89 protein-coding genes, 3 tRNA genes, 1 other RNA gene and 3 pseudogenes (1 of these 96 only partly in view) are annotated in these 115,343 nt (G+C 57.7%); 31 read left to right on the top strand and 65 right to left on the bottom strand.

Annotated elements, in window-relative coordinates:
- Positions 1-901: the 3' portion of a peptide ABC transporter ATP-binding protein gene (locus tag AC1RR7_RS19250; protein WP_096818892.1), read on the top strand. Its footprint begins 80 nt before the window's first position; only the last 901 of its 981 coding nucleotides appear in the window; the start codon falls outside the window, past its left edge; it ends in the stop codon at positions 899-901.
- 105 nt (positions 902-1,006) lie between these two features.
- On the opposite strand, the gene AC1RR7_RS19245 is transcribed toward AC1RR7_RS19250, so the two are convergent.
- The 3 genes from AC1RR7_RS19245 to AC1RR7_RS19235 form a co-directional block, all read right to left on the bottom strand.
- Positions 1,007-1,264: a hypothetical protein gene (locus tag AC1RR7_RS19245; RefSeq protein ID WP_096818890.1), complete on the bottom strand. Its 258-nt coding sequence runs from the start codon at positions 1,262-1,264 to the stop codon at positions 1,007-1,009.
- A 156-nt stretch (positions 1,265-1,420) separates the two neighbouring features.
- Positions 1,421-2,656, bottom strand: coding sequence for an MFS transporter (locus tag AC1RR7_RS19240; protein ID WP_493158193.1), 1,236 nt, complete (start codon positions 2,654-2,656; stop codon positions 1,421-1,423).
- A 134-nt stretch (positions 2,657-2,790) separates the two neighbouring features.
- Positions 2,791-4,374, bottom strand: a complete 1,584-nt coding sequence (locus tag AC1RR7_RS19235; protein ID WP_096818886.1) for a peptide chain release factor 3 — start codon at positions 4,372-4,374, stop codon at positions 2,791-2,793.
- A gap of 357 nt (positions 4,375-4,731) precedes the next feature.
- Between AC1RR7_RS19235 and AC1RR7_RS19230 the strand changes: the two genes are divergently transcribed.
- The 4 genes from AC1RR7_RS19230 to AC1RR7_RS19215 are packed head-to-tail and all read left to right on the top strand — an operon-like array spanning position 4,732 to position 8,157.
- Positions 4,732-5,421, top strand: coding sequence for an ABC transporter permease (locus AC1RR7_RS19230; protein WP_493158271.1), 690 nt, complete (start codon positions 4,732-4,734; stop codon positions 5,419-5,421).
- 21 nt (positions 5,422-5,442) lie between these two features.
- Positions 5,443-6,336 (top strand): glycine betaine ABC transporter substrate-binding protein, encoded by an 894-nt coding sequence (locus tag AC1RR7_RS19225; protein WP_493158192.1) that lies wholly within the window; start codon positions 5,443-5,445, stop codon positions 6,334-6,336.
- A gap of 13 nt (positions 6,337-6,349) precedes the next feature.
- Positions 6,350-7,003 carry an ABC transporter permease gene (locus AC1RR7_RS19220; protein ID WP_085729571.1) on the top strand — a complete coding sequence of 218 codons (654 nt, stop codon included), beginning with the start codon at positions 6,350-6,352 and terminating at the stop codon, positions 7,001-7,003.
- A complete protein-coding gene (locus tag AC1RR7_RS19215) occupies positions 7,000-8,157 on the top strand; it encodes an ABC transporter ATP-binding protein (RefSeq protein WP_273540810.1) in 1,158 nt (385 codons plus the stop codon). Before AC1RR7_RS19220 ends, AC1RR7_RS19215 begins: the two co-directional genes overlap by 4 nt.
- A gap of 54 nt (positions 8,158-8,211) precedes the next feature.
- Here the strand turns inward: AC1RR7_RS19215 and AC1RR7_RS19210 are convergent, their stop codons facing one another.
- The gene (locus tag AC1RR7_RS19210; RefSeq protein ID WP_273540812.1) at positions 8,212-9,189 is read right to left on the bottom strand and encodes a hypothetical protein; all 978 of its coding nucleotides are present in this window, start codon (positions 9,187-9,189) and stop codon (positions 8,212-8,214) included.
- A gap of 195 nt (positions 9,190-9,384) precedes the next feature.
- Between AC1RR7_RS19210 and AC1RR7_RS19205 the strand changes: the two are divergent.
- From AC1RR7_RS19205 to AC1RR7_RS19195, 3 genes and pseudogenes are all read left to right on the top strand, one after another.
- A pseudogene (locus AC1RR7_RS19205) lies at positions 9,385-9,489 on the top strand (hypothetical protein); the annotation flags it as partial.
- A 48-nt stretch (positions 9,490-9,537) separates the two neighbouring features.
- Positions 9,538-9,747 carry a hypothetical protein gene (locus tag AC1RR7_RS19200; protein ID WP_493158190.1) on the top strand — a complete coding sequence of 70 codons (210 nt, stop codon included), beginning with the start codon at positions 9,538-9,540 and terminating at the stop codon, positions 9,745-9,747.
- A gap of 332 nt (positions 9,748-10,079) precedes the next feature.
- Positions 10,080-11,243, top strand: coding sequence for a type III PLP-dependent enzyme (locus AC1RR7_RS19195; protein ID WP_102619415.1), 1,164 nt, complete (start codon positions 10,080-10,082; stop codon positions 11,241-11,243).
- A 43-nt stretch (positions 11,244-11,286) separates the two neighbouring features.
- Here the strand turns inward: AC1RR7_RS19195 and AC1RR7_RS19190 are convergent, their stop codons facing one another.
- From AC1RR7_RS19190 to AC1RR7_RS19175, 4 genes are all read right to left on the bottom strand, one after another.
- The gene (locus tag AC1RR7_RS19190; RefSeq protein WP_493158188.1) at positions 11,287-12,198 is read right to left on the bottom strand and encodes a hypothetical protein; all 912 of its coding nucleotides are present in this window, start codon (positions 12,196-12,198) and stop codon (positions 11,287-11,289) included.
- 12 nt (positions 12,199-12,210) lie between these two features.
- Positions 12,211-14,430, bottom strand: a complete 2,220-nt coding sequence (locus AC1RR7_RS19185) for an alpha-xenorhabdolysin family binary toxin subunit A (protein ID WP_493158186.1) — start codon at positions 14,428-14,430, stop codon at positions 12,211-12,213.
- Positions 14,431-14,667: 237 nt separating this feature from the next.
- The gene (locus AC1RR7_RS19180; RefSeq protein WP_493158184.1) at positions 14,668-15,426 is read right to left on the bottom strand and encodes a tetratricopeptide repeat protein; all 759 of its coding nucleotides are present in this window, start codon (positions 15,424-15,426) and stop codon (positions 14,668-14,670) included.
- Positions 15,427-16,107 carry a Fe2+-dependent dioxygenase gene (locus AC1RR7_RS19175; RefSeq protein ID WP_085698411.1) on the bottom strand — a complete coding sequence of 227 codons (681 nt, stop codon included), beginning with the start codon at positions 16,105-16,107 and terminating at the stop codon, positions 15,427-15,429.
- Between the two features lie 207 nt (positions 16,108-16,314).
- On the opposite strand from AC1RR7_RS19175, the gene AC1RR7_RS19170 reads away from it, so the two are divergent.
- Both AC1RR7_RS19170 and AC1RR7_RS19165 read left to right on the top strand, forming a co-directional pair.
- Positions 16,315-18,639 (top strand): TonB-dependent receptor, encoded by a 2,325-nt coding sequence (locus tag AC1RR7_RS19170; protein ID WP_102619411.1) that lies wholly within the window; start codon positions 16,315-16,317, stop codon positions 18,637-18,639.
- Between the two features lie 132 nt (positions 18,640-18,771).
- The gene (locus AC1RR7_RS19165) at positions 18,772-21,300 is read left to right on the top strand and encodes a PepSY domain-containing protein (protein WP_493158182.1); all 2,529 of its coding nucleotides are present in this window, start codon (positions 18,772-18,774) and stop codon (positions 21,298-21,300) included.
- A gap of 50 nt (positions 21,301-21,350) precedes the next feature.
- Here the strand turns inward: AC1RR7_RS19165 and AC1RR7_RS19160 are convergent, their stop codons facing one another.
- From AC1RR7_RS19160 to ptsP, 4 genes are read right to left on the bottom strand one after another with little or no spacing between them, the layout of a single operon-like run.
- Positions 21,351-22,892 (bottom strand): alkaline phosphatase D family protein, encoded by a 1,542-nt coding sequence (locus AC1RR7_RS19160; protein ID WP_102619409.1) that lies wholly within the window; start codon positions 22,890-22,892, stop codon positions 21,351-21,353.
- A gap of 59 nt (positions 22,893-22,951) precedes the next feature.
- Positions 22,952-24,685 carry a PTS fructose-like transporter subunit IIB gene (locus AC1RR7_RS19155; RefSeq protein ID WP_102619408.1) on the bottom strand — a complete coding sequence of 578 codons (1,734 nt, stop codon included), beginning with the start codon at positions 24,683-24,685 and terminating at the stop codon, positions 22,952-22,954.
- 11 nt (positions 24,686-24,696) lie between these two features.
- A complete protein-coding gene (pfkB, locus tag AC1RR7_RS19150) occupies positions 24,697-25,638 on the bottom strand; it encodes a 1-phosphofructokinase (RefSeq protein WP_493158180.1) in 942 nt (313 codons plus the stop codon).
- On the bottom strand, positions 25,638-28,499 hold the full coding sequence (ptsP, locus tag AC1RR7_RS19145) for a phosphoenolpyruvate--protein phosphotransferase (RefSeq protein WP_493158178.1): 2,862 nt from the start codon (positions 28,497-28,499) through the stop codon (positions 25,638-25,640). The genes pfkB and ptsP overlap by 1 nt, the downstream gene beginning before the upstream one ends.
- Before the next feature lie 306 nt (positions 28,500-28,805).
- On the opposite strand from ptsP, the gene cra reads away from it, so the two are divergent.
- Together cra and AC1RR7_RS19135 are read left to right on the top strand one after the other, a co-directional pair.
- Positions 28,806-29,801 (top strand): catabolite repressor/activator, encoded by a 996-nt coding sequence (gene cra / locus AC1RR7_RS19140; RefSeq protein ID WP_102619405.1) that lies wholly within the window; start codon positions 28,806-28,808, stop codon positions 29,799-29,801.
- Between the two features lie 3 nt (positions 29,802-29,804).
- Positions 29,805-30,581, top strand: a complete 777-nt coding sequence (locus AC1RR7_RS19135; RefSeq protein WP_102619404.1) for a TatD family hydrolase — start codon at positions 29,805-29,807, stop codon at positions 30,579-30,581.
- On the opposite strand, the gene AC1RR7_RS19130 is transcribed toward AC1RR7_RS19135, so the two are convergent.
- From AC1RR7_RS19130 to AC1RR7_RS19110, 5 genes are all read right to left on the bottom strand, one after another.
- Positions 30,582-30,971: a hypothetical protein gene (locus tag AC1RR7_RS19130; protein WP_096818857.1), complete on the bottom strand. Its 390-nt coding sequence runs from the start codon at positions 30,969-30,971 to the stop codon at positions 30,582-30,584.
- A 154-nt stretch (positions 30,972-31,125) separates the two neighbouring features.
- Entirely contained in the window at positions 31,126-33,156 is a 2,031-nt protein-coding gene (locus AC1RR7_RS19125) for a methyl-accepting chemotaxis protein (protein WP_493158176.1), read from the bottom strand.
- A gap of 179 nt (positions 33,157-33,335) precedes the next feature.
- The gene (gene ampE / locus AC1RR7_RS19120) at positions 33,336-34,169 is read right to left on the bottom strand and encodes a regulatory signaling modulator protein AmpE (protein WP_273539760.1); all 834 of its coding nucleotides are present in this window, start codon (positions 34,167-34,169) and stop codon (positions 33,336-33,338) included.
- Positions 34,166-34,726, bottom strand: coding sequence for a 1,6-anhydro-N-acetylmuramyl-L-alanine amidase AmpD (gene ampD, locus AC1RR7_RS19115; RefSeq protein ID WP_096818851.1), 561 nt, complete (start codon positions 34,724-34,726; stop codon positions 34,166-34,168). The genes ampE and ampD overlap by 4 nt, the downstream gene beginning before the upstream one ends.
- A gap of 64 nt (positions 34,727-34,790) precedes the next feature.
- Positions 34,791-36,980 (bottom strand): DUF1631 domain-containing protein, encoded by a 2,190-nt coding sequence (locus tag AC1RR7_RS19110; protein WP_273539757.1) that lies wholly within the window; start codon positions 36,978-36,980, stop codon positions 34,791-34,793.
- Between the two features lie 255 nt (positions 36,981-37,235).
- Between AC1RR7_RS19110 and nadC the strand changes: the two genes are divergently transcribed.
- On the top strand, positions 37,236-38,084 hold the full coding sequence (gene nadC, locus AC1RR7_RS19105) for a carboxylating nicotinate-nucleotide diphosphorylase (protein ID WP_085711842.1): 849 nt from the start codon (positions 37,236-37,238) through the stop codon (positions 38,082-38,084).
- Between the two features lie 51 nt (positions 38,085-38,135).
- Here nadC and AC1RR7_RS19100 read toward each other — a convergent pair whose 3' ends face one another.
- Entirely contained in the window at positions 38,136-38,441 is a 306-nt protein-coding gene (locus tag AC1RR7_RS19100; protein WP_102619614.1) for a DUF6388 family protein, read from the bottom strand.
- Positions 38,442-38,717: 276 nt separating this feature from the next.
- Between AC1RR7_RS19100 and AC1RR7_RS19095 the strand changes: the two genes are divergently transcribed.
- Positions 38,718-39,221, top strand: a complete 504-nt coding sequence (locus tag AC1RR7_RS19095; RefSeq protein ID WP_493065255.1) for a hypothetical protein — start codon at positions 38,718-38,720, stop codon at positions 39,219-39,221.
- 129 nt (positions 39,222-39,350) lie between these two features.
- On the opposite strand, the gene AC1RR7_RS19090 is transcribed toward AC1RR7_RS19095, so the two are convergent.
- The 17 genes from AC1RR7_RS19090 to rlmE form a co-directional block, all read right to left on the bottom strand.
- Positions 39,351-40,652 (bottom strand): acyltransferase family protein, encoded by a 1,302-nt coding sequence (locus tag AC1RR7_RS19090; RefSeq protein ID WP_493158174.1) that lies wholly within the window; start codon positions 40,650-40,652, stop codon positions 39,351-39,353.
- Positions 40,653-40,830: 178 nt separating this feature from the next.
- Positions 40,831-40,906, bottom strand: a tRNA-Thr gene (locus AC1RR7_RS19085).
- A 129-nt stretch (positions 40,907-41,035) separates the two neighbouring features.
- Positions 41,036-43,141 carry a polyribonucleotide nucleotidyltransferase gene (pnp, locus tag AC1RR7_RS19080; protein ID WP_096818846.1) on the bottom strand — a complete coding sequence of 702 codons (2,106 nt, stop codon included), beginning with the start codon at positions 43,139-43,141 and terminating at the stop codon, positions 41,036-41,038.
- A gap of 194 nt (positions 43,142-43,335) precedes the next feature.
- Entirely contained in the window at positions 43,336-43,605 is a 270-nt protein-coding gene (gene rpsO / locus AC1RR7_RS19075; RefSeq protein ID WP_011332409.1) for a 30S ribosomal protein S15, read from the bottom strand.
- Between the two features lie 141 nt (positions 43,606-43,746).
- Positions 43,747-44,664 (bottom strand): tRNA pseudouridine(55) synthase TruB, encoded by a 918-nt coding sequence (truB, locus tag AC1RR7_RS19070; RefSeq protein ID WP_096818844.1) that lies wholly within the window; start codon positions 44,662-44,664, stop codon positions 43,747-43,749.
- A 4-nt stretch (positions 44,665-44,668) separates the two neighbouring features.
- The gene (gene rbfA, locus AC1RR7_RS19065; RefSeq protein ID WP_096818842.1) at positions 44,669-45,070 is read right to left on the bottom strand and encodes a 30S ribosome-binding factor RbfA; all 402 of its coding nucleotides are present in this window, start codon (positions 45,068-45,070) and stop codon (positions 44,669-44,671) included.
- A gap of 159 nt (positions 45,071-45,229) precedes the next feature.
- Positions 45,230-47,749: a translation initiation factor IF-2 gene (infB, locus tag AC1RR7_RS19060; protein WP_102619400.1), complete on the bottom strand. Its 2,520-nt coding sequence runs from the start codon at positions 47,747-47,749 to the stop codon at positions 45,230-45,232.
- 27 nt (positions 47,750-47,776) lie between these two features.
- Complete coding sequence (gene nusA / locus AC1RR7_RS19055) at positions 47,777-49,258, bottom strand: transcription termination factor NusA (protein WP_003221546.1); 1,482 nt, start codon at positions 49,256-49,258, stop codon at positions 47,777-47,779.
- A 47-nt stretch (positions 49,259-49,305) separates the two neighbouring features.
- Positions 49,306-49,764 (bottom strand): ribosome maturation factor RimP, encoded by a 459-nt coding sequence (gene rimP / locus AC1RR7_RS19050; RefSeq protein WP_039769696.1) that lies wholly within the window; start codon positions 49,762-49,764, stop codon positions 49,306-49,308.
- A gap of 138 nt (positions 49,765-49,902) precedes the next feature.
- Positions 49,903-49,979: transfer RNA gene (locus AC1RR7_RS19045), tRNA-Met, on the bottom strand.
- A 97-nt stretch (positions 49,980-50,076) separates the two neighbouring features.
- Positions 50,077-50,162: transfer RNA gene (locus AC1RR7_RS19040), tRNA-Leu, on the bottom strand.
- A gap of 22 nt (positions 50,163-50,184) precedes the next feature.
- Positions 50,185-50,568, bottom strand: a complete 384-nt coding sequence (gene secG, locus AC1RR7_RS19035; RefSeq protein ID WP_011332406.1) for a preprotein translocase subunit SecG — start codon at positions 50,566-50,568, stop codon at positions 50,185-50,187.
- A 4-nt stretch (positions 50,569-50,572) separates the two neighbouring features.
- The gene (tpiA, locus tag AC1RR7_RS19030; RefSeq protein ID WP_096818836.1) at positions 50,573-51,328 is read right to left on the bottom strand and encodes a triose-phosphate isomerase; all 756 of its coding nucleotides are present in this window, start codon (positions 51,326-51,328) and stop codon (positions 50,573-50,575) included.
- A gap of 65 nt (positions 51,329-51,393) precedes the next feature.
- Positions 51,394-52,731 carry a phosphoglucosamine mutase gene (gene glmM, locus AC1RR7_RS19025; RefSeq protein WP_493065253.1) on the bottom strand — a complete coding sequence of 446 codons (1,338 nt, stop codon included), beginning with the start codon at positions 52,729-52,731 and terminating at the stop codon, positions 51,394-51,396.
- A gap of 16 nt (positions 52,732-52,747) precedes the next feature.
- Positions 52,748-53,599, bottom strand: coding sequence for a dihydropteroate synthase (gene folP, locus AC1RR7_RS19020; protein WP_102619398.1), 852 nt, complete (start codon positions 53,597-53,599; stop codon positions 52,748-52,750).
- Positions 53,600-53,607: 8 nt separating this feature from the next.
- Positions 53,608-55,518 (bottom strand): ATP-dependent zinc metalloprotease FtsH, encoded by a 1,911-nt coding sequence (gene ftsH / locus AC1RR7_RS19015; protein WP_085711849.1) that lies wholly within the window; start codon positions 55,516-55,518, stop codon positions 53,608-53,610.
- Positions 55,519-55,720: 202 nt separating this feature from the next.
- The gene (gene rlmE, locus AC1RR7_RS19010) at positions 55,721-56,350 is read right to left on the bottom strand and encodes a 23S rRNA (uridine(2552)-2'-O)-methyltransferase RlmE (RefSeq protein WP_096818828.1); all 630 of its coding nucleotides are present in this window, start codon (positions 56,348-56,350) and stop codon (positions 55,721-55,723) included.
- A gap of 101 nt (positions 56,351-56,451) precedes the next feature.
- On the opposite strand from rlmE, the gene AC1RR7_RS19005 reads away from it, so the two are divergent.
- Entirely contained in the window at positions 56,452-56,760 is a 309-nt protein-coding gene (locus tag AC1RR7_RS19005; RefSeq protein ID WP_011332401.1) for a YhbY family RNA-binding protein, read from the top strand.
- 9 nt (positions 56,761-56,769) lie between these two features.
- On the opposite strand, the gene AC1RR7_RS19000 is transcribed toward AC1RR7_RS19005, so the two are convergent.
- The 8 genes from AC1RR7_RS19000 to grpE form a co-directional block, all read right to left on the bottom strand.
- Positions 56,770-57,174 (bottom strand): MFS transporter, encoded by a 405-nt coding sequence (locus tag AC1RR7_RS19000; protein ID WP_192559750.1) that lies wholly within the window; start codon positions 57,172-57,174, stop codon positions 56,770-56,772.
- Between the two features lie 28 nt (positions 57,175-57,202).
- Positions 57,203-57,679, bottom strand: coding sequence for a transcription elongation factor GreA (greA, locus tag AC1RR7_RS18995; protein WP_096819323.1), 477 nt, complete (start codon positions 57,677-57,679; stop codon positions 57,203-57,205).
- A 2-nt stretch (positions 57,680-57,681) separates the two neighbouring features.
- Positions 57,682-60,903: a carbamoyl-phosphate synthase large subunit gene (carB, locus tag AC1RR7_RS18990; RefSeq protein ID WP_096818824.1), complete on the bottom strand. Its 3,222-nt coding sequence runs from the start codon at positions 60,901-60,903 to the stop codon at positions 57,682-57,684.
- A 126-nt stretch (positions 60,904-61,029) separates the two neighbouring features.
- The gene (carA, locus tag AC1RR7_RS18985; RefSeq protein ID WP_096818820.1) at positions 61,030-62,166 is read right to left on the bottom strand and encodes a glutamine-hydrolyzing carbamoyl-phosphate synthase small subunit; all 1,137 of its coding nucleotides are present in this window, start codon (positions 62,164-62,166) and stop codon (positions 61,030-61,032) included.
- Positions 62,167-62,423: 257 nt separating this feature from the next.
- Positions 62,424-63,230 (bottom strand): 4-hydroxy-tetrahydrodipicolinate reductase, encoded by an 807-nt coding sequence (dapB, locus tag AC1RR7_RS18980; protein WP_493158172.1) that lies wholly within the window; start codon positions 63,228-63,230, stop codon positions 62,424-62,426.
- A gap of 9 nt (positions 63,231-63,239) precedes the next feature.
- Positions 63,240-64,364, bottom strand: a complete 1,125-nt coding sequence (gene dnaJ, locus AC1RR7_RS18975; RefSeq protein ID WP_249485688.1) for a molecular chaperone DnaJ — start codon at positions 64,362-64,364, stop codon at positions 63,240-63,242.
- A 296-nt stretch (positions 64,365-64,660) separates the two neighbouring features.
- Positions 64,661-66,577, bottom strand: a complete 1,917-nt coding sequence (gene dnaK / locus AC1RR7_RS18970) for a molecular chaperone DnaK (protein ID WP_096818817.1) — start codon at positions 66,575-66,577, stop codon at positions 64,661-64,663.
- 102 nt (positions 66,578-66,679) lie between these two features.
- Positions 66,680-67,249: a nucleotide exchange factor GrpE gene (gene grpE / locus AC1RR7_RS18965; RefSeq protein WP_096818814.1), complete on the bottom strand. Its 570-nt coding sequence runs from the start codon at positions 67,247-67,249 to the stop codon at positions 66,680-66,682.
- A 240-nt stretch (positions 67,250-67,489) separates the two neighbouring features.
- Here grpE and recN point away from each other — a divergent pair, with 240 nt between their 5' ends.
- Entirely contained in the window at positions 67,490-69,163 is a 1,674-nt protein-coding gene (gene recN / locus AC1RR7_RS18960) for a DNA repair protein RecN (protein ID WP_493072649.1), read from the top strand.
- A 75-nt stretch (positions 69,164-69,238) separates the two neighbouring features.
- Here the strand turns inward: recN and fur are convergent, their stop codons facing one another.
- A complete protein-coding gene (gene fur, locus AC1RR7_RS18955) occupies positions 69,239-69,643 on the bottom strand; it encodes a ferric iron uptake transcriptional regulator (RefSeq protein ID WP_064119476.1) in 405 nt (134 codons plus the stop codon).
- Between the two features lie 97 nt (positions 69,644-69,740).
- Here fur and AC1RR7_RS18950 point away from each other — a divergent pair, with 97 nt between their 5' ends.
- Positions 69,741-70,268 carry an outer membrane protein assembly factor BamE gene (locus AC1RR7_RS18950; protein ID WP_096818809.1) on the top strand — a complete coding sequence of 176 codons (528 nt, stop codon included), beginning with the start codon at positions 69,741-69,743 and terminating at the stop codon, positions 70,266-70,268.
- Positions 70,269-70,328: 60 nt separating this feature from the next.
- On the opposite strand, the gene AC1RR7_RS18945 is transcribed toward AC1RR7_RS18950, so the two are convergent.
- The 3 genes from AC1RR7_RS18945 to AC1RR7_RS18935 are packed head-to-tail and all read right to left on the bottom strand — an operon-like array spanning position 70,329 to position 72,481.
- Positions 70,329-70,643, bottom strand: a complete 315-nt coding sequence (locus tag AC1RR7_RS18945) for an RnfH family protein (RefSeq protein WP_096818807.1) — start codon at positions 70,641-70,643, stop codon at positions 70,329-70,331.
- Positions 70,636-71,070: a type II toxin-antitoxin system RatA family toxin gene (locus tag AC1RR7_RS18940; protein WP_003221509.1), complete on the bottom strand. Its 435-nt coding sequence runs from the start codon at positions 71,068-71,070 to the stop codon at positions 70,636-70,638. The genes AC1RR7_RS18945 and AC1RR7_RS18940 overlap by 8 nt, the downstream gene beginning before the upstream one ends.
- Positions 71,071-71,077: 7 nt before the next feature.
- Positions 71,078-72,481 (bottom strand): sodium-dependent transporter, encoded by a 1,404-nt coding sequence (locus AC1RR7_RS18935; RefSeq protein WP_192559748.1) that lies wholly within the window; start codon positions 72,479-72,481, stop codon positions 71,078-71,080.
- 119 nt (positions 72,482-72,600) lie between these two features.
- Here AC1RR7_RS18935 and smpB point away from each other — a divergent pair, with 119 nt between their 5' ends.
- Positions 72,601-73,083 carry an SsrA-binding protein SmpB gene (gene smpB, locus AC1RR7_RS18930; protein WP_007915208.1) on the top strand — a complete coding sequence of 161 codons (483 nt, stop codon included), beginning with the start codon at positions 72,601-72,603 and terminating at the stop codon, positions 73,081-73,083.
- Between the two features lie 56 nt (positions 73,084-73,139).
- Here smpB and AC1RR7_RS18925 read toward each other — a convergent pair whose 3' ends face one another.
- Positions 73,140-73,907: an FCD domain-containing protein gene (locus AC1RR7_RS18925; protein ID WP_096818803.1), complete on the bottom strand. Its 768-nt coding sequence runs from the start codon at positions 73,905-73,907 to the stop codon at positions 73,140-73,142.
- A 261-nt stretch (positions 73,908-74,168) separates the two neighbouring features.
- Between AC1RR7_RS18925 and AC1RR7_RS18920 the strand changes: the two genes are divergently transcribed.
- The 7 genes from AC1RR7_RS18920 (at position 74,169) to ssrA (ending at position 82,671) form a co-directional block, all read left to right on the top strand.
- A complete protein-coding gene (locus tag AC1RR7_RS18920) occupies positions 74,169-75,863 on the top strand; it encodes a lactate permease LctP family transporter (protein WP_493158170.1) in 1,695 nt (564 codons plus the stop codon).
- A 150-nt stretch (positions 75,864-76,013) separates the two neighbouring features.
- On the top strand, positions 76,014-76,838 hold the full coding sequence (locus tag AC1RR7_RS18915) for a (Fe-S)-binding protein (RefSeq protein ID WP_493158168.1): 825 nt from the start codon (positions 76,014-76,016) through the stop codon (positions 76,836-76,838).
- Complete coding sequence (locus AC1RR7_RS18910) at positions 76,835-78,289, top strand: LutB/LldF family L-lactate oxidation iron-sulfur protein (protein ID WP_493158167.1); 1,455 nt, start codon at positions 76,835-76,837, stop codon at positions 78,287-78,289. The genes AC1RR7_RS18915 and AC1RR7_RS18910 overlap by 4 nt, the downstream gene beginning before the upstream one ends.
- Positions 78,289-78,960, top strand: a complete 672-nt coding sequence (locus AC1RR7_RS18905; protein WP_493158166.1) for a LutC/YkgG family protein — start codon at positions 78,289-78,291, stop codon at positions 78,958-78,960. The genes AC1RR7_RS18910 and AC1RR7_RS18905 overlap by 1 nt, the downstream gene beginning before the upstream one ends.
- The gene (locus AC1RR7_RS18900; RefSeq protein WP_493158165.1) at positions 78,957-81,779 is read left to right on the top strand and encodes an FAD-binding and (Fe-S)-binding domain-containing protein; all 2,823 of its coding nucleotides are present in this window, start codon (positions 78,957-78,959) and stop codon (positions 81,777-81,779) included. Before AC1RR7_RS18905 ends, AC1RR7_RS18900 begins: the two co-directional genes overlap by 4 nt.
- Positions 81,780-81,906: 127 nt before the next feature.
- The gene (locus AC1RR7_RS18895; protein WP_096818788.1) at positions 81,907-82,185 is read left to right on the top strand and encodes a PA2433 domain-containing protein; all 279 of its coding nucleotides are present in this window, start codon (positions 81,907-81,909) and stop codon (positions 82,183-82,185) included.
- Between the two features lie 96 nt (positions 82,186-82,281).
- Positions 82,282-82,671, top strand: a transfer-messenger RNA (tmRNA) gene (ssrA, locus tag AC1RR7_RS18890).
- A gap of 323 nt (positions 82,672-82,994) precedes the next feature.
- Here ssrA and AC1RR7_RS18885 read toward each other — a convergent pair.
- From AC1RR7_RS18885 to zorA1, 10 genes are all read right to left on the bottom strand, one after another.
- Positions 82,995-83,711 carry a M48 family metallopeptidase gene (locus tag AC1RR7_RS18885; RefSeq protein ID WP_493158164.1) on the bottom strand — a complete coding sequence of 239 codons (717 nt, stop codon included), beginning with the start codon at positions 83,709-83,711 and terminating at the stop codon, positions 82,995-82,997.
- On the bottom strand, positions 83,711-86,863 hold the full coding sequence (locus tag AC1RR7_RS18880) for a type I restriction endonuclease subunit R (RefSeq protein WP_493158163.1): 3,153 nt from the start codon (positions 86,861-86,863) through the stop codon (positions 83,711-83,713). Before AC1RR7_RS18880 ends, AC1RR7_RS18885 begins: the two co-directional genes overlap by 1 nt.
- Before the next feature lie 19 nt (positions 86,864-86,882).
- Positions 86,883-88,856 (bottom strand): DUF262 domain-containing protein, encoded by a 1,974-nt coding sequence (locus AC1RR7_RS18875; protein ID WP_493158162.1) that lies wholly within the window; start codon positions 88,854-88,856, stop codon positions 86,883-86,885.
- Entirely contained in the window at positions 88,849-90,258 is a 1,410-nt protein-coding gene (locus AC1RR7_RS18870) for a DUF262 domain-containing protein (protein ID WP_493158161.1), read from the bottom strand. Before AC1RR7_RS18870 ends, AC1RR7_RS18875 begins: the two co-directional genes overlap by 8 nt.
- Positions 90,255-91,505, bottom strand: a complete 1,251-nt coding sequence (locus tag AC1RR7_RS18865) for a restriction endonuclease subunit S (RefSeq protein ID WP_493158160.1) — start codon at positions 91,503-91,505, stop codon at positions 90,255-90,257. The genes AC1RR7_RS18870 and AC1RR7_RS18865 overlap by 4 nt, the downstream gene beginning before the upstream one ends.
- On the bottom strand, positions 91,496-93,973 hold the full coding sequence (locus AC1RR7_RS18860) for a type I restriction-modification system subunit M (protein ID WP_493158159.1): 2,478 nt from the start codon (positions 93,971-93,973) through the stop codon (positions 91,496-91,498). The genes AC1RR7_RS18865 and AC1RR7_RS18860 overlap by 10 nt, the downstream gene beginning before the upstream one ends.
- Before the next feature lie 454 nt (positions 93,974-94,427).
- The gene (gene zorD / locus AC1RR7_RS18855; protein WP_493158158.1) at positions 94,428-97,676 is read right to left on the bottom strand and encodes a type I Zorya anti-phage system protein ZorD; all 3,249 of its coding nucleotides are present in this window, start codon (positions 97,674-97,676) and stop codon (positions 94,428-94,430) included.
- Positions 97,676-99,304, bottom strand: coding sequence for a type I Zorya anti-phage system protein ZorC (gene zorC, locus AC1RR7_RS18850; RefSeq protein WP_493158157.1), 1,629 nt, complete (start codon positions 99,302-99,304; stop codon positions 97,676-97,678). The genes zorD and zorC overlap by 1 nt, the downstream gene beginning before the upstream one ends.
- Complete coding sequence (gene zorB1, locus AC1RR7_RS18845) at positions 99,301-100,044, bottom strand: type I Zorya anti-phage system protein ZorB1 (RefSeq protein WP_493158156.1); 744 nt, start codon at positions 100,042-100,044, stop codon at positions 99,301-99,303. The genes zorC and zorB1 overlap by 4 nt, the downstream gene beginning before the upstream one ends.
- A 13-nt stretch (positions 100,045-100,057) precedes the next feature.
- Positions 100,058-102,250, bottom strand: a complete 2,193-nt coding sequence (zorA1, locus tag AC1RR7_RS18840; protein WP_493158155.1) for a type I Zorya anti-phage system protein ZorA1 — start codon at positions 102,248-102,250, stop codon at positions 100,058-100,060.
- A gap of 545 nt (positions 102,251-102,795) precedes the next feature.
- On the opposite strand from zorA1, the gene AC1RR7_RS18835 reads away from it, so the two are divergent.
- Positions 102,796-103,161 carry a DUF6124 family protein gene (locus tag AC1RR7_RS18835; RefSeq protein WP_493158154.1) on the top strand — a complete coding sequence of 122 codons (366 nt, stop codon included), beginning with the start codon at positions 102,796-102,798 and terminating at the stop codon, positions 103,159-103,161.
- A 113-nt stretch (positions 103,162-103,274) separates the two neighbouring features.
- On the opposite strand, the gene AC1RR7_RS18830 is transcribed toward AC1RR7_RS18835, so the two are convergent.
- Complete coding sequence (locus AC1RR7_RS18830) at positions 103,275-103,853, bottom strand: GNAT family N-acetyltransferase (RefSeq protein WP_493158270.1); 579 nt, start codon at positions 103,851-103,853, stop codon at positions 103,275-103,277.
- A 156-nt stretch (positions 103,854-104,009) separates the two neighbouring features.
- Here AC1RR7_RS18830 and rimJ point away from each other — a divergent pair, with 156 nt between their 5' ends.
- Positions 104,010-104,597: a ribosomal protein S5-alanine N-acetyltransferase gene (rimJ, locus tag AC1RR7_RS18825; RefSeq protein ID WP_493158153.1), complete on the top strand. Its 588-nt coding sequence runs from the start codon at positions 104,010-104,012 to the stop codon at positions 104,595-104,597.
- A 30-nt stretch (positions 104,598-104,627) separates the two neighbouring features.
- Positions 104,628-106,103 (top strand): ArnT family glycosyltransferase, encoded by a 1,476-nt coding sequence (locus AC1RR7_RS18820; protein WP_493158152.1) that lies wholly within the window; start codon positions 104,628-104,630, stop codon positions 106,101-106,103.
- A 64-nt stretch (positions 106,104-106,167) separates the two neighbouring features.
- Here the strand turns inward: AC1RR7_RS18820 and AC1RR7_RS18815 are convergent, their stop codons facing one another.
- Positions 106,168-106,989, bottom strand: a complete 822-nt coding sequence (locus tag AC1RR7_RS18815; RefSeq protein WP_493158151.1) for a phosphatase PAP2 family protein — start codon at positions 106,987-106,989, stop codon at positions 106,168-106,170.
- Positions 106,986-107,657 (bottom strand): lipopolysaccharide core heptose(II)-phosphate phosphatase PmrG, encoded by a 672-nt coding sequence (pmrG, locus tag AC1RR7_RS18810; protein WP_493158150.1) that lies wholly within the window; start codon positions 107,655-107,657, stop codon positions 106,986-106,988. Before pmrG ends, AC1RR7_RS18815 begins: the two co-directional genes overlap by 4 nt.
- Positions 107,658-107,910: 253 nt before the next feature.
- On the opposite strand from pmrG, the pseudogene AC1RR7_RS18805 reads away from it, so the two are divergent.
- Positions 107,911-108,972 (top strand): annotated as a pseudogene (locus AC1RR7_RS18805) (methyl-accepting chemotaxis protein); the annotation flags it as partial.
- Positions 108,967-109,830: a methyl-accepting chemotaxis protein gene (locus AC1RR7_RS18800; protein ID WP_371858302.1), complete on the top strand. Its 864-nt coding sequence runs from the start codon at positions 108,967-108,969 to the stop codon at positions 109,828-109,830. The pseudogene AC1RR7_RS18805 and the gene AC1RR7_RS18800, both read left to right, overlap by 6 nt.
- A 68-nt stretch (positions 109,831-109,898) precedes the next feature.
- Here the strand turns inward: AC1RR7_RS18800 and AC1RR7_RS18795 are convergent, their stop codons facing one another.
- Positions 109,899-110,243, bottom strand: coding sequence for a tyrosine-type recombinase/integrase (locus AC1RR7_RS18795; protein WP_493158269.1), 345 nt, complete (start codon positions 110,241-110,243; stop codon positions 109,899-109,901).
- A gap of 123 nt (positions 110,244-110,366) precedes the next feature.
- Here AC1RR7_RS18795 and AC1RR7_RS18790 point away from each other — a divergent pair.
- Positions 110,367-110,734 (top strand): annotated as a pseudogene (locus AC1RR7_RS18790) (SOS response-associated peptidase family protein); the annotation flags it as partial.
- Between the two features lie 39 nt (positions 110,735-110,773).
- Here AC1RR7_RS18790 and AC1RR7_RS18785 read toward each other — a convergent pair.
- The 3 genes from AC1RR7_RS18785 to AC1RR7_RS18775 form a co-directional block, all read right to left on the bottom strand.
- A complete protein-coding gene (locus AC1RR7_RS18785; RefSeq protein WP_493158149.1) occupies positions 110,774-111,748 on the bottom strand; it encodes a hypothetical protein in 975 nt (324 codons plus the stop codon).
- Between the two features lie 8 nt (positions 111,749-111,756).
- Positions 111,757-112,602 (bottom strand): reverse transcriptase domain-containing protein, encoded by an 846-nt coding sequence (locus tag AC1RR7_RS18780; RefSeq protein WP_493158148.1) that lies wholly within the window; start codon positions 112,600-112,602, stop codon positions 111,757-111,759.
- A gap of 632 nt (positions 112,603-113,234) precedes the next feature.
- Positions 113,235-114,659 carry a hypothetical protein gene (locus tag AC1RR7_RS18775; protein WP_493158147.1) on the bottom strand — a complete coding sequence of 475 codons (1,425 nt, stop codon included), beginning with the start codon at positions 114,657-114,659 and terminating at the stop codon, positions 113,235-113,237.
- Positions 114,660-115,343 lie beyond the last annotated feature (684 nt).

Genomic DNA, 115,343 nt, shown 5'->3' with positions numbered 1-115,343 from the left:
ACGCGCCCTCAACGGTGTGTCGTTCGAACTGGAAGCCGGCAAGACCCTCGCCGTTGTGGGCGAATCGGGCTGCGGCAAATCCACCCTGGCCCGTGCCCTGACCCTGATCGAGGAGCCGTCGTCCGGTTCCCTGAAAATCGCCGGCCAGGAAGTGGCCGGCGCCGACAAGGCCCAGCGCAAGCAACTGCGCAAAGACGTGCAGATGGTGTTCCAGAGCCCGTACGCCTCGTTGAACCCACGGCAGAAGATCGGTGATCAACTGGCCGAGCCGCTGCTGATCAACACCAACCTGTCGGCCGCCGAACGTCGCGAGAAAGTCCAGGCGATGATGAAGCAGGTCGGCTTGCGTCCCGAGCACTATCAGCGCTATCCGCACATGTTCTCCGGCGGTCAGCGTCAGCGTATCGCGCTGGCCCGAGCGATGATGCTGCAACCGAAAGTGCTGGTGGCGGACGAACCGACTTCGGCGCTGGACGTATCGATCCAGGCGCAGGTGCTGAACCTGTTCATGGACATGCAGCAGGAGTTCAACACCGGTTACGTGTTCATCTCGCACAACCTGGCGGTGGTGCAGCACGTGGCCGATGACGTGATGGTGATGTACCTCGGCCGCCCGGTGGAAATCGGTCCGAAGGATGACATCTACGCCCGTCCTCTGCATCCGTACACCCAGGCGCTGCTATCGGCGACTCCGACCATCCATCCGGATCCGGACAAGCCGAAAATCAAAATCGTCGGCGAGTTGCCAAACCCGCTGAACCCGCCACCGGGTTGCGCGTTCCACAAGCGCTGCCCGTACGCGACCGAACGTTGCAGCGCAGAAGAGCCGGCCCTGCGCCAGCTCGACACCCGTCAGGTAGCGTGCCACTACGCCGAGCAGTTCCTCGACGGCGCGGCATAAAAAACCCGCCCTGTTGCCGGGGCGGGTCGTTCAAGCGTTGACCAAACCTCTTCTTCTTCGATTGCGCATCAGTCGGGGAAGAAGGGGTTTTCTTTTGTCTGCAATCTACGTCTGGCTGTCGCCATCATCCGGATCATCGGTATCCGGCTCGTCGGTGGTCGAGTCGTCATCGTCCTTGCTGCCGCCCTGATCCTGATCACCCGGTTCGGACTCGGACTTGGCGAGCATGATCACCGCTGCGTGGCCATGGGTAGCGTTAAAACCTTGCGGTGGGCCGCCAGTACTCGCCCATGCCGCCGTGGTGCCGAGCGTCAGCATCACCAAAACCTTAAGCAACAACACTATGCGTTGAAAAATGCTCATGAGCGTTTCCATCCTTTCGTGATTGAAGCCAGAGTGCCGATCCGGCGCTGAATAAAATCTAGTTCCGATCAGCCGGGTTCACCAGATAGGACGCTAACCAATGCCCATAATTGCTGCGGGTGGACAGACCGCTTTCGAATAACCTCCATAACCGGATCAGCTAAGCGAGGCGGTCTTGCGGGTTTGCAAGGGCTGCTTGCCCGTCACCCGCAAACGGGTCGCCAGATACACCAACGGGACGGACATCAGCGCCAGCGCCGCACTGGCCACCCAGACGCTGTGACCACCGAACTGCCCGTAAAGCTGACCGCTCAGCACCGGTGACAGCAGCGCGCTCGCACTCCAGGCCATGAAAAACAGACCAAAGTACTGACCGCTTTTTCCGCGTTGCGCATGCTGCATGACCAGCACATTCAGCGGCGGCATGAACAGCGCTTCACCGAGGGTCCAGACCACCGTCGACAGGCAGGCATAAAACAAACCGGAACCCAGCGGCAACATGCCGAGCCCGACCGCCAGCAGTATGCAGCCGGCAATCAATGGCCGACACGAGCCCCAGCGTTCGCCCCAATGCGAGATTGGAATCTGCAGCGCCACGACAAGGACTGCGTTGATCGCGAACTGCCAGCCGATGGCCTCGGTGCTCAAGCGATAGTAATCGCGCAGGTAGTTGCCGAGCGTGCTGTAGACCGTGTCGAACGCCATGCCGAGCAGGACGGTCGCCGCCAGCAGCCAGAGGAATGGCTTGTCGCGATACGGCAGGCCGGAGCCGGTCTGCGTCTCAGGTGTTTCTTGCGGGACAAGAATCGGTCGTCGCCAGGTCGTGCGGACAAACCAGAGCAACGCCACCAGCGTCAGCGCCGCACTGATGAAGAACACCCAGCGAAAATCCGTCTGCGCCAGCACACCGCCCGCGATACCGGCGGCGGCCATCCCGAGGTTTCGCGCGATACGGCTCAAGGCCTGCGCCCGTGGGCGCTGCGCAACCTCGCAATACTCCATGATCAAGCGTTGATGCAGCGTACGGATCGCGCCGTCGATCGTACCGCTGAGCAACAGCAGCCCGGCCAGCAACGGCACCTGCGTGACCAGCCCGAGCCCGAGCAGCACCCACGCTGAAACGAAGAACAGCGCCGCCGTCAGCCGAGCGGTGCGGACATGGTCACTGAGCAAGCCGCCCAACATCGAACCGATCAACAGCCCGCCGCCGTACGCCGCCAACAGCCAGCCAACGGTCTCGATGGCGAAGCCCAGTTCCTGACGCAGATACAGCGCCATGAACAGCTTGACCATGCTGCTCAGCCGATTGATGAACAACAGCGCCGCCAGCACCCAGGCCATGGTGCTGAAGTAACCGTCGAGTCGCAGCAGATGAATCAACCGACCGGTCATTACCTTGATCCCTCCTTGATCATTCTTCGCCGCAGGTTCGCACCCGGATCAAATGGACCCGCCCATACTCAATCAACAGGCAAAAAAAAGCCCACTGTTTTATCAGTGGGCTTTCGGGCGTCACCGGTCAGCGCTTAGTGGTGCTCACGCGTCGCACGGAATTTCACGTCCGGCCAGCGCTCTTCCATCAGGGCCAGGTTGACGCGGGTCGGAGCGAGGTAGGTCAGGTGACCACCGCCGTCCAGTGCCAGGTTTTCCACAGCCTTGTTGGAGAATTCCTCAAGTTTCTTCTTGTCGCCGCATTCGATCCAGCGCGCGGAGTACACGGTGATCGGCTCGTAGGAGCACTCGACCTTGTATTCCTCTTTCAGGCGGCTGGCGACCACATCGAACTGCAGCACACCGACGGCGCCGAGGATGATGTCGTTGCTGCGCTCCGGGAAGAACACCTGGGTCGCGCCTTCTTCGGCCAGCTGTTGCAGGCCCTGGCGCAGTTGCTTGGATTTCAGCGGATCGCGCAGGCGTACTCGGCGGAACAGTTCCGGGGCGAAGTGCGGGATACCGGTGAAGCCCAGGCTTTCGCCTTCGCTGAAGGTGTCGCCGATCTGGATCGTGCCGTGGTTGTGCAGACCGATGATGTCGCCGGCGTACGCCTCTTCCAGTTGCTCACGCTCGGAGGAGAAGAACGTCAGGGCGTCGCCGATGCGCACGTCCTTGCCGGTGCGCACGTGGCGCATCTTCATGCCTTTCTCGTACTTGCCGGAGCAGATACGCATGAAGGCGATACGGTCGCGGTGTTTCGGGTCCATGTTCGCCTGGATCTTGAAGATGAAGCCCGAGAACTTCTCTTCCACCGGCTCCACGGTGCGCTCGTTGGCCACACGGGCCAGCGGACGCGGTGCCCAGTCGACCACGGCGTCGAGAACATGGTCGACACCAAAGTTACCCAGCGCCGTACCGAAGAACACCGGGGTCAGCTGACCGTCGAGGAACTCCTGCTGATTGAATTCGTGGCAGGCGCCCTGCACCAGTTCCAGCTGTTCGAGGAAACGATCGTACTCGTCGCCCAGGTGTGCGCGGGCTTCGTCGGAGTCGAGCTTCTCGATGATCTTGGTTTCGGTGCGTTCGTGACCGTGACCGGCGGTGTAGACGATGATGTAGTCGTCGGCGAGGTGATACACACCCTTGAAGTCGCGGTAGCAACCGATCGGCCAGGTGATCGGCGCAGCCTTGATCTTCAGGACGGCTTCGATTTCGTCGAGCAGTTCGATCGGGTCGCGAATGTCACGGTCGAGTTTGTTGATGAAGCTGACGATCGGCGTGTCACGCAGACGGCAGACGTCCATCAGCGCAATGGTACGTGGCTCTACACCTTTACCGCCGTCGAGGACCATCAAGGCCGAGTCCACCGCCGTCAGGGTGCGGTAAGTATCTTCGGAGAAGTCTTCGTGGCCCGGGGTGTCGAGCAGGTTGATCATGTGTTCGCGATACGGGAACTGCATGACCGACGTGGTAATCGAGATACCCCGCTGCTTTTCCATCTCCATCCAGTCGGATGTCGCGTGGCGGTCGGATTTACGGGATTTCACCGTACCGGCCACGGCAATCGCCTTGCCCATCAGCAAGAGCTTTTCGGTGATGGTGGTTTTACCGGCATCGGGGTGGGAAATAATGGCGAAAGTGCGGCGTTTCGCGACTTCGGCGGCCTGGTTGGTCATGGGAAATCGCCTGGCGGTGATTCAAAAAAGGGCCGCGATTATAGCCCAAGTCAACGCAATAACCGAACCGTTGAGCACATTAAGGGTGGCCAAATGCTGCCGTGGATGGGAACCTTTTAAAGCACGGAGACGTCCATCCCCTGTTACGACTTTTCGTCAGGGGCTGAAAAATCAGCAAGTTAGCCTGACGAGGCTGCGCTCATGGCTCGCTTTCAGACCGCTGTTGCCGGTGCTGGGGGAGCTGCTTCTCGCGAACGTTATTTTCCCGGCAGCCAGGCATGGCATGCCACTCGGGACGGCGTTCGCCGACTATAAAAAAGGAGTCCGCCTGTGGCTATCCGCTATGGCAAAGGGCTGATGGGAGGTGCGGTGGTGATCGCGCTCCTGGCCCTGCTGGTCCACTGGATCGGCATCAACACGATCGAACACTACCGCGACGATTTGTTGTTTTACCTGCAAGCTCATCTGATTCTCGTCCTCGCTTCAATGCTGGCCGCCCTTGTCGTGGGCATCCCCGCCGGTATCTTCCTGAGCCGCCCGACCATGGTCGGCCGCGCCGAACGCTTCATGCAGATCTTCAACATCGGTAACACCGTGCCACCACTGGCCGTACTCGCGATTGCCCTGGGGGTTCTCGGCATCGGCAGCGGCCCGGCGATCTTCGCCCTGTTCCTCGCCTCTCTTTTGCCGATTGTGCGCAACACCTACGAAGGCCTGAAAAACGTCCAGGGCTCGCTGAAAGAAGCCGCCGTCGGCATCGGCATGACCCCGCAGCAGGTGCTGTGGCAGGTCGAATTGCCCAACGCCGTGCCGATCATCGTCGGCGGTGTGCGCGTGGCGCTGGCGATCAACGTCGGTACTGCGCCGCTGGCCTTCCTGATCGGCGCCAACAGCCTCGGCAGCCTGATTTTCCCCGGCATCGCCCTGAACAATCAGCCGCAACTGCTGCTCGGCGCCGCGTGCACCGCGCTGCTGGCCCTGCTGCTCGATGGCGTGGTCACCCTCGCCAGCCGTCTCTGGCTGGAACGCGGTTTGCGCCCGTCTTAAGGCTTCGGCAAAGGAATATTCATGAAACGACTTAGTTTGATTCTGAGCTGTGCCCTGCTGTTCGCAGGATTTGCCCAGGCGGCGGAAAAGCCGCTCATTCGCCTCGGTGCCCGCGTGTTCACCGAACAAACCCTGCTCGCGGAAATCACCGCCCAATACCTGCGCAGCAAAGGCTACGACGCGCAGATCACCGGTGGTCTGGGCAGCAACCTGGCCCGCAGCGCCCACGAAAGCGGGCAACTGGACATGCTCTGGGAATACACCGGCGTGTCGCTGGTGGCCTACAACCATGTCACCGAAAAGCTCGATAGCGAACAGTCTTACGCCCGGGTCAAAGAACTCGACGCGAAAAAGGGTCTGGTCTGGCTCACGCCGTCGAAATTCAGCAACACCTACGCCCTCGCCCTGCCAAAAAAGGTCGCTGAGCAATATCCGCAGATCAGCAACATCAGCCAGTTGAACGACGTGCTGCGCAGCGAAGCCAAGCGCAATCATCTGGTGGCGCTGGACACCGAGTTCGCCAACCGCTCGGACGGTCTGGACGGCATGGTCAAGCTGTACGACATGAACCTGACCCGCCAGAACATCCGGCAGATGGACGCAGGACTGGTCTACACCGCACTTCGCAACGGCCAGGTGTTCGCCGGTCTGGTCTACACCACCGACGGTCGCCTCAACGCATTCGGCCTGAAGCTGCTGGAAGACGACAAGCATTACTTTCCGGACTACACCGCTGCGCCAGTCGTGCGTCAGGCCTACCTCGACGCCCACCCGCAACTGGCGGAGCAACTCAAGCCGCTGGCCGAATTGTTCGACGACGAAACCATGCGCCAGCTCAATGCGCGGGTCGATGTCGATCACGAGAGCCCGTCGAAAGTCGCCGCCGATTTCCTGCGCCAGCACCCATTGAACTAAAGGAGGAAAAGTCATGGAATTCCTGAACGCCTTTTCCCACCTCGACTGGCAGCAGGTGATGCACCTGACCTGGCAGCACATCACGCTGGTCGGCATCGCCGTCAGCCTGGCGATTCTCATCGGCGTGCCGCTGGGCATTCTGATGACGCGTTTCCCGAGCCTCGCCGGTCCCTTGCAGGCCAGCGCCACGGTGCTGCTGACCGTGCCGTCGATTGCGTTGTTCGGCCTGCTGCTGCCGTTCTACTCAAAATTCGGCCAGGGCCTCGGCCCGATGCCTGCGATCACCGCCGTGTTCCTTTATTCACTGCTGCCGATCATGCGCAACACCTACCTCGCCCTGACCGGTGTCGAGCCGGGCATCCGCGAAGCCGCACGCGGCATCGGCATGACCTTCGGCCAGCGCCTGCGCATGGTCGAGTTGCCGATTGCAGTGCCGGTGATCCTCGCCGGTGTGCGCACCGCCGTGGTGATGAACATCGGCGTGATGACCATCGCCGCGACCATCGGCGCCGGCGGCCTCGGCGTGTTGATCCTCGCCTCCATCAGCCGCAGCGACATGTCGATGCTGATCGTCGGCGCGCTGCTGGTCAGTCTCCTGGCGATCTTCGCCGACCTGTTTTTGCAGTGGCTGCAACGCTCTTTGACTCCAAAAGGATTACTCAAATGATCGAACTTCAAAACCTCAGCAAGACCTTCCAAAGCAACGGCAAAGATGTGAAAGCCGTGGACTCGGTGAGCCTGACCGTCAATGAAGGCGAAATCTGCGTATTCCTCGGGCCATCGGGCTGTGGCAAAAGCACCACGCTGAAAATGATCAACCGCCTGATCAAGCCGACCTCCGGCAAGATCCTGATCAACGGCGAAGACACCACCGACCTCGACGAAGTGACCCTGCGTCGCAACATCGGCTACGTGATCCAGCAGATCGGTCTGTTCCCGAACATGACCATCGAAGAGAACATTGTGGTGGTGCCGAAACTGCTCGGCTGGGACAAACAGAAATGCCACGACCGCGCCCGCGAACTGATGAGCATGATCAAGCTTGAGCCCAAGCAGTATCTACATCGTTATCCACGCGAATTGTCCGGCGGCCAGCAGCAACGGATCGGCGTGATCCGTGCACTGGCAGCGGATGCACCGCTGTTGCTGATGGACGAACCGTTCGGTGCGGTCGACCCGATCAACCGCGAGATGATCCAGAACGAGTTCTTCGAAATGCAGCGCGCGCTGAACAAGACCGTGATCATGGTCAGCCACGACATCGATGAAGCGATCAAGCTCGGCGACAAGATCGCGATCTTCCGCGCCGGCAAGCTGTTGCAGATCGACCATCCGGACACTCTGCTCGCCCATCCGGCAGACGACTTTGTCAGCAACTTCGTCGGCCAGGACAGCACGTTGAAACGTCTGTTGCTGGTAAAAGCCGAAGACGCGGCAGACAACGCGCCGTCCGTCAGCCCGGAAACTCCGGTGACCGATGCGCTGGAGTTGATGGACGAGCATGACCGCCGCTATGTCGTCGTGACTGACGGTGAGAACAAGGCGCTGGGTTATGTGCGCCGTCGTGACCTGCATCGTCAGACCGGCACCTGTGCGCAGTTCCTCCGGGAGTTCAACGCTACCGCTGCGTACGACGAGCATCTGCGGATTCTGTTGTCGCGGATGTACGAGTTCAATCGGTCATGGTTGCCGGTGATGGATGCCGAGCGGGTGTTTCTTGGGGAGGTGACTCAGGAGTCGATTGCCGAGTATTTGAGCTCCGGCAAGTCCCGTGGGGGCAAGACCAGCATTGTGTCGCCGGCGGAAGTTGCGGTGGCATGAAGAACGGGCTGTAAAAAAGGGCGGTGCTTGTGGGTAAGCACCGCCCTTTTTTGTTCAGGAGGAAATGGCCTGATCGGCGGGGATGAATTCAAACTTCGCGTCGTTCGTTTGAACCTGTGGAAGCGTCATACGTATCATCGGTACCCAGATTCCGGTTTGCGTCTTGAAATCCCGTTGGTCGTATTGCGCAGCGACCTTGCCGGTATCGTTGAGGTAGAAAACGGCCATGATCGGCAATACCGCGCCTTTGCCCTGCCCCCAGTTTTCCAGTCTGAACTCGTTTTGTGTATTGAAAGCAAACGTTCCCCCTTGCCCTTGAGCCTTGATTGCCTCATTGAATGCTTCGGTGGCCTTTTCATTCAGAACATCGCGAACATCAAATCCGCACAGGTATCCGTACTTGTTCGGCTGGCTGTTGTAGTGGACGATATATTGCGCAGCCGTATTAATGTTCTGCGCCTGACATGGAGAACTGCTGGGGACGCCAGGGGTTTCTCCGCAACCACTATTGGTTCGCGAGGTTGTTGCGCCATCTACTGGAAAAAAACACAAAATTTCCGGTTCGATCTTTCCCGTGGGGTTGTAGAAATAAGGACTGAAAATAAAACCATTATTGTAGCCAAACACCAACTTGCTGAACTTGGCGTCCTTGCGCAACCAGGAAAATGAAACGCCGGTGCTGGAAGGATTCGGGTTCCAGAAATGAAAGGCGGTGGAGTGCTGTGTCGCACGCACCGGCACCCCGCTACACAAGAATGCGGGGGCGCTGGGATTGGCCCGACACATAGAAATAGTGTTGTTGTAGTACTCCGTCAAATAAGCCGCTGTTTCAGGCCCGGTAAAGGACTGTGTTGTTCCTGCACTTGCGGACTGCACAGCTTGGGCATTTTTGTCGGTCGTAACATTCGGAGCAAGATCATGAGTCACACATCCCGAAAGCAACAAAACAACTATCCACACTAATAGCCTGTTCATTTTTCCTGCCTCCACAAAGCTATAAGCCACATCAAAGATTGAACTTCTATCGTGCAAAAACGTGCACCTTCAAGCTCATCTTTCGGAATGGCATCCAAATAAATCCAGCACGACGACTGTGCAATCACCCTAATAACAATTCAGAAATTAAGCACCTGTCAGAACTGACAGTAGGTAAAAGGCCCGCCATATTTTTTCGAAATCAAAACAGGCTGGGCTATAGCCAGATTGCGATTGAGTGCCAAGCGAATGATGCTCGGCGAGGTCACCCAGGAATCGATTGCGGCGTAACTGAGTTCAGGTCGTTCACGCGGAATGAAGACCAATATTGTGTCGCCAGCCGAGGCGGCGGCCTGATCAAAAGCAAAAGTGCTGTTCACAAGCCTTTTTTTCGACCGCCGGAACATGAAAGCCGTGATTTTTTTGCCGACGATGAGCCGGCAAGAAATATCAACACATCAGAAGGCTGAGCCCGGCCGAAGATGTCAGCCCAAACCAGCAACTTCCCTCTCAACTTCCCTTCTCGCTGCCAACGTCGCCGATGTTGAAGTGATCGTACTTACCGGAGAGTTGGCACACATCAGCTTCGAACGTGCAGGTATTTTTAACACCTGAAAATTATTGCGGAACATCTGACCGTCATCTCGGTCGGCTACAAAGAGTGATATCCGCGACGCACGTCAGAAGCGTGCAAAAACGCGACATTTTTAGTTGATCTCAGGCCCCTCACGCCCTAAAGTTCGCGCCGAACGTCCATGCTGGAAACGATCCATCCGGCTCAAGTACTGACGACGAGACAGCAAGGCCAAGGGAAAGAAAGCTACATTTCCCATGGCCTTTTTGCTTTCGGCGACATGCCTTGGGAAGTAGGCGAACCAAAGTGGGGATACGGAGGGCGTTCATTTGCACCCATTGTTTTTACGAGTTTGCCCATAGGAGCTCCCAGCATGTCGATCCAGGTCGAAGACTATTTCGCGCGCGCCACTTTTGACAAAATGAAGGCGTTCGCCGACAAACAGGAAACCCCGTTCGTGGTGATCGACACCGCGATGATCGCCCAGGCCTACGATGACCTGCGCGCCGGTTTCGAATTCGCCAAGGTCTACTACGCGGTCAAGGCCAACCCGGCCGTCGAGATCATCGACCTGCTCAAAGAGAAAGGTTCGAGCTTCGACATCGCCTCGATCTATGAGCTGGACAAAGTGCTGGGCCGTGGCGTCAGCCCGGACCGCATCAGCTACGGCAACACCATCAAGAAATCCAAGGACATCCGCTACTTCTACGAGAAGGGCGTGCGTCTGTTCTCCACCGACTCCGAAGCCGACCTGCGCAACATCGCCAAGGCTGCGCCGGGCTCGAAAATCTACGTGCGCATCCTGACCGAAGGCTCGACCACGGCTGACTGGCCACTGTCGCGCAAGTTCGGCTGCCAGACCGACATGGCCATGGACCTGCTGATCCTCGCCCGCGACCTGGGTCTGGTGCCGTACGGCATTTCGTTCCATGTCGGTTCGCAACAGCGCGACATCAGCGTCTGGGACGCGGCGATCGCCAAGGTAAAAGTGATCTTCGAGCGCCTGAAAGAAGAAGACGGCATCCACCTCAAGCTGATCAACATGGGCGGCGGCTTCCCGGCCAACTACATCACCCGCACCAACAGCCTGGAAACCTACGCCGAAGAGATCATCCGCTTCCTGAAGGAAGACTTCGGTGATGACCTGCCGGAAATCATTCTGGAGCCGGGTCGTTCGCTGATCGCCAACGCCGGTATCCTGGTCAGCGAAGTGGTACTGGTTGCACGTAAGTCCCGTACCGCCGTCGAGCGCTGGGTTTATACCGATGTGGGCAAGTTCTCCGGCCTGATCGAAACCATGGACGAAGCGATCAAGTTCCCGATCTGGACCGAGAAAAAAGGCGAGATGGAAGAAGTGGTCATCGCCGGCCCGACCTGCGACAGCGCCGACATCATGTACGAAAACTACAAGTACGGCCTGCCGCTGAACCTGGCGATCGGTGATCGCCTGTACTGGCTGTCGACCGGTGCGTACACCACCAGTTACAGCGCCGTAGAGTTCAATGGCTTCCCGCCGCTGAAATCGTTCTACGTGTAAGCGACGCTTCAACTGAAAAGGCCCATGCATGCATGGGCCTTTTTTATTTGCGCAGCCAAGTCTCAAGGTGATTGATCATCTCCATGAACTCTTCAGCGCCCTCCTTCGAGGCGGCGAGCTGGAAATTCAACTCCCCGAGTTTCGATACACGTTCAGCTCTCAACAACTCATTGAACACAGTATCGATGCGTAAGCCGGTCTCTTCGAGAAACACGCTGAGTTGCGAACTCACGGAAGCCAGTCCGTTAAACAACGCGGCGATATCGGTTTTGTACTCTGCGGCTTTTACGAGCGGATCAGCTGACGACCAAGCGAAGTCCCAGGCTGGTGCTGTACGCGCTTCGCGAAACAACTCCTCGACCACTGTCGGTTGGGTATGACACTGGCACGAGCGATGATCCATCGCCCTGATGAACACCGACTTAAGCCCGAACGACTCGTCATGCACCTCAGCGATGGTGTATTTCAGTTGGCGTATCGCCGCCCTCAGCGAGGAAAACCGAAGTGCCAGTTCGTGAATCAGATCCGGCACATCAGTGGGCGGAAACAACTTCCAGGTTGGCGACCTGGATAAACTGTACAACTTGAAATCCACCTGACTGAGGGGCTCGTTCCTTGAGGTGTTTTTGATGATTTCCTGAGTCTCAGCGGTGAACAGGGTGAGATCCGCAACATATGTGCTGCACAGGCGTCGAGCGTCTTCAGTACGCTCCCAGAACTCCTGCAAGTAGCGCGCATTGAACCTGGCGTTGTTCAAACGCGAATCGTTGGCCAGTACCGCCATTTGATGACCGATGGCTCTGCGGCGCTCGAACACCAAAGGAATGTTATTGAAGGTTGGGTTCAGAGAGCCCAGGAAATTCGTGTATCGATCCAGTACGCGTCGTTGTGCTGCGGAAAACTCATAGGCAAGTGTATTCATGACTGATCGGGAAGCGGTGGGCAGAACGCCCACCGCCTCGACTCCTTACTGCTGAACCGTTTTCAGATACTGCCGGACGTCGGCAATACGGGCGATGGCAGAAGCCGTTCGCTGCTCGACAGGCTGCGACTTGTCCTGTTTGAAGTCTCGGGCGAAGGACTCGAATACGGCCACCAGATTCGAGAATTCATTCACGTAACTCCAGCGCTCCTCGTCCAGTTGGTCGAGGACTTGCACCAGGTGAATCTTTCCATCGATCTGCGCAATATCGTTGATGTGTTTCTTCAACTGCGCCTTCAGATCAGCCGCTTTTTCCTTGAGTTGGTTGTAAGCCGCCAGCATGTTCAGATAAGAGATCGCCTCACCAATACCCGAGATCATTTTTTTCAAGGTATCAATGGCGAACAACGCGACTTGAACCTGCGGTGGCGCCAGCCCCAGTGCTTTCAGGTTATCCAGCGTCAGCTGGGCTTCCTTACCGATTTTCTCCACCCCGGCTTTCGCGAGCAGGTCGAGCGCTTCAGACACCGATTTCATCTGCTTTTCGAAATCGGCGACTTTTTCTTCCGACTTGACCTTCAGGGCTTCCGTGAAGGCCCGGTCCTGCTGCAGCGTTGCAATCCATTGCGCCGACGCCGATCGGTCATAGGCGGTACTCAAGCCGTTGTGCGTCATCTTCAAATCGTCCGCGTGCTCGGAGACGTTCATCGATACATTCTTGAGTTCGCTTTCCATTTCCTCGCGGATTTCATCCGCGTCTTCCGGATATTCGAGAAGTTCGGCCTGAGACATTTTCAGCTTGTTCTGCGCACGCTCCAGATTGATCCCTGTTGTCTGGGCCTGATTACGAAGTTCGAATGTGGCTTTCTGGATAGCCACTGTCAGCCCATTCATTGTGCGGACGGTACCCGGCAGATAGTTGAACTGCTCACCGAGCATTTGCGCAGTGACATTGCTTGTTTGAACGGCAGCCGCGTGGGCACGCAAAGCTGTAACATCAAAATCCGAAGTGGCGGGATGATTACTTGGCGAAAACATCATTGCTTTGCTCCTGAACACCGTAAAACTGCTTCCATACTCTTTATCTGCCGCAGCAAACACGCCCAACAGCTGATCGGAACTCACCTTGATCTGCTCCCACGGATCAATAATGCCGAGAATCTGGTTCTTGAACTTCCTCAAGGAAGTTGCTTCCTGCAGCAGATCAACTTCTTTGACAGATGCAGTGATATAGGTACTCAGTGCATTCCAGACCAGCATCAGGTTTTGCGTGGCGACTTCAGCTTCAATCGCTACATAGCTCAGGTTCTGCAAATCATCGCGCACTTTGTTCAGGGAACTCAGCGTCTGGTTTTTGCTGGCCATTACCTGGTTGGAAGCCTGTTGCTCTGCCTTCAACCTGTTTCGCTCCTTGCGGATTTTTTCGGCCTTGACGCCCTGATAGATGCCGAGAATCAAACCACCGATATTCAGTGCGGCTGCCGACCTGATCGCTTCCTGAACCAACTGATCATATTGCTTGTTCAGTTCATCGATTTCTTTCGAGCGCTGGTCGATTTCGCCCTGCAGGGCCTGGATGTCTGCCTGATAGGTATTGCGAGACACAAACTCCAGTCGCAGCTTGATCTCTGGCAGCACGATCTCGCGCATATCAGCGCCAAAACTGTCGAGTTCAGCTCTGACGTGCTCGGCCTTCGCGTGGCACTGCATGACCTTGGCCAGCATGTCGTTGAGGTAGGCCTTGATTTCAGGAACATCACCGGACGGCAAGCCCAGGTCGGGAAGACCCGGAATCGTGCGTTTCAGCTCCAGATACTCTTCCGGCGTATTGATATCGTATTCCTCCAGATACCTGGAGGCTTTCAGGTCTTCGTAGATCTCTACGATGCCTTTACCCGTACGAATAATGCTGCCGGCAAATATTTTCAGGTCGGTCCCGGTGAGCATGATTTTTTCACGCAACGGCGACCAGCGTTTCGCATGATCGTAGGTATAGGTAAATGTCCGCAGAAAGTCCGTTGCCTTGAGCCCAACGCCTCCTGCATCCCCGGCGCCATAGTTCAGATAGGCAATGACATCCGCCAGTCGAACGGGAAGCGACAGCCCCAGCACTTCATACTTGCGCAGGCTGATGATCTGTTCTTTGGTTAATTGAATACCGGTTTCCCGATTGTATTCTTCACCCTCGCCGAGCGAAGCACTTACAAACACCCGAGGCGCCTTTGCGGCGGCCTCAACAATCTTGCTGTCCATCTTGAATTCCATAAGAGACTCCTTGTCTTCTTCGGATATTTAATAAAAGTCGTTTTAGATATACGACATCATCGAGCGACTCATTCCAACTTGAGCGCCGACATCGCAAAACAACCTTAGGACAGCAAGACAACAATCAACAAGCATTCAAATATTAGCAATCAAGACAAACAAACCATCCGCCCAGACTCTTATCCGAGAACAGCCATATCAACTTGATAAAAAACAAACTCACCGCAGAATAAATACTTACAAAGCAACTAACTCCGCCAGCCGCAACTTATAAGCGTCGGCCATTGCACGAATTTGCGGATGTCGTGCATTCAACAAAGACACGCTGGCGACTCGCAGGAAATTCACATTGCCCGCGTCCAGAGCCTTGCGCAGCCAGCCGAGTGCGTCATCGATGTGCCCTTCATCGGCAAGTATCGCGGCGTGACTGAACTGCCCGCGAAAATCGCCACCCTCGGCCGCACGCCGATACCAGTCGCGCGCCGTTGGCAGGTCTTGCGGACAGTGGCGTCCCTCTTCCAGATACCGGCCCAGCAGGTTCATCGACTTGGCATGCCCCGACTCGGCAGCACGGCGGTACAGGGCGAGGGCCAGCGCCTGGTCTTCGGGTATTCCACGTCCGGTGGCGTGCAGGTTTGCCAGGTTGTACATCGCCCAATCCAGCCCCGCGTCGGCGGCTGTTTGGTAATGGCGCGCAGCGCGCTCGGCGTCGGCCACACAACCCCACCCGTGTTCATGACAGCGGCCGAGCATGTTGCGCGCCATTAGATGACCTTGCCCGGCGGCGATTTCAAACCAGCGCAATGCCAGCGGTTGATCCTGAGCAATCCCATGACCATCGAGCAGAATCTGCCCGAGCAGCGCCTGCGCTTCGAGCACGCCCTCGCCCGCCGCCATCAGAATGGCCTGAGCCGCGCGAGCCGGGCTTTCTTCGAGCATGGCGGTGAGCCGTTCGCCGTCGAGGATTTCTTCGCGGCGCAAACGAAAGTCCGTCACTTACACCTCGACCCAGCGGCGCAACAGGTTGTGATAGGTGCCGGTGAGGCGGATCAGCGAAGGGTGATCGGGCATGTCTTGCGTGAGTTGCTGGATCGCACCGTCCATCTCGAACAGCAAGGCACGCTGGCTGTCTTCGCGCACCAGGCTTTGGGTCCAGAAGAACGAGGCATACCGAGCGCCACGAGTCACCGCGTTGACTTTATGCAGGCTGGTGCCGGGGTAAAGCACCATGTCGCCAGCGGGCAGTTTCACGCGCTGGGTGCCGAAGGTGTCCTGGATTTCCAGCTCGCCGCCGTCGTAGTCCTCGGGTTCGCTGAAAAACAGCGTGGCCGACAGATCGGTGCGTACCCGCTCGATGCTGCCCTTGGGCTGGCGCACGGCGTTGTCGATGTGGAAATCGAAACTGCCACCCGCCGTGTAGCAGTTGAGTAACGGCGGAAATACCTTGTGCGGCAGCGCGGCGGACATGAACAGCGGATTTTTCCACAGGCGCTCAAGCATCGCGGCGCCGATTTCCTTGGCCAGCGGATGGCCTTCGGGCAGTTGCAGATTGTGCTTGGCCTTGGCCGATTGATAGCCGGCGGTGATCTTGCCATCGGCCCAGTCGGCCTGCTCCAGAGCCTCGCGGATGCGCCGCACTTCGTCTTTCTCGAACAGAGCGGGGATGTGCAGCAGCATGTCGAAGTCACCTGATGGCAAAGAGGCGGCAATGGTATTGATTCTTATTGGCTGTGTAAAACCCGCTAGACGAATGAACTGGCAAAAACCGTAAGGTTAAATTGTAAAGAATGTAAATTCAGTGCGGATAGCAATATTTCGCAATTGATACGAATACCTGTTTACCCTATATTCCGCCGCCTCAAATCCTTGGGGAGGGGAATAAAAATGGCACGTCAACAAGCACAATTACCGGTCAGTTCACCACGTCTGCTCGCTTCCGCCATCGGTGTGGCAATCACCGCCGGCTCCGCTGGCCACATGGTGTTCGCCGCTGAAAAGACCGACAGCAAAGCCTCCGGCAATGCCATCGCCCTGGACGCCACCGCCATCACCGGCGAAGCCCAGGACTCGACGTCCTACCAGGTCGAGAAAGCCTCCTCACCCAAGTACACCGCGCCGCTGGTCGATACGCCGCGCTCGGTCACCGTTATTCCGCAACAAGTCCTGAAGGACACCGGCGCCCTGAACATGCAGGACGCGCTGCGCACCGTACCGGGCATCACTTTCGGTGCCGGTGAAGGTGGCAACCCGCAGGGCGACCGTCCGTTCATCCGTGGCTTCGACGCCCAGGGCGACACCTACCTCGACGGCGTGCGCGACACCGGTTCGCAGAGCCGCGAGATCTTCGCCGTGGAAAACATCGAAGTCAGCAAGGGCCCGAACTCCGCCATCGGCGGTCGCGGCGCGGCGGGCGGCAGCATCAACCTGGTGAGCAAGAAAGCGCACCTGGGCAACTCGTTCGACGGTGGTTTCACCTGGGGTTCCGACCAGACCCAGCGCTACACCCTGGACGGCAACTACCAGTTCAGCGACACCGCTGCCGGCCGTCTGAACCTGATGAGCCACGAGAGCAACGTTGCCGGTCGCGACAGCGTCGACTACGACCGCTGGGGCATCGCGCCATCCCTGGCCTTCGGCCTGGGCACCGACACCCGCGTCAACCTCGACTACTACCATCTCGAAAGCAACGACACGCCGGACTCGGGCATCCCGTACACCATTCCGGCTGCCGGCTCGGCGGCACGTACCAAGTCCAATCCGGACAAGCCGTACTCGGGCGGCGATCACAGCAACTTCTACGGTCTGGACGGTCGCGACTTCCGCAAGGGTCGTACCGACACTGCGACGTTCGCCATCGAGCATGACCTGAATGACTCGCTGACCATCAAGAACACTCTGCGTCACGGCACCAGCATGCAGGATTACATCCTGACCCAGCCGGACGACAGCAAGGGCAACGTCAACAACGGCAGCGTCTGGCGTCGTGCGAACACTCGCGTGAGCAACACCGAGACCACCACCAACCAGACTGACCTGTTCGGTAACTTCTACGTTGCAGGGTTCAAGAACAGCTTCTCCACCGGTGTCGAATACACCCGTGAGGAAAGCCGCAAGTCCTCTTACAACGTCAACACCGATACCACGCCGCGCACCACCAACGTGCCGTCCAGCACCAACTGCACCCCGTCGATGATCGGCGCGTCGAGCGGCTACAACTGCACCTCGCTGTCGAACCCGAACCCGAACGATCCGTGGAACGGCGCCATTTCGCGCAACTACGCCGGCACTGACACCCAGTCCGATACTTACGCGCTGTATGTGTTCGACACCCTGGAACTGTCCCAGCAATGGCTGGTGAACATGGGCCTGCGTTACGACCACTTCGAAACCGGCTACCACACCTACAACAACGCTGGCACCACCACCGCCAAAGGTGCAGACACCAGCGAGTTCGTCACCGGTCAGTTCGGCATCGTCTACAAACCGGCAGAGAACGGCAGCATCTACGCGTCCTACGCCACTTCCGCCACGCCACCGGGCAACACCCTGGGCGAAGGCATGGACGGCAACCCGCTGGGCGGCACCACCGATCGCAACGGTAACCTGCTCAAGAGCGACATGGAGCCGGAAACCACCAAGAACTACGAAATCGGCACCAAGTGGGATCTGTTGAACGATCGCCTGTCGCTGACCGCCGACATCTTCCGCACCGAGAAAGAAAACGCGCGTGTCCAGGTTGATACCACGTCGTACGAAAACGCCGGCAAGACTCGTGTACAAGGTATCGAGCTGTCGGCCAGCGGCAAGATCACCGACAAGTGGCAAGTGTTCGCCGGTTACGCCTACATGGACAGCGAGCAAGTGGATGGCGGCCCGCTGAACCGTGCCACCGACGGCAACGAACTGCCTAACACGCCGAAAAACAGCGCCAGCCTGTGGACCACTTACCAGGTCACGCCGAAGCTGACCATCGGTGGCGGTGCGTTCTACGTGGATGACGTGTTCGGCAGCGTGGCCAACACCACCATGGTCGATTCCTACGTTCGCTACGACGCGATGGCTGCGTACAAGCTGACCAAGAACGTCGACCTGCAACTGAACGTGCAGAACCTGACCAACGAAACCTACTACGACAAAGCCTTCTCGACTCACTTCGCCAACCAGGCGGCGGGCCGTACGGCATTGCTGAGCACCAACTTCCACTTCTGATAGAAGCCGGAAGCCTCGGGCCCCGTTCATTCACTTGAACGGGGCTTTTGTGCGTATTAAAGAACGTTTCTCGATAAGCCACGGCATAATGCACGCCGTGAACACAATTTCCGAACGGACAAGGCAAGCGACGTGTTGAAGAAAACCCTGTTCCAGTTGCACTGGTTTTTTGGCATCACTGCCGGGCTGGTGCTGGCCCTGATGGGCATCACCGGCGCTGCCTATTCGTTTCAGGACGAGATCCTGAAAGCCCTCAACCCATCCGTGTTGCAGGTGGAGAAGCAGGTGGCCGGCGTCCTGCCGCCCGCCGATCTGGTGGCGCACATCGAAGCGGCCTCGGGCAAGAAAGTCTCGATGCTCTCGGTCGAAACGGAAAGCGGCAGCGCCGGACGCGTCTGGTTCACCCCGCCGAAAGGTGAGCGCCGTGGCGAGATGCGCTACTTCGATCCCTACACCGCCGAGTTCAAGGGCGAGGCCACCGGCCAGGATTTCTTCGGCCTGATGCTGCAGCTGCACCGGTTCCTCGCCATGGGCGATACCGGCCGCAACATCACCGGCGCCTGCACCCTGATGCTGCTGTTCTTCTGCCTGTCCGGCCTGTACCTGCGCTGGCCGCGCCAGTGGAACAGCTGGCGCGTCTGGCTGACCCTCGACTGGAAGAAAAAGGGCCGCAGCTTCAACTGGGACCTGCACTCGGTGTTCGGCACCTGGTGCATGTTGGTTTACCTGTTGCTGGCGCTAACCGGTCTGTCCTGGTCCTACGAGTGGTACAACAAAGGACTGACGAAATTGCTGTCGGATGCGCCGCAGAACGAACGTGTGCGCGGCGGACGCGGCCCGGCACCTGAAGGCCCGGCGCCGACCGCCGATTACGCCGCAATGTGGGTCAGCATCTACAGCTCCGCCGGCCCGGGCCTCGCCTCCTACAACATCCGCATGCCACCAGTGGCCGGTCAACCGGCGACCGTGTTCTATCTGCTCGACAGCTCGCCCCACGAGCGCGCGCTGAACCAGATCACCCTCGACCCGGCCACCGGCGTCGTCAAACGCGTCGACCGCTACGCCGACAAAAGCTTCAAGGCGCAATTGCTGACCAGCATTTACGCGCTGCACGTCGGCAGCTATTTCGGTCTGGTCGGGCGGATCATCGTGACAGTCGCAGCGGTGCTGATGCCGCTGTTCTTTATCACCGGATGGCTGTTGTACCTCGATCGCCGCCGCAAGAAAAAGCAGATCAAGGATGCCCGCCAAGGCCTCGAGCAACCGACCGGTGACACCCCGGCATGGTTGATCGGTTTCGCCAGCCAGAGCGGTTTTGCCGAGCAACTGGCGTGGCAGACCGCCGGCCAGTTGCAGGCAGCAGGATTGCCGGTGAAGGTGCAGCCGCTGGCCAATGTCAGCGAGCAGGATCTGCAGGAATCCAACAACGCGCTGTTCGTGGTCAGCACCTTCGGCGACGGCGAAGCACCGGACAGCGCTCGCGGCTTCGAGCGCAAAGTGCTGAACAACGCCTCGACCCTCGACAGCCTCAACTACGCCGTACTCGGTCTTGGCGACCGTCAGTATCAGCACTTCTGCGGTTTCGCCCGACGCCTGCATCAATGGCTCGGCGAGCATGGCGGCAAGACCCTGTTCGCCCCGGTGGAAGTCGACAGTGGCGATCCTTACGCACTGCGGCACTGGCAGACTCAACTTGGCCTGATCACCGGGCAAGCACCGGTCGACACCTGGCAGGCACCGAGCTACAGCAACTGGACGCTGGAACGCCGCGAACTGATGAACCCTGACAGCAGCGGTTCACCGGTTTTCCTGCTGGGTCTCTCGGCGCCTGACACCAGCAGCTGGCTCGCTGGCGATCTGGTGGAAGTGTTGCCACGCAACTGCCCGTGGGCCATCGAACATTTCCTCGACGGCCTCGGCATTCGTGGCGAAACCAGCGTGAAGGTCAACGGCCTGGAAGAATCGCTGGAAGTCGCCCTCGCCACCCGCCAGTTGCCCGAACACCGCGCCCATCTTGTGGGCCTGCATGCCCAGGCGCTGGTCGATGCGATGGTGCCGCTGGCGATGCGCGAATACTCGATCGCCTCGATTGCCGCCGACGGCGTGCTGGAATTGATCGTGCGTCAGGAACAGCATTCTGACGGCACCCTCGGCATCGGTTCCGGATGGCTGACCGAACATGCGCAGGTAGGCGGCAGTATCAGTCTGCGGGTACGCCGCAACAGCGGCTTCCATCTGCCGAACCAGCCGGTGCCGATGATCTTGCTGGGCAACGGCACCGGCCTTGCCGGCCTGCGCAGCTTGCTCAAGGCGCGGATTGCCGACGGGCAGCAGCGCCACTGGCTGCTGTTCGGCGAGCGCAATCGGGAACACGATTTCCTCTGTCGTGCAGAACTCGAAGAGTGGCTGATCAACGGCGATCTGGCCCGACTGGACCTGGCGTTCTCGCGGGATCAGGCGCAGAAAATCTATGTGCAGGATCGCTTGCGCGAATCGGCCGGTGAATTGAAGAAGTGGCTGGCGGACGGTGCCGTGATCTACATCTGCGGCAGCTTGCAAGGCATGGCGTCAGGGGTGGATCAGGTGCTCAATGAAGTGCTTGGCGCCGCCGAAGTCGAACGCCTGATCGAACAGGGTCGTTATCGCCGCGACGTTTACTGATTCACCTGCATTCCTGTGGGAGCAAGCCTGCTCCCACAGGTCCACTGCATTCAGACTGGCTGCAGCTTCTGCTCAAACACCGCCACCCCATCCAGATCCCGCAACACCACACTCAACTCCCCGCTCTGCCCCTCGATGTTCACCTCGCCAAAAAACTGAAACCCGGCAAACGGTGAAGCGTTTTGCGTCGGCGGTGCTTTCTGAAACACCACTTCCGGGCCGAAGGTCTTGTCCAGCGGATTGGGCCCGAAACTCCCGGCGTTCAGAGGCCCTGCGACAAACTCCCAGAACGGTTCGAAATCCTGGAACGCGGCCCGATCCGGGTGATAGTGATGCGCCGCGCAGTAATGCACGTCCGCCGTCAGGAACACGAAATTGCGCACCTGCTGCGCCCGCAGAAAGCCCAGCAGTTCGGCGATTTCCAGTTCACGTCCCTGAGCCGAGCCGGGGTCGCCGTTGGCCACGGCTTCCCAACGCGGCACACCGGGGCTGACTTCGCCGTCCGGCACGCCAAGGCCGATCGGCATGTCGGCGGCGATGACTTTCCACTGGGCTTTCGATGCCTTCAATCCGCGCTTGAGCCAGTTCAATTGCTCGCGCCCGAGGAACGGTTTTTCCGCCCCGAGGTTGTCGTCGTTGGCGCCGCGATAACTGCGCATGTCGAGCACGAACACATCGAGCATCGGCCCGTAGCTCAGCTTGCGATAGATCCGCCCGCCACCGTCCGCTGCCTGACGGCGCATCGGCGAATATTCGAGCCAGGCCTGACGCGCACGGCCGACCAGGGTGTGGATATCTTTTTCCTGATAGCGCTCGTCGAGCTGTTTGCCCGGCGACCAGTTGTTGACCACTTCATGGTCATCCCATTGCCAGATCTGCGGCACTTCGGCGTTGAAGCGGCGGATGTTTTCGTCCATCAGGTTGTAGCGGTAATTGCCGCGATAGTCGTCGAGGGTCTGGGCGACCTTGCTCTTGGCTTCCGTGGTGAGGTTGCGCCAGATCCGGCCACCCTCAGTGGTCAGTTGCGCCGGCACCGGGCCGTCGGCGTAGATCGTGTCGCCGCTGTGGATAAAGAAGTCCGGCAGGCGCATGCGCATGGATTCGTAGATGCGCATGCCGCCAATATCGGGGTTGATGCCGAAGCCCTGGCCGACGGTGTCGCCGCTCCACACGAAGCGGATATTGCGCCGTGCGGTCGGTGCACTGCGCAGGTGGCCGAGCCACGGTTCGCTGGCAACCCCCGTCTGGGCGTCCTTGAAATACACGCGGTAGAAAATCGCCTGATCGGCGGGCAATCCGGTGAGTTCGACGCGGGCGGTGAAATCGCTGCGCGCGTCGGCCAACGCGGAGATGACACGTCGCGGATGGCGGAACTGACTGCGGGTGTCCCACTCCACCACCATCCGCGCCGGACGATCGCTGCGGCTCCAGATCATCGCCCGATCGCCCTGCAAGTCGCCGGACTGCACGCCGTCGGTGAGTTGCGGTCGATCCTTCACCGAGGCGATCACGGCCGGCGCCAGCCCTGGCATCAGCAAACCGGCGCCGACCACTTGCATCACGCGCCGGCGACCGAGGTTGAAATCGCTCATGCTGTTCTCCCTGAAAAAAGGAAAACTTAACCATCACCAGATGAAGCGGGTATGACACCTCAGGCGTTGGCGGGCGCCAGCGCCAGTTCGACGGCTTCCGGCCGCTTGACCAGCGCATACACCACCGCCGTCAGCAGGCTGCCCGCGACGATTGCCAGCAGATACAACAGCGCATGGTTGATCGCGTTCGGGATCGCCAGCACAAACAGGCCACCGTGCGGCGCCATCAGCTTGCAGCCGAAGTACATCGACAGCGCACCGGTCAGCGCACCGCCGGCAATGCTCGCCGGGATCACCCGCAACGGGTCTTTCGCGGCAAACGGAATCGCCCCTTCGGAAATGAAGCACAAGCCCAGCACCAGCGCCGCCTTACCCGCCTCGCGTTCAGTCTGGGCGAACTTGCGCCGAGCGATGAAGGTGGCGATACCCAGACCGATCGGCGGCACCATGCCGGCGGCCATGGTCGCGGCCATCGGAGCATAACTCTGCGAGGCCAGCAGCCCCACCGAGAACGCATAGGCGGCCTTGTTGATCGGCCCGCCGAGGTCGACACACATCATGCCGCCCAGCAGCACACCGAGCAGGATCGCGTTGGTGGTGCCCATGCTGTCGAGGAAATGCGTCAGCGCCGCGAGCATCCCGGCCACCGGTTTGCCGACCACGTAAATCATCACCAGCCCGGTGATCAGACTGGCGAACAGCGGGATGATCAGAATCGGTTTCAGCGCTTCCAGACTCTGCGGCAACGCCACATAACGACTGATCAGCTTCGCCGCATAACCAGCGATGAAACCGGCGACGATCCCGCCGATGAATCCGGCGCCCAGGGTGCTCGCCAGCAAACCGCCGATCATCCCCGGCGCCAGACCCGGACGGTCAGCAATCGAGTAGGCGATGTAACCGGCCAGCAACGGCACCATCAATTTGAACGCGGTCTCGCCACCGATCTGCATCAGCGCCGCCGCCAGCGTGCCTTCTTCCTTGAACGCGGTGATGCCGAACACGAACGACAAGGCGATCATCAAGCCGCCCGCCACCACCATCGGCAGCATGAACGACACACCGGTCAGCAGGTGTTTGTAAACGCCGGTTTTCTCTTGTTTGGCCGGGGCCTTGCCGTCGCTCGCGGCGCTTTCCTGCTTGCCTTCGGCCAGGGCTTTTTTCAGCGTGGCCTCGGATTGCTTCAGCGCGATTCCGGTGCCGCAGCGGTAGATTTTCTTGCCGGCGAAACGCTCGGTGGCGACTTCGATATCCGCTGCCAGCAGCACCACCTCGGCCTCGGCAATTGCCGTCGCGCTCAGTGGATTTCGCGCGCCGACCGAGCCCTGGGTTTCCACTTGAAACTCATAGCCCAGGCGCTTGGCCGCTTGCTGCAAGGCTTCGGCCGCCATGAAGGTATGGGCGACGCCGGTCGGGCACGCGGTGACAGCGACGATGCGAGGTGCGCGTTGCTCAGCGGCCGTCGGTGCAACTTCGCTGGCAACATGAATTTCGGCTTCTTCGGCACCGCGACGCAGCACCGCTTCGACATCCTGCAGCGCTTGCGCCGGGGCAATCCTGTAGACCCGTTTGCCGACGAATCGAGTCATGTCGACCGATCCGGTGGTCACCAGCAACACCCACTCCGCCGCCTCGATCGTCGCCGCCGACAATTCGCGTTCCGGATGCGCCGCATCCACCACTTCGACGCTGGTGCTCCAGCCCTGACGCTGGGCCGCAGCATCCAGCAACCGGGCGCACAGCACACTGGTGACCATGCCGTTCGGGCAGGCCGTGACAATGGCTAACTTCATGACAAACCCTCTTATTGTTCTGTCAGGGGACGCACGCGCACGCCCTGTTCGAGCTGCGTCAGTTGCGCAGCATCGTGAATACCGAATCCGATCTGGGTCACCGCCTGCGCCGCAATCGCCGTGGCCGTGCGCAGGGTTTGCTCCGGCGTATCGGCGCTAAGCAGACCGTGCAGCATGCCAGCCAGCAACGAATCGCCGGCACCGACCGTACTGGCGACGCTGACCTTCGGTGGCGTGGCGTGCAACGCCGAGCCGACACTGAACCAGTTCACACCCTCGGCACCATGGGAAATCACCACATGCTCGATGCCTTGAGCGTGCAGCCGATTGGCTGCTTCGGCCTGAGACGCGTGCGACACCACTTCACAGCCGAGCGCATCCGCCAGCTCTTCGGTGTTCGGTTTGATCAGCCAAGGACCGGCCTTGAGTGCCGTGCGCAGCGCTTCGCCGCTGGTGTCCAACGCGACTTTCAGGCCCAGCCCCTTCAGGCGCTCGATCAACTCACACAACCACTTCGCACTGACCCCGCGCGGCAGACTGCCGGCGACCACCACCGCGTCATGCCCCGGTGCAATCTGCACCAGACGCTCCAGCAACGCCTGTTGCGCCACCACGCCGACCACCGGGCCCGGGCCGTTGATGTCGGTGATGCGTCCGTCCTGTTCCGCGACCTTGATGTTGCTGCGGGTCTCGCCCGGCACGCGGATGAAGGCGTCGACAAAACCACGCTTGGCGAACAGGGTTTCGAACGCCTGCAGATTGTCTTCACCGAGAAAGCCGCTGACCGTCAGTTGATGACCGAGGTCGGCCAGCACTTGCGCGACGTTGACGCCCTTGCCGGCGGCGTGAGTGTGCATTTCGTCGCTGCGATTGACCTGACCGGATTCCAGACGCGGCAACTGCACCGTGAGGTCCAGCGCCGGGTTGAGGGTCAGGGTAAGAATCTTGGCCATTACAGGGCCTCCACTAATGCGCGCACTTCATTGGCGCTGCCCACGGCCAGGGCTTGTTGAGCAAGGTTTTGCGTTTGCGTCAGGCTGAGTTCGCGGATGCGCGCCTTGACCTCGGCGATGCTGCGCCCGGAGACGCTCAGCTCATCCACACCAAGGCCGACCAGCACCGGCACCGCCAGCGGGTCCGCCGCCAGTTCGCCGCACACGCCGACCCATTTGCCGTGGGCATGAGCCGCGCGCACGGTGATGTCGATCAGTTGCAGCACCGCCGGGTGCAGGCCGTCAGCCTGGGCGGACAGGGTCGGATGACCGCGGTCGATGGCCAGAGTGTATTGCGTCAGGTCATTGGTACCGACGCTGAAGAAATCGACTTCTTTGGCCAGCACTGGCGCCAGCAACGCGGCGGACGGCACTTCGATCATGATCCCCAGTTGCAGGTCGGCGACCGGGATTTCCAGGCGCAGACGCTCGGTCATGTCGCGGGCCTGACGCCACTCGTCGACGCTGCCGACCATCGGGAACATGATCCGCAATGGACGGTTGTCCGCCGAGCGCAGCAAGGCGCGCAACTGCGCTTCCATGATCTGCGGACGCTGCAAGGTCAGGCGAATCCCGCGTACGCCGAGGAACGGGTTTTCTTCCTTGGCAATCGGCCAATACGGCAGCGGTTTATCGCCGCCGACGTCGAGGGTGCGCACCACCAGCGGTCGACCGGCGAGGCCGTCGAGGACGCGGCGGTATTCGGCTTCCTGAGTCGCCTCGTCCGGCGCCTGCGGGTGGGCCATGAAAATCAGCTCGGTGCGCAACAGACCGATGCCTTCGGCGCCCTGCTCCACCGCGCTGGTCACACCGGCGCTTTCGCCGATGTTGGCGAACACTTCCACGGCGTGGCCGTCGGTGGTGTGCGCCGGTTGATGGCGTTGTTCGGCGGCCGCTTTCAGACGTTGTTCGCGGGTGTCGCGTTCTTCGCTGGCGCGTTGCAGGGTCGCGGCATCGGCATCGACATGCAGGCGACCGCGCTGGCCATCGAGCAGCAACGGCGTGCCCGGTTTCAGCAGTAACACTGCTGCGCCAGCACCGACCAGCGCCGGAATCCCCAGCGCGCGCGCCACGATGGCGCTGTGAGCGGTAGCGCCACCACGGGCAGTGAGAATCCCCGCGACCCGCGCCGGATCCAGCCGCGCGACGTCGGACGGGCCGACCTCATCCATCACCAGAATGTACGGCTGCTCAGGCTCGGTGGGCGTCTGCACGCCGCACAGTTGCGCCAGCACTCGACGACCGATGTCGCGCAGGTCGGCAGCACGTTCGGCGAGCAAGGCGTCCTGCAACGCTTCCTGTTGATTTGCGGCGGCCTCGATCACCGCCATCCACGCTGCCTCGGCGCTTTCGCCTTGCTTGAGGCGGGTGTCGACTTCGTCGGTGAGCTCCGGGTCGTCGAGCATTTCCTGGTGGGTGATGAAAATTTCGCGGATTGCCTTGGCCTTGCTGCGCTCGATCAGGCCCTGGATGTCCTGACGCACGTCGGCCAGGGCATTTTTCAGACGCTCGCGCTCGATGGCGGCAGACTCACCGCGCAACGGGTAATCAATGGTTTGCTGGACCTGAATGTGCGCCGGGCCGATGGCAATGCCGGGGGCGGCGGGAATGGCTTGCAGCAGGCTGCCGGAGGTCGGGGCGCTCAAGACTTCGGCGATGTCGGCGATCACTTCACGTTGTTGGCTCACGGCCGGCAACGGTTCGACCTCTTCGCCGAGGCCTTCTTCGATGGCCGCCAGCAAGGCCGGCAAGGCGTCGGCGGCGATGCTCGGCTCGGCGATGATTTCCAGCACCTGGCCGCGACGGGCGCCGAGGCTCAGCAGTTTGCTCAGGCTCTTCACCGACACGGCGCTGTCCTGGCCGTCGACGATGCGGATGCGAATCTCACCGTCAAAACGCTTCGCCAGTTGGGCGAGGATCTTCGCCGGCCGCGCATGCAAACCATGGGCGTTGGCCAGTGCGATACGCGCACTCGGCCAGTCCGCAGGCAACTCGCCGCCGAGCACTTCGAGGACTTTGCGGCTGCTGGTGGCGCGGCCCAGTTCATGGCCGCGACCTTCGATCAGCAACGCGCACAAACGCTCCAGCAACGCCTGATGCGCTTCGCCGAGGCTGGCCAGGCAAAACAGACCGCTGAGTGGCTGACCGAGGTAACGCATCGGCTTGTCCGGAGTGACGAAGGCCAGGCCCGGACGCTTCACGGTCTGCTCGCTGTGCAGCCACCACAGGCCATCACCCAGCGGCAGCGCTTCGACTTGCTGCAGCACGCCGGCAAAACCGTTGCTCACGCAATCGGCCTGACGCAGCAGACGTGCACCACGCCAGACCAGTTCTTCGAAATCGTCGGCGGAGACCCCGAGGCCGATCATCTGCGCATCCAGCGCCAGTTCCTGTGGCGCGCCTTGCAACAGTTTCAGCAGCGCTTCGGGCGAACTGGCGCGGCGCAGGGCCTGGCCCAGATCGGTTTCGCCGAGGGCGCGGGTGAGCAATTGCAGCAGGCGCAGGTGTTCGTCGGATTTGGCCGCGATGCCGATGGCCAGATAGACGATCTGGCCGTCGCCCCAATCCACGCCGTCGGGAAACTGCATCAGCCGCACGCCGGTGGCAAACACCTGATCGCGGGTTTCGGGCGTGCCATGCGGGATCGCAATGCCTTGGCCGAGAAAGGTCGAGCCCTGGGCTTCCCGCGCCTGCAAACCAGCAAGGTAACCGTCGGCGACCAGACCATCGGCCACCAGATGATCGGCCAGCAATTGCAGGGCAGCGGGTTTATCCACAGCCGATTGGCCCATGGATATCTGCTCTATAGTGAGCTCGAGCATGCGTTCTCCTTTTTGGCGTCACGGGGCGCCAGGTATTGTTTTGAATGGTTCCAGCTTAGGCGCTTGTGCGCTTCCCTTTCAGGAGGCAGTTTTGGCGGTTTCACGGCAGCACCGGCCAAAGGCGTCTAAAACGTAGAAAATACGCTTGCTGAAACGTTTAATCTAGATTGATCGGCACGTTACTCGATAATGTCTCATCCTTGAAGTCCAACTTGTCGGATGCGCTGCGACAATGGTCGCCTGCCTGAATCGGGTAGGATTGGCGAAAATGTGGCGGCAAGCTCGAAAAAACAAGGAAATCCCGGGTTGAAACTCAGTGATATCGCGCGGTTGGCCGGAGTGTCCGTGACCACCGCCAGCTACGTCATCAACGGCAAGGCCGAACAGCAACGCATCAGCACCGCAACCGTCGAGCGGGTGCGAGCGGTGGTCGACCAGCACGGCTTTACCCCCAATCCCCAGGCGGCCGGGCTGCGCAGTCGGCACACCCGGACCCTGGGTTTCATCCTGCCGGACCTGGAAAACCCCAGTTACGCGCGGATCGCCAAGCTGCTGGAACAAGGCGCCCGAGCGCGGGGCTATCAGTTGCTGATCGCCAGTTCCGACGATGCGCCGGACAGCGAACGGCAACTGCTGCAACTGTTCCGCGCCCGGCGCTGCGATGCGTTGATCGTTGCCAGTTGCCTGCCGGCCGGTGATGACAGTTATCGCCAGTTGCAGGCCAAGGGTTTGCCGGTCATCGCCATCGACCGAGTGATGGACCCCGAGCACTTCTGCTCGGTGGTCAGCGACGACCGCGAGGCCAGCCTGCACCTGACCGAAAGCCTGCTCGACCCGCAGCCAAAACAGATCGTGCTGCTGGGCGCCCGCCCGGAACTGAGCATCAGCCAGGAACGCGCTGCCGGCTTCAAACAGGCTCTCACGGGCTTCAAAGGCGAAGTGCTGATCGAGCACGCCGAGTCCTTCAGCCGCGAATGCGGCAAGCAATTGATGGAAGAACTCCTGCAACGCCTCGGGCATTTGCCCGATGCGCTGGTGACCACGTCCTACGTGCTGTTGCAGGGTGTGTTCGATGCGCTGCATGACTTCCCGCTGAAAAACCGCCCGCTGCGCCTTGGCACATTTGGCGACACCCAGTTGCTGGACTTCCTGCCGCTGCCGGTCAACGCCATGGCCCAGCAGCACCAGCTGATCGCCGACAAGGCGCTGGCACTGGCGCTGGCGGCGGTCGAGCAAGCGGATTACCAGCCTGGCGTGCAAGCCATCGCCCGTACCTTCAAGCAGCGTATTCATCGGGACTGAACCGTGGAGCTGATCGACAGCCACACCCACCTGGACTTTCCCGACTTCGACGCCGACCGTGCGGCGTTGCTGGCTGAAAGCCGTGCCCTCGGGGTACGGCGGATGGTGGTGCTGGGGGTGTATGAGGGCAACTGGCAGCGGGTGTGGGATCTGGTGCAAAGCGATCCCGACCTGTACGCGGCTTTCGGCTTGCACCCGGTCTATCTCGATCAGCATCGGCCAGAAGATTTGCTTGCACTGGGCGATTGGCTGACACGGCTGCGCGGTCATCGGCAACTGTGCGCTGTCGGCGAAATCGGACTGGATTACTTCATCGAAACCCTCGACCGCGAACGCCAGCAAGCGCTATTCGACGCGCAACTGCAACTGGCAGCGGATTTCGAATTACCGGCGTTGATTCATGTGCGGCGCAGTCATGCGGCGGTGATCGCCACGCTCAAGCGCTTCAAGCTCAAGCGCGGGGGCATCATCCATGCCTTCGCCGGCAGTCGTGAAGAGGCGCGGGAATACATCAAGCTCGGCTTCAAACTCGGCCTCGGTGGCGCACCCACCTGGCCCCAGGCCTTGCGCATGCATCGGGTGCTGGCCGACTTGCCACTGGGTTCGGTGGTGCTTGAAACCGACTCACCGGACATGGCGCCCGCCATGTACCCCGGCGTGCGCAATACACCGGCGCATTTGCCGGCCATCTGCACGGCACTTGCCGGGTTGATGAACGTCACTGCAGAACAACTCGCCGAGGCCAGCACTGCCAACGGCTGCGAAGTGTTCGGCTGGTAGTCAGTCGTCGAGGGACCTGACGGCGTCGAGCGTCAGGGTCATGTGTTGGCGGTGGTGAACCAGGCGCATCAGTGCGAAGTACACGAAAATCACGATCAAAGAGGCATTCAACTGTTCCGTCACGTTGAGCAGCCCGATCCATTCCATCACCAGCGCCACCAGCAACGCGGTGCACACCGTCAACGATGCACTGAAGCGCAACCAGCCCAGCGAATCGAGGGACCTGAAGCGTCTGATCTGTTTCGGGCAGCGCAGCTCCAGGCTTTTCTGGCAGTGGGCACAGGTGAACGGTTCATTGATCGCGATGGCATTCAGTTGCCAGGGTTTGAGCAGCAGCGTGGTCTGACAATGGGCACAGCGGCCCTGGACTCCCAGGGTTGCAACAGACATGCGTGGCCTCCTCCAAACGGTCAGTTGATGTGATCTTGATCCATTGAAGACGAAAAATCAGAGCACGGAGGAAATCAGGAAATTGCTTACAAACGTAAGCAAAGAAGTACTACAAATTATTCCGACAAACCTGCCTCCTGAGAGGCAGACTCGTTCAGACCCGGAAGGCGCTGATCAACTGCTTCAACTCAACCACCTGCGCCGACAGGGCACGACTCGCGTTTTCGGTCTGATAGGCACCTTCGGCCGTGCGCTCACCGGCGCGGTTGATCTCGACGATGTTCTGGTCGATGTCATGGGCGACAGCAGTCTGCTGCTCCACGGCAGCCGCGATCTGCTGGTTCTGATCGACGATCATGCCTACCGCACCGAGGATGTTTTCCAGCGCTTGCTGGACCTTTTCCGACTGCCCAACCGTGCCGTTGGCCATCGAATGACTGACACCCATGGCCTTCACTGCTGCGCCGACCCCGCCGTGAAGCCTGGCGATCATCTGCTCGATTTCTTCGGTCGATTGTTGAGTGCGTTTGGCCAGGGTCCGAACCTCGTCCGCCACCACGGCAAAGCCCCGCCCCTGTTCCCCGGCCCGCGCCGCCTCGATCGCCGCGTTGAGGGCCAGCAGATTGGTCTGCTCGGCGATGCTCTTGATCACCTCCAGCACCCGGCTGATCGACTGGCTGTCGCTGGCCAACTGGTTGATCACCAGCACCGACTGATCAATCTCGCTGGCCAGTGCCGCGATGCTGCCCTGTTGCGACTCCACCAGGCCACGTCCGCTGATGGTTTCGTCGTTGACGCTGTGGGCGCTGCTCACCGCAGCCGCCGCACTGCGGGCGACTTCCTGCGAGGTGGCCGACATCTGGTTCATGGCCGTAGCCACTTGTTCGATCTGGGTGCGCTGTCCGGCCACGGCCTGATTGCTTTGCGCCGAGACGTTTTCCACTTGCCCGGCCTGACGCTCGACTTCGCCGACGGTATGCCCGACCCGCTCGATCAGGTCGTGGATCTTGCGCACCGTGCCATTGAACACTTCCCCCAGTTCGCCCAGTTCATCGCAGCTATGGGCTACGAAGTTGACCGTCATGTCCCCGGCGGCGACTTTGTCCATCATCGCGCCAAGGCGTTTGAGCGTGGTGCGGGTCGAGGCGTAGAAGCCGCCATAGAGATAGAAAATCAACACGAACACCACCGACAGCGCCACGGCCTGCAACACCATGTGCGTGCGGTTCTGCGCCAGACGCTGCTGCAATTGGGTATCGAGGAATTTCAGGGTGGCTTCGTTGAGCTGGTAAGTCCGGTCCATCAGGCCCGTGACCTGATCATAAAACGCCTGCCACGGCGCATCGAGGGTCTCGGCGACCACCACTTGCTCTTCGAATATTTCGCTGGCCTGCTTCAGCGAGGCCTTGCTGGCGTCGGCCACGGCACTCAGCGAATCCCGTGCGGCCTTGCTTGAGCCCAGCGCATCCTGCAATTTCAGCCCGTACTCGCCCTGAAGTTTTTCGATCTGTGCCAGCAGCTCATCGAACCGGGTGCTGGAGGAACTGTTGAGAAACCCTTGCCCCAACGAGAAAGAGCCCACGGCCCGGCCTTCGCCGAGGGTCTGGGTGATGGCCGGCGTGATGGCTGTGACCAGCTCGCTGAGTTGGCGAATGTCACTCTGGGTGTCGCGGCTCAGACCGGCCTGGCTGGCGATGATCTGGCTGAAAATCTGTGCGCTGCCGAGCAGCTTGCCGATCAGCGCACTTTTGCTTTGCAGGGAGTTTTCCGCTTGCTGGGCCTTGAACGCGGTAATCATCTCATCGCGCTTGGCATCGAAGACCTTGATCTGCTCCGGGTCCTCGGTCATGGCCGTCAGCCCTTGCAGGCGCGCCAGTACGTTTTGCTCAAGGCCAGTGATTTGCGCTTCGACATTACCGGCCTTGCCCGACTGGCCGAGGGTGACGTTGATCTGCACCAGGTTGTTGAGGGTTTCCAGATCCCGACGCAGGGTCAGGCTGCTGCCCAGCAGGTCGAGGCTTTGCAACTCCACCCGGGTGCCCTGGAATTCGCGATAGGAATCGCGCACCAGATAGAAGTTGGTCACCAGCATCGGTACCAGGAACAGCACGCTGATCAGGCTGAACTTCATGCCGAAGCTCAAGCGGTTCATCAGCGAGACGGCGGGATAGAGCAAGCTCTTCACTGGAAGTCTCCCTTGGTTTTTTCTTGTTTTTATTGGCAGGCGCGGGGCGACAGCAGATAGCCACTATCGGGCGCTATCTCTGTATAGCTCAAATCGAAGGGAGGTTTTGTAACTTAAGGTTAACGAGGGGGATTGCCCCCCTCGCTACACGCATGGACTACAACAGGACGACAGAAGTGCTAGTGCAGCACGGTCCACAGCGCAAATCCGGCATACCACAACACGGCGGCACGCAGCAGCAATTCCCACAGGCAATCGAGGGTGTTGATGCCTTCCGGGCCGACGGCGGCGGGCGGGATTTCCCCGGCAGCCAGACCGACCTTGTTGATCAATTGCGCGGCGCTGATGTTCCAGTTCAACAGTTCATGCAGCATGACCCGGCTGACCGCAACAAAGTTGCCGACCAGGGCGAAACTCGCCGCCAGCAGGCGCACCGGCACCCAGTCGAACGCGTGCCGCAGTTGCCCTGCCCGCTCGGCCAGTGCCGGGTTCTGCGCGTTTTCTTCAGCCAGCGCCAGCAGGCGATAGCTCAGCGCGGCAACCGGACCGAGCAGGAAGTACCAGAAAATCACTGCAAAGAAGCTCTGGTAGGCCTGCCACAACAGATGGCGCTGCACTTGCTCCAGCAATTGCTCTCCACTTTCGGCACAGATATCCAGATCGCGTTTGGCCACATGGGCGGCGGCCTGCAAGTCTTCCCGGCGCCAGGCATCGCGGAACGGGCCCAGACCGCCGAGCAGATCGCCGCGACCCAGGCTGTAAATCACCACCAGCAGATGCACTGGCAGGGCCAGCAAGCCGTAGGCGACCGGATCCAGCACCACCAGCAGTAACCCCAGCAACGCCACCGGCAGGAGAACCAGAATGACCAGCACCAGCCACGGCCGTTTTGCCAGATTGCCGCTTTCAAGCTTGTGCAGTTCGCGGATCCATCCGCCATCGCGTTGAACCCGATGGCGCAGGGCCGAGAACTTCTCGATCCAGACCGCCAGCAGTAACACCAGAAAACTCATTGTCCTTCCTCTTGTGCCAGGGCGGCGCGGTAGCGTGCCCAGTCGAATGCGGGTCCAGGGTCGGTCTTGCGTCCGGGTGCGATATCGCTGTGCCCGCAGATACGTTCGACAGTGATCGCCGGAAACGCTTTTTGCAAATGGCGGGTCAGCACGATCAACGCCTGATACTGCGCATCGGTGAACGGCAGATCATCGGTACCTTCGAGTTCGATGCCCACAGAAAAATCGTTACAGGTTTCCCGCCCTTCGAACACCGAAACGCCGGCATGCCAGGCACGCTCAAGACAGGAGACAAACTGGGTGACCTTGCCGTCACGTTCGATCAGGAAATGCGCGGAGACGCGCAGGTCGGCGATCCCTGCAAAATAGGGATGCTCCGTGACATCCAGACGATTCTGGAAAAATTCCTGCACCTTGCCGGTGGCGAACTGCGCCGGCGGCAGGCTGATGTTGTGGATGACCAACAGGGACACTTCGCCCGCCGGGCGTTCATTGAAGTTGGGCGACGGGCAGACCTGCACCCCGTGACACCACCCGCTTGCGGGATCCAACTGCATACCGATTCCTTCAACGCCGACTGTGTTGGCGCCCAGTATGCCGTGATCGGCCCCTGGCGCGCGATCACTTGCCGCGATTGAGCCGCCGCAAGTTACCGAGCACCGACTCCAGCGCGCGGTCGAACAACAAGGTGTCATCCAGCGCCCGCACCGTCCCGCGACGGAACTCCATGGCCAGGGCGATGCGATTTCGCTCCTGCACTTTCATCCCGGTGCGGTCGACAAACACATACTTGCCGGTCGCCTCGATGATCGCCGCCAGTTTGCAGCGCAAGGTGTGTTCTTCATCTTCTTCGAACGCCACCCAACTGCCCAGACGCAATTGATCGACCTGGCGCAGGCTCGCCTCATCGGCCGGCAAACGCCCCGCGCCCAAGGTCAGATTGCCTTCGTCGGCGGTCTGCAGAACGATGGCCTGTGACACCTGGATCATCGGCGGCGATTCAACCTGATCCGGCTCGACGGAGGGCTGCAGCAAACGAACATGCAATGCTTCCAGCGCACTGAAAAACTCGCTGGTGGCGAACGGGTCGAAGGCGGAACTGCTCAGCCCGTCACGCAGCGACTTGAGCAAGCCCGGCACCAGCGACAGCAAGCGCAAGCCTGACTCGGCATCCTCGTGACGCTGCACACTCCAGATCAACTGCTCCATGGTCTGCACGTCGGCTTGCCATTCGGCGGACTGATCGCCGTGCTTGAGGCACGTCAGCAGCAACACCTTGCCCCAGGCCGTCTGAACGAAAGTCACCACCGACGGCGGCAGGACTTTGCCCAGCATCGCCTGGTTCAAGGCCTGTTCGACACGCAGGCGGGCCAGTTCGGTTTTCGCGCGGCCCTCTTCGGCATCGCGCAGACGCTGTTCAAGCAATTCACTGCGGCGGCGCTCGTCGCTGGTGAAGGTGAGAAAATCCGCCAGCAGCTCGGAGAAAATCGCCGGGTCATCGACGAAGTCCGTCAGCAGACGCTGCACCACTTGTTCGATGCGCAGATAGAGGCTGTCACGTGCATCGCCGTCGCACTCGCCCCAGCCCATGGCCGCTTCGGCGATTTCGTTGAGCAGGCGTCGCGCCGGGTGGCTGCTGCGGCTGAAAAAGCTCTTGTCGATCACCGCGACTTTCAACATCGGAATCTGCAACCGGGCGATCAACGCCTTGAGCGAATCCGGCAGGTTGCGGTCATCCAGAATGCAGTCGAAAACCATGGCGACCAGGTTGATCACATCCTCGTCGGCGCCACCGACGATCCGTGATTTACCGCTTTTCACGCTGACCCGGGTCAGCAATTGCTCTAGCTGATTGCGCAGATCGAAGTCTTCCTGCCCCGCCAGCGCCGGCACGTACTGCTGTAAATGCGAGAGCAGGCGCAACAGGTCGCGGGTGGAAATCGGCTGAGTCGCCGCGCTTGGCTCAAGGGTCGGCGCGACGCTGCCGCGCACGTGCATCAACAGTTCCTGGAGTGCGGCGAAAACCTCCTGCACACCCGCGTCCGCCGGGGATTGATCGAGATCGTCGAACTCGCTGTGTGCACTGGCCGAAGCATGATCCCTGGCGCGACGGGCCGGTGCCGGTTTCAGCTCCGGCAACACGCCTGTAGCGACCAACAGTTGATTGGCCTCCGCGAAGAGCTGGTCGGTATCGGCCAACACGTAGCGCTCGAACAGTTTGAGCAGGATCAGTTTGACCTTGATCTCCACGCCCAGATTGCGCCCGGCCTGCAGGAAGTACTCACACAGCATCGCCGGGCCCAGCGGGTTGTGTTGATCATCGAGGGATTTGCCCAGCAGCGCGCTGAGCCGCGCGGTCAATTGATCGAGGGCGAAACCGTCGCGATTCAGCACACGGCCGACCATGGTCTCGATCGCTACGCTGCGCTCCATGTCGTCGGTACGCGCCGTGGTGTCTTCGTACTGCAATGCATGAGACACGACATTCTGGGCGGGATCATATTGAGTGAGGCCGACAAAGGCCTCGAAGAATTGCTCGAGAAAGCCGCGCTCGATGTTCTTGCGCTTGAGGCGCAGGTCGCGCATGGCTTCGAAAAAGATGTTCTGTTCGACGTCGTTGCGCGCCCGGTCGGCCATTTCGAACAGCGTGTCGTCGGCATTATCGAACAGCTCCTGCAAACCGTTGCGCAGGCGCTGTGCAGCCTTGTCGCGAACCTGAAGCAGAATCACAGGCAGGCGGGCGAGCGGCGAGTGAGTCGCCTGATCGGTAGCAGCCTTGTGCAAAGGCACTACATTCCCGTCGTTGTGCATCCAAGCCTCCTGAAACGGTGATTTGCCGACGTCAAAGCTATGGCGTCAAATGCAAGGCGGATTATCTTGCAAAAGTTGTCTCCGGCGCCAGAGGCGTCAGGGTTTCCCCTAGACGCCGACGCCTTCAAGTGACCACCAGGGAATCGGGTTTGCTCAAAGAAATTCGACCGGATGCAAGCCAACGGGGAAGTTCTCGCCTTGGGTTGGTCGATGCCATGCCCCTATAATCGGGCCACTTAGTTTGTGGAGCCCGTTATGCCGAATCTACGTCTCGCCGATTTGACCGCCGAAATCGAAGCCAACGTGCGCCGTGCGTTGCTCGAAGACATCGGCAGCGGCGACATCACCGCGCAACTGATCCCGGCCGAACGCCTGGCCAAAGCCACCATCATCACCCGTGACGCTGCCGTGATCTGCGGCACAGCCTGGGTCGACACGGTGTTCCGTCAGCTCGATCCTCGGGTGGCGGTGCACTGGCAGGTACGCGATGGCGAACGGGTTTCGCCGAACCAGCCGTTGTTTCACCTGGAAGGCCCGGCCCGTTCGCTGCTGACCGGCGAACGCAGCGCCCTGAATTTTTTGCAGTTGCTGTCCGGCGTGGCCACCCGCGCGCAATACCTTGCGGACTTCGTCGCAGAAACCGACGTAAAACTGCTCGACACCCGCAAGACCCTGCCGGGCCTGCGTCTGGCGCAGAAGTACGCGGTCACCTGCGGCGGTTGCCATAACCATCGCATCGGCCTGTACGACGCGTTCCTGATCAAGGAAAACCACATCGCCGCCAGCGGCGGAATCCCGCAGGCCATTGCCGCCGCGCACAAGATCGCGCCGGGCAAACCAGTGGAAATCGAAGTGGAAAGCCTGGATGAACTGAAGGAAGCGCTGGCGGCCGGCGCCGACATCATCATGCTCGACGAACTGAGCCTCGATGACATGCGCGAAGCCGTGCGCCTGAACGGCGGCAAGGCGAAACTGGAGGCCAGTGGCGGCATCAACGAAAGCACGTTGCTGCCGATTGCACAGACCGGGGTGGATTACATCTCGATCGGTGCGATGACCAAGGATGTGAAGGCCGTGGACCTGTCGATGCGCCTGAGTCTCTGAATCGAGCGCGCAATAAAAAACGCCAGCCCTTTCGAGGCTGGCGTTTTTGTTTCAGACCACCAGATTGTTCATCTCGCAGTATTCTTCCCACTCGACGCCCAACACTTCAGCCGCCTCCCTGTGCAGCTCCAGACGCTTGGCCTCGAACTCTTCAGGGGTGCTGGTGTATTTGAGCGTCAGTTCCCACGGCTGCAATCCCTGGGCTTCGGCTTCGTCTTCGAACGCCCATTGGATCTGGTCTTTCTGCTCATCGGGACTCAGATCCTTGATCTCGTCCATCAGCTCCGACGCATCAAGTTTGTACTTTTCCAGCGCCTGTTCGTGCCTTTGCTCTTGGGTCAATTCTTTCACAGTCATGTCGTTCTCGCTGATCATGGGAATGGAAGATGGATCTGGATCATCAAGGATCTCTCTGACGCGGATTGTCCGGCCTTCGGAACCATTCGGGATCATCTGAAAACTGCTGGGCGATGCTCATGCAGACAACGAATATAGGACGTTTGGCGAGCGAATTACACGGGTCTTTACATCTCTCCCACAAAAAGTTGACCGGGGGAACATAAACCGGAATTCCAAGTCATAGCGATGTGCCATGTCGGCACTTACCTTCGCTGTTCACAAGGAAACCCAGTGATGCGCAGCTTTTCGAAGATTGCTTCTGTTGTGTCCGCCACCGCTCTGACCGCCCTGCTGGGCACCCTGGCCCTGCCGGCCAGCGCAATGGCAGTTGAACTGAGTAGCAGCAGCCCTTCCTATGGCGACCAGATCTCCGCCATTCACAACGATTTCGGCAAAGACGTAGTGATCAAGAGCGGCATCGGTGTCGAGGAACTGAAAAAGATGCGCGACACCGTCAACGAGCAGTCGCGTCAGATCGAAGAGTTCAAGCGCAGCAGCGGTTCCAGCTCAAGCTCCAGCGGCAGAGAAATCGACGATCTGAAGAACAAGGTCAAGGAACAGGACCGTCAGCTCGATACGCTGAGCCGTCAGGTCGAAGACCTCAAGCGCAACAGCGGCTCCAGCTCCAGTTCGAGCAACAGCGAAATCTCCAGCCTCAAACAGAAGCTCAATGATCAGGATCGCGCGATGGATCAGCTCAAACGCACCGTCGAGGAGTTGAGCCGCAAGGTGAAATAAGAGAAGTGGTGCCCGTATCAATTGAACCGTCCTGATAAGAAGCCAGAAGGTGTAAACCTTATTCAGGACGAGACACAAGATACAAAAAAGCCCGCGCGATGCGGGCTTTTCATTGAACGGGTTTCGGCGTCAGGCGGCAACCGCCTCCGGCTTCAACTCGACCGTGGCTGGCGCTTTCTTCGTCTTGTACATCCGAATGAAAGGATATTCCACCAGCAGTGAAACCAGATATGACAAGAACACACAGACGGAGATCAGCACCACGGATCGACCGTGGTGGGTGAAGGCCTCAAGCATCCACTTCAGAATTCCAACGTGACTATACCGATTCGTCATCTCAAGGAAGAAGATATGAACCAGGTATAGCGGGTAGGAAAGTCGAGCAAGCAGAACGATCGGCTTCGCTTGCAGCGGCATCCAATAAATCCCCAGTACCAGACAGGCACCAATTGCGCCGAGCAGCGTAGGCATCCAGATGGTGTCTCGCGTCATCAGAAAAGGTTTTGCCAGGAACTCGGGCTTTCCAAAGATATACATCATGAAGAGGAAGATCAGGGTCAGCGCCGCAGTAATCCACCAGGCGGACTGAGCTTTCACATCGCGGGCGAATCGAAGGTAGGCAGCAGCCAGAACGCCGATGACCAGCTCATCGTAACGAGAGTGGAACTGAATAAAACTTGCAAAGTGCCAACTTGAATCATCCGGCATGAAGCCGGAGGTCATCGCGACTCTGGTAGCGATACCCGATATAAACGCAACCACCAGTGCGGCAATCATTAACCACAGTCTTTTACCGGAAAGATACGAGACAAGGACAATTGCCAATGGCGCTACCAGATAGAACATTTCTTCGATTACGAGACTCCATGAACCGCCTGGAATGTAAGCGTCATTAACAGTAAAGAAACCTGGAAAGAAATAGGGACCGGTAGTTTGCAGAAACAACATACCAGAGAGAATACTTTTAACCCCTACGAAATCAAACACACCACCGGCCTTAAACAGAAAGCACAGCAGCATGATGAAATAATAAATTGGCAGGATGCGCAGAGCGCGTTTTTTGTAGAATTCGACGAAGTCAAAACTTCCTGACTTGACCTTGTCGAGAATGATACCTCCGATCAAAAAACCACTGATCACGAAAAAGATATCCACCCCTACCCACCCCATCGGAAGCATCTGGAAGTGGTAGACGGCCACCAGCATGACTGCCAGCGCCCTAAGAAAATCAATCCCTGGATAACTGCCTGCACCGGTCAAATACTCCCAGTGCTCCTTTATATACACCGTCACCCGCAAATCCTCTGAACACAGCAAATTTTTCAGAAATTGTACATTCAGGATGGCCGGCAAGCGATAAAAACAATGCCAGCCCATAAGTTCTTCAAGAGTGAAGGCTTCTAATTTCCGGTAGGCGTGATGCTGCCGCATCCCTGAATAAGCATGCCATTCGAGAACTCATCCGTCAGATCGCCTTTGGCAAAAACAAACATGGCATCGAAAGAGATGCTGCTTGTCAGATTCCACTGAGGGGCGCCACGATCGAGAACATTACTGTACTGGTTCCCGGTTGAGTGGACGATCTTTTGAATGCTGGCGAAGGTGAATCTGGTGCCCGAGACAGGAATCGAACCTGCGACCTTCGCGTTACGAGTGCGCTGCTCTACCGACTGAGCTACACGGGCGGTGGGCTAAACCTAGCACTGGTCTTGAAGGTCGGCAACTTCGCCGAATGACTCGATATTTCACGGACAAAAAAATGCCCCGCCGTTTTCACGGCGGGGCATTTTTATTGAGCTAAAGCGAAGGGGTGATTAAACGCCCGAAGCCTTGGCCGCTGCCACGTCTTTGATGGACAGTTTGATACGGCCGCGGTTGTCCACGTCCAGTACCAGTACTTCCACTTCCTGGCCTTCTTTCAGGATGTCGGTCACTTTCTCTACGCGAGCGTCGCTCAGCATCGAGATGTGAACCAGACCATCCTTGCCTGGCAGGATGTTGACGAATGCGCCGAAGTCGACGATGCGCTCAACCTTGCCGACGTAGATCTTGCCGATCTCGGCTTCTGCGGTGATACCCAGAACGCGCTGACGTGCAGCTTCAGCCGCTTCCTTGGTTTCGCCGAAGATCTTGATCGAACCGTCGTCTTCGATGTCGATCGAAGCCTTGGTTTCTTCGCAGATCGCACGGATGGTCGCGCCACCTTTACCGATAACGTCACGGATCTTGTCGGTGTCGATCTTCATCGCGATCATGGTCGGAGCGTTGGCCGACAGCTCGGTACGCGACTGGCCGATGATCTGGTTCATCTGGCCGAGGATGTTCAGGCGCGCTTCCAGGGCTTGGCCCAGAGCGATTTCCATGATCTCTTCGGTGATGCCCTTGATCTTGATGTCCATCTGCAGCGCGGTGACGCCTTTGGCGGTACCGGCTACTTTGAAGTCCATGTCGCCCAGGTGGTCTTCGTCACCCAGGATGTCAGTCAGAACAGCGAATTTCTCGCCTTCTTTAACCAGACCCATGGCGATACCGGCAACCGGTGCCTTCATCGGAACACCAGCGTCCATCAGGGCCAGGGAAGCGCCGCAAACGGAAGCCATCGAGCTCGAACCGTTGGATTCGGTGATTTCCGAAACCACACGGATGGTGTACGGGAACACGTCAGCAGCAGGCAGCATCGCCGAAACCGAACGACGGGCCAGACGGCCGTGACCGATTTCACGACGACCGGCACCACCCATACGACCACACTCGCCCACCGAGAACGGAGGGAAGTTGTAGTGCAGCATGAACGGGTCTTTTTTCTCGCCTTCCAGGGTGTCCAGCAGCTGTGCGTCACGGGCGGTGCCCAGAGTCGCGACTACCAGAGCCTGGGTTTCGCCACGGGTGAACAGCGCCGAACCGTGGGTCTTCGGCAGAACGCCGACTTCGATGTTCAGCGGACGCACGGTGCGGGTGTCGCGACCGTCGATACGTGGCTTGCCGTTTACGATGTTCTCGCGAACGGTGCGGTATTCGATTTCGCCGAAAGCGGCTTTAACGTCGGAAGCCGAAGGCTGGCCTTCTTCGCCGGACAGCTTGGCAACAACCTGATCCTTCAACTCACCCAGGCGAGCGTAACGGTCGGCCTTGATGGTGATGGTGTAAGCCTGGGAGATCGCTTCGCCGAACTCGGCACGGATAGCGCCCAGCAGTTCGGTGGCTTCTGGAGCAGGTGCCCAGGTCCAGGTTGGCTTGGCCGCTTCGGCAGCCAGTTCTTTGACAGCGTTGATCACAACCTGGAACTCGTCGTGAGCAAACAGTACCGCGCCCAGCATCTGGTCTTCGGTCAGCTCTTTGGCTTCCGATTCAACCATCAGCACGGCGTCCGAAGTACCGGCAACGACCATGTCCAGGCTCGAAGCAGCTTGCTGCTCGTAAGTCGGGTTCAGCAGGTAGCCGGTGCTTTCGTGGAAAGCAACGCGAGCGGCGCCGATCGGGCCGTCGAACGGAATGCCCGAGATCGCCAGGGCAGCCGAGGTACCGATCATCGCAGCGATGTCCGGATCGGTCTTCTTGCTGGTGGAAACGACGGTGCAGACAACCTGCACTTCGTTCATGAAACCTTCTGGGAACAGCGGACGGATCGGACGGTCGATCAGTCGGGAAGTCAGGGTTTCTTTCTCGGAAGGACGGCCTTCGCGCTTGAAGAAACCGCCAGGGATCTTACCGGCAGCGTAAGTCTTTTCCTGGTAGTGAACGGACAGAGGGAAGAAACCCTTGCCCGGATCGGCTTGCTTGGCACCGACTACGGTCACCAATACGCTGACGTCATCGTCAACGGTGACCAATACTGCGCCGGAGGCCTGACGGGCGATACGGCCAGTCTCGAGGGTAACGGTCGACTGACCGAACTGGAATTTTTTGATTACCGGGTTCACGGTGTCCTACCTTCTTTGTGGCTCTTGGGGGAACTGGTTTCTTGCGAAATTCTTGGGCAATGCCGGGAATCGGCCCGACGTCTGTCCGGGGTAAAACGTGTATCCAGATAAAACTTGAGGCTGGGAGCCTGCCATGCGCCAGCGGGAATCCCACTGACGCACGACAGACAACCAACCTCTAGCGCAATCGCTGATTAGCGACGCAGACCCAGGCGAGCGATCAGAGCGCTGTAACGGCTCACGTCCTTGCCTTTCAGGTAGTCCAGCAGCTTGCGACGCTGGTTTACCATGCGGATCAGACCACGACGGGAGTGGTGGTCTTTACCGTTGGCCTTGAAGTGACCTTGCAGTTTGTTGATGTTGGCGGTCAGCAGTGCAACTTGCACTTCTGGCGAACCAGTGTCACCAACAGCTTGCTGGTAGTCAGCTACGATTTGAGCTTTTTCTTGAACGTCGAGAGCCATGAGGCAATCCTTTTATCAGGAAACTGTTTCAAAAACAGTTTCAACAGGCCAGGGACAAATCCCTGTATCTATAAATGAGTAGTGACCGTGCCTGTTAACAGCCACACTCGCCAGCCTGCTGTTACACAGGCTGGTTTCCGGTCATTCTGACCGAATCAGTCGACGCGGCGCGATACGCCCGTCTTCGCTCACTTCACCGATACCGATGAAGCGACCGTTGTGATCCTGTACCCGCACCATGCCGAACTTCGGAGCATCCGGAGCACGTACCGGCTGGCCGTTGAGCCAGTAGAACGCACTGTGTTCCGAGAAGTGCAGCAGTGGCCAATCCTGCAGGCCGCTGTCCGATGGCATCAGGAAGCGGTCGACCGCTTCGTTGCCGCCTTCGGCATGTACCGCTTCAAGCTCTTCGAGGGTCACGGTCTGCGCCAGGGTGAAAGGCCCGGCCTGGGTACGGCGCAATTCAGCGACGTACGCACCACAACCGAGTTGCTCACCGATATCCTCCACCAGGGTACGAATATAGGTGCCCTTGCTGCAATCCACCGCAAGACGCGCAGTATCGCCTTCGAAGGCCAGCAATTCCAAGCGCGCAATAGTAACAGAACGCGGTTCACGCTCCACTACTTCGCCTGCACGGGCCAACTTGTACAGCGGCTGGCCATCACGCTTGAGGGCCGAGTACATCGGCGGTATCTGACTGATTTGCCCGCGAAATTTCGGCAGGACAGCCTCAATGTCGGCCTGACCAACGGTCACCGGACGCTCCTGCAAAACCTCGCCTTCGGCGTCTGCCGTGGTGGTGGTCTTGCCCAGTTGCGCCAGGGTTTCGTAACCCTTGTCGGAATCGAGCAGGTATTGCGAGAACTTGGTCGCCTCGCCAAAGCACAACGGCAGCACGCCGGTGGCCAGTGGGTCGAGACTGCCGGTGTGCCCGGCCTTCTCGGCATTGAGCAGCCAGCGAACCTTCTGCAACGCGGCGTTGGAGGTGAACCCCAGCGGCTTGTCGAGCAGGATGATGCCGCTGACGTTACGACGGATACGTTTGACCTGAGCCACCGAGTTACTCCTTGGTGTCTTCGGGTTCTGCCGCAACCACGTGCTGATTGTCCTCAGCCACGGCGCGCTCGATCAGGGCCGACAGGTGCGCGCCACGCACGACGCTTTCGTCGTAGTGGAAGTGCAATTGCGGCACGCTGCGCAGCTTCATCTCACGGGCCAACTGCATGCGCAGGAAACCGGCGGCAGCGTTGAGCACCTTGATGCTTTGCGCGATGTCTTCAGCGTTGTCCTGCCCCATCACGGTGATGAAAATCTTGGCGTGACCGACGTCACGGCTGACTTCAACAGCGGTAATGGTGACCAGGCCGACGCGCGGGTCTTTGACTTCACGACGGATCAGTTGGGCCAGCTCACGCTGCATCTGATCGCCGATACGTTGGGTACGGCTGTATTCTTTTGCCATGATTTGTTACCTGTTACTGCCCCGCGGTGAAACCCGCAAGGTCTGAAAGCGGCAAACGCCCGGCCTGACAAAAGCCAGACCGGGCGTTGCGTTTAGAGTCCTGACGCCGTGCCGCGCATGTTCATGCGACGGCCCGACGTGGCCCTTGAAGTGCGCGAGTCAGAGGCTGCGAGCAACCTGAACCTTCTCGAAGACTTCGATCTTGTCACCGACTTTGACGTCGTTGTAGCTCTTCACGCCGATACCGCATTCCATGCCGGCACGTACTTCGGAAGCGTCATCCTTGAAGCGGCGCAGGGATTCCAGCTCGCCTTCGAAGATCACGATGTCTTCACGCAGTACACGGATCGGACGGTTACGGTGAACAGTACCCTCGATCACCATGCAGCCGGCGATAGCGCCGAACTTAGGCGAACGGAACACGTCACGTACTTCGGCCACACCGAGGATGTTCTCGCGAACATCGCTGCCAAGCATACCGGTCAGGGCTTTCTTGACGTCTTCGATGATGTCGTAGATTACGTTGTAGTAACGCATATCCAGACCTTCCTGCTCGACGATCTTCCGTGCGCCGGCATCGGCACGCACGTTGAAGCCGAACAGTACAGCGTTGGAAGCCAGTGCCAGGTTGGCGTCGGATTCGGTGATACCACCGACACCGCCACCGACCACGCGCACTTGCACTTCGTCGTTGCCCAGGCCGTTCAGAGCGCCCTGCAATGCTTCCAGCGAACCACGGACGTCGGATTTGAGGACGATGTTGAGCGTCTTCTTCTCTTCCTGACCCATGCTTTCGAAGATGTTTTCCAGCTTGCCGGCGTGAGCGCGAGCCAGTTTGACTTCGCGGAACTTGCCTTGACGGAACAGAGCCACTTCACGGGCTTTCTTCTCGTCGGCAACCACGCTCATCTCGTCGCCGGCATCAGGCGTACCGTCCAGGCCGAGGATCTCGACCGGAATGGCCGGACCTGCTTCCTTGATCGGCTTGCCGTTCTCGTCGAGCATGGCGCGCACGCGGCCGTAGTTCGAGCCGACCAGCACCATGTCGCCTTGACGCAGAGTACCGTCCTGAACCAGAACAGTCGCTACCGGGCCACGGCCCTTGTCCAGACGCGATTCAACCACGACACCACGGCCAGGAGCCGATGGGGTTGCAGTCAGTTCGAGAACTTCGGCTTGCAGCAATACAGCTTCAAGCAGTTCGTCGACGCCGGTACCCATCTTCGCGGAGACCGGAACGAATGGAGTGTCACCACCCCACTCTTCGGAGGTCACGCCGTGGGCAGACAGTTCGCTACGGATGCGATCGAGATCAGCGCCCGGCTTGTCGATCTTGTTCACCGCAACCACCAGCGGAACGCCAGCAGCAACAGCGTGCTGAACGGCTTCGATGGTTTGTGGCATCACGCCGTCGTCCGCCGCAACCACCAGGATCACGATGTCGGTCGCCTTGGCACCACGGGCACGCATTGCGGTAAACGCGGCGTGACCAGGGGTGTCGAGGAACGTCACCATGCCACGGTCGGTTTCAACGTGGTACGCACCGATGTGTTGGGTGATGCCGCCGGCTTCGCCTGCAGCTACCTTGGCACGACGAATGTAGTCGAGCAGGGAAGTCTTACCGTGGTCAACGTGGCCCATTACGGTCACGACTGGAGCACGGGAAACGGCTTCGCCTTCAAACTTCAGGGACTCGGCCAGGGAATCTTCCAGAGCGGTGTCGCTGACCAGGGTCACTTTGTGGCCCAGTTCTTCGGCTACCAGCTGAGCAGTTTCCTGATCAAGCACCTGGTTGATGGTCGCTGGAGTACCCAGTTTGAACATGAACTTGATGATTTCAGCAGCCTTCACCGACATCTGTTGAGCGAGATCGCCAACAGTGATGGTTTCGCCGATCTTCACTTCACGCACGACAGGACCGGTAGGGTTCTGGAAACCGTGGGCGTTGCGTTTCTTCAGCTTGGCCTTGCCGCGACCGCCGCGACGGAAACCATCGCTTTCTTCGTCGGTAGTGCGTGGCGCCACACGTGGAGCCGGTGCCTTTTCCTTGACCGAAGCGCGATGCGGAGCGTTTTTACGCTCGCCATCGCCACTGCCGCGACGGTTGTTGTCGTCGGCACGTGGTTTGTCCGGACGGCGCTGTTCGTCGCGCTTGCGAGCGTCGGCAGCTGGCGCTGCAGCCACAACCGGCGCAGCTTCGCGCACAGGTTCAGCGGCTGGCGCAGGTGCTGCAACAGGCTCGGAAGTGGCGGTCGATGCAGCAGCAGGCTGGCGACGCGCTTCTTCTTCGGCGCGAACACGGGCTTCTTCTTCAGCCTTTTGACGGGCAGCATTTTCTACTGCGCGACGCTCATCCAGTTCACGCTTGCGCTCGGCTTCGATTTCTTCCGGGCTACGCTGTACGAAAACTTTCTTCTTGCGGACTTCAACGCTGATGCTTTTGCTGCCAGCCACACGCAGGGTGCTGGTGGTTTTACGCTGCAGCGTGATCTTGCGTGGTTCTTCCACTTTCGCCTTGTGACTGCTCTTCAAGTGAGTCAGCAGGGATTGCTTCTCACTGTCAGTCACATGTTCTTCGGCGGCGGTGTGCGGCAGACCTGCCTCACGCATCTGCTGCAACAGGCGCTCTACCGGTGTTTTGACCTCATCGGCCAGTTGTTTCACCGTGACTTGCGTCATGCATTTCTCTCCTCAGGCCGCGCCTAATTACTCGAACCAGTGGGCTCGGGCGGCCATGATCAACTTGCCGGCACGATCATCGTCAATGCCGTCGATGTCGAGCAGGTCGTCAATAGACTGCTCGGCCAGGTCTTCGCGGGTAATTACGCCGCGCACCGCCAGTTCCATCGCCAAATCCTTGTCCATACCCTCAAGCGAGAGCAGGTCTTCGGCCGGATGGGCGTCTGCCAGCTTTTCCTCAGTAGCGATGGCTTTGGTCAACAAGCGATCCTTGGCACGAGCACGAAGCTCGTTGACGATGTCTTCGTCAAAGCCGTCGATGTTGAGCATTTCTTCCAACGGTACGTAGGCAATCTCTTCCAGGCTGGTGAAGCCTTCGTCAACCAGCACCTGAGCCAGCTCTTCGTCGACTTCCAGCTCGTCGATGAAGTTGCGCAGGATGTCGCCGGTTTCCGCTTGTTGCTTAGCCTGGATGTCCGATTCGGTCATCACGTTCAGGGTCCAGCCAGTCAGCTGGCTCGCCAGACGCACGTTCTGACCACCACGACCGATGGCCTGAGCCAGATTGTCTGCGCCAACGGCGATGTCCATGGCGTGGGCATCTTCATCAACGATGATGGCCGCCACTTCTGCCGGCGACATGGCATTGATCACGAACTGCGCCGGGTTATCGTCCCACAGGACGATATCGACACGCTCGCCACCCAACTCGCCCGACACGGCCTGGACGCGCGAACCGCGCATACCGATGCACGCGCCCTGCGGGTCGATGCGTTTGTCCTTGGAGCGGACAGCGATCTTGGCGCGCGAACCCGGATCACGGGAAGCGGCCATGACTTCGATGAGGCCTTCAGCAATTTCCGGCACTTCGATACGGAACAGCTCGATCAGCATTTCCGGCGCGGTACGCGACAGGATCAACTGAGGGCCACGGTTCTCGGTGCGGATTTCCTTGAGCAGCGCACGCAGACGCACGCCAACACGGAAGGTTTCGCGAGAGATGATGTCTTCACGGGCCAGCAACGCCTCAGCGTTATTACCCAGGTCGACGATCACGTTGTCGCGGGTCACTTTTTTCACGGTGCCGGAGATGATTTCTCCCAGGCGCTCGCGATAAGCGTCAACCACTTGAGCGCGCTCGGCTTCGCGCACTTTCTGCACGATGACCTGCTTGGCGGTCTGCGCAGCAATGCGGCCGAATTCGATGGATTCGATCTTTTCTTCGACGACGTCACCAACCTTGGCACCAGGATGCGTTTCAGCAACCTTGCTTGGCCAGGTTTCGATGGCCGGATCATCGAGATCATTCTCTTCGACGACCGTCCAGCGACGGAAAGTTTCGTAAGAACCGGTGTGGCGGTTGATTTCCACACGCAGATCAACTTCGTCTTCAAAACGCTTTTTGGTAGCAGTGGCCAGAGCCAGCTCCAGCGCTTCAAAAATTACGCTTGCCGGTACGCCCTTTTCATTGGATACCGACTCAACAACCAGCAGTACTTCTTTGCTCATCGTACGCCTCGCCTTTCGCAAGCCATTGGATCCGCGGGATCCGCGTCTCAGTCAAAACTGGGAATAATGTTGGCCTTGTCGATCATATCGATCGGCAACAGGAATTCATGGTCATCTACCTGCACCACGACATCCTGTTCTTCTACACCGCGCAGAAGGCCCTGAAAGTTGCGTCGTCCTTCAAAAGGCGAGCGCAGCTTGATCTTCACTTGTTCACCGACATATTTGGCAAACTGCTCAAGAGTGAACAGTGGGCGTTCCATGCCTGGCGAGGAAACTTCAAGGGTGTATTCAACGGATATCGGATCTTCAACATCCAGCACACCGCTGATCTGACGGCTGACGATGGCGCAATCGTCCACCAGTACGCCGCCTTCCTTATCGATATAAACGCGCAACATTGAGTGGCGACCTTGAGCCGAAAACTCAATACCCCAGCATTCATAGCCTAGGGCCACGACCACCGGGGCCAGCAAGGCCTGCAACTCTTCTAGCTTGCTCGACACCTGAACCCCCTCGTGCATGTATGTGCATGCTATGCAAAATAAAAAAATGGGCGAAACGCCCATCCTTGAAACGCCGTCGAACAGCGGCGTTGAAAGTGTCCAGCTAACAAAAAGCCCCTTAAAAGGGGCTCCTTAAACTGGTTGCGGGGGCCGGATTTGAACCGACGACCTTCGGGTTATGAGCCCGACGAGCTACCAGACTGCTCCACCCCGCGACAAAGCTGGGGCGGAAGTATACGACCGATCCCCAATAGGGTCAATGTAACCTTCCACCTGCAAGAAAGCCCGCAACAGCGGGCTCTCCTGACTAATTGGTACCGAGAAGGGGACTCGAACCCCTACACCCTATGGGCACAACCACCTCAAGGTTGCGTGTCTACCAATTCCACCACCTCGGCAATACTACGTTTGAAACCCTTCTTACTTCTGCTCTTGAGCTGGAGGTACGTCAGTCGCTGGAGTAGCCGACTTTTGCTCTTGAAGCACCGGGACATCATCAGAAGCCGGTTGTTGCTTTGGAACTTCCAACACTGCCGGGTTTGGCAAACCTGCCTGAGTCAGCTGATGAGCCTTCTCTTTAGCAAAGTATCCTAACCCCAAGCTGGTTATGAAGAAACCGGCGGCAAGTATAGCAGTAAACTTACTAAGAAAGGTAGAGGAACCTTGGCTTCCGAACACAGTATTTGAAGCACCTGCTCCGAAAGACGCGCCAGCGTCCGCACCCTTACCCTGCTGCAGCAAAACCAGAGCTACTACGCCCAATGCACCCAGCAGATGAAAAACGACTACGACTGTTTCCAGCATTTTTTCAGTTTCCCGCGGCGCGACAGATCGCACCGAACTCATCTGCATTCAGGGAAGCTCCACCAATGAGCCCCCCATCGATATCCGGCATGCCGAACAGTTCGACCGCATTGGCCGCCTTCACGCTGCCGCCGTATAGAAGCCGCACACCTCGTGCGACTTCAGAATTCTCTGCCGCCAACTGCTCGCGAATGGCTTTATGCACATCCTGAGCCTGTTGCGGCGTTGCAGTCAGCCCGGTACCAATGGCCCAGACCGGCTCGTAAGCGATCACTGCATTGGCAAAAGCACCGACACCCAGCTCCTCTATGATACTGCCCAGCTGACGCCCGACAACCTCAAGAGTTTTTCCAGCTTCGCGTTGCTCCAGGGTCTCCCCTACACACAACACCGGAATCAAGCCACATGCCTGTGCCGCTGCGAACTTGCGATTCAGCATCCCGTCTCGCTCACCCATGATCTGGCGGCGTTCGGAGTGCCCGACAAGCACCAGGGAACAACCTGCATCCACCAACTGACTCGGTGCAACTTCACCGGTCAATGCACCTTGCATCGATTCCACCGCAGAGTTCTGCGCGCCGACCGAAATCGACTTTCCTTTCAAGCCATCAATCACTTGATTGATATGCAGACAAGGTGGGAATACCGCGACATCAACACCGCTTGGCAAGGCCAGATGACGAAGGCCGTTGATCAGCTCAGCGACGCTGGCGCGGGTACCGTGCATCTTCCAGTTACCAGCTACCATAGGGCGACGCATGCTGTACCTCGTCGGTCAAAGTGGGCGCAGATGTTACCCAACACAATCATGGCTGGCAAGCCGTATCAGGCAGAAACTTCAGTTACCAGTTTTGCCAGTTCTTCGGCATAGCTGCGAACCTGTGCTTCATCCTCGCCTTCGACCATGACACGCACCAGAGGCTCTGTCCCGGACTTGCGCAGAAGCACACGACCACGACCCGCCATCGCCTCGGTTACACGCTTGCTGGCCTCCTTGACAGCCGGGTGGTCGAGCGGACTTTCGCCGCCGCCAAAACGCACATTGATCAACACCTGAGGACACTTGCGCAGCGCCTGGCGGGTTTGCGCCAGACCTTCGTTGCGGGTTTTCAGCGCCATCAACACCTGCAACGCCGCGATGATCGCATCACCCGTTGTGGTGTGATTGAAGCAGACGACATGCCCGGAGTTCTCACCACCGACCAGCCAATCGCGTTCCAGCAACTCGGCAATCACATAACGGTCGCCGACATTTGCGCGCACAAAAGGAATACCCAGATCCGCCAGGGCCAACTCCAGACCCAGGTTGCTCATCAGCGTACCGACCACGCCGCCCTGCAACTTGCCGCGCTCATGCAGATCGCGCGCGATGATGAAAATCAGCTCATCGCCATCAACAACCGCACCGGTGTGATCAACCATCAACACCCGATCACCATCGCCATCGAAAGCGATACCCAGGTCGGCGTGTTCGGAAAGCACCGCCGCCTGCAACGGCCCCATGTGCGTCGAGCCACAGTTGTCGTTGATGTTCAGGCCGTTGGGCTGGGCGGACAACACCACAACCTCGGCGCCCAACTCACGAAAGACGCTTGGCGCGACCTTGTAGGTTGCTCCGTGCGCGCAGTCGATCACGATCTTGAGACCGGCAAAACTGGTATTGGTCGGCACGCTGCTCTTGCAGAACTCGATGTATCGACCGGACGCATCGTTGATTCGCGAGACCTTGCCGATCTTGCTCGACTCGACGACTGTCATTGGAGTATCGAGCAGCTCTTCGATCATCAGCTCCAGCTCATCCGGCAACTTGGTGCCGCGACCGGAGAAAAACTTGATGCCGTTATCGTCGTGAGGATTGTGCGAAGCACTGATCACGATACCGGCCTCAGCCTGGAATGTGCGCGACAGGTAAGCGATAGCAGGCGTCGGCATCGGCCCGAGCAGCATCACGTCAGCACCTGCCGATGTGAGACCGGCTTCCAGAGCCGACTCGAACATATAACCGGAAATTCGTGTGTCCTTGCCAACGAGTACCTTGCAGGCGCCCATTTTTCGGAATGCCATCCCTGCTGCCCAGCCAAGCTTGAGCATGAAATCCGGAGTAATCGGGTACTCACCGACGCGACCACGAATACCGTCGGTACCAAAGTATTTCTTGCTCATAAGTGCTCCATCATTCTTATTCGGCTGATTCCACGGCCGTGATCATCCGCACGACATCCACCGTCTCTGCCACATCATGGACGCGCAATATACGCGCGCCCTTGACGGACGCCAGTGCAGCCAGGGCCAAACCACCATACAGGCGCTCGCCCACAGGGCGATTCAGTGCCTGCCCGATCATGCTTTTACGCGAGACGCCGACCAACAGAGGTCGCCCCAATGCATGAAGGGCATCCATATGCCTGAACAAGCTTAGATTGTGCTGCAGGGTTTTGGCGAAACCGAAGCCAGGATCGAGAATGATCCGCTCCGCAGGTATGCCAGCCGACGCGCATCGCTCCATACGCTCGGCGAGAAACTCACCCACTTCCCGAGTGACATCCTGATATTGCGGGTTGTCCTGCATGTCACCGGGCTCACCCAGCATATGCATCAGACAGACCGGCAACCCCGTGGCCGCAGCGGCATCCAGCGCACCGTCACGCCGCAGTGATCGCACGTCGTTGATCAACCCGGCGCCCAGGCGTGCAGTTTCCCGCATGACGGCTGGAGTCGATGTATCGACAGAGATGATCACATCCAGCTCGCGATTGATCAGCTCCACGATTGGCGCCACACGCTCCAGTTCCTCAAGCGGTGAAACCGCTCGCGCACCAGGCCGCGTTGACTCTCCGCCGACATCAATCAGCGTCGCACCGGCCAACACCATCGCCTCGGCATGACGCAAGGCAGCATCAAGCTGGCTGTATCGGCCGCCATCGGAGAAGGAATCGGGAGTGACATTGAGAATGCCCATGACATGCGTCCGGGCCAAATCAAGAACCCGGTTGCCGCAAGGCAACCGGGTCAGGGACTGTACAGAAGTCATTTCAAACCTTAAACGTCAGCAGCCGGACCGCCAATCGGTGTTTCCGGACGCTCATCCTGAACCACCGGAGGAGGCGTGCCAGTGCCGGTGCCACCCGACCAGTCGCGAGGTTCGCGTGGCGTGCGACCCGCCATGATGTCGTCGATCTGTTCGGCATCGATCGTCTCGTACTTCATCAGGGCATCGGCCATGGCATCGAGCTTGTCACGGTTGTCCGTAAGGATCTGTTTGGCGGTGCCGTAGCACTGATCGATGATGCTGCGCACTTCCGAATCGATCAACTTCGCGGTTTCACCCGAGAAGCTGGCGTTCTGACCACCGCCACCACGACCCAGGAACACCTCGCCCTCTTCTTCCGCATACATCAACGGACCGAGCTTTTCAGACAGACCCCACTTGGTCACCATGTTCCGCGCAATCTGACTGGCACGCATGATGTCGTTGGAGGCGCCGGTCGTCACACCGTCGAAGCCCAAGGTCATTTCTTCAGCGATACGACCGCCGTACAGCGAGCAGATCTGACTGATCAACGCACGCTTGGACAGGCTGTAGCGATCTTCTTCCGGCAGGAACATGGTCACACCCAGCGCACGACCGCGCGGGATGATCGACACCTTGTAGACCGGATCATGCTCAGGCACGACGCGACCGACAATGGCGTGGCCGGCTTCGTGATAAGCCGTGTTCTGCTTCTCTTTCTCGGACATGACCATGGATTTGCGCTCGGCACCCATCATGATCTTGTCTTTGGCCAGTTCGAATTCCTTCATCTCGACAATGCGCTTGCCAGCACGGGCAGCGAACAGCGAAGCCTCGTTGACCAGGTTCGCAAGATCAGCACCGGAGAAGCCTGGAGTACCACGAGCGATAACAGCTGGAGCAACGTCGTCACCCATTGGCACTTTACGCATGTGCACTTTGAGGATTTGTTCGCGACCACGGATATCCGGCAGACCGACCACCACCTGACGGTCGAAACGACCCGGACGCAGCAAAGCAGGGTCCAGTACGTCAGGACGGTTGGTTGCCGCGATGACGATGATGCCGTCATTCATTTCGAAGCCGTCCATCTCGACCAGCAACTGGTTGAGAGTCTGCTCACGCTCGTCGTGACCGCCGCCCATGCCAGCGCCACGATGGCGACCAACGGCGTCGATCTCGTCGATGAAGATAATGCAAGGTGCGTGTTTCTTGGCCTGTTCGAACATATCGCGAACGCGGCTGGCACCAACACCGACGAACATTTCGACGAAGTCGGAACCGGAAATGGTGAAGAACGGCACTTTGGCTTCGCCGGCAATCGCCTTGGCCAGCAAGGTTTTACCGGTACCCGGAGGACCGACCATCAGTACACCGCGAGGAATACGGCCACCCAGACGCTGGAACTTGCCCGGATCACGAAGGAACTCGACGAGTTCGCCGACCTCTTCCTTGGCTTCGTCGCAACCGGCAACGTCAGCCAGGGTGGTTTTCACCTGGTCTTCGGACAGCAGGCGCGCCTTGCTCTTGCCAAAGCTCATCGGCCCGCCCTTGCCACCGGCACCGCCCTGCATCTGGCGCATGAAGAACATGAACACCGCGATGATCACCAGGATCGGGAAACTGGCCACCAGAAGCTGGGTCCAGATGCTTTGCTGCTCAGGCTGCTTGCCTTCGACCACGACGTGGTTGTCGACCAGATCGCCGATCAGGCCATTGTCCTGAATTGCCGGACGAATGGTCTTGAAGCTGTCGCCATCGTTGCGCTTGCCGGTAATCACGTAGCCGTCGACGGCCACGCGCTCGACCTTGCCATCCTTGACCTGCTGGATGAAGTCGGAATAGTTGAGGGTCTGCGGCTCGTTAGGGCTGGAGAAGTTGTTCATCACCGTCACCAGGACAGCCGCGATGATCAACCACAGGATCAGATTCTTTGCCATATCGTTCAATTAACTACCCTCTGAAGCAAGCTCCGCTACTGGCGCGCGCTTCGCATGATATTCACCGGCCTAACTTACTACATTACCTACAGCTCTGGCAGGCGCCGTCTGTAACCCTTTGTGAAACACTTTCTACACAATATTCGCTTATGCGCGCGGGGCGAAATACGAAAAACCTATCACCCCGCCAAAAAACCTCGTTTTATTCGCTACGGCCGCGATAGCCCCAAGCCAGCATATATTGCTCACGGGAGCTGCCACGGGACGAGTCCGGCTTGATCATCTGGATCTTGTCGAACTTCTTGCGAGCATCCTTCAGGTAAACATCAAACCCTTCGCCCTGAAAAATCTTGATCACGAAATTGCCACCCGGCTTGAGTATCCGCTCCGCCAGATCAAGCGCCAGCTCGCAAAGAAACATGGCTTTTGGCATATCCACTTCAGGCGTACCACTCATATTGGGGGCCATATCGGAAATCACAAGGTCCACCTGCGAATTACCCACGGCCTCAAGGATCTGAGCGAGCACTGCGTCCTCGGTGAAGTCACCCTGGATGAAAGTCACGTCCGGAATGCTGTCCATTTCCAGGATGTCCGAGGCGATCAGTCGCCCCTGACCACCGATCAGCCGACTGGTGACCTGCGACCAGCCACCAGGCGCCGCGCCGAGGTCGACGACGCTCATGCCCGGACGGATCAGCTTGTATTTCTCCTGGATCTCCAGAAGTTTGTAACTCGCACGCGAGCGGTAGCCATCCTTCTGCGCTTGCTTCACATAGGGATCGTTGACATGTCGTTTCAGCCAACCAAGGCTTGTCTTGGAACGCGCCATTGGGCACCTCGTTGATTAGGGTCGTGATTAATTGGGCGGATCCACGAGCCCTCGGGTAAAATGGCCGCCATTTTACAGAATCCAGACGAAAGGGTCAGATTATGCCGCTCACTCCAGAGCAGAAGAAACAGTACAAATCCATCGGTCACCACCTGAAACCAGTTTTGACGGTGGCTGACAACGGTTTGACTGAGGGTGTTTTAGCCGAACTCGAACGCGCATTGGCGGATCACGAGCTGATCAAGATCAAGCTCAACATCCTCGATCGCGAAGCACGCCTGGCGTCCGTTGCAGAGTTGTGCAAGGTCGGCAAGGCCGATCTGGTTCAAGTCATCGGCAAGATGGCACTGATTTACCGCAAGAACTTCAGCGTCAACAAGCAGCTGTCGAACGTCCATCGCTTCAAGTGATGGCAAGGGTCAAGGGTGTGCTTCGCGCACCCTGCCACTCCATCCCGGCACCGGCTGCAACACCAGCACCAGCCCGGAAAAACCCAGAACAAGATAGCTGAACACCTGCCAGCGCTGGGCATCCGGCCAGCCGACACGCACTGCGATATACATCGCACTCGCATACAACGCCATCAGCAGCACTTGCCCGCGAAAATCCCGCCATAGACTGGCAAGGCCTTCGGCCTGTACCAGCACCAAAGCCTGAAAAATCACGCACGCGGCAGCGAAACCCACCACCGGCACTTCAAACGCACTGGCGACTTCGTCGATCAGCAGCGGCGCCAGGCCAATCTTGCCCAGCACCGGCCGCAGACCAAGGTGCACCAGCCATAATCCGCCGACCCACAACATCTGGGTCAGCTGCCAGAGCATGGCGCCCGCATGCAGCGGGCGCCCTGTTTCAGATGTGACGGACTTCGACAATCTCGTACTCGATAACGCCACCAGGCGTTTTCACGGCAACGACGTCGCCCTCTTCCTTGCCGATCAGGGCACGGGCCAGAGGCGAACCGACCGAAATCTTGCCGAGTTTGAAGTCTGCTTCATCCTCACCAACGATGTGGTAAGTGACGCTCTCATCAGTCTCGACGTTGGCGATTTCAACGGTGGTGCCGAAAATCACTTTGCCCGTGTGAGGAATGGTCGTGACATCAATCACGACCTGATTCTGGATCCGGCCTTCGATGTCACGGATGCGCGCCTCGACCATGCCCTGCTGTTCGCGGGCAGCATGGTATTCAGCGTTTTCCTTCAAGTCACCCAACTCGCGGGCCGTACCGATGTCCTGGCTGAGCTTCGGACGAACGACCTTGGTCAGGTGAGTATGTTCTTCTTCCAGGGCGCGAGCGCCCTGAACAGTCATCGGGTACTTGGTTATGCTCATGCCTTCAATCCTGCGTGTAGATCCTGCAAGCGGCGTACGGTCTTCTCGGGACCGAACTTCAGCGCTTCGCAGATAGCTTCGCCAGCAGCAATGGTGGTGGTGCAGTAAATCTTGTGCTGCAGGGCGTTGCGGCGAATGGAATAAGAGTCGGCGATCGACTGACGACCTTCGGTGGTGTTGATGATCAGGGTGACTTCGTCATTCTTGATCATGTCGACCACGTGCGGACGACCCTCGGTCACCTTGTTCACGCGACGCACTTTCAGACCTGCGGCTTCAATCAGCTTGGCAGTGCCGGCAGTGGCGACCACTTCGAAGCCCAAGTTGATCAGATCACGGGCCACGCCCGCAACCAGCGGCTTGTCGTCATCACGCACGCTGATGAATGCGGTACCGCCGGTCGGCAGCACTTCGCTCGCGCCCATCTGGGCTTTGGCAAAGGCTTCGCCGAAGGTGTCGCCGACGCCCATCACTTCACCGGTGGACTTCATCTCTGGGCCGAGGATCGGGTCCACGCCAGGGAATTTGGCGAACGGGAACACCGCCTCTTTCACGCTGTAGAAGTTCGGGATGATTTCCTTGGTGAAGCCGATTTCCTTCAGGGTCTTGCCGGCCATTACGCGGGCAGCAATCATCGCCAGGGAAACACCGATGCACTTCGATACGAACGGCACGGTACGGGAAGCACGCGGGTTGACTTCGATGACGTAGATGTCTTCGCCTTGCAGCGCCAACTGAACGTTCATCAGGCCGACCACGCCCAGTTCCAGGGCCATTTTCTTGACCTGCTCGCGCATCTCGTCCTGGATGTGCGCCGGCAGCGAGTACGGCGGCAGCGAGCACGCGGAGTCACCGGAGTGAACGCCCGCCTGTTCGATGTGCTGCATGATCGCGCCGATCACTACATCCTTGCCGTCGCAGACCGCATCCACGTCCATCTCGATGGCGCAGTTGAGGAAGTGGTCGAGCAGCACAGGGCTGTCGTTCGACACTTGCACCGCGTCACGCAGGTAACGCTTGAGTTCTTCTTCCTTGTAGACGATTTCCATCGCCCGGCCGCCCAGTACGTAGGACGGACGCACCACCAGCGGGTAACCGATCTTCGCGGCAGCGCGAACGGCTTCGTCTTCGCTGCGCACGGTAGCGTTTGGCGGCTGACGCAGGTTCAGGCGCTCAACCATCTGCTGGAAGCGCTCACGGTCTTCGGCACGGTCGATGGCGTCAGGGCTGGTGCCGATGATCGGCACACCGGCCGCTTCAAGTGCGCGAGCCAGTTTCAGAGGGGTCTGGCCACCGTACTGGACGATCACGCCTTTCGGCTTCTCGACGCGGCAGATTTCCAGCACGTCTTCCAGGGTCACCGGCTCGAAGTACAGACGGTCGGAAGTGTCGTAGTCAGTGGACACGGTTTCCGGGTTGCAGTTGACCATGATGGTTTCGTAGCCGTCTTCGCGCAGGGCGAGAGCGGCGTGTACGCAGCAGTAGTCAAACTCGATGCCCTGGCCGATACGGTTCGGACCACCACCCAGAATCATGATCTTGTCGCGACCGGACGGCGCTGCTTCGCACTCTTCCTCGTAAGTCGAGTACAGATAAGCGGTGTCGGTGGCGAACTCGGCGGCGCAGGTGTCGACGCGCTTGTAGACCGGGAACACTTCCAGTTTTTGACGGTGAGTGCGCAGGTTCTTCTCGGTGACGCCCAGCAGCTTGGCCAGACGCTGATCGGAGAAGCCTTTGCGCTTGAGCTTGAACATCAGGTCGCGGTCGATAGCGGACAGACCGAGGGTCTTGACCTTCTCTTCGTCCTTGATCAGATCCTCGATCTGCACCAGGAACCACGGGTCGATCATGTTCATGCCGAAGATTTCTTCGACGGTCATGCCGGCGCGGAAAGCGTCCGCCACGTACCAGATACGCTCGGCGCCCGGCACGGTCAGCTCGCGCTTGAGCACGCTCATGCTTTCCGGATTGCTCAGGTCGACTTTCTCGTCCAGACCGCAAACGCCTACTTCCAGACCGCGCAGGGCTTTCTGCAGGGATTCCTGGAAGGTACGGCCGATGGCCATGACTTCGCCTACCGACTTCATTTGAGTGGTCAGGCGAGCGTCAGCGTTGGCGAACTTCTCGAAAGCGAAGCGCGGCAGCTTGGTCACGACGTAGTCAATGGACGGCTCGAAGGACGCCGGGGTCTTGCCGCCGGTGATGTCGTTCGACAGCTCGTCGAGGGTGTAGCCGACTGCCAGTTTGGCCGCGACCTTGGCGATCGGGAAACCGGTGGCTTTCGAAGCCAGGGCCGACGAACGCGATACACGCGGGTTCATTTCGATCACGACCATGCGGCCAGTGTCCGGGCAGATACCGAACTGAACGTTGGAACCGCCGGTCTCGACGCCGATCTCGCGCAGTACCGCCAGCGAGGCGTTACGCAGGATCTGGTATTCCTTGTCGGTCAGGGTCTGGGCTGGAGCCACGGTGATCGAGTCACCGGTGTGCACGCCCATCGGGTCGAAGTTTTCGATCGAGCAGACGATGATGCAGTTGTCCTTTTTGTCGCGGACAACTTCCATTTCATATTCTTTCCAGCCGATCAGCGATTCGTCGATCAGCAGTTCCTTGGTCGGCGACAGGTCCAGACCACGGGCGCAGATTTCTTCGAACTCTTCACGGTTGTAAGCGATACCGCCACCGGTGCCGCCCATGGTGAAGGACGGACGGATGATGCACGGGAAGCCCAGGCGCTCGAGCACCGCGTTGGCTTCTTCCATGCTGTGGGCGATACCGGAACGCGGGCATTCCAGGCCGATGGACTTCATCGCCTTGTCGAAACGCGAACGGTCTTCAGCCTTGTCGATGGTGTCGGCGTTGGCGCCGATCATCTCTACGCCGAACTTCTCCAGAACGCCTTCGCGCTCCAGGTCCAGGGCGCAGTTCAGAGCGGTCTGGCCGCCCATGGTTGGCAGCACCGCATCCGGACGCTCTTTTTCGATGATCTTGGCAACAGTCTGCCACTTGATCGGCTCGATGTAGGTGGCGTCGGCCATGTCCGGGTCGGTCATGATGGTGGCCGGGTTGGAGTTCACCAGGATGACGCGGTAACCCTCTTCGCGCAGGGCTTTGCAAGCCTGGGCGCCGGAGTAGTCGAATTCGCAGGCCTGGCCGATAACGATCGGGCCAGCGCCGAGAATCAGGATGCTTTTAATGTCTGTACGTTTTGGCATGGGTTTGTCACTCAAATCCGCAGGTCAGTCGGCAAGCCGTCTTGATCGATTTCTGAAGTCCCGAGGGGGCCGCCGGTTTCGGGGCCGCCCTCGAGGGGCTTCTCGCTACAGTCTCAAGGCGAACGCTTAGCGTCGCTTGGCCATCTCGTTGATGAAGCGGTCAAACAGTGGCGCCACATCGTTCGGGCCCGGGCTCGCTTCAGGGTGACCCTGGAAGCTGAACGCGCTCTTGTCGGTGCGCTCGATGCCTTGCAGGGTGCCGTCGAACAGCGATTTGTGGATCGCGCGGACGTTGGCTGGCAGGGTCGCTTCATCAACCGCAAAACCGTGGTTCTGGCTGGTGATCATCACGACGCCCGTGTCCAGATCCTGTACCGGGTGGTTGGCACCGTGGTGGCCGTGGCCCATTTTCAGGGTCTTGGCGCCAGAGGCCAGAGCCAACAGCTGGTGACCGAGGCAGATACCGAAGACCGGAATTTCGGTTTCCAGCACTTCCTTGATCGCCTTGATCGCGTAGTCGCAAGGCTCCGGGTCACCAGGGCCGTTGGACAGGAACACGCCGTCCGGCTTCAGGGCCAGTACGTCGGCAGCCGGGGTTTGCGCCGGCACTACGGTGACGCGGCAGCCGCGCTCGACCAGCATGCGCAGGATGTTGACCTTGACGCCGTAGTCGTAGGCAACCACGTGGTAAGGCAACTCGGAGGCTTCGATGGTCGCGTGACTGTCGGTTTTCAGATCCCAGACAGTGGAGCGCCATTCGTATTGGGTCTTGGTGCTGACGACTTTCGCCAGGTCCATGCCCTTCAGGCCCGGGAAGCCTTGCGCGGCGGCAATGGCAGCGGCTTCGGAGATGTTGTCGCCGGCCATGATGCAGCCGTTCTGTGCGCCTTTTTCACGCAGGATGCGAGTCAGGCGACGGGTGTCGATACCAGCGATCGCCACAACATTGTTGGCTTTCAGGTAGTCGGACAGGGACATCGTGTTACGCCAGTTGCTCGCTACCAGCGGCAGGTCACGGATGACCAGGCCAGCGGACCAGACGCGGTCGGACTCGGCGTCTTCCGGCGTGGTGCCGGTGTTGCCGATGTGCGGGTAAGTCAGGGTAACGATCTGTTGGGCGTAGGAAGGATCGGTAAGGATTTCCTGATAGCCGGTCATTGCGGTGTTGAACACCACCTCACCAACGGTCTGACCGTCGGCTCCAATGGCTTCGCCGCGAAAAATGCTGCCATCAGCAAGGGCGAGTATGGCTGGCTTAGTCAAGAAGACCTCCCGTAAATAACGCATGAAAGGGCAATCGCAGGTTGTAAAAAAGCGGAGTGACGTATGGACACGTCACCCCGCTTCTTCACTGAATTATTCTGCGCGCTTTTAGTGGACACACTAAAGCTGTAGCTTACAGAAAAAGGGATTTTTGGTCTACCGCCAATGAGCCTGAAAGGCCGGAGAATGCGACAGGGTGTCGCCGGGCGGAGTAAAACCGGCACAAACAGGGCGTTTGCGCCGGGTTCAAGCAAGGCTCAACGCAAGTCGAGCACGTCCTGCATGTCATACAGACCGGGCTCGCGAGCATCCAGCCACAACGCTGCACGCACGGCACCCTTGGCGAACGTCATGCGGCTCGAAGCCTTGTGGGTGATCTCCAGACGCTCGCCTTCACAGGCGAACAGCACCGTGTGATCGCCCACGACATCACCACCGCGAACAGTGGCGAAACCGATGGTTTCACGCTCACGCATACCGGTGTGACCTTCACGACCATAGACCGCAACCTTCTGCAGATCACGATCCAGCGCACTGGCGATCACCTCGCCCATGCGCAGGGCGGTGCCCGACGGCGCATCGATCTTGTGACGGTGATGGGCTTCGATGATTTCGATGTCCGCATCATCACCCAGTACACGGGCTGCCATGTCGAGCAGTTTCAGCGACAGGTTGACGCCAACACTGAAGTTGGCCGCGAACACGATCGGAATATCCTTGCCCGCCTCGGCCAGCAACTGCTTCTGGGCAGCATCCAGACCGGTGGTGCCGATCACCATGGCTTTACCGGCCTTACGGCAGAACGCCAGGTTTTTCAGCATGACTTCCGGCAGCGTGAAGTCGATCAACACATCGAACTCTTCCGCTACCGACTCCAGGTTACCGGACAGCGGCACGCCGATTCGGCCGAGCGAAGCCAGCTCACCGGCATCCACCCCGATCAGCGTACTGCCAGGGCGGACAATGGCGGCCGTCAAACCGGTCAGCGGCGCGCGCTGCTGCACGGCCTCGACCAGAATCTTGCCCATGCGCCCAGCAGCGCCCATCACAGCTATACGTCGCATGCCGACTCCTTACAGATCGCCGAAGAAGCGCTTCACGCCATCGAACCAACCGGTGGTTTTCGGCGAGTGGCTGTTGTCGTCCGCCAGGGAGCTGCGGAATTCTTCGAGCAACTCACGCTGACGACGATTCAGGTTGACCGGGGTCTCGACCGCTACACGGCACATCAGATCACCTGCACCGCCACCACGCACCGGCGCCACACCTTTGCCACGCACACGGAATTGCTTGCCGGTCTGAGTCCCCTCAGGGATCTTCAGCTTGACGCGACCGTCGAGGGTCGGAATTTCCAGCTCGCCACCCAGCGCCGCATCGACAAAGCTGATCGGCACTTCGCAGAACAGATGCTTGCCGTCACGCTGGAAGATCGCGTGCTCGCGCACATTGATCACAACGTAAAGGTCGCCAGTCGGCCCACCCTGAGTACCCGCCTCGCCTTCGCCGGACAGACGAATGCGGTCACCGGTATCAACACCGGCTGGCACTTTGACAGAGAGGGTTTTGTACTCTTCGACGCGACCGTCACCGTGGCAGGAGTCGCACGGGTCGGAAATGATCTTGCCCTGGCCATGGCAGCGCGGGCAGGTCTGTTGTACGGAGAAGAAGCCCTGCTGCATGCGCACCTGGCCGATGCCGCCGCACGTCGGGCACGTCGATGGCGACGAACCCTTCTTGGCGCCCGAACCATCGCACGGCTTGCAGTTGACCAGTGTCGGAACGCGGATATTCACGGTTGTACCGCGCACCGCTTCTTCCAGGTTCAGCTCCAGGGTGTAGCGCAAATCGCTACCGCGCTGGGCGCCGCCACGGGAACCGCCGCGACCGCCACCGAAGAAGTCACTGAAGACATCGCCGAAGATGTCAGAGAAGTTCTGACCGCCAAAGCCTGCACCGCCGCCGCCCATGCTCGGGTCGACGCCGGCATGGCCGTACTGATCGTACGCCGCACGCTTGCTGGAATCGGACAATACTTCGTAGGCCTCGTTGGCCTCTTTGAACAGTTCTTCCGATGCTTTGTCATCGGGATTACGGTCCGGGTGATGCTTCATCGCCAGACGGCGATAGGCCTTCTTCAGGTCTGCGTCGCTTGAGCCACGCTCAACACCCAACACTTCGTAATAGTCACGCTTTGCCATAAGTCTTTGCACTCTTAAGGACGTTCGGCAAACCCCTCCTGAGCTTCGCCAAACTCGTTGAGCCCCAATACAGGCCCGGACCCAACTCACGTCAATTCAACGATCCTGGTCTTTGATTCATGCGGCACTTTCAGCTCGAAAAGCAGGAGCATTTCCGGCCATGCCACCAACACACGAAGCTTGTCGCATGCTGTAAAAATTCGCGTATTCCAGATACGCCAACGCGGGAGCAAGCTCCCGCGCGGCGACATCCTACCAGTCAGTGCCCAAAGGCAGTCAACCGGCCGACCAACAACTTACTTGTGGTCTTTGACTTCTTCGAACTCGGCATCGACAACATCGTCAGCCTTTTCAGCTTTCTCTGCGTGCGGTGCCGCGCCTTCAGCAGGCTGAGCCTGTTCGGCGTACATCTTCTGGGCAACCGGCGCGGAGACTTTCGACAGCTCTTCGATCTTCGCTTCGATGGCAGCCTTGTCGTCGCCTTTGACGGCAGCTTCCAGGGCAACCACGGCCGCTTCGATTGCAGTTTTCTCTTCTGCAGTCACTTTGTCGCCAGCGTCGGTGACCATTTTGCGAGTCGAGTGAACCAGCGCGTCACCCTGGTTACGGGCACCGGCCAGCTCTTCGAACTTGCGGTCTTCCTCAGCGTTCAGCTCGGCGTCGCGGACCATCTTCTGGATTTCTTCATCCGACAGACCGGAGTTGGCCTTGATGGTGATCTTCTGCTCTTTGCCGGTCGCCTTGTCTTTCGCGCCGACGTGCAGGATGCCGTTGGCGTCGATGTCGAAGGTCACTTCGATCTGTGGCACACCACGTGGCGCTGGTGGAATCTCGGCCAGGTCGAACTTGCCCAGGGACTTGTTCTGTGCAGCCTGCTTGCGCTCGCCTTGCAGGACGTGAATGGTCACGGCGCCCTGGTTGTCGTCGGCAGTCGAGAACACTTGCGATTTCTTGGTAGGAATCGTGGTGTTTTTCTCGATCAGCGCAGTCATCACGCCACCCATGGTTTCGATACCCAGGGTCAGCGGGCTGACGTCGAGCAGCAGAACGTCTTTCACGTCACCGGCCAGAACGGCGCCCTGGATCGCAGCACCCATGGCAACGGCTTCGTCCGGGTTGACGTCTTTACGAGCTTCTTTACCGAAGAAATCGGTCACCAGCTTCTGTACCAGCGGCATACGAGTCTGACCGCCGACCAGGATCACGTCGTTGATCGCGCCAACGTCGATACCGGCGTCTTTCATGGCGATGCGGCAAGGCTCGATGGTGCGCTGAACCAGGTCTTCAACCAGTGCTTCGAGCTTGGCACGCGAGATTTTCACGTTCAGGTGCTTAGGACCGGTGGCGTCTGCAGTGATGTACGGCAGGTTCACGTCGGTCGACTGAGCGGACGACAGCTCGATCTTGGCTTTTTCAGCGGCTTCTTTCAGGCGCTGCATGGCCAGCGGGTCACCCTTGAGGTTCATGCCGCTTTCTTTCTTGAATTCGTCAACGAGGTAGTCGATCAGACGAATGTCGAAGTCTTCACCGCCCAGGAACGTGTCACCGTTGGTGGCCAACACTTCGAACTGGTGCTCGCCGTCAACTTCAGCGATCTCGATCACGGATACGTCGAAAGTACCGCCACCCAGGTCGTAAACGATCACGGTGTGATCGCCCTTGGCCTTGTCCATGCCGTAAGCCAGAGCGGCTGCGGTTGGTTCGTTGATGATACGTTTTACGTCCAGACCGGCGATGCGGCCGGCGTCTTTGGTCGCCTGGCGCTGGCTGTCGTTGAAGTAGGCCGGAACGGTGATCACCGCTTCAGTCACAGCTTCGCCGAGGTAGTCTTCGGCGGTCTTCTTCATCTTCTTCAGAATTTCAGCCGAGATTTGTGGCGGCGCCATTTTCTGGCCGTTCACTTCAACCCACGCGTCGCCGTTGTCAGCTTTGGCGATCTTGTAAGGGACCATCTGAATGTCTTTCTGTACGACTTCTTCTTCGAAGCGACGACCGATCAGACGCTTTACCGCGTACAGGGTGTTGTGCGGGTTGGTCACTGCCTGACGCTTGGCGGACTGGCCGACCAGGATTTCGCCATCGTTGGCGTAAGCGATGATCGAAGGCGTGGTACGCGCGCCTTCGGCGTTCTCGATAACTTTGGCCTGGCCGTTTTCAAGAATGGAGACGCAGGAGTTGGTAGTCCCCAGGTCGATACCGATAATTTTGCCCATGTTAACTCTCCCGAAACTTTGGATTTGGTTGCCGCAGCGGTTGTGGCCAACTGCGGTAGCACTTAAACGCTTGACTTCTAAATGGGGGCCTTGCGGCTAATTTCAAGCCTTCTCGTCAATCGAAGGCGAAACGGGTGCTGGCGCCTTGCTGACCACGACCATCGCCGGACGCAGCAGGCGACCGTTGAGCTGGTAGCCCTTCTGGAACACCTTCAGAATGCTGTTCGGCTCCAGATCAGCACTTTCCTGCATGGCCATTGCCTGATGTTCCACCGCGTTGAACGGCTCGCCTTCCTGCGGGCTGACAGCTACAAGCTGATAACGCGCGAGGGTGTCGTGAAACATTTTCAGGGTCAGCTCGATGCCTTCGCGCATCGGACGGATGCTTTCGTCGTCCGGGTTCGACAGCTCGAGGCCGCGCTCCAGACTGTCGACGATCGGCAGCAGGTCGCCGGCGAATTTTTCCAGCGCAAACTTGTGAGCCTTTTCGACGTCCTGCTCGGCACGGCGGCGGACGTTCTGCAGATCGGCAGCTACGCGCAGAGATTGATCCTGCGCGGCGGCCAATTGCTCTTCGAGCACTTGTACACGGGTCGCCAGGTCATCACCCGCAGTCTCGGGCGCCTGATTGGCTTCTGCTTTTTGCGTATCTACTGTCTGTTCGTCAGCCATAGAATTCTCCTTTCAATAACGTCCGCGAGCTCGACTCGCGCTTCTGCCCCGGTATATGGGGCCGCAAAATCAGGCTTCAAGGGCTGACAATGATTAACCCTACAAAAAAGTGCTGCATTGTCATTCCCGGGCGCGATAAGCATTTGATCGGATCAAGCCAATCGAGCTAAGCGAGGGCATTGTCAGGCCGAAACAAAACACTGTATAAATAACCAGACCTAAAGCCTGGGAGCGGCCTTTATGCTGGTGCACCTGTCCGTACACAACTACGCCATCGTTGAACATCTCGATCTCGAACTCGATCGCGGGATGAGCGTGATTACCGGGGAAACCGGCGCCGGCAAGTCGATCATGCTCGACGCGCTGGGCCTGACCCTTGGCGATCGCGCCGACAGCGGCGTGGTTCGCCCGGGCGCCGACAAGGCCGATATCCTGGCGACCTTCGACCTGGCCGACATTCCCGAAGCCAGCGCCTGGCTGGCCGAGCGCGACCTGGAAATCGACGGCCCGTGCATCCTTCGCCGGGTCATCACCTCGGAAGGCCGCTCCCGTGGCTATATCAACGGCACGCCCTGCCCGCTCGGCGACCTCAAGGCCCTCGGAGAGCTGCTGATCGACATCCACAGCCAGCACGAACACCAATCCCTGCTCAAGACGGATACCCACCGTCGCCTGCTCGACGAATACGCCGGCGCCACCGATCTGGCCCGCCAGGTACAACTGGCCGCCCAGCGCTGGCGCCAGACCCGCCTGGAGCTGGAGCGCCTGTCCAACTCCGGTGACGAACAGCGCGCCCGTCATCAACTGCTCAGCTATCAGCTCGAAGAACTGGAGAACCTCGGTCTCGGCGAGAACGAACTGGAAGATCTGGAGCAGGAACACAAGAACCTGACCAACGCCGAAACCCTGCTGGGCATCTGCCGGCAAGTGGTCGAGCAGTGCAGTGAAAGTGACTCCGGCAATGTGCTGAATGCACTGACCGCCAGCCTCAATCGCCTGTCGAGCGTGAACAACTCGATCGGCGCTCTGGGCGAAGCCAGCAGCTTGCTGACCAGTGCGCAGATCCAGGTCGAAGAGGCCGTCGGCGAACTCAACCGCTTCCTCGACAACTTCGACGCCGATCCGGCGCGCCTGCAGTATCTGGAAGAGCGTCTGGACGCCATTTACACCCTGGCACGCAAGCACCGGATCCAGCCGACCGAAGTCGCCGAGATGCAGCAAAAACTGCTGGATGAAATCGAAACCCTCAACGCCAACGACGAATCCATCGAGCGTCTGGGCGAAGAACTTGCTTCGTATGCCCGTCATTATCAGGAAAAGGCCCGCGAACTGAGTGATCTGCGCCATCAGGCTGCAGGCAGTCTGGCCAGCGCGGTCGAACAGGAGATTCAACGCCTCGGCATGCCTGGCGGACGCTTCACCATCGAACTGCGTCCCAACGCCAGCGGCGAACTCCTGCCCAATGGCCTAGAACAGGTCGAACTGCTGGTCAGCGCCAACCCCGGCCAACCCTTGAAGGCCTTGGCCAAAGTGGCATCCGGCGGCGAACTCTCACGGATCAGCCTGGCGATTCAGGTCATCACCGCCCAGACCTCGCGCGTGCCGACCCTGGTATTCGACGAAGTGGACGTGGGCATCGGTGGTCCGACGGCCGAGATTGTCGGCCAGCTATTGCGGCGCCTGGGCGAACGCGGACAAGTACTGACCGTTACGCACTTGCCGCAAGTGGCCGCCCAGGGTCATCAGCATTTATTCGTGCACAAGGTGCGAGGCGAGCAGGCGACGCACACCGCCGTCTCGAAGCTGAGCAAAAATGACCGTATAGAAGAAGTCGCGAGGATGCTCGGCGGCATTGATCTGACCAAAGAGTCTCTGGCGCACGCCAAGAAGATGGTCGTTACCGCAAAGGCTTAAGCACGACAGAAAGCACGAAGGCGACCCTTGGGTCGCCTTCGTTCGTTTCGCGAACCTGAAATTCGCGCGACATGCTTACTTTTTCTTGCGGACGTACAGCACCAGGTTGTGATCTACCAACTCGACACCGTGCTCTTCGGCAATTGCCTTCTGGAGCTTTTCGATTTCGATGCTGACGAATTCGACAACCTCACCGGTTTCCACGTTGACCATATGGTCGTGGTGGCCACCGTCGGCCAATTCGAATACCGCGTGACCGCCATCGAAGTTATGACGGACCACGAGGCCAGCCGCTTCGAACTGGGTCAGAACACGGTAAACCGTGGCCAGACCGACGTCCTCGCCAGCTTCCATCAACGCCTTGTAGACGTCCTCGGCACTCATGTGACGCTGCTCGGTAGAGTCGAGCATTTGCAGGATCTTGACCCGTGGCAGGGTCACTTTGAGGCCGGCTTTGCGTAGTTCGCTATTTTCAACCATGGTCAGCTTTCTCGCGATGCTGCTTCGCAGCTTCTCTTAATGCGGGTATGATCGGCGTTTACGTTGTCCCAGCCAAGATAGTGGAAGTCGCCCACCGATGCAAAACACCAAGCTCTTGCTAACCAGTTTCACCTTTGTGGGACTGCTCGCACTCGCCGGTTGTTCATTCCCCGGGGTTTACAAAATCGACATCCAGCAGGGCAATGTCGTCACGCAGGACATGATAGACCAGTTACGCCCGGGAATGACCCGGCCGCAAGTACGGTTTATCATGGGCAACCCTCTGCTTGTCGACACGTTCCATGCCAATCGCTGGGATTATCTGTACAGCCTGCAACCTGGTGGCGGTGAACGCCAGCAGGAACGCATGAGTGTCATTTTCGACTCAAACGACCGCCTTGTCAGCCTGTCCGGTGACTTCATGCCGGGCGTGAGCCGTGACGAAGCCATTCTCGGCAAGGAAAGTGGCACTAACGTGACCGCTCCTGCTGAAAACGCCGAGAAGCCAAAACCGGAAAAACCGGTCAAGCCAGGTTCCTTGCTGGATCAGATCCAGAAGGACGTCGATGGTGTGGAAACCGTTCCGGTTCCGACACCAGAGCCGCTGGACACCTCGCCGCAATAATTTGCGACGCAATAAAAAACCCGGAAATTCCGGGTTTTTTATTGCCTGCAGATTGGCGCATCACTGATTTCTGGCTTTGGCCTCGGCAGCCTTGGCGGCCCGCAATCGGCGCACCTCTTTCGGATCAGCCAGCAGTGGTCGGTAGATTTCGAGGCGATCCCCCGCCTGAACAACCCGCACATCCGGATCGGCAACCACTTTGCCGAAAATCCCGACCGGGCAACCGGCCAGATCCAGTTCCGGAAACTCGGAATCAATGCCACTGGCCAACAGCGCAGTACGCACCGTCGCCCCCTCTGCCACGCTGATCGTGCGCAACACCTGACGATCAACCGCCGCGTACACCACTTCTATTTCGATCACCGGCTCAACCATGCATCTGCTTGGCGCGCTGGCAGAATGCATCCACCAGCGTGTTGGCAGCCTGATTGAACAGCGGCCCGAGCGTGGCGCGCACCAACGGGCCGGCATAATCGAAGGACAGATCGAGGCTGATCTTGCAGGCTTTCTCGTTCAACGCCTTGAACACCCAGACACCGTGCAACTGATTGAACGGACCTTCCTCGAGATTCATTTCGATCGATTGTCCCGGCACCAGGGTATTTCGTGTCACGAAGTGCTGACTGAGGCCGCCCTTGGCCACACCGACGCTGGCGCGCATGTGTTCAGGCGAGCTTTCCAGGACCTCTGCTGACGAGCACCACGGCAGGAACTCCGGATAACGCGCCACGTCATTGACCAGGTCATAGAGAAATTGCGCCGGGTAAGGCAGCAGCGCTGATCGTTGAATATGTGTCGTCATGTAAGCGTCACTTCCAGAGCTGGGTGGCAAATACTACAAGAATGCCGATGGGCGCCACATAGCGCATCAAGAACAGAGACAAGGCGAATAGCGCCGGGCTGCGAATCGACAATTCGTCGCGCACCGCGTCACGCCCCATCACCCATCCGGCAAACAGTACAAAGCACAGCCCGCCGAGCGGCAGCATGATCCGTGAGGTGAAGAAGTCGATCACACCAAAGAAGTCCAGACCGCCTGCGGCACCCCATTGGTAGAGATGGAACATTCCGCCTTCGTTCACGAAAAATTTCGCTTCCTTCCAGATATTGAAGGAGAACACCGTACCCAAGCCGACGAACCAGCAGATGAACGCCAACCAGAATGTCACCCAGGCACGACTGATTTTAGTCCGCTCGACCAGATAGGCGACCATCGGCTCCAGCAGGGAAATCGCCGAACTCCAGGCAGCAATGGCTACCAGAACGAAGAACACCACGCCCATCAACTGGCCGAAAAGCACATTACCGAAAGCAAATGGCAGGCTGACGAACATCAGCCCCGGGCCTTCGCTCGGGTTCAAACCGCCAGCGAACACAATCGGAAACAAGGCCAGACCGGCCACCAGCGAAACGAAGGTATCGAGCAGCGCCACACCCACAACGGTGCCGGACAGCGAGGCTTCCTTTGTCATGTAGGCGCCGTAGATCATGATCGAGCCCACGCCCACGCTCAGGGAGAAGAACGCGTGCCCCATGGCCGGCAGCAAGCCATCGAGGACTTTCTCCGGGTGGAAGTCGAACATGAAATGCACGCCCTCCATGAAGTGCCCGGTGGTCATGCTATAGCCCAGCAGGACGAGGACCATCACAAACAACAGCGGCATCATGATCCGCAGGCTGCGTTCAAGCCCGGCGACCACGCCTTTGGCGATCACCACCGCAGACAGCAGCATGAAAACCGTGTGCCACAGCGTGATACGCCAAGGGTCGGCGATGACATTGCCGAAATAGGCACCGACCTGATCGGCCGTCGCCCCCTGGAAATCCCCGCGCCCCATATCAATGATGTAATCCAGCGACCAGCCGCCGACCACACTGTAGAAAGACAGGATCAGCAACGCCGTGATCATCCCGGCGAACGCGCCCCACGACCACTTGCCCGAATGCCCGGCTTCGATCGCCAGCACCTTGAGGGCGTTGGCCGGACTCAGCCGCGCACGCCGGCCGATCAGGGTTTCCGCGAGCATCACCGGAATGCCGATCAGCGCGATGCAGGCCAGAAACATCAGCACAAAGGCGCCGCCACCGTAGACCCCGACCATGTAGGGGAACTTCCAGATGCTGCCCAAACCCACGGCCGAACCGGTCGCGGCGAATATGAAAACCCAGCGGCTAGCCCAACTGCCGTGGACAGAAACCTTGTCTGTCGACATCGTTTATCACGCCCAAGCGTTAGAAAAAGAGGCCGCATTGTCCGGGATTCACTCAACCTGCTCAAGCACGCAGCATCACCGTAGCCGACAGCCGTTTATCTCCATATAATGCCGCCCCTATGGCTAAACAGAAGAAACACCCAACAGGGACCATCGCGCAGAACAAAAAGGCGCGACACGATTACTTCATCGAGCACAAGTTCGAGGCTGGTCTGGTCCTGGCCGGCTGGGAAGTAAAAAGTCTGCGGGCAAGCAAGCTGCAACTGGTCGACAGTTACGTCCTGCTCAAGGATGGCGAAGCCTGGCTGCTTGGCAGCCACATCACGCCACTGATGACCGCCAGCACCCACGTCATCGCTGACCCGGTCCGCACCCGGAAGCTGCTGCTCAACCGGCGCGAGCTGGAGAAGCTGGCCGCCGCCGTGCAACAGAAGGGTTACGCCTGCGTATGCCTGTCCTGGTACTGGAGCAAGCACATGGTCAAGTGCGAGATCGCTCTGGGCAAGGGCAAGAAGGAATACGACAAGCGTGATACCGAGCGCGAACGCGATGCCGGTCGCGAGTTGCAGCGTGCGGTGCGCAACAAGGGCAAGGAAGACTGATTCTTCTGCCTGAATGACCATTCCCGCGCTCAGCGCGGGAATGGTCATGCCTGAACCTACATCCCTTTGCGCCGCTCGGCCCGAGCCACGCGCTGAACTTCCTGGCGCACCTCTTCCAGCACTTCCTGTACATACAGAATGTGTCGGCTGGAAACCTCTCGCGCCTGCTCTGCACGTCCTTCGATAATCGCCTGGTACAGTTCCCGGTGCTGAGTGATCAGCATGTCGCGGGTTTCCGTGCGCTGCTTGTACATGCCGCCGATATTGGTCACCACATTGCGCTTGAGCAGGTCGAACAGTCCGCGAATGGTGTGCAGCAACACCGCGTTATGACTGGCCTCGGCGATTGCCAGATGAAATTTCGCGTCCGCCGCCCCCTCCTCCGCCCGACTCACTTCGTCATGGCGCGAGTAGCAATCCTGTAGTTCTTCGAACGCCGCGGTCAGCCGCTCGCGATCCACATCGGTGGCGCGCAATGCCGCGTAATAGGCACACGATGCCTCCAGCGTGTGGCGAAATTCCAGCAGATCGCGCTGGGCCTCGGGATTACTTTCCAGCAGTTGCAGCAATGGGTCGCTGAAGGTCGAGCCCAGGCTTTCCACCACGTAATTGCCGCCGCCCTGCTTGCTGACCAGCAGCCCCTTGGCCGCCAGCTTCTGGATTGCCTCGCGCAACGAAGGCCGGGACACACCGAACTGCTCGGCCAATGTGCGCTCGGCCGGCAGGCGCTCGCCGGACTTCAATGTCCCCTCGAGGATCATCCCCTCAAGCCGCTCGACAATATCGTCAGACAAACGGCGCTGACGTATCTGATCAAACCCCATCACTCAATTCTCCACGATCCCGACCACTCGCCGGGCTCTCTATTCTGGCCTATCGGCGCCTTGCCGACACCTGCCAGATGAAACGCCCCGGACCGGATCAGATCGAGCCTGCACCGGTCATTCGACAAAAGTTTTAGGGCGGCAAATTGACACACCGACATCAAGGCTTTTACCCTAGCCAACAGCGATTGTAAATTGGTCTTACCAATTAACCAAGAACGCTGACAGTGCCTGACCAACAACAATTAGGGGCCACCCCATATGCAAACCTGGCAACAGTTCTACAGCCCGCTCGGCAGTCTCGGCGTGTCCGCACTCGCGGCCGTCATCCCCATCGTGTTCTTCTTCCTCGCCCTGGCGGTGTTCCGCCTCAAAGGCCATGTCGCCGGCAGCATCACGCTGGCCCTGGCGATCCTTGTGGCGATCTTTGCGTTCCAGATGCCGGTCGACATGGCGCTCGCCGCCGCTGGTTATGGTTTCGCCTATGGTCTGTGGCCGATTGCCTGGATCATTGTCGCGGCGGTGTTCTTGTACAAACTGACGGTCAAGAGCGGTCAGTTCGAAGTCATCCGCAGTTCGGTCCTGTCGATCACCGATGACCAGCGCTTGCAGGTGCTGCTGATCGGTTTCTGCTTCGGCGCCTTCCTCGAAGGTGCAGCCGGTTTCGGCGCGCCCGTGGCGATTACCGCTGCGCTGCTCGTAGGACTGGGCTTCAACCCGCTGTACGCCGCCGGCCTGTGCCTGATTGCTAACACCGCGCCAGTCGCGTTCGGCGCACTGGGGATTCCGATCATCGTCGCCGGGCAGGTCACCGGTATCGATGCGTTCAAGATTGGCGCCATGACCGGCCGCCAACTGCCGCTGCTGTCCCTGTTCGTGCCGTTCTGGCTGGTGTTCATGATGGACGGCCTGCGCGGCGTGCGTGAAACCTGGCCAGCGGCGCTGGTTGCCGGCCTGAGCTTTGCCGTGACCCAGTACTTCACCTCGAACTTTATCGGTCCGGAACTGCCGGACATCACCTCGGCCCTGGCCAGCCTGATCTCGCTGACCCTGTTCCTGAAAGTCTGGCAGCCAAAACGCACTGCGGGCGCACAGATCGCCGGCGCCACCTCGAACGTGGCGGTCACCGCCAGCGTCGGCGGTTTCGGCCAGAAACGCACCACCATCGCTTCGCCCTACAGCCTCGGGGAGATTTTCAAGGCCTGGTCGCCATTCCTGATCCTCACCGTGCTGGTCACCATCTGGACGCTCAAGCCGTTCAAGGCGATGTTCGCCGCTGGTGGCTCGATGTACGCCTGGGTGTTCAACTTCGCGATCCCGCACCTGGATCAACTGGTGATCAAGACTGCACCGATCGTCGCGACGCCGACAGCTATTCCGGCCGTGTTCAAACTTGACCCTATTTCCGCTACCGGCACGGCGATTTTCTTCTCGGCTCTGATCTCGATGATCATCCTGAAGATCAATTTCAAAATTGGTCTTACCACTCTGAAAGAGACTTTCTACGAACTGCGCTGGCCAATTCTGTCGATCGGCATGGTGCTGGCGTTCGCCTTCGTCACCAACTATTCCGGCATGTCTTCGACCATGGCCCTGGTGCTGGCGGCAACTGGCGCGGCATTCCCGTTCTTCTCGCCGTTCCTCGGCTGGCTCGGCGTGTTCCTGACCGGTTCCGATACCTCGTCCAACGCGCTGTTCAGTTCGCTGCAAGCGACCACCGCGCACCAGATCGGGGTCAACGACACCTTGCTGGTAGCGGCCAATACCAGCGGCGGCGTGACCGGCAAGATGATTTCTCCACAGTCGATTGCCGTGGCCTGCGCCGCGACCGGGCTGGTGGGCAAGGAATCCGATCTGTTCCGCTTCACCCTCAAGCACAGCCTATTCTTTGCAACGATTGTCGGCCTGATCACCCTGGCCCAGGCCTACTGGTTCACCGGCATGCTGGTGCATTAAGACCACAAGCGACATGGAAATAACCGACGTCGGTTCGTGATTCCGGCGTCAGCAATTCACAACCCGGTCTGTAAGGCTGCTGAAAGCAACGCGCTTTATATTCGGCAGCCTCAACAGACGGATAACCGGGCCCACCCGGAGACACGCCTGATGAGCGAGCTTTTTTACAACGCTGTGCCCAACGCCACTCGCGTTGCACCGCCACTGCCCGAGCCCCGGCAATACCCGAGCGAGAAACCGTCGCGGGTCTACCTGTTCGGCACCTGCGTGGTGGACCTGTTTTATCCCGAAGCCGGGATGGACGCGATCCATTTGCTGGAACGCGAGGGCATTCGGGTCGACTACCCGCAAGGGCAGAGCTGCTGCGGACAACCGGCCTACACCTCGGGTTACACCGAGCAGGCGCGGACGGTGGCGCGCTCGCAACTGGCGCTGTTTGCCGGCGATTTTCCGGTGGTGGTGCCGTCAGGTTCCTGCGCAGGAATGCTGCGCGAGCATTACGCCGACTTGTTCAAGGACGAGCCGGAAACGTTGGAACAGGTTCAGGCCCTCGCGGCCCGCACCTATGAATTGGCCGAGTTCCTGCTGTTCGTCTGCAAGGTGCAGCTCAAGGACAGCGGCGAGCCGGTCAAGGTGGCGCTGCACACCTCGTGTTCGGCGCGACGGGAAATGAATACCCACCTGCACGGCCGCGAGTTGTTGGCGCAGTTGAGCAACGTGGAACGGGTCAATCACGATCACGAAAGCGAATGCTGTGGCTTCGGTGGGACATTCAGCGTCCGTATGCCAGACATTTCCGGCGCGATGGTGGCTGACAAGACCCGAGCGTTGAAGGAATCCGGTGCGCATCAGGTACTCAGTGCCGACTGTGGCTGCTTGATGAACATCAACGGCTCGCTGGAAAAACAGAAGGAAGCGCTGCGCGGGCAACACCTGGCGAGCTTCCTCTGGCAACGAACCGGAGGTGCGCGATGAGCACTTCCACGATTATTCCTACGGTTGCCGTAGAAGAAGACTTCCGCACCCGGGCACACAACGCCCTGGGCGATTCGCAGTTGCGGAACAACTTCCGCACCGCGATGGATTCACTGATGACAAAGCGGGCAGCGGCTTTCAGCGATGCCCACGAAAGAGAACACCTGCGCGAACTGGGCAATGCAATCCGTGCCCGCGCGCTCTCCAAGTTGCCCGACCTGCTCGAGCAACTGGAACAGAACCTGACCCGCAACGGTGTGACAGTGCACTGGGCGGAAACGGTGGACGAGGCCAATGGCATCGTCCTTTCGATCATCCGCGCTCACGAGGCGCGGCAAGTGATCAAGGGCAAATCGATGGTCAGCGAAGAGATGGAGATGAACCATTTCCTCGAGGCTCGGGACATTGAATGTCTGGAGTCCGACATGGGGGAGTACATCGTCCAGCTCGACCACGAGAAGCCTTCTCACATAATCATGCCGGCAATCCACAAGAATGCCGGTCAGGTCGCGTCCTTGTTCCACGACAAACTTGGCGTGGAATACACCAAGGACGTTGACCAACTCATTCAGATCGGTCGCAGGGTCCTGCGGCAGAAATTTTTCGAAGCGGACATCGGCGTCTCCGGCGTCAACTTCGCCGTGGCCGAAACCGGCACCTTGCTGCTGGTGGAAAACGAAGGCAACGGGCGCATGACCACTACTGTGCCGCCGGTGCACATCGCCGTCACCGGCATCGAAAAGGTCGTGGAAAACCTGCGCGACGTGGTGCCACTGCTGTCATTGCTGACCCGCTCGGCGCTGGGCATTCCGATCACCACCTACGTCAACATGATCTCCGGCCCGCGCAAGGAACACGAACTCGACGGCCCACAGGAAGTGCATCTGGTGTTGCTCGACAACGGTCGCAGCCAGGCCTTCGCCGACAGCGAACTGCGCCAGACCCTGAATTGCATCCGTTGCGGCGCCTGCATGAATCATTGCCCGGTCTACACCCGTGTCGGCGGCCATACCTATGGCGAGGTTTACCCCGGCCCGATCGGCAAAATCATCACTCCGCACATGGTCGGCCTGGCGAAAGTCCCGGATCACCCGAGCGCGTCTTCGTTGTGCGGCGCCTGCGGTGAAGTCTGCCCGGTGAAAATTCCGATCCCTGCTTTGCTGCGCCGCCTGCGCGAAGAGAACGTCAAAGCCCCCGACAGTCCTCACCAAGTGATGCGCGGCCAAGGCAGCAAGTATTCGCGCAAGGAACGCTTTATCTGGAACTCCTGGGCGAAGCTCAACAGCTCGCCGACTTTGTATCGGCTGTTTGCGTTTTTCGCCACGCGCCTGCGTGCCCTGGCGCCGAACAACGTCGGCCCGTGGACGCAGAATCACAGCGCTCCGAAACCCGCCGCCCGCTCACTGCATGACATGGCTCGCGAGCATCTGGCCAAACAAGGAGACCGTTGATGAGCGCCAAGCAAAACATCCTCGGCAAGTTACGCAAAAGTCTGACAGGCACCACACCGATTACCGACAACTTCGATGTCGATCTGGTGACCCAGCCTTACACCTACAGCGCCGAACAACGCATCCCGCAGTTGCGCAAACTGATGGAAGCGGTGCACACCGAAATCCACCTGACGTCTGCTGATGCGTGGCCGGCGCTGCTGGCGCAATTGTTGCGCGACCGTCAGTTGCCGAGCCTGCTGATCGCACCGACTACGCCTCATGGGCAGCGCATCACACAGCACTGGGCGAACAATCCTGATCTGCCGACTCTGAAATCCTACGACCGGCCAATGGAAGACTGGAAAGCCGAGCTGTTCAACGACACCCCGGCCAGCCTCACCGGCACCCTCGGCGCCATCGCTGCTACCGGCAGCCTGATTCTGTGGTCGACCCGCGAAGAACCACGACTGATGAGCCTGGTACCGCCGGTGCATTTTGCGCTGCTCAAGGCCAGTCAGATCCGCGACAACTTCTATCAAGTGCAACAGGAATTCGAGTGGGCGCAGGGCATGCCGACCAATGCATTGCTGGTGTCCGGCCCGTCGAAAACCGCCGATATTGAACAAGTGCTGGCCTACGGCGCCCACGGCCCGAAAGACCTGGTGGTGTTGATCCTGGAGGACCAATGACTTTACCGGCGACTTTCCTGCGTGATGCGCAGCAACTGATCCCTGCCGAGCGCCGCTTCGATGATCCATTGTCGACTCTGGCATTCGGCACCGATGCCAGCTTCTACCGACTGATTCCGCAACTGGTGATCCGCGTCGAATCCGAAGATGAAGTGGTGGCGCTGCTGAAACTGGCCCAGCGTGATCAGGTCCCGGTGACCTTCCGCGCCGCCGGCACCAGCCTGTCCGGCCAGGCGATCAGCGATTCGGTGCTGATCGTGCTGGGGGATAACTGGAATGCCCGTGAGATCCGAGGGCAAGGCACGCAGATCCGCCTGCAACCGGGCGTGATCGGCGCCCAGGCTAACGCATGGCTCGCGCCATTCGGGCGCAAGATCGGTCCGGATCCCGCGTCGATCAACGCCTGCAAGATCGGCGGCATCGTCGCCAACAACGCCAGCGGCATGTGCTGCGGCACTGCACAAAATACCTATCACACGCTGGCGGGCATTCGTCTGGTTTTGGCCGACGGAACCCGACTCGACACCGAGGACGCTTCCAGTGTCGCGGCGTTTCGAACGAGCCACGGTGAATTGCTGGAACGCCTGGCAACACTGGGCCGCGAGACCCGCGCCAATGCCGAACTGGCTGCGCGAATCCGCCACAAATACCGTCTGAAAAATACCACCGGCCTGTCGCTTAATGCCCTGGTGGATTTCGATGAGCCTGTGGATATCTTGAGCCACTTGCTGGTCGGCTCCGAAGGCACACTCGGCTTCATCAGCGCGGTAACGTACGACACGGTGATTGACCATCCGAACAAGGCGTCGGCGCTGATCGTTTTCCCCGACGTGGAAACCTGTTGCAACGCCGTCACCGTGCTGAAAAGCCAACCGGTGTCTGCCGTGGAGCTGCTGGATCGCCGCAGTCTACGCTCGGTGCAGGACAAACCCGGCATGCCGGATTTCGTACAGCAGCTGTCGAACAATGCCTGCGCACTGTTGATCGAATCCCGCGCCGCCTCTTCCACGTTGCTGCAGGAACAACTGGCGCAAATCATGGCCTCGCTCGGCGGCTTCCCGGTGGAAAAGCAGGTCGACTTCACCGAAGACCCGGTCGAGAACGCCCGACTCTGGGCGATCCGCAAGGACACCTTCCCCGCCGTCGGCGCCGTGCGCAAGACCGGCACCACGGTGATCATCGAAGACGTGACCTTCCCGGTGGAACAACTGGCCATCGGCGTGAATCGCCTGATCGAGCTGTTCGACAAACATCACTACGACGAAGCGATCCTTTTCGGACACGCGCTGGAAGGCAATCTGCACTTCGTCTTCACCCAAGGCTTCAACAGCCCGGAAGAAGTCGCACGCTATCAGGCGTTCATGGACGACGTGGCGCAGCTGGTGGCCGTGGAGTTCGGCGGTTCGCTGAAGGCCGAACACGGCACCGGGCGCAACATGGCGCCGTTTGTCGAACTGGAATGGGGCAGCGATGCCTATCAATTGATGTGGCAGCTCAAGCGCCTGCTCGATCCCCAAGGCATTCTCAACCCGGACGTAGTGCTCAGCGAAGATCCACAGATCCACCTCAAGCACCTGAAGCCGCTGCCTGCCGCCGATGAGATTGTGGATAAGTGCATCGAATGCGGTTTCTGTGAGCCGGTTTGCCCGTCGAAGGGCCTGACCCTGAGCCCCCGCCAGCGCATCGTGATCTGGCGCGACATTCAGGCGCGAAAACGCGCCGGGATCGACACCACCGAACTGGAAAAAGCCTACGAGTACCAGGGCATAGAAACCTGCGCCGCGACCGGTTTGTGTGCGCAGCGTTGCCCTGTAGGCATCAATACCGGTGAGCTGGTGAAAAAGCTGCGCAGCCGTCACGCCACGCACACGAAAACGGCCAACTGGATCGAAGGAAATTTCGCCACCACCCTGCAAGGAGCGCGCTTCACCCTGCACGTGGCCAACGGTGCGCGGATGTTGCTGGGAGCACCGCGTCTGGCGAAGTTTTCAGCGACGCTGACACGCTTGTCCAAAGGCCTGGTGCCGCAGTGGACCAACGCGATGCCGCAACCGGAAAAAGCCATTCGCCTCAGTACAACGGTGTCGGACGAACGCCCGCGCGTGGTGTATCTGGCGGCCTGCGTGTCGCGGGTGATGGGCCCCGCAGTGGGCGACAAGGAACAGATGTCGCTGTACGACAAAACCCGTGGCCTGCTGGAGAAGGCCGGTTATCAGGTGGTGTTCCCGGACAATCTGGACAACCTCTGCTGTGGCCAGCCGTTCGCTTCCAAAGGCTATGCCGAACAGGCCGAGCACAAGCGTCAGGAACTGATCGGCGCCTTGCTCCACGCCAGCCGCGGCGGACTCGACCCGATCTATTGCGACACCAGCCCCTGCACATTGCGACTGGTGCAGGATGTGGGAAATGTTCGCCTTGATCTGTATGACCCTGTGCGATTCATCCGTACGCATCTGATGGATCGTCTGGATTTCACTCCGCAGGAAGCACCGATTGCCGTTCATGTGACGTGCAGCACGCAACATCTGGGGGAAAGCCAGGCGCTGATCGATCTGGCGCGCAAGTGCAGCAAGAACGTGGTGATCCCAGAAGGCATTCATTGCTGTGGTTTTGCCGGCGACAAGGGCTTCACCACACCGGAACTCAACAGCCATTCCCTTCGCACCCTCAAGGATGCGGTGCAGCATTGCAGCGAAGGGATTTCCACCAGCCGCACCTGTGAGATCGGTCTGACACAACATGGCGGCATCGACTACCACGGCCTGGTGTATCTGGTGGATCGAGTGACCCGGGCCAAACCCCGAGAAACCATCATCTGAAGAAAAATAGAACCCTTGCGAGCGACCGCAGTCCACAGAACAAGCCCCGCTGACGGGGCTTTTCCTCCATTCGGTTGCCCGTCCTGACGGCCAGCGAAGTCTGGATCCTCAGTTCAAGGAGATTCATATGAAACGTTCTGTACTGTTAGGTCTGTTCGTTACTGCCTCGATGATGGCGTCTGCTTCGTTTGCCGCTGACAAGCCTGCCAGCCTTTGCGATACCAATATCCAGACCATCAACAATGCCAAGGGGCAGCTGTCATCGTCGCCCGAATTGAGTCAGCGTGCCGAGGCCAGTGTGCAGAAGGCACAGGCGCTCAAAGCCCAGGGCAAGATTGACGACTGCGTTGCGGAAACCCAGCAAACCATTCTGGAAATCCGAAAATCCAGTGGCACCAACAATTGATCGAAGTCGCGGCCAACCTTCGGGTTGGCCTTGACGGTCGATTGGCGTACACTGCACAGGCTTGCTGCTCTTCGAGATGTACAGAGTACCAGGCTCGGGGCCGTTTAGGATTCGACGCCGGTTGCGAAACTTTAGGTGCATGCCGACTTGGTAACAGAAGTCGTAAATCCACTGTTGCAACTACTTATAGTTGCCAATGACGACCAATACGGTGCTGCTCTCGCTGCTTAATTGCAGCTGACATGCACTCCTGGTACCTTCGGGTCCAGCAATCATCAGGGGATGTCTGTAAACCCAAAATGATTGTCATATAGAACAGAATCGCCGTGCAGTACGTTGTGGACGAAGCGGCTAAAACTTACACAACTCGCCCAAAGCACCCTGCCCGTCGGGTCGCTGAGGGTTAACTTAATAGACACGGCTACGCATGTAGTACCGACAGCGGAGTACTGGCGGACGGGGGTTCAAATCCCCCCGGCTCCACCAACTCTACAAAAAAGACGTCCTCGGACGTCTTTTTTTGTGCCTGCGATTCGGTGCTGATTTAGGGAATTCAAATCAGCACCTGCTTTTTCGGCCAACGAGTCTTTTTACGCAGGCATATAAAAATAGCTCAACGGCACCAATCGCTTGGTTTCTGGATCAGCAGCCGGATTTTGACCACTACAAAACCGTCTTAGGCTATTGGCAGGGAAGTCATTCCATGCCAGCCACTTTTTGCATTGAACGCTATTACTACTGACATTATCGACAATGGTCTCTGTAATTGACGTCAGCAGGTAAATAGTTTTGTGGTGGCTTGAGCAGCGTTACTCGCTCCAAACCTCGGCAGCCAACGGCAACTCATTCAACTCGGCACGGGCCTCACGCCACGTTGGAAAATGCTCCCCAAGGATGGAGATAAAGCGCTCATTGTGGGTGGGTTCGAGTAAGTGAACCATCTCGTGAACGATCACGTACTCAAGCAGGTCTTTCGGTTTCTTCACCAGCTCGGTGTTCAGTCGAATGTTCCCTGCTTGATGGTTGCAGCTGCCCCATTTGGTTTTCATCCGCTGCAGGTAATAACCAGCCACCTTTACCTTCAGCTTGCACTCCCACTTCCTGATCAATACAGGCACAACGGCGTGCAGTTGCAGCTTCTGCCATTCGTGCATCACTTCTGCGCGTTTTTGTGCATCGCTGCCTGGGCGGACATTCAAGGTAATGCGCTTGTGGTCGAGCGCCACCGATGGCTTCGCATCTTGATGGTTAACCACCATCAGGTAGCGTCGCCCCCAGATATAGTGGCTTTCTCTTCCCACAAACTCACGCGGCGCCTCACGCGCCTGCGCTTCCAGTTTGCTCTGCTGCTCGCGAATCCAGCCCAGCCGGGAAATAGCATAAGCCCGAGCGACTTCAATCCGAGTATTTGTTGGGGCGACTAACGTTACCCGCCCCTCGGGTGGGTGCACGCTCAGGTGCACGTTCTTGATGTCCTTCCTGGTCACCGAAATTGAAATATCGCCCAGCTCAATAATCTCGTTCATCAATAACCCAGTTGGTTCTTGATGATCTCGAATATCGCAGAAGTCGCTACACGGTCACGCCCCATCAGAGGGAACAGCGCGTTAAGAACCTGCGCTTCCCGCGCAGAGTCTCCTCGCCAGGATGAAGGAGCCGATCCGCGCATCGCCAGATCAATATCCAAAGCCAGTTTCACCTTTGCCTCGTCATCTATCGGACACTGGAAGGTTGTCGTTTCAATGCTGTCCAGATTGTTGAACAACACGATGGCTTCCCGACGCCCGCTCAGTGCAGTTGGAGAGTTTCCTCGACCCTTCTGCGCCAGCTGTTTGACCAGCGCCTCTGCCTTGCGCAGGAACGCCTCGTAAGCGGCTGCATCTTCACGGCTCTGCTTAATCAGATCCTCGAGCAGCCTCGACATACCCTCGTAGAACTTCGGGTCTGTCAGTTGCTCTCGAATGATGGTTTTACGTACGTTGTTGATAATGCCCTCAGCAATCGCACCCTTGGAGAGGTTGCCTTTGGCGTTGAGCTTTTTGGCAATGGCATCGTGAACGCCAGTCTGAACGATCAATTCAACCAGTGAGAAATTATCGACCGTGCTCATCGAGTCGGCGTGGTCTGCCTGAATATAAGTATTGAGTAAATGCCGCATGTCCGCTTCGAATGGCTTGATATCCAACTCCTCACCGGAATGTTTCTTGATCGCCTCACGCACGTCTGCATAGAACTGCACCTCAGTCTGCAGCCTCCCCGCTTCAGCAGTCGAGTAACCTGCTTCGGTGAGGTTCTGCGCCAAGTCGGCAAACGCCCGCACAAATGAAGCCACCGCCTTATAGAAGGACACCCGCAGTACTTCAGTCTCATTCAGACCATTGGCGTTAGCGGCAGCACCACAGAAGTAATGGATAAACTGCTCAATCTCGCGCGGAGGTGCCACGGGGGCGCACAAGTAACTCAATGCCTCACGGGCAGCATCCAGTTGCTTCTTCCCTTCGACCAGCCAGTTCTTCAGCTCAACGTTGTTATTGCCCCCGCTGCCTACGTCGACATCCAACTCGTCAGAGGTGTACACCGAAATGGCGTCTTGCACATCGCCGAACAGCTCTTTGAAGTCGACGATATAGCCAAAGTCCTTGTCATCGCCGTCGAGTCGGTTGGTGCGGCAAATGGCTTGGAACAGGTTATGGTCCCGCAGCTCGTTATCCAGATAGATATAGGAGCAACTAGGCGCATCGAAACCAGTCAGCAGCTTACTGACCACGATGAGTAGCTTCAGGTTGGCAGGTTCCTCAATGAAGCGACGCTTGGTCTCTTCTTCATAAGCGGTGGTGGTCTGGCCCGGCTTCAGCACGTACTGCATGTAAGTATCGAACTTGTAACGCTCATCGCTTTGTGCCGGCTCGCGGGAGATTACGTTGTGGTTCGGCTCATAGGACGTGATGATGCCGCAGTAAGGGCCAAACGAGGTGGTCTCAAACAAACGGAAGTAATGACAGGCATCGTAGATGCTGGCTGCCACCAGAATGGCGGTACCCCGATTGTTGTTCAGCCGCGGCTTCAGACTGAAGTCCTCAATGATGCTGGCAATGATGCGCTGCTTGCGTTCACCGGCGCTCATTAACGCTTCCATGGTCGCCCAGCGCTTGCGCAGGATCGACTTCTGGTAGTTATTCAATGCTTTGGTTTTCTGTTCGAACCAGGCATCGATAGCCTTTTGCGAGGTCAAACGTTGCGGTACATCGCGCGCTTCGTACTTAAGGTCCAGCACCACTTTGTCCGCCACGGCTTCGTGGAACTTGTAGGTGTGGATGTATGTACCGAATACATCGCGCGTAGTCTGTTTGTCCTTGCGCAGCAACGGTGTACCGGAAAAGCCGATAAACAGGGCATTGGCCAGCCACTGCTTCATTTGCTTGTTCATGTCACCGCCCTGGGTGCGGTGACATTCATCCACGAATACATAGAAGCGCCCATACATGGGCGGCGGCGGTACGCTGAGATCCGGTTCAAACTTGTGCAACAGTGCACAGAGCAGGCGCGGCGAGGGAGCGGAAAGCTTTTGCACAAAATCGGCACGGGAGGTAATACGTGGCGAGGGCGAGTCATTGCCAATTACCCCGGCATTTCGCATCACCCCGGATATTTGCTTGTCCAGCTCATCGCGATCGGTGATGACCAGAATGCGCGCCTCAGGATCATGCTCCAGCAACCACTTGGCGATCAGCACCATCAGAATGCTCTTGCCGCTGCCCTGGGTATGCCAGATAACCCCACCCTCTTTACGACGAACTCGCTCTTGCGCGGCCTTCACTGCGGCGTATTGATGAGGGCGCGGAACCTTCTTGATGCCTGCATCGAAGATGCTGAAGTTGCGAATCAGATCGAGTAAACGAGACTTCTCGCACATCTGCGCCAGTGGGACATCCAGCAAGTAACCAGACAGCGGCATTTCTGCACCCGGTAGCACTTGGTAGCGAGCAGGCATCTCCTGCAAGGTATTGAGCTCTTCAAACTCGGCGCTGAGTGAAGTCGTCTTCCACTCAACAAAAAACTCGGCACGGGTAGTCGCGGTGCCATAGCGCAAACCCTGAGAGTCACTGCCAGCGAAGACCAATTGCACTGTACTGAAGAAGCCTTTATTGAAGATTTCCTCCTGGTTGGTGATCAACTGGTTAATACCATCGGCCACCTCAACCGAACTGCGCTTGAGCTCAATCACGCCGATGGCGATACCGTTCAGATAAATCACCAGATCAGGACGGCGCTCATAGCCTCCGCGCAAGGTCACTTCCTCGGCAATGGCGAAGTCATTGCATTCAGGGTGCTCCCAATCAACCAGATGCACCGTTTCGTGCGCCTGCCCCACAGCTACCTGTACCGGCACGCCATAACGCAGCAGCTGGTAGGTACGCAAATTAGCCTGATACAGCGTGATGCCCGTGGAATCAGCAGCACTCATCAGCTTGTGCAACGCAGCTGATATTTGCGCATCGGAGTAACCCCGCTGCTTCAGGTTTGCCTGCAGCAGCTCGACTTCAATGTTGCGATTTTGCCCACGCTTGCTCCACTCGCCCAGGTAGTTGTAGCCAAGACAATCAGGCCGCGAGGTGTCCGTAAACAAGGCCACAATACGATTCTGGGTGCGACGTTCGGAGCGAGGTTGTTGAATCATCAGGTGCATCCTGCAGGGTTTACTCGGATTCATGTTTGTTGACGAGACTGTTGAGCAACACGTTGTTCATTTGTTCGGAATGGGCGCGTATGGCGTCGGCATCCCAGGATTCTGTTTCCATCATCAGATACTGTTTGACGCTATCGATGGTGTTGTTTTTATAAAACTCTTTCTTGGCCGAAGGCATGAAATTGCTCAAGCGAGAGTTCTTACTGTGGCTGATCAGGCACAGATTACCGAACGAGTTAAGCGTGTCAGCATCCAGCTGAATTTGTCCATCTAGCGGACGCTGCGGGTAGTAATGCTCAACCGAACTACGGAAGGTGAATTCGTAAGATTTAACCGACTCCCTTGCCCTGTGTTCAAGCCAAAGCAAGTAATCAAGAAAGTTGAACACCAGGTTGTTTTCGATGTTGCCGAACGTCAGCCGAGACTCAATCGTCTCTGCCGCAATACTCTCACGACGTGTCTGACAGACGCCCCGGTTGGTATAAATCATCGCAAAGTAGTCCTGGCCTACATCTGGGGCCAGAAAGCGATCAAAGACAAACGCCTTGGCGACCGACTCCATGTGCTGCAGATAAACCTGAGCCTCAATCTGTTCAACATAAAACAGGTGAAACAGCGCCGCATTCAGCCAGTGCTTGTAAACCAGCGTTGGCGTAGAAACATGAAACGCTGACAGCAGCATCAGGATGCGACGGTTGATGTCTTCGCTGCCATCCTCCTCACCGAAGGTATTCACATAACTCCCACGCCCCGCCCGGCTACGTTCTCCGCCGTCACTCCATTTGAAGCGTTTAAGGCTCCAGCCATCAGCGCCCTTGATGAACTCACGCTTGATTACATACTGGTCAAACAGATACTTGCAGCGCAGCAGGCTAAAGGTAAAACGCCTCACTGCGGCTACAGGATCTGGCTGCTTGAGTACATAAGTTTCAAAGGTATCGAGCAGACGTTTGTCATCCAATGGGATGTCGGCTTTCGTATCGACACGCAGTACATGCAACAGGAAGTTCGGGAAGTTGATAACCGTGCTGAAACGCTCTGGCGCGTCCTCACTTGACTCATCCTGCTTCACTGCAACCGGCGTCTTAGCAATGATCTGATCAAGCGTTAAGCGGGTTTCCTGCTTGGCCGCTACCTCTTGCGAACTGTGCAGCGCAGCCCGCAGCGCATCAAAGTCAGCAAGCTCAAACCGTCCCCAGTCCTTGTCGCCAAAAATGCTGCCACGTTGGCCAGGCGTGAAGCCCATTTGCACATAGCGCTCCATGTTCGCGCAGGCTTCCCAAACGGCATGCAGGCAGTTCTGGCTCTGCTCGCAGCCCTGCAACTCCTTCATCATCCGCGCCTTGAGCACCTCATGTTTTTCCAGCTGCTCACCGCGGTTATTCATGATCTCGAAGTAATGGTTCAGGTCGGTATCCGCCGGGACCTTCACCCGCATGATTTGCACGTAGCGGAACAGATAGTCGGCAAACTGCTGAGGTGAAACGTCGTTCTCTTTCAGCTTCAGGGGCAAGACTTTCTGGATAAGGCGGTAGCCATTGAGGATGCCGATATTGATCTGCTTCTTAGTCAAAACGCCTGCAGGGTCGTCGTTGAATTTCTTCTCGAAGATGGCCGCAAAGGTTGCACGCGAATGCTCGCGGCTATCGAAGTGGATACTCAGGCTTGAATACCAGGCAAGATCGACAGCCTTGGTGTTCTTCAGAAATGACGTCAGCAACGACAGGGTCGTCAGGCGCTGTTGGCCGTCAATGGTTTCAAACACCGGTGTTTTACTATCCGGGCGCTCATACACCACTAAGGTGCCAATGTAATAATTGCGCGCGTTATCGTCCTTCTTCGGCAGGTAATCGATCACGTCCTGAATCAGCTGAGTGATTTCGCCCTCCTCCCAGGCGTAATTACGTTGATACATCGGGATGACGTACTCATCCCGACCGCTGAGCAGCGCCTTGATGGAGAGCTGACTGATTTCGCTACTCATAATATTTCATCGCCTTGAACAGAGCTTCGATCTCGCCGGTTCTGGTTGACTTCTGGCCGCTCAATACCGGCAGGCTGCAGTTAATAAAGTCCGCAGGACGTGTGGCGTCCTTGATCAACCGGAATAGATTGTTCTCCAACACGTGGTTATCCATGCTGGCTAGCTGCACGACCTGCATCTTCAAGCGCAGGCTGTAGGCCCAGATGAAAATCTTCTCGATGGCACGGGAGATTTCTGCCTGACCGAACTTGTCGATGTAGTAAATCAACAGGCAATCGAACATCGCCCGTACGTAACAATCGCCGGTGCGGGTTCTTGCCGGATAGCTATTGAGGGTATCCATGATGGTTTTCGCATAGCCATCAAGCCCTTCAGCACCCACCAGTTCATGCCCGTTCCAGGACTCGGTGCTGATCTGCGCCACTTTGCCCTGATAGTGGCTGATCAGCTCAAAGAAGCGTCGGCCATTGATGATGATCTGATCCAAGTGGAAGGGAAAACCAAGCTCGCGCGAGTCGATCTTGCGCTCGTACTGTCCGTTGTAGTTATCGACAAAATGGTGGGCGATACGTAACTGCTCTACATAGGGGTAGCTGGACACTGTGTCGATATTCACGCCCTTGAATAAGTCGCTGTCATCCTTGCTGAAGTAACGCGCTGAAACCCCTTTCGACCAATTACGGATCCGGTACAGGTATTGCGAAAACAGCGTGGCCAACTCATCGGTATCAGTGTTTTCCCAATGCGCCACTGTGGCTGCCTTCAACTGCTCGTCACCCGGGCTGAACTCACGCAGATGGTAAGCCTTGAGCAAGTCATGAGGCTCCAGATCCCGGCCCCGCGCATTTTGCGAGTCGAAAAACTGGAAGGCTTCCGATACATCGTTAAGCGTCACGGCGACGACTTGGCATTTGTTCAGAAAGAAGTCGATATGCGCCTCAGTGAAGTCCGCACGAGAAACGATGCGGGCCACCTCAAGGTAATTACTGTGGATATTCTTCTGCGAGATCTCGCTGGTAAATCCGGGGTTCACCATCTCTTGCTCAAGCTCCATCAGACGTTCACGCAAGTCTTTGCGTTCGAGCTTCTTTGCTTTGTTCCGCCGGATCAGCGCACGGGCCGCCAGCAGCAGGCTGATAGTGCGCTGCTGGCCGTCGACGATGTTCTTTGTCTCACCATTCTGGTGAAAAACGATGGTGCCCAAACGGTAAGCCGACTTGTCCTTATGGATGGCGATATCGGAGAACAGTTGATTGATGTTCTTGGCGTTCCACTTGTAGGGGCGCTGGTACTGGGGGATATCCAGCGCAGAATCCATGAGCAGTTCGTAAACGCTGATGATCTTGCTGGATAGCTCAGTAGCCGGTATCGCTTGAGTCGCGTCCATGCTCAGGTTGGTCATAGCAGTCGGATTCTTCCGGTTAGCAGCTCTTGCATCATGCCTTGCTTAAGGGAGCGGGTTTTGGCTAGGCGTTGTTCCAGCGCAGCCAGCTCGGCGTCCATGTCGGCCAACACGGCGACGATAGCCTTCTGTTCAGGCATGCGGGGCAAAAGAAGCAGTGACTTTAGCATCGCCACCTTTGACAGGTTGTAGCGAGTCGAGCCTTGAGCCAGTGACTTCATCATTTCGCGGCCCGATTTACTTCTGAAGTAATAGGCTAAGTACAAACCATCCGTTTCCACCGCTTCGCGAAAACGGAAGCCAAAACAAAAACTGTTCAAGAAAAGGTTGGAAACGTCCTCGGCTAATATGGAACACAAGGCGACCTCTTCTGGCGTCTCTGATGAACCGTTGAAAAGCAAATCACCTTTCATAACGCGGTTTTGCGATTCAGTTGGCGAGACTTTCACACGCTCGAATGCATCACACTTAATAACCACATTGCTCATCACATTCATAAAGGTGATGTACTGACCTGAACCTTCACCGAAGTCCGCCTTGGACTTGCCCGTCAACCCCCCGAATATGAAGCCAAGCTCACCAAGAGCCTTAAACTCCCACTTACCGTGAAAGCCAGGCAGCCTGACTTTTCCGGTTAGGAGTTGTTGCATTGTGGCCTGTTTGAGATTGCGCTTCTTGGAGATAAGCCGCTCCAGAGCTCTCAACAGTGCATCCACATCATTCAACGCCGTCGCTACTGCGCGCTGTTCGGCCTCAGGCGGCAAAAGGATAGAAATAGAACGGACAAGCGATCCGTTGAGATTCTCTTGATTCCCTGTATTACTGAGATTCCTTATGGTGTCGTATTGGCTCGCGAGAAGGTAGAAGATGAACTCACGAGAAACTCCGTAATGCAGTGAAATAGCTGCACACGCTTGGTTTGTGGCGGCTTCGATGCCAAGAATACCGACCTTTCCTCGTGTCTTGCCTTGGCCGTACAGCGCCATAAGAAGCGTTCCACGTGGCATTATTTTTGCTGGAGAATTGTTGAGTCCTTCCTTAGTAATGAACTGCTCAGCATGAGTGATCGTGCAGGCATCAACCTCTGACGTGGTAACCCAAGGAATATCACCGCCCCAATATTGGCTATTCGTCCGACTAGGTGTTCCACCTGAAGTGATAGTAGCGATTTCACCTAGTGCCCTCACTTCCCACTCCTCGGGGATGACGCCCATCTCTGTTTGCTTATATCCCAGCTTCACTGCCATACCGCCCCCATCTTTTTCAGATGTTCTTCCACACGACTGGCAAGCATGGCCACTTCATCGGTGAGCTGTGGCAGCGGTGTGGCGTAGCGCTCACTCAGCTCGCGGATGCGTCCGGTCAGAGTCTGAGAGACTCGGTCGAGTTCGCCCTGCACAGCAGCGGCCAAGGTAGCCAACCATTTATCATCCACCACTAGGCTTTTGATCTCGTCCTCGCCAAGCAATGGGTATTTCGCGTGGATCTTGTTCTCCAGGTCTTCCTCAGCCCTTTTGAGCTCGGCCTTAAGGCTGCCTTGCTGATCGATCAAGGCATCGTATTCGGCCAATACCTTGAATTCATCCTCATAATCCGGATCCAAACCAATCTCGCGTTGACGTGCCTTGATCGCTTTGGCGGTGACCTTCTGCTTATCACCCTCGCCTTCAACCACCTCGCTAAGCGAGCCATCCTCACCGCTATGCTCTTCGAGCATTTCACTCATGCTCTGCTCAACGCTGGCCAGTTGGGCTTCAAGGTCTTCAATAGCGTTACGCTCAGCCATGAAATAGCGGCCAATCAAAATCTCGACCGGAATCAGATCTGACTTGAAGCGGCGCTTGCCTTGGCAGTAGTCATGCTTCTCGGCCCAACCCAGTTTGTTGTTTTTATCCTTCACCTTGAAGATTTCGCGCGCTTTAGCAGCCGCTTTCCAGCCATCGGCGCTGATCAGATAGCAGTCGTCCTGCATGGTCTCGGCCCAGTAGTCCATCAGGTGCTGATAGATGTCGTAATGGTCGAGCAAAGGCGCTTTCGCGAATGCACTGAGCAGGTCTTCGGACAGCGTGGCAATCAGCTCCTTTGGGTGGCTGTTGACCGCAAAGCTCTTCAACTGAGGGACGCTGTCCCCCAGCCAGTGATTGAACAGCTTATCCACATCGGCCTTGAAGGCCGTGAATTGCGGATGACCGAAAATAACCGATTTCACCTCAGGGCTAACCAGCTCAAAGTAACCGGGATGGCTGGCCGGCTTGAACAACGCCGCACGCAGCGCTGGCATCACCTGCCAGTAGCTGTCAAAGGCGTCGATATCACGCTCGGGAATGCCACCGCGCAAATGGCCGTCGATATCTTGAATATCCTCAGGCTCGGTACTGTCGATGTAACGCGGCAGGTTGAGGTTGAAGTCGTTCTTCGGGTCGCTGATTTCATCGAAGCTCACCATACGCGCGTAGCGTGGGTCGCTCTCATCCATCCGGAGAAAGGTATCGACGATCTTGTGCACATCCTGATCACGCAGGCGATTCTTCGGGCCGTCCTTGATGAAGCCCTTGGCGGCATCGATCATGAAAATGCCTTTGCGCGCACTGGCGTTTTCCTTGTCCAGTACCAGGATGCAAGCCGGAATGCCTGTGCCGAAAAACAGGTTGGCCGGCAGGCCGATAATGGCTTTGAGGTAGCCAGAGCGCACCAGTTGCTCACGGATCACAGCTTCGGCATTGCCGCGAAACAGCACGCCGTGAGGCAGAATACAGGCGCCTTTGCCGGTACTTTTCAGTGAACGAATGATGTGCAGCAAAAAGGCATAGTCGCCCTGTTTTGCTGGTGGCTCCCCCCAGGCAAAGCGCTGGTAGGGGTCATTGGTTGGCGTCAGCCCGACGCTCCAGCTCTTGACCGAGAACGGCGGGTTGGCCACAACGTAGTCATAGGTACGCAGCTGCTCGCCATCCTTGAACTTGGGCGTGGACAGTGTGTTGCCCTGCAGAATGTTGGCGGTCGGGAAGTCGTGCAGGATCATGTTCATGCGAGCAAGACCGGCGGTGGTCACGTCCATCTCCTGCCCCTCCAGGGTGATGTGCTTACCCGCCTGGTCGGCCACCTTCAGCAACAGGGAGCCGGAGCCGCAAGTCGGGTCGTAGACACTGGTTTTGGCCACCGTATTGGCCGGGCTGATACCGATGACCTGAGCGATCACGCGGCTGACCTCGGACGGGGTATAGAACTGCCCTTTGCTCTTGCCACTTTCGCTGGCGAAGTGACGCATCAGATATTCGTAGGCGTCGCCAAGAATGTCGTCGTTATCAGCGCGGTTCTTTGAGAAATCCAGCTCGGGTTTCTCAAAGATGGCCACCAGATTGGTCAGGCGCTGGACCATCGCATCGCCTTCGCCCAGCTTGTTTGGGTCGTTGAAGTCGGGGAAGTCACTGCGCGCAAGCCGGCTGTTGGCATCGATCAACGGCTGGATGATCTGTGTGTTGATCTTGTCACCGATATTGGCCTTGCCCTTGAGAGCAATCATGTCCTTGAAACTGGCTCCCGGCGGAATCGTCACCGGCGGCGCGAAATCATCCGAGTTACCGTACTTGTCGGAGATGTACTTGATGAACAGCATGAAAAGGACGTAGTCCTTGTACTGGCTGGCATCCATCCCGCCGCGCAACTCGTCGCACGAGGCCCAGAGGGAGGAGTAAAGATCGGATTTCTTGATAGCCATTGGCAATCCTGACAGGAGTAAAGAGTAAGTGCGCAGGCGCTCCCTGTTGCGCGCTCGGAAAAATTTCCATGGCGCCAACGTTAGACAGGAGTCGACAGATATTTGTATCGAAGCGGAGCTTTACCTGCGGTTAATCGGTGAACCTTATCTACTTCGGTTTCGTCGGACCAGTACTTCGCTCTTATTTCTGATCTTCATCCACTACCACAAGTCAATCACACGGAAAGTCGCAGAAAGTGGACGACAGACCTGGATGCCGCGCACGGTAAGCCGCTGAGCGTTCAACGCGAATACTGGACATATGCACAGGCAAGCACTCCACTCATATCCCGATGACGCTATGTCGCCAAGCAAGCGCCACTTCGCTTTTTTTGATCATTTGCAATGCTGGGGATGAACTTACCTACACCCATTATTGACATATCGGCGTGTACTGGCTTCCAGCGAGTCGGGTTCAGTGTGCGTTCAGCACAGCCTCAAAATCCGCAGCCTGAATTTCCGAAGCCCCACTCAACATGTCCCGTGCCAACGCCCGTCGCTTACTTAGCAACTCATCCAGCGTCGCCTCAAACGTCGGCATCGCCGCATCACGAACTGTCGGATAGTAAACATACACATCCTTCTGCTGCCCAATCCGATAGGCCCGATCCGTCGCTTGATCTTCCTTGGCCGGGTTCCAGCAACGCGTGAAGTGAATGACGTGGTTGGCAGCCTGCACGTTCACCCCGAATCCAACAGCAATAGTGGACAGGATGATGACAGCAAAACCTGGCAGCTCCTGAAATTGGTCGATCAGCCTCTGCCGGCTATTAGCGCTTTGACTGCTGGTACTGGTGTCACCATTGATCACGGTCGCCCGAAAGCCGAAATGCTGCTGAATCGCGTGCTGCAGTTCACGCTGAATATCACGCAGCTCGGTAAAGACGATGACCTTGTCGCCGTTGCCGGCCCTTTTGATCGACTCGAGCGTCTGCATCAACCATTGCAGCTTCGGCGAGTTGTCGCGCAACCGAATGTCTGGCTGAACGCTGTAAGGATGGGCACAAATCAGCTTGAGCTTGTGCAGCAACCCAAGCATGCCGGAGGTCTTTTGGTCGAGCTGTTCTTCGATCTGCTGCTTCTGGCTGTATGCCGATATTTCGGACAGGTACAGATTGCGCTGCAAAGCATGCATGCCAAGTAAACGACATGCTGCGTCTTCGATTTTGGCCGGCAGGTCCTTGGCAATATCTTGCTTGGTTCGGCGCAAAGTCTGCGGATCGATAAGCCCACGCAAGCGATCCAGGGCAACAGTGTCACGCTCCAACGCAGCTTCGATTGGGCGCTGATATTCGCGACCAAATTGGTTCAACCCGCCCAGGAATCCTGGCTGAATGAAGTCAAACAGACACCAGAGATCGATCAGGGTGTTCTCAACAGGTGTACCGGTACACGCCACTCGAAACCGTGCCGGAATGGCTTTTATCGCCTGAGTCACCAGTGCAGCAGGGTTCTTCAGCTTCTGCGCTTCGTCACACACGACGATGGACCATTGCTGGCGCGCCAGGGAGAACTCCTGATCACGCAGTGTTTCGTAAGTCGTCAGGACTATTCGGGCGTCGCCCATCCAACCTGGACGCAGCAAGTTCTTGATGCCTTTGGCTTTCAAGTCCGCAGGGATTTCTTCTTTCTTGAACTTCACTGCACTCAAGGCTGGGCCATACAGTTTCAACACAGGCAGCGCGTCAGCAAAGAAGAACCGGTGAAGCTCTCGCTCCCAGTTATCGAGCAATGAGACCGGAGCGACGATCAGTGTTGGCTGATCCTGTGGGTACTGCTCCAGGTACCAGACCAGAAAGGTAAGAAGTTGAATCGTTTTCCCAAGCCCCATGTCATCGGCGAGCAAGCAACCCGACACGTCCGAGGGGGACAAGCGGAACAAATGCTGCAACCACGCCACACCTTGAAGCTGATGCTCGCGCAGGACGACTTCTGGCTTAAGCAGGCCAGGCAACTCTGGCGTTGCATCCAAAGCGGCGCGTAACGCTGCTTGACGCACTTGAACGTAGGTCGGCTCATCAATGTTATGGCCGATTTGCAGTACGGCGCGCCCAACTTTTTCCAGTTGCGCGCCCTGGCCGGTCTCGACAGGTGCGATCTTCTTCGACCAAGCATCAAACAGTAGCTCGGCAGCGGCAATCGAGAGAGGCGTCTCGAACTCTGGCAAAAAGACCGTTTCATCACCGGCCGCGCGGGCTTCGTCCAGCCGCTGCTCAAACGCTTCAAATTGAGTGCGGTCGGAAGGATCCCAACGCCCAAGGATTTCTGCGTCGATGCCAAGCGCCGCTACATCCTTAGGCAACCAGTTCTCGGTCGCCTCTTTTACCAGGAAAGGCGAAGTGATTCTTTCCGCTTCCCCAATGCCAGTCACACGGTCGCCGTAGAGAGACAGGTCCAGGACCGAGTCAAACTCGATACCGGCTGCTTCGTTTTGCCAACGTTTAAGCAGGTCATTGATACCTGCCAACTGGCGCAAATCAAAATCGCTGAGCTCCAGCTCATAGCCCTGCCAGAAGCCAGCAGGCATGCCAGCGGCCAACTTCAGTTGCAACTGATGAACGAGCGGCGCGAGTTCATGGGCCGCTTGGAACTCAATCTCGATGGGGGCTTGCGGAGTTGGCGAGATCGGTTCGAGCGTAAGTGTTACCTGCTCGATGCGCTGCCCTGCTTCATCAAGCTTGGGCTCCAGATGAAAGCGGTGAAAGAAAATACCAGCTTCAGCGAGCTCGTCTTCATATGTCTCGGAGTCCAGCACGTGCGCGGCACTTTCGCCGAGTGTGCTGTAGGGGTTACGGACGAATGAAAGGGCATCGTCGCCAGCGACCCGACGTCCGGGCAACGAGCGCACGTAATCCAATACTGATTTGACTTCAGGCTCAATCAGGACGTGGGTCAGCGATCCATCATCACCAGTTACCCGATATCGATCCTGAACCTGCCTGGCACCGTCAAAACTCTCAAGCCAGTTGTCCGGCTGGCCTTCGAAGCTTGGTTGCAGCTCGATAACCGGTGTGTCGCCCAGGGTAGACTTTCGCGGGTTAAGTCGAAGCTTTTCCGGTTTGATGACGACGGTCTTGTCCAGAAAGCCATCCATGCCAGCACCAGCCTTGCGCGCCAGCTTCCTGATGCTGGCCCAGCCGATCTGGTTGGTTACCTCACCTGGTTCATTTTGCTGAGCCAGGTAAAGCTGCCGTACTGCACCGGTCAGCTTCCAGGACGCCTCAGGCAGAATCTCGGTGTTTCCGTGATACTGAACAATGGCTCCCGTGCGCTGGACCTGCACATTGGCATTGGACTGCGGATCACGCCATCCACTGATAGAGACTCTGAAATCCCCGGAGGCAAGGCTGCCTTGACTGCTCAATTGAGGGATGAGGGCTGTCTGTGGCGGCAATCCCAGCAGCGGCAGGCTTGTTACGTGCTCTGGCTCATCCAGCAGTCGGTAGAGCTCATCCCATGTCAACAGCCAGCGATCACTCAGTTGGGAGACGAACTCCTCCTCTTCCAGCTGATCAAGATAACTCGCCAACGACCAGGATTCCGTGCTCTCCGCCAAGCTTAGGGGATAACAGATGCCCTGCTCCTCAATAGAAAAAACCGGCTCAAAATTTTCTACTGCCGAATTCGGCTGCAGGCCAATGCCTTTGAGGAAACGCTTGAGCATTACTGCCTCCAGAACCGTAGTGGCTGGTTATTGACGGGCCTGAAGCCCAGGCGTTGCAGCGCAGTTATGGCGGCCAAGTCATGGTCATCAAGCTGGACCTGAATTGCACCGCCGCGCTCGCGCTGATCATAGACCTTGTGTTTGACCGACTTCAGGGCTTCACGGACTTGTTCTTCTAAAAGCAATGGTTTGGCTGAACCTGCTGCTGCGGTCTGGCTCTGCACACGGATACCTAATTGCTCAAGGGCATAATCAAATTTGCTGAGCCAGCCCTCTATGCGATTCGGGCGGCTAGGTGCAGGCGAATGCCGCATTCGATCCTGTGCGCGGTCAGGCTGCTTCAGCTCACTCGTCAATTCGAGTTGTAACTTGTCTGGATTGAAAGGCGACTTGTCTGCTTGATACACATAGCAGGCATTACCCGTGCCGGAGAACTCCACAAAAAAGTAGTTCCCGATCTGCATGATGACGGCGTTGTTGTGACCGGGACCGCCTACCAGCCGGCTAAGGCGCCCTTTGTTCTTCTCTCGGAAATGGACGAAGTCTCGCCCGCTGTCATGCCAAGCATCCGAACCCATGACAATCCGGGTGTAACTCATCTGATTCGCAAAACGTAGCCAATAATGCAGGCGTGATTGATCGACCTCTGCTTCGCCTTTAAGCAGATTGAAGAAGTGCTCTAGGTCCTCCTTCGCAAACCACGCCACGACCATCGCACAGACATCTTTTTCAACATACTGCAGCCAGCTGTTTTGCCTCGAGCGGATCTGTGGGCTGCCCCAATTGTCGAGCGCGAGCTGCTTGAGCTGCGACGATGGTTTCTCCCGATAAGCTGCCAAGTGGTAACGCGACAGGCATGCACTCAGAATGTCGTTCATGTACCGCGGGTGCTGCCGGCCGATGTCGACCAGGTCGGCCAAGCGCTCAGAAAACTCGGCATCATCCAGCATGAAAATACGAGAAATCAGTACGCTGAAGATCCTGCGCCATAGCCAACTGTTGTCAGGGATCTGCGCAATCGTCTGCAATGCCGAAAGGTCGCTGATCTCGCCCTTGAACATCTGGTCACCCAGCTTGGCACCTGCCTGCTCGGAGAAAAGCTCCTGATGTTGCTGAACGATCTGCACCCACTCCTTCTCACGCTTCTGCTGATCCCTGACGCATTCGAAACCGAGCTGAACGTCTTCGCGCAACAGGCACCAATTGGCGTTCTGAGCAGGCGTAGCGGCGTCATACCCAAAGTAGCTGAAACACAGCGCCAGCCAATCCCGGCGGCTCAGCCTTCGCCTTTCAATACGCTGATGGACTTCTTCGTGCACCCGGGCGTAGAGCTGCTCGTCGTCCAGTATCGGCCCGACTCGCTCACTCTTGTCTGAAAGGCCGGCGAACACCAAGCGCCATTCCGAGGCGTTGAGTGGCAGTACATCGCGAAACTTGCGTATCGCAGCACGACGCTTTTCTTCGGGTGGCGGCAAAGCCTTTTCAGCGCGCTCGAATCGCTCGTAAAGATCGACTCCCGCAGCTACCAGACGGGGGAATCGCTCCAACAGTTCAGGGGCCTGCCCCGTGCGATATGCTGACAGACTGTGGCTAATTGCGGCGGAAAGCCTAGCGATTGAGCTGGTCATCGACTCATCGCCAACTGACATTTTTCCAGATCAGTGTTAGAGAAGACCGGCACATCTGGCTTGAGATTGCCTTCCTTCTCCTTTAAGCCAAAGAACTGCATACGCAACTCCACTCGCCGGCTTTCTTCCTTGGTGTCCTTTGCATTGTTGAAGGACACTCCACCCGCCAAAAACATCGATCTGATTTGCTGCTGGTGCTCCGGCGATAATCCGACCTGGAGCGGGCTGCGACTGTCGAGAAGGCTGCACATCACCCACTCCGAGCGCTGCAATGAAAGGTGCAAGTTGTAAAGGTAGGAACCGTCGGTGTCGGTCGATCCCTCGATCACAACCTGTTTGAACCACTTACGCCCCTCTTCACTGTTAGCCGCGTCCAGAATCATCGGCACGACCTCCTGAAGCGCCGATTGTCCATCGTTGCTCAGCGCATACTGGTTATGCCCAAAGCGTCCAGCATCGCCGAAGCTGATCCGGTTGTCTTTGCAGTCCACGATGATGGTCTTGCTGGCAGTCTTCGCCTTGAGGCTAAGGTGCTCGCAAATCTGACTGATATCCTTGCTACGCTGCTTCTCCCCCTGTTCCGCCTGGTTGATACGCTGTGTCACAGAACTCAACGCCGCCACCATGACCACGAGAAACAGAATCATCATTGCGGTCATCAAATCAGCGAAAGAGATCCAGAAAGGCTTTTCTCCCTCGTCCTTTGAACGGGCAGCCGAAGGCATTTGTTTACCAAACATCGACTAGCCTCCATTACCGCTTGATGCGTTCCATGATGTCGCCGAAGTCTTCGAGACTTTCCTTGACCCCTTCCACACCGCCAGCGAGGCTCTTGACTGCTTTATCGAGCTCGGTGTCGAGGCTACCAAGTGTTTGTCTCAACGCCCGATCCATGCCTTCACCAAATTCCTTGAAGCCGTTACCTAACACACCACTGATGTTTTCGAGGTATTCATACACTTCACGGTTAAGCGCCTGCATCCGCTCGCTCTGAACCTTCAGGTCCTGGAGATATTGGCTGCGACCGCTGGCTTCCCCTTGGGCACTGGCAACCACCCCTTCTATGACCGCAAGCGTTTTCGCTAACGCTTCACGACTGTTCCGGTAGTCCGCGACAACGGTATTCAGCTCACGCGATGCCTGTGCAAGTTCAGCCCCTGCGCCCTGAACTGTACCCATCAGTCCCGCAGTCGACTCACTGGCTCGTGCAACGCTTTGTCCAGCAGTTTCAAACCGCTCAGCCGCCGCCCGCATCTTGTCCGCACCCAGCTGCATACTGTGCAGATGCTGCTCAGTCTGGGCACTCAACGCATTGACGGTGTCCTGGGCCGACTTCTGTTGCTCGGAAACTGTTTGCAGCAACGCCTTGACCTGCTCATCGAGGCCACCAACCAGGTCGCGGGTACCTTGGTGCAGATCAGCCTGTGCGGCACGGGTGGATTGATCCATCTGCTGCTGACCATGCTCCAGTTGCTTGAAGACTGCCGAGAGCTGCTCACCCAGCACCTCAACGGAGCCCGCAATCTTGGCCATGGTTTCCTGTTGGCCTTGGCCGATGCTCTGTTTGATCGACTCGACAAAAGCCTGGAGATTCTCAGTCATTGCCTGTTGGCGAGCCTCGCTTTGAGCGAACAGCTTCTCCAATTGATCAGCCATTCGAGCGCCAGCCCCTTCCCCTTCGTTGCCGATACGGGCAACCGAGGCCTGAAGATTGGCGAGCATTTCGTTCATTCCCGCTTGCATGGCGTTTTGTCCGGCCTGCATGTCGGACAGAAGCTGGGCAATCATGGTCGCACTGCTTTGATTCGATGATTCGCTAGCCGACCGCATATCCTGAATCAGCGTCGAGAAACCTTGCTGCATCGATTGCATGGCAGTAACCGACTGGCCCATCAACTCGTGCAGGCCATTGAACTGTTGGCCGAACGTACCTTCAAGCTTGTTCATGAAAGCAACCAGTACATCCTGAAGCAGGTTCTGTACCTGCCCGGACTGATCGCCACTGGCGGCTTGCACCGCCCCCGCGATAGCTTCAAGCGGCGACTTGAGGCTGTTCTCGATTGCGCCGCTCACCTGATCGGCCAACAGCTGCCCAGAGTCACGGTACGTCGTCGACAAGGTATCTGCCAATTTGAGGCTTTCACGGACCTGAGTATCAACGAGGTTCTGCAACATTTCCCGCAGATCGGTAACCAGGCTGTCCTTCAACTGACGGGTTTGTACCGAGCTTTCAGCGCTTGATCGCACCAGCTCGGCCAGGTATTCCTCACCGACACCACTGTCAAAAAGCCCGTCGATTGTTTCATTGAATGCCTCAAGCAGCTTGTAGCAGTGCCCCAAGCGCCACTTTTCAGTAAGCGTGACGGCGATAGAGGCCATGATTGAAATGAAAGAGCCGATGAAAGCGAACAGCACATCTTTCAACAGCTTATCGACGCTGGCGTTAACCTGCTCAGGCGTGCTCGGGTCAAAGTGCTGAAGACCTAGCATCAAGCCGAAGAAAGTTCCGACAATCCCGATACCGGTCAGGATACCAGGCAGGTGTTTGTAGAATTCGGTCCCCAGCGGGGTATCAACCACACTTTGCGGTGAGAAGAAGTGTGCAGCACCGGCGGTGGCTCGCGATCGGACGAGTACCTGTTCACCCTCCTTGAGCTCGAACTGATCGTGTAGCGTTTCAGCATACTCGCGCCAGGAATGATCCAGTCTGCTGCCACTGAGCAGACGCTCCAGCTCAGCGCGCCGGAGAGGTGGAGCGAGAGTTTTCACGTTCCGCAAGCTAACAGTCAAACGTTTCAGCTGGGCACTAAGCTTGAATGACCTGCAGAAGTAACGAACAAAATACCAAGCGCAAAGAATGAAAACGAGACCAACAACCATTGTGGGTGCGATCAGCTGCTCAGAGCTTGCTGCACCCCATAGGTGCAACAACGTCGAAAAATCCATACCTTCCGCCTTCAATTAAGCATTTTTGATGTTCAGCAAGGCCGCATTACCAGCAGTGATGTGCCAATGACCAATCCAGTTGGATCAATGACAGCACCTTGCTAGGCGTGCGTTTCGGGGGTGCCACAAACTCGGAGTGAGCGGGCGCATTATGTGCAACCAAGAACCTTCCGTGGCCAAATGCTGGAGGATAATATCCTTATGACATCACCTTAGCCTGAGCCGTAACTGTCGTAAAGCTGAACCCTAGTTTCGGCATCCTGAAGCGAAGCGATTTTCCACGTTTACCTACTTAGCCTAGAGAGCAGCCCCCGAGGCGCATCTGATCGTGGTGAAAAAACTCAGGCAAGTGCAGCGCAGGCTGATGACCGACTGTGCCGCTAGCTCGATACGCCAGCGTCCTAGGAAATTTCCCTCAACCCGCGTCGACTTCCATGAACTAGTCCCCCCGCCCCCACCCGGTTACCCTCCACCCCTCGCAACAAACAGGTGAACGGCACTACCCCGCCGAAGCGCAAGGATCACCCCTCACATGGAGTCCGGTCATGAAAAAAGACACCCACGATCCATCCGAAAATTCCCCGACTACCGAGTCCAGGACAATCTCGACTTCCGAACGCCCCATCACCGTTGCCCGCAGGCGCAATTCCCGGCTCCTTCCGGTCGATCAGATCTTCAGCGTGCGTCCCGACGTCGACCTGATCACGCTGTTAACCCACGCCAGCCAGAATCTCGCGGCGCTCAATATGATGGCGCATGATCTTGTCCACCGACCGGATGAGGTGCAACGTGCGCGGATCGTCGCGATGCATCAGTTGGCGGGGTTGGCGGAGATGCTGGTCAGCAGCGCCTTGAGCAAGCTTGATCCGTTGCAGCAGGCGGCCGAGTCAAAGCCGGTTCTCTGCCACTGACCCTCTTGAAAGAGCTGAAATCAGGGGACCTGGCGTCTTGGGCGAAGGTGCAACGAGATGAATTTTTCTTCACAGCCCCTTCACCGCCAAAGCTGTAAAGTCCGCTCGCTCATTCAAGAAACTACGGTTCGCCCGCTCTCCTGCGGGCTTTTTTTTGTCCGGGATTTGGCGGCGAAGCGATACACATACGTGTCTTGCACACCGTGTTGCTCCGAATGCCGGGCCTGAAGATGAACCCTGATCAACAAGAACCCTGCAGCAGCGGCCAAATGCTGACTGCGCAGGTTGGCGGAAGACGTAGTCAGGTAAAACGTGGCATCGGGAAATCGACCCAGCACTTGAATCAGCGCGGCAGACATATAACCCTTACCCGAATGTTCAGTGTTGGCCCAATAACCAACAACGTAACGATTACGCCCCCGCGGTTTCAAGCCAATACAACCGATGATCGCCGCCCCGTCGGCAGCAACGATGAATAACCTGCGCTCGCCGGTTTCGCTGTCGAACTCATCACGGGCCTTGAGCAACGACTCCAGCGCCTGTTCCTCGGTCGTGTGCGCACGGGCCCAGGACAGAAACTCTGAATGCTCCGGGTAACTGACGTTCAACGCTCGCTGAAACGCAAGGTACAACGCCGGATCCGGGGATCTGACACGCAGTGACTCGCCCCCCGCCATTAACGCAAACTCCATCGCATCCTCCTTGAAAACGCCTTCGCGCAAGACAAGCCCATACCTGACTGTGCGGCGAACGGCGCAAATTTATAGAACGAATCAAACCACCCGCGATTTGTATTTTCCTGCCTGCCGGGCAATTCTGTTGATCAATCCCGAGACCCGGAGCGTCCGATGCCGCTGTTGACCCTGCCCTGCCAACGCCTGAAGCTCGCGGTGCTCGACCCGGATCAGGCGCCTCTGGAAAGCGATTTCTATCAACGCAACCTGCGCCATCTCGCCCCGTGGTCACCGATTCGTACCACCGATTATTTCTCCACCGAACAGATTCGCCGACGCCTTGAAGTGCAGGCCAGCGCTTTCGATGCCGGGCTGGCCGTGCACCTCGCGCTGCTGACTCCGGATGGCCAGCAGATGATCGGCGCGTGCAATTTCAGCGGGATCATTCGTGGTGCGTTCCAGGCGTGTTATCTGGGTTATCACATCGATGCAGCCCATCAGGGCCAGGGTCTGATGCAGGAAGCGCTGGAATCCGCCATCGCCTACATGTTCGAGGCCCAGAACCTGCACCGGATCATGGCCAACTACATTCCCGGCAACGAACGCAGTGCACGGTTGCTGGAACGGCTGGGTTTCGAGCGCGAGGGTTATGCCAAGGCTTACCTGAACATTGCCGGGCGCTGGCAGGATCATGTGCTGACGGCGCTGGTCAATCCGGCATTCGAAGCACCGGATCAGCGCTGGTCGCGGCGTCTTGCGTGAGTTTCACAATTTGTTAAGCATTGGCGAAGTATGCTCACGCCTCTCGCCCCTTCCGGTTATCTGAAACCTATGTCGTCGCGTGCCGCCACTTCACTGTTCCTGCTTGCCGCCCTGCTGTTTTTCTTCGCGCTGGGTAACCATCAATTGCAAGGCTCCACCGAGGCCCGCGTCGCCGGCATCGCCATGGAGATGCACCTGGACGATGACTGGGTGACGCCCCGTCTGTTCGGCGAACCGTTTCTGGAAAAACCGCCGCTGAGTCTGTGGCTGGACGCCGGCGCCATGCGCGTGTTCGGTGTTTCTCCGTGGGCGGTGCGACTGGCATCGGCGGTGGCCGGCCTGCTCAGCGTGATGATCCTGTACGGCATGTTGCGGCGCTTCGAACGGCCGAAAGCGATCGCGTGGACAGCGGGCATTCTGCTGGCGACCATGGCCAGTTACTGGAGCAACGTGCGCGGGGTCGGCGAGGATGCGTTGCTCGCACTCGGCGTAACCACGGCGCTGCTGGCGTTCTTCCAGGCGCAACGAGCATCGACGATAGGCAATTCGCTGCTGTTTGCCGTCGGAATTGCCATCGCCACGTTGAGTAAAGGTGTACTCGGACTGGCGATGCCGGGGGTGGTGATATTCGCTTATCTGCTGGCCGACAACCTGATGGACAAGCGCTTCAAACTGACCGAGTGGTTGCGTCCCGGTTTGCTGACAGCGCTCGGGCTGATTCCGCTGCTGATCTGGCTCGCGGTGCTCTATCAGCATGGCGGCGTCCAGGCAGTCAGAGAAGTCTTGCTGACCAACAGTCTCGGGCGTTTCAGCGGATCGTTCGTCGAAGCCGGGCACTATGAGCCGTTTTACTACTACATCGCCAAACTGCCCGAAGCGTTCCTGCCCTGGAACATTCTGGTGTACCTGGGGCTGTGGCACTTCCGTAAACAATTGAAGGCCAATCGTTACCTGCTGTTTTTCAGCCTGTGGATCGTTGCGCAGTTCATCATGCTGACCCTGGCGTCGAGTAAACGCACGGTGTACCTGATGTCGATGACGCCAGCGGCGGCGGTGATCGCGGCGGAATATGCAGCCGTACTGTTCGAGAGGCTGAAGGACCGTAACAGCGGGTTTGTCGGATGGATCGCCCGTCATCGTCAGGCGTTAGCGGCCGGCTTACTGACCGTGGTGATCGCCAGCTATCTCGGCGCCGCGCAATGGGCCCTGCCAAACGCAGACAAAGAATTGTCGTTCCTGCCACTGACCGAACACATCCAGTCGCTGCAAGCCAGCGGCCATCAGGTCGCGCTGTTCCAGGCCAACGAACGGGTCGGCGGCGCCAGCGTGTTCTATACCCAGAGCGTCCTCAAGGGCCTGGACACCGATGCGCAATTGAAGGATTTCCTCAGCGCCTCGCCTTCTAACATCGCAGTGATGTCAGGGGACAGCGAACCCGCCGCCCCGCTGAAAGTCCTCAAGACCATGATGGTCGGGCGCCAGGCGTACTACTTCGTAGGCTATTAATGCCGTGACGCACAAACGAAAAACCCGCCGATGATGGCGGGTTTTTCATTTCAGTGGCGACGCTTCAGAGAGAAACCTCAGGCTGTGTACTGAACACCTGTCGCTCACGCTTGCTCAACACCGGCAACTCCAGACGCGCCCGCCCATAAAACGCCAGAGCCGTCAGCAAACAGGCCAGCCAGACGAAGATCCCGGCCCAGAACGTGTGGGACATGTAGTGCCAGCCTTGCAGGACGCGTGTGGTGCCGTAGACGAAACCGAGCAACAGCGATCCCCACAACAAGGCGCTGGAGAAGCGCCACTGATAACGACGCGCGACAAAATACAGTGCCAGCATGGTGAACCCGCCGGACGCATGCCCACCCGGCCAGCAACGACCGTCACCGGCTTCATGGAACAGCTGGAAATTGCTGTACCACTCAATGTGAGCCATTTTGCCGCCGTACAGCGTCGTCTCGATCGGGCAGTAAACGCTGGTGTGGGCCTTGAGGAAGTGAATCACCCCGGTACACACCGCGAAGGCCACCACCACAAACAGAAAATCCCGGCGATGGTCAGCGGTAAAACGCAGCACCGGAGCCACTTTGCTGCGCTCCAGAAACCCGGCAAGGCCAGGGCGCTTCTGCGGATTGACCAACGGCCAGACCACCGACAGCATCGCGCCGACCAGCGCGATTTCAGCGGTCCAGTTCGGGATGATCCGCGCCCACTTGTGGGTCAGCTTTTCAAAGAAGTGAATCTTGTCGAGCGGGAAGGTATGGGTCAGCGGATCGAACAGCAGGTTGCTGAAGGCGATGTCGATGTGAGTCATGTCGAACATCAGGAACACCACCGCCGCACAAAACAGCGGGATGCCGAAGTTGTAAGCGTAAAAGCGAGAAGTCATCGGGTGGTCACCGTACGCCAGTCAGAGGCTTCGATGAAGCCGAGCATCTTTGGAGCCGCCAGGCTGGCAGCGGAAACGAACAGCGAAGAACCATAACCGAGGGTCGAGGCCGGCACCCTGAGATCTTTTTCCAGCTGCGCCATGCACTCGCTGTGGGTAACCAGAATCAGGTTACGCCCCGGGACCTTGTGCGCGAGCGCGTCCTGCAACATGCGACCCTTGCAACTGATCAGCCAGTCTTCGCCGGCCGTCGCCCGGTTGAACATGTAACCGGCGGTCTGCACGGTGCGGGTCATCGGGCTGTTATAGATGTCGGCGTTGTTCAGGCCCAGGCGCTCGAATTGCGCACCGACAGCAACCGCGACACTGCGCGAACGGTCGGTGATGCCGTCATTGCCGCTCAGGCACGGCGCCGGGGAGTGATCGCAGCGCTCGACATGGCGCACCAGCACGATCATGTCGCCCTTGGCCCAGCCGGTCGCCAACGCCTGCGCGCCGGCGACATTGCCGTGGGCGAGGTCAGGCACCGCCGCCGGGGCGAGCAGCCACAGGGTCAGCGGAATCACCAGTGCCGACACGGCCAGAACAACCCCGGCGTTTCGAAAGCGGGCCAAACCACTCAGATCGATCGAGCGTTTGACGCCGAACAGACTCAGTCTCAATTCCACAAAAATTCGCCTCGCCAGCCTATATCACTGTCATTTGATGCGGCGAAGGTACAGACGCCCCCGTGGGCAGCCAGTGAAAGTCATGTGAAAAAAGTCTTGGGATCCCTTGTTACAAATTCCGTCGGACAAAATCCTTTCAGCTCCAGGATTTGCGGCCGATACAGTCCTGCTAACACCCTTGCTGGCTCAAAAAAACAACAATCTTCCAGCCTAACCGACGATCAAGAAGCACAACGTTTCTGGAGGAATTGTGATGAATAGCTGGTTCGGCAACATCAGCGTGAACCTCAAACTGGGGCTGGGATTCGGTCTCGTCCTGGCCCTGACCTGCATTCTGGCCCTGACGGGCTGGACCAGCCTGGGCGGCCTGATTGACCGCAGCAACTGGATGAGCGACATCACCCAGCTCAACTCTGGCCTGACCAAGCTGCGCGTGGTGCGCCTGCAATACATGCTGACCAACGGCGATGAAACCGCCGCGCAGAACGTGCAGACCACCCTCGACGGTTTCGCTGCGCAACAGCAAGCGTTGATCGGCAAGTTCAAGAGCCCGGAAAACGTCAAGTTGCTCAAGGCGCAGGCGGCGACCATCGCCGAATACCAGACGTCCCTGAACAAGATGCGCAACGCCTACCGCACCGGCAACACGGCGCGCGACACCATGAGCGCCAATGCCGAGACCGCGTACAACCTGATCGAATCGATCAGCACCCGCGTCCAGCAGATGGCCATGAGCGAACAGCGTTTCGAGCAGTTCCAGGCCATTACCGCCGCCAAGGAAGCCTTCATCCTGGCGCGCTACGAAGTGCGCGGCTACACCGCCACCACCAACGCCGAGACCGAGCAGAAAGCCGTCGGTCAGTTGGACGTGGCCATCGCCAGCCTCAAGCAACTGAACGCGCATTTCGCCGACACCCAGCAAGACGCCCTGCGTCAGCTGGAAACCGCACTGACCAACTACCGCAGCGCGTTGCAGGCTTACAAGAATGCCAACACCGATGCGGTGCAGGCACGCAAGGAAATGACCGATCAGGGCGCTACCATCGTGACCCTGAGCGAGCAGATGTATCAGATCCAGCTCGACCGTCGTGACATGGAAAGCGCTCAGGCCCGCACCCTGCAACTGATCAGCACCCTGCTGGCGTTGCTGGTGGGCGTCATCGCTGCCTTCATCATCACCCGTCAGATCACCCGTCCGTTGCAGGAAACCATGGCGGTGGTGGAACGCATCGCCAGCGGCGACCTGAGCCACAACGTGATCGTCACCCGCCGCGACGAGCTCGGCGTGCTGCAACAAGGCATCGCACGCATGGGCGTGACCCTGCGCGACCTGATCAGCGGCATCCGCGACGGCGTGACCCAGATCGCCAGCGCTGCCGAAGAACTGTCGGCCGTCACCGAACAGACCAGCGCCGGCGTCAACAGCCAGAAGATCGAGACCGATCAGGTGGCCACCGCCATGCACGAGATGACTGCCACCGTGCAGGAAGTCGCGCGCAACGCCGAAGAAGCTTCGCAAGCCGCGGCCGCCGCTGACGGCGAAGCCCGCGAAGGCGACAAGGTGGTGAACGAAGCCATCGCCCAGATCGAGCGTCTGGCCAGCGAAGTGGTGCGTTCCACCGAAGCCATGAGCGTGCTGCAACAGGAAAGCGACAAGATCGGCAGCGTCATGGACGTGATCAAGGCCGTGGCCGAACAGACCAACCTGCTGGCCCTCAACGCCGCCATCGAAGCCGCCCGTGCCGGTGAAGCCGGTCGTGGTTTTGCCGTGGTCGCCGACGAAGTCCGTGGCCTGGCCCAGCGCACACAGAAATCCACCGAGGAAATCGAAGGCCTGGTAGCCGGTCTGCAAAACGGCACTCAGCAAGTTTCGGCCGTGATGAACAACAGCCGCGCCCTGACCGACAGCAGCGTCGCCCTGACCCGCAAGGCCGGCTCGTCCCTGGAAAATATCACCCGTACGGTGTCGAACATCCAGTCGATGAACCAACAGATCGCCGCAGCCGCCGAACAGCAAAGCGCCGTGGCCGAAGAAATCAGCCGCAGCATCATCAACGTCCGTGACGTGTCGGAACAGACGGCGGCGGCGAGTGATGAGACCGCCAAGTCCAGCGTTGAACTGGCGCGGTTGGGCGGGCAGTTGCAGCAGATGGTGAGCCACTTCCGCGTCTGACCCTAAAACACTTCAAAAATCAGCTACAAGCCTTAAAAGCAGAGGCTTGTAGCTCATTCATCAAGCACTCAATCGCTTCCCTTCCTCATCCCATCCGTCCCAAGCTGTCCACACTCGCCAGCAATTGGGTTCAAATTGACAACCTGCGCAAGATGCCCAGGACTGAAATGCGCATAGCGCATCGTCATCTCCAAAGTCGCATGTCCCCGCCCCCGTTGCAGAGTCAGAATATCGCCGCCATTCAGCATGTAATGACTTGCAAACGTATGTCGTAGTGCGTGGGTCATTTGACTCTTCGGCAACTTCAAATCCAGCTCCTCCGTGATACGCCCAAACGACTTATATGTCTTGCCGTCTGCCGTGAATGGCAGAGCTCGAATCAATCGCTTCTCAAGCAGTGCAGAGATCGGCACCGTGCGATTTCTGGATGATTTGGTACGTGCGAAAAACACTCGCCCATCGCGTACTTGATTACGACTGAGACCAGCCGCCTTCGTTCAATGAGCTCCTGTGGCCAAACAAACGATTCAAACACTATGTGCGGAAGTTATTCGATCTACGAGTCAATGGACCACTACCTAAAGGAACTCGCCCCTCAGCAGTTGGTAATCAACGGATACGACCTGTGGGCCATTGATCGATACAACTACGCGCCGATCACTCGGGTAGAAATCATCCGGCCCGTCGAGGGTGGTCTTAGCATCGATAAGGTGCGCTGGGGATGGTCGCCGTTCTGCGCAAAGGTCAAGCGGCCTGACCCGATCAATGCGCGGGTGGAAACCGTGACCAGTGGGAAGTTGCTCAAACAGTTATGGCCGAATGGTCGAGCGATCGTGCCGGATAATAGCTGGTTTAGTGGGTCAAGGATCCGGATGACCCAACGAAGAACAAGAAACAAGTGTATAAAAACACAAAAACAGTGAAATTATAAAAATCGCTCTAGCTATTTTATTTTGTCGTAGTGATCTAAACACTGAACAATTCGGTCAAGCAGTATCTTGAAACCTGAAAAGTCTATACTGCCTTTTTTCGCCAAGACTACTTTTTTGGCAAAAACTTCCTTACCGTACTGAGTGTCTGTATCAATGTTGTTAGCTGGTTTGAATTTCTTTCCACCGACCTCTTCATCTAGCGTTGCCTGAGTGAAAAAATTTTCGATCGCCGTGTCGGCGCCTACTGCATCACGAGGAGTTAATACAACATACAGATTTCTAATAACGTGTATAAAATCAGCTTTCCGATACTCATCCTTACCGGATGTAGCACTGAATGCCTCCGCTTTCTTCCTGGTTAGCAAACCATTAATTTCACCAAACCCGGTATCATTATCCAAAACAATAACAACTGGATGCTGTGGTTTAGGAGCTTTATAATAACCACATTGAGAATCAAAGTTCTCAATGAACGACTTGAGATATGAAGTTCCACCATACAGCTGAAGCAAAAATCTGGTACGTTCCGTATAATTATAAAAAGAAACCAGCAACTGATAAGCGGTAGTAGTTGTCTTAGGCTTAGCTAACTTTGGATAATCAGACACAAGCATATTAATCGCCGACTTCAGATAAACATTATCTGTTTTACCCTCGCAGAGAATAGTCGGCTTTTCATTTCCATAAAACGCACGATAGTATAAAAACCTGCTAAACGTAGTTTCTCTACCGCTAAGCAACTCGCGAGTATTCATACCATGTTTTGACAGCGCGTACTCCGGATTTAGCGCAGGCTTTTGACGAAGACGATTATAGTAATCGACCTGATCAATAAAATTCAACCTACCTTCCAGCTCATTAATATTACCGGCAACTATCTCATCGTTAACTTTCGCAACAAAGCCACCGCTTTTGAATAATAGATGGCATTGAGATCTTACTGTACGCCAATACTCGCACTTGACATTTGGCTTCTTATTGACCACAAGCCCAGTTACGTCTTGACGAGAAGAATTATACTGAATACGAGTTTTTTCGAGTTCAGACTAAAACCCGCCTTGGCGATCTCGTGCGTCAATTGGCTTCCGGCAGTATAACTTCCGCTATCCTCGCTCATAATCTGAGAGGGGAAAATTTTCTCGCGCGTCGAAAATGTAATGTCATCGGCATATCTAGAGTACGTACAAGAATACTCGAATGCCAACTTTGCAAGACTAATATCCAGAGCATGAGTAATAAGGTTGGTTATTACAGGAGAACTAGGACTTCCCTGCGGGAGCTTATTATCATAACAAGAAATCTGGGCAATTACAGTTGCAACATTCGGATCTAGCTGAAAATGTCTATTTGATATGAAAAACCCTCTGACCCGCCCAAAATTGAAACTGTCAAAAAAGTTTTGCAGATCCACATTAAGAACGTTCTTCCTATGCAGATGCATCATTGCATTGGTAATAATTGATCGATTACGGACAAATCCGTGCGAAAGCGTAGGCGTGAATAAATATGCTAAAGGCTTTGGTTTCTTACTATCTAGCAGCTTTTCTTTTTTTCCTTTAACAAAGCGATCCAGATGTGGCTTTCCAGGTTTTGATTTATTTATGTCGTCTATACAATCCAGAAGGAGATCTGATAAGGAAGACTGTATAACCTTTAGTCGATCCGATGGTGAGTGAATAGTACGCTCACCACCACTTTTTTTAGGGATTTTGAAGGAGACATATTGCGTAGCTGGTTTCAGCACATATAAGACGTATGTGAGCTCAGATGCCCTTACGCCTAAAAGTCGAGCAAGCTCAGGCTTTGTCCGTACAGCTCGAAGAGCGTCGATTTTTCTCATATTGGGCACTGAGCTGAGTAAAAAGGGTGGCTTATGGGCACTCCTTCGCAAACTTGGAGGGACTCTGAAGCAGAGAGGAGCCTCATAGGAGCAGTCTTTCGGACATTGTTACCACTGATCGCGATCCGCGATCCAAAAATCTGCCCATAAGCCGAGCGCAAAAGCTATCGTATTGCCATCACTTTCGCAAGCACCAAAAAATCCAAAAAAACGCGACGCTCGTGAGCCGATCAGAAAGCGGAAAGCACTTTCCCCCCTCCCGCCGGCGGGCTTCACCTCCGCGTTTTTTTGCAATCGCATCAGTGATACAAACCGTTTGGGCAAGCAGGCCCGTCAAGGGACTGTGCAGGGGTGATAATTTCAATCTGTGAAGCCTTTTGCAAGGTTTTGCAACTTAGTTTCAAAAGCGGCAGAAAGCAGGAACGAATAGCTATATGAGCTACATGCCCAGCTTTGCTAACGCGAACTGAAAAAGCACGAAAAACTGAATATTTACTAAGTAGCATCCTACTATTTGAAAGAATCTTCATTCAGCCTGAAAGTTGGAACCCTTCTTTATACAAGGGTTTGGAGTTCACACCGATTGCCTATCACTTCCATGGAACCTCGCGAATTCTTCGCCCATTCTGTTGTCAGTCACTTTCTACGATTGGTTCGCGCAGATCCCTCACAGGATGACCAAATGTATAGTAGTCAATGTATTTTTCGCTCCCGCCAGTTAGTTTAACAATAATCCTGCCGAGGATGATTCTAAGTATTTTTGTGGAACGAATACTTTCGATTACAGACAACTCTTCATTTCCGTGCGCAGCATTATTGCGTTTATCCCACGCACCATTTTCAAGAACCCCAAGTGTAAGCCCAAGTGAACTATAGAAACGCTCCGCCAAAGTTCGTTGCGGTGCCATATTGCCATTCTGTATTTTTTTAAGAAAAAGATCCTTCGCTTCAGGAGGGATACCTTGCTTCTGAAGATACTTCGCCAGTACTTTCATTGAACGCCTATATTGGGCTTTTTCGATAATAGTGTGACTAATCTTTGAGTTATTTCTTTCAATTTCTCGTTTTTGAATTGTTTCTATCATTGCACCGTAATAAGCAGCCTTCATGTAAGGTGGCGAAACTTCTGCATACCATAGCCGAAAAATAAATTTCTGCAGATCAAGAAGCTCATAGTTTTTATAAAATCCCGCGGCCATCTTTTGAAGGAGGGAGCTATCTAATAAATTCGTACCATTGGAAGTGATGGGCGAGAATGGCTGAGACACTATATCCCATGCTCTACCGCTGATGGTTGAAGGGGTCACCGCCTCGAAACCTATAACCCCTCCTTGTTCTGTGAAGAATTTAGAACCGAAATAAACTAAGGGCAATCCAAATGCGAAAGATAGACTTGCCCGAATTTTTTCTCTGGTTGCTTTGTCTGGATGACCACTGTAATAAATGTATCCAGGTCGGTTTGCAAGAGGAATGAATGAGTCTTTAACTGAACAAATAATAACGGTATGCTCGTCGAAATTAAATCTAGCGCACGCGGTGGTTAAGCTGGTGTTGCTTGGGAGGGAGGTTTTTATGTTTATCTCAGGCTGTCCCGGGAAAGTAATTTCATGCTCGCCTGTTTTTTTACTTTCAGAACGATGACACCAGATATAGTGTTCTGGTAGGTTTGCAACTTGATCAATTGTATAGTTCACTTCAGAGCCGGAGCTTGCATACTCAATTTCTGCGATACTATATGTTGCTGTAGTGGCTGTATCTTGGTTTGGGCTAAGAGTCTTTATGCTAACATTTGTTTGAGAATAGCTTCGTATTATTCCAGCCCCCACATAACCGGATATAGCGACGCTATTGTCTAAGCGATAAACGAGGCCGAGAGGAATTTGCTTTCTTTCGGGACGATCATTCGCGTGCGATCGCGCAACCATTTGGATGCTGAAGTTTTCACCCCTTATTATTTCGAGTTCATTTATTTGTTTTGGAAGGTCTTCGCCTTCACCCAAAATGATACCGAATTTGCGGGAGAAACCCTCCAGTGAGTCGCTGTTCCAAATTTCCATAATCTTTTTGTACCTACCGTTATCCATAGCGAATAACAGCATAATTTACATTCTGCGATCTTCGTAGGATAGGTCATCGGTGCAAAAGGCTAACGATCAAGCTTTCACACGCTGGGCGCCCTCGAAAATTTAGAAGTGTTTAGACGAATGAGTAATTTTCTAACCTTTCTATTACTCAATTATTACTGTTAAAAAGTAGCTGTAAGCACTTGATTTCGGTGGCTTTTTAGAGTGACAAGAAAGGACATTACCAAAATTTACTTTTCCCCGTGGGTCAACCAAAAACAGGGGTGTTGCTGGGGAGGGGATACTGACCGGCGCTTCCGCGCAAATTGAGTAACTGTCACCAGTCTTGTCTGACGCTACCTCGATACCGCTGTAGGCCTTGAAGATTGTGGAGCGAGTGAAGCGAATCGAACCCTCGCTTTCAGCTTGGGAAGCTCAATGACCCCAAGGAGAACTAGCGTCCACAAAGTGTCCACACCCAATGAATACAGATTCGGAACATAAAGGAAATCGCTTCGGGAAACCTTTGATTCCCGTGTGAACCCCGAGACGATGGGGCATCGGAGATAATGGTGAGCCATTTCCGCGTGTAAACCCTGCACACGAAAGCCGATGTACAAAGAAGGGCAGCTGAAAAGCTGCCCTTCTTTTTTGCCCTGAAATTGCCAACTTCAGAAA

This window comes from Pseudomonas sp. GW821-FHT11G12 (assembly GCF_058808055.1).
The sequence above is the reverse complement of the archived record's forward strand: the minus strand, read 5'-3'. Positions and strand labels throughout refer to the sequence as shown.

Excerpts from the sequence above, each read along its gene's own strand:
- AC1RR7_RS19245 (WP_096818890.1), bottom strand. The coding sequence starts at position 1,264 with ATGAGCATTTTTCAACGCATAGTGTTGTTGCTTAAGGTTTTGGTGATG.
- AC1RR7_RS19240 (WP_493158193.1), bottom strand. The coding sequence starts at position 2,656 with ATGACCGGTCGGTTGATTCATCTGCTGCGACTCGACGGTTACTTCAGC.
- AC1RR7_RS19235 (WP_096818886.1), bottom strand. The coding sequence starts at position 4,374 with ATGACCAACCAGGCCGCCGAAGTCGCGAAACGCCGCACTTTCGCCATT.
- AC1RR7_RS19230 (WP_493158271.1), top strand. The coding sequence starts at position 4,732 with ATGGGAGGTGCGGTGGTGATCGCGCTCCTGGCCCTGCTGGTCCACTGG.
- AC1RR7_RS19225 (WP_493158192.1), top strand. The coding sequence starts at position 5,443 with ATGAAACGACTTAGTTTGATTCTGAGCTGTGCCCTGCTGTTCGCAGGA.
- AC1RR7_RS19220 (WP_085729571.1), top strand. The coding sequence starts at position 6,350 with ATGGAATTCCTGAACGCCTTTTCCCACCTCGACTGGCAGCAGGTGATG.
- AC1RR7_RS19215 (WP_273540810.1), top strand. The coding sequence starts at position 7,000 with ATGATCGAACTTCAAAACCTCAGCAAGACCTTCCAAAGCAACGGCAAA.
- AC1RR7_RS19200 (WP_493158190.1), top strand. The coding sequence starts at position 9,538 with ATGAAAGCCGTGATTTTTTTGCCGACGATGAGCCGGCAAGAAATATCA.
- AC1RR7_RS19195 (WP_102619415.1), top strand. The coding sequence starts at position 10,080 with ATGTCGATCCAGGTCGAAGACTATTTCGCGCGCGCCACTTTTGACAAA.
- AC1RR7_RS19185 (WP_493158186.1), bottom strand. The coding sequence starts at position 14,430 with ATGGAATTCAAGATGGACAGCAAGATTGTTGAGGCCGCCGCAAAGGCG.
- AC1RR7_RS19175 (WP_085698411.1), bottom strand. The coding sequence starts at position 16,107 with ATGCTGCTGCACATCCCCGCTCTGTTCGAGAAAGACGAAGTGCGGCGC.
- AC1RR7_RS19170 (WP_102619411.1), top strand. The coding sequence starts at position 16,315 with ATGGCACGTCAACAAGCACAATTACCGGTCAGTTCACCACGTCTGCTC.
- AC1RR7_RS19160 (WP_102619409.1), bottom strand. The coding sequence starts at position 22,892 with ATGAGCGATTTCAACCTCGGTCGCCGGCGCGTGATGCAAGTGGTCGGC.
- AC1RR7_RS19155 (WP_102619408.1), bottom strand. The coding sequence starts at position 24,685 with ATGAAGTTAGCCATTGTCACGGCCTGCCCGAACGGCATGGTCACCAGT.
- pfkB (WP_493158180.1), bottom strand. The coding sequence starts at position 25,638 with ATGGCCAAGATTCTTACCCTGACCCTCAACCCGGCGCTGGACCTCACG.
- ptsP (WP_493158178.1), bottom strand. The coding sequence starts at position 28,499 with ATGCTCGAGCTCACTATAGAGCAGATATCCATGGGCCAATCGGCTGTG.
- AC1RR7_RS19130 (WP_096818857.1), bottom strand. The coding sequence starts at position 30,971 with ATGTCTGTTGCAACCCTGGGAGTCCAGGGCCGCTGTGCCCATTGTCAG.
- ampE (WP_273539760.1), bottom strand. The coding sequence starts at position 34,169 with ATGAGTTTTCTGGTGTTACTGCTGGCGGTCTGGATCGAGAAGTTCTCG.
- ampD (WP_096818851.1), bottom strand. The coding sequence starts at position 34,726 with ATGCAGTTGGATCCCGCAAGCGGGTGGTGTCACGGGGTGCAGGTCTGC.
- AC1RR7_RS19110 (WP_273539757.1), bottom strand. The coding sequence starts at position 36,980 with ATGCACAACGACGGGAATGTAGTGCCTTTGCACAAGGCTGCTACCGAT.
- nadC (WP_085711842.1), top strand. The coding sequence starts at position 37,236 with ATGCCGAATCTACGTCTCGCCGATTTGACCGCCGAAATCGAAGCCAAC.
- AC1RR7_RS19100 (WP_102619614.1), bottom strand. The coding sequence starts at position 38,441 with ATGACTGTGAAAGAATTGACCCAAGAGCAAAGGCACGAACAGGCGCTG.
- AC1RR7_RS19095 (WP_493065255.1), top strand. The coding sequence starts at position 38,718 with ATGCGCAGCTTTTCGAAGATTGCTTCTGTTGTGTCCGCCACCGCTCTG.
- AC1RR7_RS19090 (WP_493158174.1), bottom strand. The coding sequence starts at position 40,652 with ATGCGGCAGCATCACGCCTACCGGAAATTAGAAGCCTTCACTCTTGAA.
- rpsO (WP_011332409.1), bottom strand. The coding sequence starts at position 43,605 with ATGGCTCTCGACGTTCAAGAAAAAGCTCAAATCGTAGCTGACTACCAG.
- rbfA (WP_096818842.1), bottom strand. The coding sequence starts at position 45,070 with ATGGCAAAAGAATACAGCCGTACCCAACGTATCGGCGATCAGATGCAG.
- infB (WP_102619400.1), bottom strand. The coding sequence starts at position 47,749 with ATGACGCAAGTCACGGTGAAACAACTGGCCGATGAGGTCAAAACACCG.
- nusA (WP_003221546.1), bottom strand. The coding sequence starts at position 49,258 with ATGAGCAAAGAAGTACTGCTGGTTGTTGAGTCGGTATCCAATGAAAAG.
- secG (WP_011332406.1), bottom strand. The coding sequence starts at position 50,568 with ATGCTGGAAACAGTCGTAGTCGTTTTTCATCTGCTGGGTGCATTGGGC.
- tpiA (WP_096818836.1), bottom strand. The coding sequence starts at position 51,328 with ATGCGTCGCCCTATGGTAGCTGGTAACTGGAAGATGCACGGTACCCGC.
- glmM (WP_493065253.1), bottom strand. The coding sequence starts at position 52,731 with ATGAGCAAGAAATACTTTGGTACCGACGGTATTCGTGGTCGCGTCGGT.
- folP (WP_102619398.1), bottom strand. The coding sequence starts at position 53,599 with ATGACTTCTGTACAGTCCCTGACCCGGTTGCCTTGCGGCAACCGGGTT.
- ftsH (WP_085711849.1), bottom strand. The coding sequence starts at position 55,518 with ATGGCAAAGAATCTGATCCTGTGGTTGATCATCGCGGCTGTCCTGGTG.
- rlmE (WP_096818828.1), bottom strand. The coding sequence starts at position 56,350 with ATGGCGCGTTCCAAGACAAGCCTTGGTTGGCTGAAACGACATGTCAAC.
- AC1RR7_RS19005 (WP_011332401.1), top strand. The coding sequence starts at position 56,452 with ATGCCGCTCACTCCAGAGCAGAAGAAACAGTACAAATCCATCGGTCAC.
- AC1RR7_RS19000 (WP_192559750.1), bottom strand. The coding sequence starts at position 57,174 with ATGCTCTGGCAGCTGACCCAGATGTTGTGGGTCGGCGGATTATGGCTG.
- carB (WP_096818824.1), bottom strand. The coding sequence starts at position 60,903 with ATGCCAAAACGTACAGACATTAAAAGCATCCTGATTCTCGGCGCTGGC.
- dapB (WP_493158172.1), bottom strand. The coding sequence starts at position 63,230 with ATGCGACGTATAGCTGTGATGGGCGCTGCTGGGCGCATGGGCAAGATT.
- dnaJ (WP_249485688.1), bottom strand. The coding sequence starts at position 64,364 with ATGGCAAAGCGTGACTATTACGAAGTGTTGGGTGTTGAGCGTGGCTCA.
- dnaK (WP_096818817.1), bottom strand. The coding sequence starts at position 66,577 with ATGGGCAAAATTATCGGTATCGACCTGGGGACTACCAACTCCTGCGTC.
- grpE (WP_096818814.1), bottom strand. The coding sequence starts at position 67,249 with ATGGCTGACGAACAGACAGTAGATACGCAAAAAGCAGAAGCCAATCAG.
- recN (WP_493072649.1), top strand. The coding sequence starts at position 67,490 with ATGCTGGTGCACCTGTCCGTACACAACTACGCCATCGTTGAACATCTC.
- fur (WP_064119476.1), bottom strand. The coding sequence starts at position 69,643 with ATGGTTGAAAATAGCGAACTACGCAAAGCCGGCCTCAAAGTGACCCTG.
- AC1RR7_RS18950 (WP_096818809.1), top strand. The coding sequence starts at position 69,741 with ATGCAAAACACCAAGCTCTTGCTAACCAGTTTCACCTTTGTGGGACTG.
- AC1RR7_RS18945 (WP_096818807.1), bottom strand. The coding sequence starts at position 70,643 with ATGGTTGAGCCGGTGATCGAAATAGAAGTGGTGTACGCGGCGGTTGAT.
- AC1RR7_RS18940 (WP_003221509.1), bottom strand. The coding sequence starts at position 71,070 with ATGACGACACATATTCAACGATCAGCGCTGCTGCCTTACCCGGCGCAA.
- AC1RR7_RS18935 (WP_192559748.1), bottom strand. The coding sequence starts at position 72,481 with ATGTCGACAGACAAGGTTTCTGTCCACGGCAGTTGGGCTAGCCGCTGG.
- smpB (WP_007915208.1), top strand. The coding sequence starts at position 72,601 with ATGGCTAAACAGAAGAAACACCCAACAGGGACCATCGCGCAGAACAAA.
- AC1RR7_RS18925 (WP_096818803.1), bottom strand. The coding sequence starts at position 73,907 with ATGGGGTTTGATCAGATACGTCAGCGCCGTTTGTCTGACGATATTGTC.
- AC1RR7_RS18920 (WP_493158170.1), top strand. The coding sequence starts at position 74,169 with ATGCAAACCTGGCAACAGTTCTACAGCCCGCTCGGCAGTCTCGGCGTG.
- AC1RR7_RS18915 (WP_493158168.1), top strand. The coding sequence starts at position 76,014 with ATGAGCGAGCTTTTTTACAACGCTGTGCCCAACGCCACTCGCGTTGCA.
- AC1RR7_RS18910 (WP_493158167.1), top strand. The coding sequence starts at position 76,835 with ATGAGCACTTCCACGATTATTCCTACGGTTGCCGTAGAAGAAGACTTC.
- AC1RR7_RS18905 (WP_493158166.1), top strand. The coding sequence starts at position 78,289 with ATGAGCGCCAAGCAAAACATCCTCGGCAAGTTACGCAAAAGTCTGACA.
- AC1RR7_RS18900 (WP_493158165.1), top strand. The coding sequence starts at position 78,957 with ATGACTTTACCGGCGACTTTCCTGCGTGATGCGCAGCAACTGATCCCT.
- AC1RR7_RS18895 (WP_096818788.1), top strand. The coding sequence starts at position 81,907 with ATGAAACGTTCTGTACTGTTAGGTCTGTTCGTTACTGCCTCGATGATG.
- AC1RR7_RS18885 (WP_493158164.1), bottom strand. The coding sequence starts at position 83,711 with ATGAACGAGATTATTGAGCTGGGCGATATTTCAATTTCGGTGACCAGG.
- AC1RR7_RS18880 (WP_493158163.1), bottom strand. The coding sequence starts at position 86,863 with ATGATTCAACAACCTCGCTCCGAACGTCGCACCCAGAATCGTATTGTG.
- AC1RR7_RS18875 (WP_493158162.1), bottom strand. The coding sequence starts at position 88,856 with ATGAGTAGCGAAATCAGTCAGCTCTCCATCAAGGCGCTGCTCAGCGGT.
- AC1RR7_RS18870 (WP_493158161.1), bottom strand. The coding sequence starts at position 90,258 with ATGACCAACCTGAGCATGGACGCGACTCAAGCGATACCGGCTACTGAG.
- AC1RR7_RS18865 (WP_493158160.1), bottom strand. The coding sequence starts at position 91,505 with ATGGCAGTGAAGCTGGGATATAAGCAAACAGAGATGGGCGTCATCCCC.
- AC1RR7_RS18860 (WP_493158159.1), bottom strand. The coding sequence starts at position 93,973 with ATGGCTATCAAGAAATCCGATCTTTACTCCTCCCTCTGGGCCTCGTGC.
- zorD (WP_493158158.1), bottom strand. The coding sequence starts at position 97,676 with ATGCTCAAGCGTTTCCTCAAAGGCATTGGCCTGCAGCCGAATTCGGCA.
- zorC (WP_493158157.1), bottom strand. The coding sequence starts at position 99,304 with ATGACCAGCTCAATCGCTAGGCTTTCCGCCGCAATTAGCCACAGTCTG.
- zorB1 (WP_493158156.1), bottom strand. The coding sequence starts at position 100,044 with ATGTTTGGTAAACAAATGCCTTCGGCTGCCCGTTCAAAGGACGAGGGA.
- zorA1 (WP_493158155.1), bottom strand. The coding sequence starts at position 102,250 with ATGGATTTTTCGACGTTGTTGCACCTATGGGGTGCAGCAAGCTCTGAG.
- AC1RR7_RS18835 (WP_493158154.1), top strand. The coding sequence starts at position 102,796 with ATGAAAAAAGACACCCACGATCCATCCGAAAATTCCCCGACTACCGAG.
- AC1RR7_RS18830 (WP_493158270.1), bottom strand. The coding sequence starts at position 103,853 with ATGGAGTTTGCGTTAATGGCGGGGGGCGAGTCACTGCGTGTCAGATCC.
- rimJ (WP_493158153.1), top strand. The coding sequence starts at position 104,010 with ATGCCGCTGTTGACCCTGCCCTGCCAACGCCTGAAGCTCGCGGTGCTC.
- AC1RR7_RS18820 (WP_493158152.1), top strand. The coding sequence starts at position 104,628 with ATGCTCACGCCTCTCGCCCCTTCCGGTTATCTGAAACCTATGTCGTCG.
- AC1RR7_RS18815 (WP_493158151.1), bottom strand. The coding sequence starts at position 106,989 with ATGACTTCTCGCTTTTACGCTTACAACTTCGGCATCCCGCTGTTTTGT.
- AC1RR7_RS18800 (WP_371858302.1), top strand. The coding sequence starts at position 108,967 with ATGGGCGTGACCCTGCGCGACCTGATCAGCGGCATCCGCGACGGCGTG.
- AC1RR7_RS18780 (WP_493158148.1), bottom strand. The coding sequence starts at position 112,602 with ATGAGAAAAATCGACGCTCTTCGAGCTGTACGGACAAAGCCTGAGCTT.
- AC1RR7_RS18775 (WP_493158147.1), bottom strand. The coding sequence starts at position 114,659 with ATGGAAATTTGGAACAGCGACTCACTGGAGGGTTTCTCCCGCAAATTC.